This is a genomic window from Flavobacterium segetis (assembly GCF_900129575.1).
Lineage (GTDB): Bacteria > Bacteroidota > Bacteroidia > Flavobacteriales > Flavobacteriaceae > Flavobacterium > Flavobacterium segetis.
Map to the genome: position 1 here is coordinate 230,685 of NZ_FQWE01000004.1, position 115,343 is coordinate 346,027.

Annotated in this window: 101 protein-coding genes and 3 tRNA genes (2 of these 104 cut by a window edge); 52 read left to right on the forward strand and 52 right to left on the reverse strand. The window is 32.5% G+C overall.

What is annotated here, in order from left to right; all coding sequences use genetic code 11:
* Positions 1–2,422, reverse strand: partial view of a type I DNA topoisomerase gene (gene topA / locus BUA99_RS07385; RefSeq protein WP_072990253.1) — the 5' portion only. The gene continues 95 nt to the left of window position 1, outside the view; the window shows 2,422 of its 2,517 coding nt (coding positions 1–2,422); it begins with the start codon at positions 2,420–2,422; its stop codon lies beyond the left edge, outside the window.
* Between the two features lie 527 nt (positions 2,423–2,949).
* Positions 2,950–3,714, reverse strand: a complete 765-nt coding sequence (locus BUA99_RS07390; RefSeq protein ID WP_072990255.1) for a DeoR/GlpR family DNA-binding transcription regulator — start codon at positions 3,712–3,714, stop codon at positions 2,950–2,952.
* A gap of 159 nt (positions 3,715–3,873) precedes the next feature.
* Between BUA99_RS07390 and BUA99_RS07395 the strand changes: the two genes are divergently transcribed.
* The 12 genes from BUA99_RS07395 (at position 3,874) to groL (ending at position 16,224) form a co-directional block, all read left to right on the forward strand.
* Positions 3,874–5,454: a glycerol-3-phosphate dehydrogenase/oxidase gene (locus BUA99_RS07395; protein WP_072990257.1), complete on the forward strand. Its 1,581-nt coding sequence runs from the start codon at positions 3,874–3,876 to the stop codon at positions 5,452–5,454.
* Positions 5,455–5,481: 27 nt separating this feature from the next.
* Entirely contained in the window at positions 5,482–6,978 is a 1,497-nt protein-coding gene (glpK, locus tag BUA99_RS07400; protein ID WP_072990259.1) for a glycerol kinase GlpK, read from the forward strand.
* A 24-nt stretch (positions 6,979–7,002) separates the two neighbouring features.
* Positions 7,003–7,731 (forward strand): MIP/aquaporin family protein, encoded by a 729-nt coding sequence (locus BUA99_RS07405; protein WP_072990261.1) that lies wholly within the window; start codon positions 7,003–7,005, stop codon positions 7,729–7,731.
* A gap of 24 nt (positions 7,732–7,755) precedes the next feature.
* Positions 7,756–8,547 (forward strand): hypothetical protein, encoded by a 792-nt coding sequence (locus BUA99_RS07410; protein ID WP_072990263.1) that lies wholly within the window; start codon positions 7,756–7,758, stop codon positions 8,545–8,547.
* A gap of 440 nt (positions 8,548–8,987) precedes the next feature.
* On the forward strand, positions 8,988–10,433 hold the full coding sequence (gene miaB, locus BUA99_RS07415; protein ID WP_072990265.1) for a tRNA (N6-isopentenyl adenosine(37)-C2)-methylthiotransferase MiaB: 1,446 nt from the start codon (positions 8,988–8,990) through the stop codon (positions 10,431–10,433).
* Between the two features lie 56 nt (positions 10,434–10,489).
* A complete protein-coding gene (locus BUA99_RS07420; RefSeq protein ID WP_072990268.1) occupies positions 10,490–10,879 on the forward strand; it encodes a GxxExxY protein in 390 nt (129 codons plus the stop codon).
* A 92-nt stretch (positions 10,880–10,971) separates the two neighbouring features.
* The gene (locus BUA99_RS07425; RefSeq protein ID WP_072990271.1) at positions 10,972–12,228 is read left to right on the forward strand and encodes a sigma-54 interaction domain-containing protein; all 1,257 of its coding nucleotides are present in this window, start codon (positions 10,972–10,974) and stop codon (positions 12,226–12,228) included.
* A 79-nt stretch (positions 12,229–12,307) separates the two neighbouring features.
* On the forward strand, positions 12,308–12,811 hold the full coding sequence (locus tag BUA99_RS07430) for an LptE family protein (RefSeq protein WP_072990274.1): 504 nt from the start codon (positions 12,308–12,310) through the stop codon (positions 12,809–12,811).
* A 112-nt stretch (positions 12,812–12,923) separates the two neighbouring features.
* Entirely contained in the window at positions 12,924–13,766 is an 843-nt protein-coding gene (locus BUA99_RS07435; RefSeq protein ID WP_072990276.1) for a tetratricopeptide repeat protein, read from the forward strand.
* 3 nt (positions 13,767–13,769) lie between these two features.
* Positions 13,770–14,099 carry a preprotein translocase subunit SecG gene (secG, locus tag BUA99_RS07440; protein WP_072990279.1) on the forward strand — a complete coding sequence of 110 codons (330 nt, stop codon included), beginning with the start codon at positions 13,770–13,772 and terminating at the stop codon, positions 14,097–14,099.
* Between the two features lie 137 nt (positions 14,100–14,236).
* A complete protein-coding gene (locus tag BUA99_RS07445) occupies positions 14,237–14,512 on the forward strand; it encodes a co-chaperone GroES (protein ID WP_072990282.1) in 276 nt (91 codons plus the stop codon).
* 83 nt (positions 14,513–14,595) lie between these two features.
* A complete protein-coding gene (groL, locus tag BUA99_RS07450) occupies positions 14,596–16,224 on the forward strand; it encodes a chaperonin GroEL (RefSeq protein ID WP_072990285.1) in 1,629 nt (542 codons plus the stop codon).
* A gap of 574 nt (positions 16,225–16,798) precedes the next feature.
* On the opposite strand, the gene BUA99_RS07455 is transcribed toward groL, so the two are convergent.
* From BUA99_RS07455 to xrtF, 8 genes are all read right to left on the reverse strand, one after another.
* Complete coding sequence (locus BUA99_RS07455; RefSeq protein WP_072990287.1) at positions 16,799–17,488, reverse strand: DedA family protein; 690 nt, start codon at positions 17,486–17,488, stop codon at positions 16,799–16,801.
* 141 nt (positions 17,489–17,629) lie between these two features.
* Positions 17,630–17,971 (reverse strand): heavy-metal-associated domain-containing protein, encoded by a 342-nt coding sequence (locus BUA99_RS07460; RefSeq protein ID WP_072990290.1) that lies wholly within the window; start codon positions 17,969–17,971, stop codon positions 17,630–17,632.
* 22 nt (positions 17,972–17,993) lie between these two features.
* Complete coding sequence (locus BUA99_RS07465) at positions 17,994–20,003, reverse strand: TonB-dependent receptor plug domain-containing protein (RefSeq protein ID WP_072990293.1); 2,010 nt, start codon at positions 20,001–20,003, stop codon at positions 17,994–17,996.
* Between the two features lie 73 nt (positions 20,004–20,076).
* On the reverse strand, positions 20,077–20,478 hold the full coding sequence (locus tag BUA99_RS07470; RefSeq protein ID WP_072990296.1) for an HYC_CC_PP family protein: 402 nt from the start codon (positions 20,476–20,478) through the stop codon (positions 20,077–20,079).
* Positions 20,479–20,531: 53 nt separating this feature from the next.
* On the reverse strand, positions 20,532–21,887 hold the full coding sequence (locus BUA99_RS07475; RefSeq protein ID WP_072990299.1) for an MBL fold metallo-hydrolase RNA specificity domain-containing protein: 1,356 nt from the start codon (positions 21,885–21,887) through the stop codon (positions 20,532–20,534).
* A 226-nt stretch (positions 21,888–22,113) separates the two neighbouring features.
* Entirely contained in the window at positions 22,114–22,944 is an 831-nt protein-coding gene (locus tag BUA99_RS07480) for a restriction endonuclease (RefSeq protein ID WP_072990302.1), read from the reverse strand.
* A gap of 60 nt (positions 22,945–23,004) precedes the next feature.
* Entirely contained in the window at positions 23,005–23,445 is a 441-nt protein-coding gene (locus BUA99_RS07485; RefSeq protein ID WP_072990304.1) for an exosortase F system-associated membrane protein, read from the reverse strand.
* Positions 23,426–23,977 carry an exosortase family protein XrtF gene (gene xrtF / locus BUA99_RS07490; protein ID WP_317045032.1) on the reverse strand — a complete coding sequence of 184 codons (552 nt, stop codon included), beginning with the start codon at positions 23,975–23,977 and terminating at the stop codon, positions 23,426–23,428. The genes BUA99_RS07485 and xrtF overlap by 20 nt, the downstream gene beginning before the upstream one ends.
* 67 nt (positions 23,978–24,044) lie before the next feature.
* Between xrtF and BUA99_RS07495 the strand changes: the two genes are divergently transcribed.
* The 7 genes from BUA99_RS07495 to rpe all read left to right on the forward strand — a co-directional run bounded on the left by BUA99_RS07495 (position 24,045) and on the right by rpe (position 32,323).
* Positions 24,045–24,500, forward strand: coding sequence for a GAF domain-containing protein (locus tag BUA99_RS07495; protein WP_072990307.1), 456 nt, complete (start codon positions 24,045–24,047; stop codon positions 24,498–24,500).
* 1,089 nt (positions 24,501–25,589) lie between these two features.
* Complete coding sequence (gene rpsO, locus BUA99_RS07500) at positions 25,590–25,856, forward strand: 30S ribosomal protein S15 (RefSeq protein ID WP_066079886.1); 267 nt, start codon at positions 25,590–25,592, stop codon at positions 25,854–25,856.
* Positions 25,857–26,090: 234 nt separating this feature from the next.
* On the forward strand, positions 26,091–28,232 hold the full coding sequence (locus BUA99_RS07505) for a polyribonucleotide nucleotidyltransferase (protein WP_072990309.1): 2,142 nt from the start codon (positions 26,091–26,093) through the stop codon (positions 28,230–28,232).
* A gap of 127 nt (positions 28,233–28,359) precedes the next feature.
* Positions 28,360–29,202 (forward strand): BRO-N domain-containing protein, encoded by an 843-nt coding sequence (locus BUA99_RS07510; protein WP_072990311.1) that lies wholly within the window; start codon positions 28,360–28,362, stop codon positions 29,200–29,202.
* A gap of 113 nt (positions 29,203–29,315) precedes the next feature.
* Positions 29,316–29,942, forward strand: coding sequence for a hypothetical protein (locus BUA99_RS07515; protein WP_072990314.1), 627 nt, complete (start codon positions 29,316–29,318; stop codon positions 29,940–29,942).
* Positions 29,943–30,217: 275 nt separating this feature from the next.
* Positions 30,218–31,081 (forward strand): sigma-70 family RNA polymerase sigma factor, encoded by an 864-nt coding sequence (locus BUA99_RS07520; RefSeq protein WP_007137700.1) that lies wholly within the window; start codon positions 30,218–30,220, stop codon positions 31,079–31,081.
* A 579-nt stretch (positions 31,082–31,660) separates the two neighbouring features.
* Positions 31,661–32,323, forward strand: a complete 663-nt coding sequence (gene rpe / locus BUA99_RS07525; protein ID WP_072990317.1) for a ribulose-phosphate 3-epimerase — start codon at positions 31,661–31,663, stop codon at positions 32,321–32,323.
* A 358-nt stretch (positions 32,324–32,681) separates the two neighbouring features.
* Here the strand turns inward: rpe and BUA99_RS07530 are convergent, their stop codons facing one another.
* The gene (locus tag BUA99_RS07530; protein WP_072990319.1) at positions 32,682–34,226 is read right to left on the reverse strand and encodes an Rne/Rng family ribonuclease; all 1,545 of its coding nucleotides are present in this window, start codon (positions 34,224–34,226) and stop codon (positions 32,682–32,684) included.
* Positions 34,227–34,630: 404 nt separating this feature from the next.
* A complete protein-coding gene (locus BUA99_RS07535; protein ID WP_262487700.1) occupies positions 34,631–34,951 on the reverse strand; it encodes an HU family DNA-binding protein in 321 nt (106 codons plus the stop codon).
* Between the two features lie 103 nt (positions 34,952–35,054).
* On the opposite strand from BUA99_RS07535, the gene mutY reads away from it, so the two are divergent.
* The 4 genes from mutY to gldD are packed head-to-tail and all read left to right on the forward strand — an operon-like array spanning position 35,055 to position 38,469.
* A complete protein-coding gene (gene mutY, locus BUA99_RS07540) occupies positions 35,055–36,095 on the forward strand; it encodes an A/G-specific adenine glycosylase (protein ID WP_072990322.1) in 1,041 nt (346 codons plus the stop codon).
* Between the two features lie 45 nt (positions 36,096–36,140).
* Complete coding sequence (locus BUA99_RS07545) at positions 36,141–36,581, forward strand: single-stranded DNA-binding protein (protein ID WP_072990324.1); 441 nt, start codon at positions 36,141–36,143, stop codon at positions 36,579–36,581.
* A 23-nt stretch (positions 36,582–36,604) separates the two neighbouring features.
* Positions 36,605–37,900: a gliding motility-associated protein GldE gene (locus tag BUA99_RS07550; RefSeq protein WP_072990327.1), complete on the forward strand. Its 1,296-nt coding sequence runs from the start codon at positions 36,605–36,607 to the stop codon at positions 37,898–37,900.
* A gap of 5 nt (positions 37,901–37,905) precedes the next feature.
* Positions 37,906–38,469 carry a gliding motility lipoprotein GldD gene (gene gldD / locus BUA99_RS07555; protein ID WP_072990330.1) on the forward strand — a complete coding sequence of 188 codons (564 nt, stop codon included), beginning with the start codon at positions 37,906–37,908 and terminating at the stop codon, positions 38,467–38,469.
* 58 nt (positions 38,470–38,527) lie between these two features.
* On the opposite strand, the gene BUA99_RS07560 is transcribed toward gldD, so the two are convergent.
* Positions 38,528–38,914 (reverse strand): heavy-metal-associated domain-containing protein, encoded by a 387-nt coding sequence (locus tag BUA99_RS07560; RefSeq protein ID WP_072990333.1) that lies wholly within the window; start codon positions 38,912–38,914, stop codon positions 38,528–38,530.
* Between the two features lie 107 nt (positions 38,915–39,021).
* On the opposite strand from BUA99_RS07560, the gene BUA99_RS07565 reads away from it, so the two are divergent.
* The gene (locus BUA99_RS07565; RefSeq protein WP_072990336.1) at positions 39,022–39,888 is read left to right on the forward strand and encodes a DMT family transporter; all 867 of its coding nucleotides are present in this window, start codon (positions 39,022–39,024) and stop codon (positions 39,886–39,888) included.
* 203 nt (positions 39,889–40,091) lie between these two features.
* Here the strand turns inward: BUA99_RS07565 and BUA99_RS07570 are convergent, their stop codons facing one another.
* The gene (locus BUA99_RS07570) at positions 40,092–42,140 is read right to left on the reverse strand and encodes an insulinase family protein (protein WP_072990339.1); all 2,049 of its coding nucleotides are present in this window, start codon (positions 42,138–42,140) and stop codon (positions 40,092–40,094) included.
* Positions 42,141–42,148: 8 nt separating this feature from the next.
* Positions 42,149–43,474: a M16 family metallopeptidase gene (locus BUA99_RS07575; protein WP_072990341.1), complete on the reverse strand. Its 1,326-nt coding sequence runs from the start codon at positions 43,472–43,474 to the stop codon at positions 42,149–42,151.
* A 229-nt stretch (positions 43,475–43,703) separates the two neighbouring features.
* Here BUA99_RS07575 and rplU point away from each other — a divergent pair, with 229 nt between their 5' ends.
* From rplU to BUA99_RS07590, 3 genes are all read left to right on the forward strand, one after another.
* Positions 43,704–44,126: a 50S ribosomal protein L21 gene (gene rplU / locus BUA99_RS07580; RefSeq protein WP_072990344.1), complete on the forward strand. Its 423-nt coding sequence runs from the start codon at positions 43,704–43,706 to the stop codon at positions 44,124–44,126.
* 23 nt (positions 44,127–44,149) lie between these two features.
* Positions 44,150–44,416 carry a 50S ribosomal protein L27 gene (gene rpmA / locus BUA99_RS07585; protein WP_072990347.1) on the forward strand — a complete coding sequence of 89 codons (267 nt, stop codon included), beginning with the start codon at positions 44,150–44,152 and terminating at the stop codon, positions 44,414–44,416.
* 265 nt (positions 44,417–44,681) lie between these two features.
* Entirely contained in the window at positions 44,682–45,161 is a 480-nt protein-coding gene (locus BUA99_RS07590) for a hypothetical protein (RefSeq protein WP_072990349.1), read from the forward strand.
* Positions 45,162–45,212: 51 nt separating this feature from the next.
* Here the strand turns inward: BUA99_RS07590 and BUA99_RS07595 are convergent.
* The 15 genes from BUA99_RS07595 to mraZ form a co-directional block, all read right to left on the reverse strand.
* A tRNA-Arg gene (locus tag BUA99_RS07595) sits at positions 45,213–45,286 on the reverse strand.
* Between the two features lie 63 nt (positions 45,287–45,349).
* On the reverse strand, positions 45,350–45,799 hold the full coding sequence (locus BUA99_RS07600; protein WP_072990352.1) for a GatB/YqeY domain-containing protein: 450 nt from the start codon (positions 45,797–45,799) through the stop codon (positions 45,350–45,352).
* 244 nt (positions 45,800–46,043) lie between these two features.
* Entirely contained in the window at positions 46,044–47,981 is a 1,938-nt protein-coding gene (ftsZ, locus tag BUA99_RS07605; RefSeq protein WP_072990355.1) for a cell division protein FtsZ, read from the reverse strand.
* A gap of 60 nt (positions 47,982–48,041) precedes the next feature.
* Positions 48,042–49,424, reverse strand: a complete 1,383-nt coding sequence (gene ftsA, locus BUA99_RS07610) for a cell division protein FtsA (protein WP_072990358.1) — start codon at positions 49,422–49,424, stop codon at positions 48,042–48,044.
* Between the two features lie 6 nt (positions 49,425–49,430).
* Complete coding sequence (locus tag BUA99_RS07615; protein WP_072990361.1) at positions 49,431–50,153, reverse strand: cell division protein FtsQ/DivIB; 723 nt, start codon at positions 50,151–50,153, stop codon at positions 49,431–49,433.
* The gene (gene murC / locus BUA99_RS07620) at positions 50,140–51,489 is read right to left on the reverse strand and encodes a UDP-N-acetylmuramate--L-alanine ligase (protein ID WP_072990364.1); all 1,350 of its coding nucleotides are present in this window, start codon (positions 51,487–51,489) and stop codon (positions 50,140–50,142) included. The genes BUA99_RS07615 and murC overlap by 14 nt, the downstream gene beginning before the upstream one ends.
* A 46-nt stretch (positions 51,490–51,535) precedes the next feature.
* On the reverse strand, positions 51,536–52,636 hold the full coding sequence (gene murG / locus BUA99_RS07625; RefSeq protein WP_072990366.1) for an undecaprenyldiphospho-muramoylpentapeptide beta-N-acetylglucosaminyltransferase: 1,101 nt from the start codon (positions 52,634–52,636) through the stop codon (positions 51,536–51,538).
* A 14-nt stretch (positions 52,637–52,650) separates the two neighbouring features.
* Positions 52,651–53,940, reverse strand: a complete 1,290-nt coding sequence (locus BUA99_RS07630; RefSeq protein WP_072990369.1) for an FtsW/RodA/SpoVE family cell cycle protein — start codon at positions 53,938–53,940, stop codon at positions 52,651–52,653.
* A gap of 75 nt (positions 53,941–54,015) precedes the next feature.
* Entirely contained in the window at positions 54,016–55,347 is a 1,332-nt protein-coding gene (gene murD, locus BUA99_RS07635; protein WP_072990372.1) for a UDP-N-acetylmuramoyl-L-alanine--D-glutamate ligase, read from the reverse strand.
* 1 nt (position 55,348) lies between these two features.
* Positions 55,349–56,578, reverse strand: coding sequence for a phospho-N-acetylmuramoyl-pentapeptide-transferase (gene mraY / locus BUA99_RS07640; protein WP_072990375.1), 1,230 nt, complete (start codon positions 56,576–56,578; stop codon positions 55,349–55,351).
* Between the two features lie 19 nt (positions 56,579–56,597).
* Entirely contained in the window at positions 56,598–58,061 is a 1,464-nt protein-coding gene (locus BUA99_RS07645; RefSeq protein ID WP_072990378.1) for a UDP-N-acetylmuramoyl-L-alanyl-D-glutamate--2,6-diaminopimelate ligase, read from the reverse strand.
* Positions 58,058–60,061 (reverse strand): penicillin-binding protein, encoded by a 2,004-nt coding sequence (locus BUA99_RS07650; RefSeq protein WP_072990381.1) that lies wholly within the window; start codon positions 60,059–60,061, stop codon positions 58,058–58,060. Before BUA99_RS07650 ends, BUA99_RS07645 begins: the two co-directional genes overlap by 4 nt.
* Entirely contained in the window at positions 60,052–60,399 is a 348-nt protein-coding gene (locus tag BUA99_RS07655) for an FtsL-like putative cell division protein (RefSeq protein ID WP_072990384.1), read from the reverse strand. The genes BUA99_RS07650 and BUA99_RS07655 overlap by 10 nt, the downstream gene beginning before the upstream one ends.
* Positions 60,400–60,429: 30 nt before the next feature.
* A complete protein-coding gene (gene rsmH / locus BUA99_RS07660; RefSeq protein ID WP_200778646.1) occupies positions 60,430–61,338 on the reverse strand; it encodes a 16S rRNA (cytosine(1402)-N(4))-methyltransferase RsmH in 909 nt (302 codons plus the stop codon).
* Positions 61,313–61,786, reverse strand: a complete 474-nt coding sequence (mraZ, locus tag BUA99_RS07665) for a division/cell wall cluster transcriptional repressor MraZ (RefSeq protein WP_072990386.1) — start codon at positions 61,784–61,786, stop codon at positions 61,313–61,315. Before mraZ ends, rsmH begins: the two co-directional genes overlap by 26 nt.
* A 379-nt stretch (positions 61,787–62,165) precedes the next feature.
* Between mraZ and BUA99_RS07670 the strand changes: the two genes are divergently transcribed.
* Together BUA99_RS07670 and yihA are read left to right on the forward strand one after the other, a co-directional pair.
* Complete coding sequence (locus tag BUA99_RS07670; RefSeq protein ID WP_072990389.1) at positions 62,166–62,939, forward strand: alpha/beta fold hydrolase; 774 nt, start codon at positions 62,166–62,168, stop codon at positions 62,937–62,939.
* A gap of 29 nt (positions 62,940–62,968) precedes the next feature.
* A complete protein-coding gene (gene yihA, locus BUA99_RS07675) occupies positions 62,969–63,592 on the forward strand; it encodes a ribosome biogenesis GTP-binding protein YihA/YsxC (protein ID WP_072990392.1) in 624 nt (207 codons plus the stop codon).
* A gap of 79 nt (positions 63,593–63,671) precedes the next feature.
* Here yihA and gldC read toward each other — a convergent pair whose 3' ends face one another.
* Positions 63,672–64,007: a gliding motility protein GldC gene (gldC, locus tag BUA99_RS07680; protein WP_072990394.1), complete on the reverse strand. Its 336-nt coding sequence runs from the start codon at positions 64,005–64,007 to the stop codon at positions 63,672–63,674.
* Positions 64,007–64,963: a gliding motility lipoprotein GldB gene (gene gldB / locus BUA99_RS07685; protein ID WP_072990397.1), complete on the reverse strand. Its 957-nt coding sequence runs from the start codon at positions 64,961–64,963 to the stop codon at positions 64,007–64,009. The genes gldC and gldB overlap by 1 nt, the downstream gene beginning before the upstream one ends.
* A 99-nt stretch (positions 64,964–65,062) precedes the next feature.
* On the opposite strand from gldB, the gene nadE reads away from it, so the two are divergent.
* Positions 65,063–65,860, forward strand: coding sequence for an NAD(+) synthase (gene nadE / locus BUA99_RS07690; RefSeq protein ID WP_072990400.1), 798 nt, complete (start codon positions 65,063–65,065; stop codon positions 65,858–65,860).
* Between the two features lie 107 nt (positions 65,861–65,967).
* Positions 65,968–66,597: a response regulator transcription factor gene (locus tag BUA99_RS07695; protein ID WP_072990403.1), complete on the forward strand. Its 630-nt coding sequence runs from the start codon at positions 65,968–65,970 to the stop codon at positions 66,595–66,597.
* Here the strand turns inward: BUA99_RS07695 and dnaG are convergent.
* Positions 66,594–68,582, reverse strand: coding sequence for a DNA primase (dnaG, locus tag BUA99_RS07700; protein WP_072990655.1), 1,989 nt, complete (start codon positions 68,580–68,582; stop codon positions 66,594–66,596). The two genes, BUA99_RS07695 and dnaG, sit on opposite strands and share 4 nt — an antisense overlap.
* 295 nt (positions 68,583–68,877) lie before the next feature.
* On the opposite strand from dnaG, the gene BUA99_RS07705 reads away from it, so the two are divergent.
* On the forward strand, positions 68,878–72,462 hold the full coding sequence (locus BUA99_RS07705) for a PAS domain S-box protein (RefSeq protein ID WP_072990405.1): 3,585 nt from the start codon (positions 68,878–68,880) through the stop codon (positions 72,460–72,462).
* 1,903 nt (positions 72,463–74,365) lie between these two features.
* On the opposite strand, the gene BUA99_RS07715 is transcribed toward BUA99_RS07705, so the two are convergent.
* Positions 74,366–75,139, reverse strand: a complete 774-nt coding sequence (locus BUA99_RS07715; protein ID WP_072990411.1) for a response regulator — start codon at positions 75,137–75,139, stop codon at positions 74,366–74,368.
* 394 nt (positions 75,140–75,533) lie between these two features.
* Between BUA99_RS07715 and BUA99_RS07720 the strand changes: the two genes are divergently transcribed.
* Positions 75,534–76,568: an ATP-binding response regulator gene (locus BUA99_RS07720; RefSeq protein WP_262487701.1), complete on the forward strand. Its 1,035-nt coding sequence runs from the start codon at positions 75,534–75,536 to the stop codon at positions 76,566–76,568.
* Between the two features lie 837 nt (positions 76,569–77,405).
* On the opposite strand, the gene BUA99_RS15095 is transcribed toward BUA99_RS07720, so the two are convergent.
* The 6 genes from BUA99_RS15095 to rlmN all read right to left on the reverse strand — a co-directional run bounded on the left by BUA99_RS15095 (position 77,406) and on the right by rlmN (position 82,848).
* Positions 77,406–77,543, reverse strand: coding sequence for a hypothetical protein (locus BUA99_RS15095; protein ID WP_159430934.1), 138 nt, complete (start codon positions 77,541–77,543; stop codon positions 77,406–77,408).
* Positions 77,544–77,585: 42 nt separating this feature from the next.
* Positions 77,586–79,178, reverse strand: coding sequence for a hypothetical protein (locus tag BUA99_RS07725; protein ID WP_143151728.1), 1,593 nt, complete (start codon positions 79,176–79,178; stop codon positions 77,586–77,588).
* Positions 79,179–79,212: 34 nt separating this feature from the next.
* Complete coding sequence (locus tag BUA99_RS07730) at positions 79,213–79,929, reverse strand: hypothetical protein (RefSeq protein ID WP_072990413.1); 717 nt, start codon at positions 79,927–79,929, stop codon at positions 79,213–79,215.
* The gene (locus BUA99_RS07735; RefSeq protein WP_072990416.1) at positions 79,916–80,476 is read right to left on the reverse strand and encodes an RNA polymerase sigma factor; all 561 of its coding nucleotides are present in this window, start codon (positions 80,474–80,476) and stop codon (positions 79,916–79,918) included. Before BUA99_RS07735 ends, BUA99_RS07730 begins: the two co-directional genes overlap by 14 nt.
* Positions 80,477–80,750: 274 nt before the next feature.
* A complete protein-coding gene (locus BUA99_RS07740) occupies positions 80,751–81,728 on the reverse strand; it encodes a polyprenyl synthetase family protein (protein ID WP_072990419.1) in 978 nt (325 codons plus the stop codon).
* Positions 81,729–81,804: 76 nt separating this feature from the next.
* Complete coding sequence (rlmN, locus tag BUA99_RS07745) at positions 81,805–82,848, reverse strand: dual-specificity RNA methyltransferase RlmN (protein WP_072990422.1); 1,044 nt, start codon at positions 82,846–82,848, stop codon at positions 81,805–81,807.
* A gap of 475 nt (positions 82,849–83,323) precedes the next feature.
* Here rlmN and BUA99_RS07750 point away from each other — a divergent pair, with 475 nt between their 5' ends.
* Positions 83,324–83,965: an O-methyltransferase gene (locus BUA99_RS07750; protein WP_072990425.1), complete on the forward strand. Its 642-nt coding sequence runs from the start codon at positions 83,324–83,326 to the stop codon at positions 83,963–83,965.
* Here the strand turns inward: BUA99_RS07750 and BUA99_RS07755 are convergent.
* From BUA99_RS07755 to BUA99_RS07790, 8 genes are all read right to left on the reverse strand, one after another.
* Positions 83,942–84,538, reverse strand: a complete 597-nt coding sequence (locus tag BUA99_RS07755) for a phosphatase PAP2 family protein (RefSeq protein WP_072990428.1) — start codon at positions 84,536–84,538, stop codon at positions 83,942–83,944. The two genes, BUA99_RS07750 and BUA99_RS07755, sit on opposite strands and share 24 nt — an antisense overlap.
* Positions 84,538–84,939: a Sec-independent protein translocase subunit TatA/TatB gene (locus BUA99_RS07760; RefSeq protein WP_072990431.1), complete on the reverse strand. Its 402-nt coding sequence runs from the start codon at positions 84,937–84,939 to the stop codon at positions 84,538–84,540. Before BUA99_RS07760 ends, BUA99_RS07755 begins: the two co-directional genes overlap by 1 nt.
* Before the next feature lie 110 nt (positions 84,940–85,049).
* Entirely contained in the window at positions 85,050–87,290 is a 2,241-nt protein-coding gene (locus BUA99_RS07765) for a M1 family metallopeptidase (RefSeq protein ID WP_072990433.1), read from the reverse strand.
* Positions 87,291–87,351: 61 nt separating this feature from the next.
* Positions 87,352–87,855 (reverse strand): DUF6702 family protein, encoded by a 504-nt coding sequence (locus tag BUA99_RS07770; protein WP_072990436.1) that lies wholly within the window; start codon positions 87,853–87,855, stop codon positions 87,352–87,354.
* Positions 87,852–88,604 (reverse strand): BamP family beta-barrel-assembly machinery protein, encoded by a 753-nt coding sequence (locus tag BUA99_RS07775; RefSeq protein ID WP_072990439.1) that lies wholly within the window; start codon positions 88,602–88,604, stop codon positions 87,852–87,854. Before BUA99_RS07775 ends, BUA99_RS07770 begins: the two co-directional genes overlap by 4 nt.
* A gap of 13 nt (positions 88,605–88,617) precedes the next feature.
* Positions 88,618–89,376 carry a hypothetical protein gene (locus BUA99_RS07780; RefSeq protein ID WP_072990441.1) on the reverse strand — a complete coding sequence of 253 codons (759 nt, stop codon included), beginning with the start codon at positions 89,374–89,376 and terminating at the stop codon, positions 88,618–88,620.
* 377 nt (positions 89,377–89,753) lie between these two features.
* Positions 89,754–90,419, reverse strand: a complete 666-nt coding sequence (locus tag BUA99_RS07785; protein WP_234972928.1) for a hypothetical protein — start codon at positions 90,417–90,419, stop codon at positions 89,754–89,756.
* 52 nt (positions 90,420–90,471) lie between these two features.
* Positions 90,472–91,227 (reverse strand): peptidase associated/transthyretin-like domain-containing protein, encoded by a 756-nt coding sequence (locus BUA99_RS07790; protein ID WP_072990447.1) that lies wholly within the window; start codon positions 91,225–91,227, stop codon positions 90,472–90,474.
* Between the two features lie 142 nt (positions 91,228–91,369).
* On the opposite strand from BUA99_RS07790, the gene pepE reads away from it, so the two are divergent.
* Positions 91,370–92,077: a dipeptidase PepE gene (gene pepE / locus BUA99_RS07795; protein ID WP_072990450.1), complete on the forward strand. Its 708-nt coding sequence runs from the start codon at positions 91,370–91,372 to the stop codon at positions 92,075–92,077.
* 256 nt (positions 92,078–92,333) lie between these two features.
* On the opposite strand, the gene BUA99_RS07800 is transcribed toward pepE, so the two are convergent.
* Together BUA99_RS07800 and BUA99_RS07805 are read right to left on the reverse strand one after the other, a co-directional pair.
* Positions 92,334–92,406: transfer RNA gene (locus BUA99_RS07800), tRNA-Gly, on the reverse strand.
* Positions 92,407–92,448: 42 nt separating this feature from the next.
* Positions 92,449–92,521: transfer RNA gene (locus BUA99_RS07805), tRNA-Gly, on the reverse strand.
* Between the two features lie 170 nt (positions 92,522–92,691).
* Between BUA99_RS07805 and BUA99_RS07810 the strand changes: the two genes are divergently transcribed.
* Positions 92,692–93,141 (forward strand): GNAT family N-acetyltransferase, encoded by a 450-nt coding sequence (locus BUA99_RS07810; RefSeq protein ID WP_072990453.1) that lies wholly within the window; start codon positions 92,692–92,694, stop codon positions 93,139–93,141.
* 24 nt (positions 93,142–93,165) lie between these two features.
* Here the strand turns inward: BUA99_RS07810 and BUA99_RS07815 are convergent, their stop codons facing one another.
* Entirely contained in the window at positions 93,166–93,888 is a 723-nt protein-coding gene (locus BUA99_RS07815) for a murein L,D-transpeptidase catalytic domain-containing protein (RefSeq protein ID WP_072990456.1), read from the reverse strand.
* Between the two features lie 187 nt (positions 93,889–94,075).
* Here BUA99_RS07815 and BUA99_RS07820 point away from each other — a divergent pair, with 187 nt between their 5' ends.
* The 14 genes from BUA99_RS07820 to pruA all read left to right on the forward strand — a co-directional run bounded on the left by BUA99_RS07820 (position 94,076) and on the right by pruA (position 112,954).
* Complete coding sequence (locus tag BUA99_RS07820; RefSeq protein WP_072990459.1) at positions 94,076–96,469, forward strand: DUF5916 domain-containing protein; 2,394 nt, start codon at positions 94,076–94,078, stop codon at positions 96,467–96,469.
* 151 nt (positions 96,470–96,620) lie between these two features.
* Positions 96,621–99,038, forward strand: a complete 2,418-nt coding sequence (locus tag BUA99_RS07825; protein WP_072990461.1) for a DUF5916 domain-containing protein — start codon at positions 96,621–96,623, stop codon at positions 99,036–99,038.
* 140 nt (positions 99,039–99,178) lie between these two features.
* Entirely contained in the window at positions 99,179–100,696 is a 1,518-nt protein-coding gene (gene gpmI / locus BUA99_RS07830) for a 2,3-bisphosphoglycerate-independent phosphoglycerate mutase (protein WP_072990464.1), read from the forward strand.
* Positions 100,697–100,828: 132 nt separating this feature from the next.
* Positions 100,829–101,311, forward strand: coding sequence for a leucine-rich repeat domain-containing protein (locus BUA99_RS07835; RefSeq protein ID WP_072990466.1), 483 nt, complete (start codon positions 100,829–100,831; stop codon positions 101,309–101,311).
* Positions 101,283–101,462: a leucine-rich repeat domain-containing protein gene (locus BUA99_RS07840; protein ID WP_072990469.1), complete on the forward strand. Its 180-nt coding sequence runs from the start codon at positions 101,283–101,285 to the stop codon at positions 101,460–101,462. The genes BUA99_RS07835 and BUA99_RS07840 overlap by 29 nt, the downstream gene beginning before the upstream one ends.
* A 55-nt stretch (positions 101,463–101,517) precedes the next feature.
* Positions 101,518–102,198: a TetR/AcrR family transcriptional regulator gene (locus BUA99_RS07845; RefSeq protein WP_072990471.1), complete on the forward strand. Its 681-nt coding sequence runs from the start codon at positions 101,518–101,520 to the stop codon at positions 102,196–102,198.
* 12 nt (positions 102,199–102,210) lie between these two features.
* A complete protein-coding gene (locus tag BUA99_RS07850; protein ID WP_072990472.1) occupies positions 102,211–103,872 on the forward strand; it encodes a peptidase domain-containing ABC transporter in 1,662 nt (553 codons plus the stop codon).
* Between the two features lie 2 nt (positions 103,873–103,874).
* On the forward strand, positions 103,875–105,221 hold the full coding sequence (locus BUA99_RS07855) for an HlyD family secretion protein (protein ID WP_072990475.1): 1,347 nt from the start codon (positions 103,875–103,877) through the stop codon (positions 105,219–105,221).
* Positions 105,221–106,609, forward strand: coding sequence for a TolC family protein (locus tag BUA99_RS07860; RefSeq protein WP_072990477.1), 1,389 nt, complete (start codon positions 105,221–105,223; stop codon positions 106,607–106,609). The genes BUA99_RS07855 and BUA99_RS07860 overlap by 1 nt, the downstream gene beginning before the upstream one ends.
* Positions 106,610–106,652: 43 nt before the next feature.
* Entirely contained in the window at positions 106,653–107,471 is an 819-nt protein-coding gene (gene map, locus BUA99_RS07865) for a type I methionyl aminopeptidase (protein ID WP_072990480.1), read from the forward strand.
* 424 nt (positions 107,472–107,895) lie between these two features.
* Positions 107,896–108,660 carry a class I SAM-dependent methyltransferase gene (locus BUA99_RS07875; protein WP_072990483.1) on the forward strand — a complete coding sequence of 255 codons (765 nt, stop codon included), beginning with the start codon at positions 107,896–107,898 and terminating at the stop codon, positions 108,658–108,660.
* A 653-nt stretch (positions 108,661–109,313) separates the two neighbouring features.
* Positions 109,314–110,567 (forward strand): type IX secretion system plug protein, encoded by a 1,254-nt coding sequence (locus BUA99_RS07880; RefSeq protein ID WP_072990486.1) that lies wholly within the window; start codon positions 109,314–109,316, stop codon positions 110,565–110,567.
* Between the two features lie 82 nt (positions 110,568–110,649).
* A complete protein-coding gene (apaG, locus tag BUA99_RS07885; protein WP_072990489.1) occupies positions 110,650–111,036 on the forward strand; it encodes a Co2+/Mg2+ efflux protein ApaG in 387 nt (128 codons plus the stop codon).
* Positions 111,037–111,325: 289 nt separating this feature from the next.
* Entirely contained in the window at positions 111,326–112,954 is a 1,629-nt protein-coding gene (gene pruA, locus BUA99_RS07890) for an L-glutamate gamma-semialdehyde dehydrogenase (RefSeq protein WP_072990492.1), read from the forward strand.
* 147 nt (positions 112,955–113,101) lie between these two features.
* On the opposite strand, the gene rsmG is transcribed toward pruA, so the two are convergent.
* Positions 113,102–113,731 (reverse strand): 16S rRNA (guanine(527)-N(7))-methyltransferase RsmG, encoded by a 630-nt coding sequence (gene rsmG / locus BUA99_RS07895; protein WP_072990495.1) that lies wholly within the window; start codon positions 113,729–113,731, stop codon positions 113,102–113,104.
* Between the two features lie 105 nt (positions 113,732–113,836).
* Here rsmG and BUA99_RS07900 point away from each other — a divergent pair, with 105 nt between their 5' ends.
* Positions 113,837–114,928: a fatty acid desaturase family protein gene (locus BUA99_RS07900; protein ID WP_072990498.1), complete on the forward strand. Its 1,092-nt coding sequence runs from the start codon at positions 113,837–113,839 to the stop codon at positions 114,926–114,928.
* A 57-nt stretch (positions 114,929–114,985) separates the two neighbouring features.
* On the forward strand, positions 114,986–115,343 hold the 5' end (the start) of the coding sequence (locus BUA99_RS07905; RefSeq protein ID WP_072990501.1) for a pyridoxal phosphate-dependent aminotransferase. Its footprint extends 830 nt past the window's final position; only the first 358 of its 1,188 coding nucleotides appear in the window; it begins with the start codon at positions 114,986–114,988; its stop codon lies beyond the right edge, outside the window.

Sequence of the window (115,343 nt, forward strand, 5' to 3'; positions counted from 1 at the left end):
TTTCTTGAACTTCTTCCAGTGTTAATTTTGAAGCATCAACATCTTTACTTAGTTCTATTTTAATTTTTCCTTTAGTAATTACGGAACGTCCCCAACGAGCTTTTTCAACTAAAATTCCTTCGTCTTCCCAGTTGTGCAAAACCTTATCAATATTTTTCTGTAATTTATCCTCAATAAGCGCTTCAATGTCCGACTGCGATAAATTATCAAAATCGTACTTTTTGCTTACATTAATAAACAAACCATTCCATTTAATAAATGCCCCAAAACGACCCACACCCTTTTGAACTCCTTCTCCTTTATATATAGCAATTGGAGCGTCAGCGAGTGCTTTTTCATCAATTAATTCTTTCGCTCTGTCAAAGTCTACATCCAAAGGATTTTCACCTTTTGGCAAGGAAACAAACGCTGCTCCGTGACGAATGTAAGGGCCATAACGACCATTACTAACCTCAACTTCTTCGTCTTTATAGTTTCCAAGATTCTTTGGTAATAAAAATAAATTTAAAGTTTCCTCTAAAGTAATATTACCAATGTTTTGCTCGTTCATCAAACTAGCGAATTTTTTCTCCTCGTCATCCGCAGCTCCAATTTGAGCCATAGGTCCAAATTTCCCTAAACGCACTGAAACTGGCTTTCCTGTTTTTGGATCAGTCCCAAGAATTCTTTCACCACTTTCTCTTTCAGCATTTGCTTCAACATCTTTTACATTTGGATGAAACTGATCGTAAAACTCTTTCATCATCACTGCCCAGTCCACATTTCCTTCAGCAATTTCGTCAAAATCTTGTTCAACTTTAGCAGTGAAATTATAATCTAAAATATTACCGAAATTCTTTACCAAGAAATCCGTTACAATAGTTCCAATATCTGTAGGAACGAGTTTTCCTTTATCAGAACCTGTATTTTCTTTCAACAACTTCTCCCCTAATTTCCCTGCTTGTAACGTAAGTTGGGTATAATTGCGCTCTTGACCGTCAAGATTTCCTTTCTCCACGTAATTTCTGTTGATAATCGTAGAAATTGTTGGTGCATAAGTAGAAGGGCGACCAATACCTAATTCCTCTAACTTTTTAACTAGTGAAGCCTCAGTATATCTTGCAGCTGCACGAGAATAACGCTCGGTGGCTGTAATGTAATTGTTTTGTAATTTTTCATTGACTTTCATCGCTGGCAACATTCCTTCTTGCTCTTCCTCATCATCATCGTGACCTTCTAAGTAGACCTTCAAAAAACCCTCAAAAAGCAAAACTTCACCAGAAGCTGAGAATATTTCGCCGTGATTATTTGCTTCAATTTTTACGTTTGTTCGTTCTAATTGTGCATCACTCATTTGCGAAGCTAACGTTCTTTTCCAAATCAGGTCGTATAAACGCGCTTGATCTCTATCAATATTCACTGTATGAAGTGACATATCTGTAGGGCGAATTGCCTCGTGCGCTTCTTGCGCTCCTTTACTCTTGTTGACAAAAGTTCGTGGTTTAGAGAACTCCTTACCATAGGATTTAATAATTTCTGCCTGAGCTGCCTCCATTGCATCTTTAGAAAGATTCACACTATCGGTTCTCATATAGGTAATAAGTCCCGCTTCGTATAAACGCTGTGCTAATTGCATCGTAATTCCAACAGGAAGGTACAATTTACGAGCTGCCTCTTGTTGTAAAGTTGAAGTTGTAAAAGGTCCTGTTGGTGATTTTTTAGTAGGTTTCGTTTCTAAATCCGATACCTTATATGCCGAGCCTATATTTTTACTTAAAAAAACTTCAGCTTCTTTTTTAGTATTAAAATTTTTAGGCAGTTTGGCTTTGAATGACTTTCCAGCTTCGTTAGTGAATTCAGCAACTACAGAATAAGTTGCAACAGATTTGAAGTTCTGAATTTCTCTTTCACGTTCCACAATTAATCGAACAGAGACTGATTGTACACGACCAGCGGAGAGGCCGCCTTTTATTTTTCTCCACAAAACCGGCGATAATTCATAACCCACTAATCGATCAAGCACTCTTCGCGCTTGTTGCGCGTTTACCAAATTATAATCTATTTCACGTGGATTATCAATTGCTTTAAGAATAGCGTTTTTTGTAATTTCGTGAAATACAATTCGTTTTGTTTTTGACTTATCTAATTTTAATTCTTCGGCTAAATGCCAAGAAATAGCCTCACCCTCGCGATCTTCATCACTCGCTAGCCATACCATATCGGCTTTTTTAGCTAGTCCTTTTAATTTAGTAACTAAAGCCTTTTTATCAGCAGAAACTTCGTATTTAGGTTTAAAACCATTTTCTACATCTACCCCAATTTCCTTCGAAGGCAAGTCAGCTATATGCCCATAACTGGACTCCACTTGAAAGTCACTTCCTAGAAACTTCTCGATTGTTTTTGCCTTTGCTGGTGACTCTACTATTACTAAATTCTTTGCCATATCCCGTTTGTTTATGTCGGCAAAAGTATATGATTTTTTTAAATTTTGAGTTTTTTAAAATTTAAAAGTCAAAATAAGCATTGAATTGCTGATTTGAAAGTATTAGGATTGAGTGAAATTTTATAAAAATCATATTTAATATAGGAATGAAAGATACCAAGTAGAATCTCGTTAATTCAAAGATTACCTCTGATTAAATTGTAATCAAATTTATTTTATTCGCTATATTAAAACAATACTTGAAATGATTATCCGAGTTTACTTAATCATATTAATACAAAGTGACTTATTGAAATAAAAATATAAATAGAGGCAATTTATTCGTATTACGGATGAACTGCATCCTCGAACAGCTGACACATTCTATATTTTATTATCATTCTTCAATGCCCTAAATAATGTTAATTATTAATTTTACATATTGTAACAGCTAAAATTTTTTACTTTGAAAAAGAGCATCAGAAACGTTTTTATCTCTAAAACAAAAAGACAAGATTACGGAAAAAGCTTAGATTGAAAAACTAATACTACAATTTACCCGCTACAACAACATTGATACCGATTTCTTCTAGTTTCATTTTAGTTTCGATGTCGATACCATCATCGGTAATAAGAACGTCTATTTTGTTCAAATTACAAATTTTACCAAAACCTCTAATATTCATTTTAGTAGAATCAGCTAGGACGATTACTTTCTCGGCGACATCAATCATAGCTTGATTTAAATGGGCTTCCAAAGCATTAGAAGTACTCAAACCAAATTCTAAATGAACTCCGTCAGTACCCAAAAATAATTTATTACAAGAAAATTGACTTAATATTGCTTCGGCGATAGGCCCCACTGCTGAAGTTGAACTGTTTCGAATATCTCCACCTAATTGTATAGTATCAACGCGCTCTTCTTTACAAAGCTCCAGAGAAACTTTTAACGATGGCGTAAGCACCGTTAGCTTATGAAAACCTTTAATAATTTGAGATAAATAGTGAATATTAGAACCCGAACCTAAGATAATATAATCACTATTACTTATATATTTTAATGCTTCTTCTGCGATTTGCTTCTTTTGCTCCACTTGCATCTCCTCTTTGTCATCAATATTACGCTCAAAAGCGTAAAGCGCTTTTTTACTTGCTCCCCCATGCATTCGATGTAACAACTTTTCATTTTCTAAATAATTTAAATCCTTACGTATTGTAACAGCCGAAACATTATGAGTTTCACATAAATCGATTACATTCACATACCCTTTTTGCTCTAATTCACTAAGTATGTCTTCCTGTCTTCTATTCATCCTATCTATTCGTTATAATTACACAATTATAGCTGTTTTTTTCTCATAAACACAATTTTAAGAAAAAAATTATAAAGAAACAGCAAAATGTTTCATTTAGTTTCATTATGTTTGTAAAAAGAAAGTAAATATATAATATTTATAAATAAAAATTTCATTATGAAACTAAACGAACAATTAACAAAAATAAAACAAACTCCTATATGGGATGTAATTGTCATTGGTGGAGGTGCCAGCGGTCTCGGAACTGCTCTGGATGCCGCCAGCAGAGGATATAAAACCATTTTAGTTGAAGCAGTAGATTTCGCAAAAGGAACTTCAAGCCGAAGTACTAAATTAGTTCATGGCGGAGTGCGTTATCTAGAGCAAGGTGATATTTCTCTTGTTAGAGAAGCACTTAAAGAACGAGGATTAATGGCTCAAAATGCTAGCCATTTAGTAAAAAATCAGTCTTTTGTAATACCTAATTACAATTGGTGGGGAGGTTACTTTTATACCTTAGGACTTACTATTTACGACCTCTTAGCAGGGAAATTAAGTCTTGGAAAATCTAAATATATTTCAAAGAAAAAAACAATTGAATTACTTCCTACAATAGAGCAAAAAGGTTTAGTAAGTGGCGTTATCTATCAAGATGGCCAATTTGACGATTCCCGTTTAGCAATAAACATAGCTCAAACTGCTGTAGAAAAAGGAGCTTGCCTTTTAAATTACACTAAGGTTGTTGCCCTACACAAGGATGATAAAAATCAAGTTACAGGTGTTCAAGTTAAAAATCAAGAAACCGGTGAGTTATTCGACTTAAAAGGGAAAGCGATCATCAATGCAACAGGCGTGTTTACTAATGCAATAATGAAACTAAACGATACCGTTTATAAAAAATACATTGTTCCAAGTCAAGGAATACACCTGGTATTTGATAAATCATTTCTACCAAGCGATCACGCTTTGATGATACCAAAAACGAGCGATGGAAGAGTTTTATTTGCAGTGCCGTGGCATAATAAAATAGTTGTAGGAACAACAGATACCTTAATAAAAAATCATAGTCTCGAGCCAATTGCATTAGAAACTGAAATTGAATTTGTCCTAGAAACTGCACAGCGATTCTTAGCAAAAAAACCTACTCGAGCCGACGTGCTTTCTGTTTACGCAGGACTAAGACCATTAGCTGCACCAAAGGAGCCAGGGAAAAGTACTAAAGAGGTTTCAAGAAGTCATAAAATAATTGTATCCGATACAGGACTAATAACGATCACTGGAGGAAAATGGACAACTTATAGAAAAATTGCCGAAGACATCATCGATAAGGCTATACGCGTACGCAACCTACCAAAAAAGATATGCAAAACAGAACACATTGCAATTCATGGAAATAAAACAACTAACGACAAAGACCGCGAAAATCATTTGTACATATACGGTACGGATATTACTAAAATAGTAGAGATACAAAATCAAGAACCCGAATTAAAAGAGAAGCTGCATCCTGATTACGATTATACAATGGCGGAGGTAGCCTGGGCGATTCGCAATGAAATGGCAAGAACAATTGATGATGTCTTAGCGAGAAGAGTTCGCTTATTATTCTTAGATGCTCGTGCGGCGATTGCTTCGTGTGAAAAAGTAGCGCAATTATTAGCAAAAGAATTAGGTCATAACGAGGCATGGGTACAAAACCAAATAACAGAATTTAAAGCGCTTGCTAACGGATTCCTACTTTCAGAATTTAAAAAATAATACTACTAACCAAAAAACAGTATAACCATGAAAAACAAATTAATCTTAACATTAGATCAAGGAACTACGTCTTCAAGAGCTATCGTCTTTAACCATGACGGTGAAATCGTAAGTGTTTCTCAAAAACCTTTTAAACAGCTATTCCCTAAGCCAGGATGGGTAGAGCATAATCCTAATGAAATTTGGTCTTCTCAAATAAGTTGCGCTGCAGAGGTGATTGCAAAGCTTGGTGTTTCAGGCAAAGAAATAGCTGCTATCGGAATCACTAATCAGCGCGAAACGACAATAGTTTGGGATCGAGAAACTAGCGAACCTTTGTACAACGCAATTGTTTGGCAAGATCGCCGAACGGCAAAATATTGTGATGAATTAAAAGCATCAGGATATGCAGAAATGATTCAAAAAAAGACAGGATTAGTTTTAGATGCATATTTTTCTGGCACTAAAGTAAAGTGGATTTTAGACAATGTAGAAGGAGCACGAGAAAAAGCAGAACAAGGAAAACTATGTTTTGGGACCGTAGATACTTGGTTAATCTGGAAACTAACGCGCGGTAAAATGTTCATGACTGATGTTTCGAATGCAAGTCGAACATTATTACTAAACATTCATACCTTGGAATGGGATGATGAATTACTTGAATTATTCGACATACCTCGATCCATGTTACCGGAAGTGAAGCAAAGCAGCGAAATATATGGCGAAACTAGTACTACATTATTTTCTACTAAAATTCCAATTGCCGGTGTAGCCGGAGATCAACAAGCGGCTCTCTTTGGACAGTTGTGCACCGAACCTGGAATGGTCAAAAACACCTATGGAACAGGCTGCTTCATGCTAATGAATACAGGAAGCAAACCCGTTTATTCTAAAAATAATTTACTTACCACAATCGCCTGGAAGATCAACGGCAAAGTGACTTATGCCTTAGAAGGAAGTGTTTTTGTAGGAGGAGCAGCAGTACAATGGTTGCGAGACGGCGCTAAAATGATTGATTCTGCAGAAGAAATAGAAGCGTTAGCTGCCAGTGTGCCTGATAATGGCGGGGTTTATTTTGTGCCTGCTTTGACAGGTTTAGGCGCACCACATTGGGATCAATATGCTAGAGGAGCTATTCTCGGTATAACAAGAGGAACCACAAATGCGCACATCGCGCGTGCAACCATAGAGGGAATTACCTATCAGGTTTACGACTTGGTAAAATCAATGGAAGCTGATTTTGGAAAAAAAGGAAAAGAGTTAAGAGTAGATGGCGGAGCTGCAGTAAATAATTTAATGATGCAGTTTCAATCTGATTTGTTCGGCTTTAATGTAATTAGACCTAAGATGCTTGAGACAACAGCATTAGGGGCTGCTTATTTAGCTGGTTTAGCTGTAGGTTATTGGAAAAGTATTGATGAATTACAGGCACAATGGTCTGTTGATCGGATGTTTTCTCCAGAAATGCCAAAAGCAGAAGTGGACCAACTTGTAAAAAATTGGGATAAGGCCGTTGGCCGTGCAGAAAACTGGATCGAAGATTAGACCTAAAACAGAAAAAAAGAAGATATGACACCATTTATAGCAGAAATAATTGGCACAATGTTAATGATTCTTTTAGGAAACGGCGTAGTTGCAAACGTGGTTCTAAAAGGTACAAAAGGAAATAATTCAGGATGGATTGTTATTACTTCAGGATGGGCATTTGGAGTTTTCATTGGTGTAGTCGTAGCAGGCCCCATTAGCGGAGCGCATCTAAATCCTATTGTAACTCTTGGTCTAGCACTTATAGGAAAATTTGCTTGGAGTGAAGTGGTTACTTACGTTATCGCCCAAATCATTGGAGCGATGTTAGGCGCTTTTTTAGTTTGGCTCTCGCATAAAGATCATTTTAGTTTCACTGATGATGAAGGCGGAAAACTAGCTTGCTTTAGTACAGGACCTGCAATAAGAAATTATTCCTCTAATTTAATCAGCGAAATCATAGGAACATTCGTCCTGATTTTTGTGATTTTTTATCTCTCAGGACCAGATCTAAGCATCGCAGGTGCTGCTGACGCAAAAATTGGGCTAGGTTCAATAGGAGCCTTACCCGTTGCTATTCTTGTGTGGGCAATTGGGCTAAGCTTAGGAGGCACAACAGGGTATGCAATAAATCCCGCCAGAGATTTAGGCCCTAGGATCGTACATTCCTTGCTTCTAAAAGGGAATAGTGATTGGAATTATGCCTGGATTCCTATTGTAGGTCCAGTTATTGGATCAAGTTTAGCTGCACTAGTATACGTTTTGCTTAGTTAATACTTCGTTTAAAAAAACTAAATCATGAAAAAAACACTAATTGCCGCTGTACTTTTATTTACAGGGTTAACTGGATACGCTCAAAAAAAAGTTACTTTAGATACAGTAGTAACGCGCTCAGATGAGACAAAGATATCTCGATTAGACTTTAATGTCAACCTTAGAACGAGTCATTTATGGAGAGGACTAGTGATCAATGACGGCATGACCGCCACTGGTTACCTCCATTATGCACTGGACAAGGAACGAAACTTTACTGTTGGATTTTGGGGAGGAGCAGGTTTCGATGGAGACTATACTGAAATAAATTATTTTGTACAATACCAGAAAAATAATTTCTCCATCGCCATATGGGATTTGTTCAATACTACTGGTATTGAAACACCAAAGGTTTTTAATTATGATAAAAACAGTACCACACATCTTATAGATTTGCGAACTTCCTATCGTTTTCCAGAAGCATTCCCTCTACGCATCGAAGCAGATGTACTGCTCTATAGCGGTTTAAATGATCGTGAGTTAGACCGAGGCAACTACTATCGTAGCAGGAACTCCACTTATGTAGAATTTAGCTATCCAATTATTAGAGATCAAAAAGTAAATCTCAATGTCTTCCTGGGAGCTGCTTTCCCTATCACAGGAGGCAAACACTTGTATACCAGCAAAGTCGAAAGTGATTTTGATATCGTAAATACAGGTATGACTGTTACTAAAAACATCGAAATATTTGCTTACAAACTACCTGTTTCGGCTACTGCCATGTGGAACCCTGCTAACAAAATAGCAAGAATCCAATTGGACATTGCTCTATTCTAACCATTTAATTTTAATTTGTTGGTTAAAGACTCTCTTATTTAGGAGGGTTTTTTTTATTTCACAAATTAAAATTTTTACTTAGCCCAGATTAAAGTAAAAAGCCCGGAGTCCCTTTGTTTCGGTTTTATTAGTACTACAAAGTGACTGAAAGAAGCTCTTGTAGTGCTTTATAAAAACAAACAAAGATACAAGGACTTGAAACGGAAAGCTGGAAAGAGCTCCTAATGATTTCAGATGTTCGAATAATGATTCTTTAATGCAGGTACATTGGAAAAAAAACTCTAACAGTAGCTCATTTAAAAAACAAAAGTCAATTTTAACATCGTAAATAAGTAATTAGAAAGCTACTGTCTAAAATTCCTCAAATTTTGTTAAATCTTCGTCTGACATCTTGTCACTTCTATTGCAATTGACTTATCTTTGTCAACTGAAAAAAGACAATGGAAAAGATAATTGAAGAAAGCAAACAAGGTGAAAGCCTCGTTCTCGAAAATAAACCTGAAAATACTAAAAAACTTTTTATAGAGAGTTATGGCTGTGCGATGAATTTTTCGGATAGCGAGATAGTAGCTTCCATATTGTCTAGTAATGGATACAATACGACTCAAATACTTGAAGATGCTGATTTAGTTTTGGTAAATACTTGTTCAATTCGGGACAAAGCAGAGCAAACTATTCGAAAACGATTGGAAAAATACAATGCTGTAAAACGTATTAATCCAAAAATGAAAGTAGGCGTTTTGGGCTGCATGGCTGAACGATTAAAAGAAAAATTTTTAGACGAAGAAAAAATTGTAGATCTTGTTGTAGGTCCTGATGCGTACAAAGATTTGCCTAATTTATTAAGTGAAGTCGAAGAAGGACGCGATGCTATAAATGTGATTTTATCAAAGGATGAGACGTATGGCGACATTTCTCCTGTACGATTGATGAGCAATGGAATTACCGCATTAGTATCTATAACTCGTGGTTGTGATAATATGTGTACGTTTTGCGTTGTGCCTTTTACACGTGGTCGTGAACGCAGTCGTGAACCACAAAGTATCATCAAGGAAATTCAGAATTTGTGGGACAAAGGCTTTAAGGAAATTACCCTTTTAGGTCAAAACGTTGATAGTTATTTATGGTATGGTGGTGGATTGAAAAAAGATTTTCAAACAGCATCTGAAATGCAAAAAGCTACAGCAGTAGATTTTGATCATTTACTTGAAATGGTTGCTATTGGTTTCCCAAAAATGAGAATCCGTTTCTCGACTTCAAATCCACAAGATATGCATGAGAGCATTTTACACGTCATAGCTAAATATCCTAATATATGTAAACACATTCACTTACCCGTTCAATCAGGAAGTAATCGAATTTTGAAGGAGATGAATCGTTTGCACACTCGCGAAGAATACATGACTTTGATTGATAAAATAAGAACTATTATTCCTAATGGATCTATTTCGCAAGACATGATTTCTGGTTTCCCAACGGAAACGGAAAAAGATCACCAAGACACTTTAAGTTTGATGGAATATGTGAAATATAATTTTGGTTATATGTATTCGTATTCGGAGCGTCCTGGGACATTGGCAGGAAGAAAAATGAAGGATGATGTACCTGAAATTATAAAAGCCAGAAGATTACAAGAAATTGTGGATCTCCAACAAAAACATGCGTGGTTTCGCTCTGAGGAATTTATTGGACAAATAGTTGAAGTTTTAGTTGAGAAAGTGTCAAAAAAATCAACTGAAGAGTTTTCTGGAAGAAATTCACAAAGTATTACCGTGGTTTTTCCAAAAGAGAATTATAAAATTGGGGATTTTATAAATGTAAAAATTACAAGTTGCACAAGTGGAACTTTAAAAGGAGAAGCTGTAGGGTTATCCCTAATGAATTAAAATTCCAACCGCAAATTTCACAAATTTCCGCAAATGCATTCTTATAAAAATTGAATATGAGTGATACAAATGAATATTACTACAAGAAAAACGAAAACTATGAAATAGTAGGTCTTTGCATGGAAGTGCATAGAATACTTGGCCTAGGCTTGTTAGAAATTGTATATAAAGACGCTTTAGAAATAGAATTCAAAAACAATAATATTCCTTACGAAAGAGAAAAAGAGTATAATGTAGAATACAAAGGAATTATTCTACAGCATAAATTTTATGCTGATTTTGTTGTTTATGATGATATAATACTTGAAGTAAAATCAGTAAAAGAGATTAGTAATGATCATCTTGCGCAAACCCTAAATTATATGAAGTTAGCAGATACTCCAATTGGAATAATCGCAAACTTCCAAAACAAATCTTTAGTTCATAAAAGACTGATAAACACTTAAAACATAATTTGTGAAAATTTGTGTAATTTGTGGTTAAAAAACAAATAATGAGATTGCTTTGCTTTGTGCCACGCAACTCCTCGCAATAACATATGGAAACAGTTCAAAACATAAAACAACGGTTTGAGATAATTGGTAACGACCCAAAGCTTAATCGTGCGATAGAAAAAGCCATTCAAGTTGCTCCTACTGACATTACAGTATTAGTAGCGGGAGAAAGTGGTGTGGGAAAAGAAAACATTCCTAGGATTATACATTCCCTTTCACATAGAAAGCACGGAAAATACATTGCTGTAAACTGTGGTGCCATTCCAGAAGGAACTATTGATAGTGAACTTTTTGGGCATGAGAAAGGTGCTTTTACAGGTGCAACAAATACGCGTGAAGGTTATTTCGAAGTCGCTGACGGAGGTACAATTTTCCTAGATGAAGTAGGTGAATTACCACTTACTACCCAAGTTCGTTTGCTTCGTGTTCTTGAAAATGGGGAATTCATAAAAGTGGGTTCGTCACAAGTTCAAAAAACGAATGTGAGAATTGTAGCTGCAACTAATGTAAATTTATTTGATGCTATCGAGAAAGGGAAGTTTCGTGAGGATTTATATTATCGTTTGAGTACCGTTGATATTGTTTTGCCACCATTACGTGATCGAAAAGAAGATATCCATTTGTTATTTAGAAAATTCGTCGCTGATTTTGCCCATAAATATAAAATGCCACCTTTAAAATTAGATGAGAATGCGATTCCTTTATTGCAGAAATTTAGATGGAGCGGAAACATTCGCCAATTGCGAAATGTAGCTGAACAAATCTCAGTTTTAGAAACAAATAGAGACATAACTGCCGCTACTTTACAATCCTATCTTCCCGAGCAAGGCAGTAATTTACCATCTGTTATCAAAGATAAAAAGAGTGAAAGTGATTTTAGTACGGAACGAGAGATTTTGTACAAAGTGCTTTTTGACATGAAAAGTGATTTGAATGATTTGAAAAAATTAACCTTAGAACTAATTCAAAATGGAAGTTCAAAAGTGCAAGAAACAAATCAGAATTTGATTAAAAAAATATACGGTTCCAAGGACAATGACAGTGAAATTGATTTTGAAGAACAACCAAGAGGCGCTTTAATCACTTCTCAACGAAATGAAGATTTGTATCAAGAGACTGATGATAATTATCTTTTTGCAGAAACAATAGAAGAGGTAGAAACTTTAAGATTAGAGCAAAAAGAGATTGAAATGATAAAAAAATCATTAGAAAAAAATAAAGGGAAAAGAAAAGCTGCCGCAGATGAATTAGGAATTTCTGAACGCACTTTATATCGAAAAATTAAACAATTTGATTTGTAACAATAAAAAAGTTCAAAAGAGCAAAATAACTTTACTTTTGAAAAGTAAATTAAAGCCACTAGCATTTTATTAAATTAATATGAAAAAAATATATTTATCAGTACTATTCATAGTTCTATTGGCAACCAATAGTTGTTCTGTATATAACTTTACTGGAACCGGCAAAATTGATGCAAAGAATTTTCAAGTTGGATTTTTTCAAAATAATGCCGAGCTAATAGAGCCTGGAATTGATAGAACATTTACGCTAGAACTACAAGATTTGATTCAGAATCAAACCAATTTAAATTTGGTCAAAAATAGTGCTGACTTAACTTATGAGGGCGAAATAGTCGATTACCGAATCAGCCCAATGACCGCAACCGCAGATCAAAGAGCGGCGCAAAACCGACTAACTATTAGAATAAATGTTCGTTTCACCAATAAAAATAAAGAAACAGACGATTTTGAGAAATCTTTCTCATTTTTCTTTGATTATCCCGCTGAGCAACAACTAGCAGGAGCTACGTTAAATGCTGCATTAAAAGATATATTTGAGCGAATCACTCAAGATATCTTTAATGAATCTTTAGCAAAATGGTAAGAAATTGAGCAGTAAATGGAACTTCTATTCAATCAAAGACACTCAATACATAGACCGAAATATTGGCTATTCATTACCAAATATTAAACACTGATTACTGAAACACGCAAAAATGAATGTAACTGACTATACTTATTTGATTAACCAACCTGACGCAATCAATGAAAAGCAAATAGCAATTCTCGATAGTGTCTTGGCTGATTTTCCCTATTTTCAGAACGCACGAGCAATCCAATTAAGAGGTCTCTATAATCAAAATAGCTTTCAATATAATGCTACATTAAAAAAAACAGCAGCATATACTACTGATAGGTCTATTTTATTTGATTTTATCACATCAGATAGATATACATCGATTGACAAAGCTTTACATGAAAGAAAAATCCTTGATAGTAAGAAAGTCGATAGTGAAATTCTAATTAATGACGATAAGTCACAGATTAAAGTAACCAAACTAGAACAGTCAATTTTAACTTCAATAAAACAGTCATTACCTTTAGCACAGCCGCACTTATCTTTAAATATTGAGGAAAAATTAGCGATTGGTAAGCCATTAGATTTTTCTAAAAAAGAGCAACATTCCTTTCAAGAGTGGCTTCAGCTCTCGAGTACACAACCCATCGATAGAGAATCGACAGTTAATAAAAATGAATCAACGCTCGAATTAAATGTAGAAAAAAGAAAAAAAACTGAACTGATCGATAAATTTATTGAAACCAGTCCAAAAATCTCTCCTGTAAAACATGGCGTCCCTTCTACCGCAACATTTGATTTGAATGCAAGCGACAATTCTTACTTGATGACAGAGACATTAGCAAGAGTTTATTTAGAGCAAAAAAAGTATCAAAAAGCGATTCAGGCTTATGAAATATTAATTTTGAAATATCCAGAAAAAAGTAGTTTCTTTGCAGACCGCATAACGGATATTAAGATTTTACAACATAACAATAATTAAACAATGAGCACATTTTCAATTTTTTTAGTTTTAATAACTATAGTTTGTTTTCTATTAATCGTGGTTATAATGGTTCAAAACCCCAAAGGTGGTGGATTGTCCTCTACATTAGGTGGTTCTCAGATGATGGGAGGAGTGCAAAAAACAACTGATTTCTTAGATAAAAGCACTTGGATGCTTGCAACGATTTTAATTGCACTTATATTACTTTCTAGTCTAAGCTTTACGGGTTCCTTGAGTGATACTGATTCTAAAATTATTGATAATACAACAACAACTGCGCCATCAGCTCCTATTCAAAACGTACCGGCTGTTCCAACTCCAGCTAAATAAAAATATATTTATAATTTTAAAATGCCAGCTTGTCAAAGCTGGCATTTTTTTTAAGAAAATGTGGCAGTTATTTTTAGCTGGCATAATTTCTGAACTCAAAGTGATATAGGAAATATAATTTAATTAAACATAAAATCATGGATTTAAACATCAAACCACTTTCAGACAGAGTTCTTATCGAACCGGTTGCGGCTGAAACAAAAACTGCATCAGGGATTTTTATTCCAGATACAGCTAAAGAGAAACCACAAAAAGGAACTGTTGTTGCCGTTGGAAATGGCACAAAAGAACATATAATGACTGTCAAAATCGGGGATTCTGTACTTTACGGAAAATACGCTGGGACTGAATTAAAATTAGAAGGAAAAGATTATTTGATAATGAGAGAGGATGATATTCTTGCGATTATTTAAGAAATAATAAAATTTGAGAATTACAGTTTAAAAAGAACAATAATGAGGATGGGATGGCTTAGTTCCTCGCAATGAAAAATAAAATGGCAAAAGATATAAAATTTGATATTGAAGCACGTGACGGATTAAAACGTGGTGTTGACGCATTAGCAAATGCAGTAAAAGTAACTCTTGGACCAAAAGGTCGTAATGTAATTATTGGAAAATCTTTTGGTGGACCTACTGTTACTAAAGATGGAGTTACGGTTGCAAAAGAAATTGAGTTGAAAGATCCGTTGGAAAACATGGGTGCTCAAATGGTTAAAGAAGTAGCATCAAAAACTAATGATTTAGCTGGAGACGGAACTACAACTGCTACAGTTTTGGCACAAGCAATAGTAAAAGAAGGATTGAAAAACGTGGCTGCTGGAGCAAATCCTATGGACTTGAAACGCGGAATCGACAAGGCGGTTGAAGCGATTGTTGCTGACTTGGCCCAACAAGCTAAAGTAGTAGGAAGTGATTCTGAAAAAATTAAGCAAATTGCATCTATCTCGGCTAATAATGACGAAGTAATTGGTGAGTTAATCGCAACTGCTTTCGCAAAAGTTGGAAAAGAAGGTGTAATTACTGTTGAAGAAGCTAAAGGAACGGACACTTATGTGGATGTTGTTGAAGGAATGCAATTTGACAGAGGATATCTTTCTCCATATTTTGTTACAAATTCAGAAAAAATGGAAGTAGAATTGGAGAGTCCTTACATCCTTTTGTACGACAAAAAAGTATCTTCATTAAAAGAATTGTTACCAGTTCTCGAGCCAGTTGCTCAATCTGGAAAACCATTATTAATTATCGCTGAAGATGTTGATGGTGAAGCATTATCTACATTAGTAGTAAATAAATTACGTGGAGCTTTGAAAATCGCTGCTGTAAAAGCACCTGGTTTTGGAGATAGAAGAAAAGCAATGTTAGAAGATATCGCCATCTTAACTGGCGGAACTGTAATTTCTGAAGAAAGAGGATATACGCTAGAAAACACGACCATCGAAATGTTAGGAACTGCTAAAAAAGTAACTATCGATAAAGATAACACTACAATTGTAAGCGGTGCTGGTGAGGCTGACATGATCAAAAATCGTGTGAACCAAATTAAAGGTCAAATGGATGCTACAACTTCTGATTATGACAAAGAAAAATTGCAAGAACGTTTAGCTAAATTAGCTGGTGGAGTTGCAGTTCTTTATGTAGGTGCTGCTTCTGAAGTAGAAATGAAAGAGAAAAAAGACAGAGTTGATGATGCGCTTCATGCTACTCGTGCCGCAGTAGAAGAAGGAATTGTTGCTGGTGGTGGAGTTGCACTTTTGAGAGCTAAAAATGCGCTTAGCACAATTGTACCAGAAAACGCTGATGAAGCTACAGGAATCCAAATCGTATCTCGCGCAGTTGAATCCCCATTGAGAACTATTGTTGAGAATGCTGGTCTTGAAGGTTCAGTCGTGGTTGCTAAAGTAGCTGAAGGAACTGGCGATTTTGGATACAATGCCAAAACTGATGAGTATGTTGATATGCTTTTAGCTGGAATTATTGATCCTAAAAAAGTAACTAGAGTAGCTTTAGAAAACGCTGCTTCGGTTGCGGGAATGATCTTGACCACTGAATGTGCTTTAATCGACATAAAAGAAGAAAATGGTGGTGGAAACCCAATGGGTGGAGGTATGCCAGGAATGATGTAATATCGTTTTTAATTTTCATACAAAACCGTTCTGATTTTATATTAGAACGGTTTTTTTATAAGCGTTCTCAACGCTAATATCGTATTTTAAATCTATAAGAAATTACACTAAACTAGGATACAAATTAGAAGTAATTTTATTAAGTTTGTTTTAGTGAAAAGTTGCAGTCGGCTCAGTTCTTAAGCTTCAGCAGCAATTCTACGTTATTAGCTGAGTTCTACACCTATCCGAACATTCGAGTTGCGCGCACTAGAAATTCGTAGCTTCAAAGGCAATCGATCAGCTATAGGAAATAAATACCACGCTACAGGTAACAAGGGTTTGTAATTCATGCCCACGAAAGGGAGTCAAAACATTAAATTTCTTTTAGTTAAAAATACGATTTTATAAAAGTGCAATTGTTCACTACCATTCGCATGTAATATACGTGAAAAATGAACTAGATTAAAACAATATTAAGCACAGAATATAAAAAAGTCAGAAGATTTAAAATTGAACATGCCCCAATAAGTATTTAACTTTTTGGGGCATGTTTATTAAAGTAAGCGATCATTTTTTTACACTTTTTGTTCTTCTATTTTTCTATTTCTTCTTCTTTACTTTTCCTACTGAACTTATAAACTACAGGTACAATTGTTATGGCAACTAAAATTAAAACGATAACTTCAATATGTTCTTTCAAGTCAATTTGATAATTACTTAGTAAAAAACCATAGAGATAATGCCCTGCAAAAATTAATGTAAACGACCAAATAAAGGAACTTAGCACATTATAAAACATAAATTTGTTTTTATCCATAGAAACTATCCCAGCTACTATTGGAGCAAAAGTTCTAAATATTGGAAGGAAACGAGCGAAAATTATCGCTTTACCACCATAAGTCTCAAAGAAGTCTTTTGATTGCACTAGGTACTTTCTTTTGAACCAAAAACTATCTTTCTTATTATAAAGATAATAACCACTTTTTGCTCCAAACCAATACCCTACAATATTTCCTAAAATACCAGCCAACGCAACTAGAGTTGCCAACAGAAATACATTTAAAAAATCATTTTCGATGATCAATATGTTTTCTATTAACTCCCTACTATAAATACCCGCCAAGAAAAGTAAACTATCCCCCGGCAAAAAGAAACCTGCAAATAGACCAGTTTCAGCAAATACAATAAATAAAACTATGTAAATACCTAACTTAATTCCGTTAACATCAAAGTGAATATAAAAAAGCGGGTCTATTAAATCTTTCCAATCAAAACTGTTCATTATTTGCTATTTTTATGCTAAAATTAATTGCGTGTGAAAGTACTGAAAAAATTACATCATCAAGAATTTATCGAACCTTTTTAAATTTTAATTAACTATTGATTTACGTATAAATAAAGCAAGAATAAAATAGACTCAAAATTAATTTCGTTCATATAAACAACAGTGATGTAAATTATTGTAATCTTCATCCGTTGCCTTGACTTCATCTGTGTCGTGTCCTACCTTAGCAATTGCTTTTTTAACATCATTTACAGTAGTTTTTTCTTCATTGATAATTAAATTCAGTTGGTGTGTTGCGATATCCCATGTGACGGATTTAACACCAACAACTGAATACGCTGCTTTTTGAATTCGTTTTTGACATTGTTCGCAATTACCATTTACTTCCGTAGTATATTTGGCATTTTTATTCTTTTTTTCCTGTCCCTGAACTGATAAGCCAAATAAAATTGACACCACCAAAACGATTAAATTTTTCATTTTTTCTATTTTATTTTATTAATTATTTTATTTTAAAACGCAAACCAGCATAATACATTTGCCCAAAAACTGGCGCATAAACAATTGAAGCGTCAAAAGTAGGACCAAATGGATTATCATTTCCTAAAATTACATTGTTTTGTTTGTAATTTCCGATATTCTCTCCACCAAAGTATATTTCAAAAGTAGAAGAAAATGTTCTGGTAATTTGTGCATTCATCAACGAATAAGTTGGAGAAAAAGTAGGTAAGCGGTCGGTGATTGGATTTGACATTGTATTAGGTAATTGCTGCTGACCAATCCAGTTGAAAGTATAATCAAATTTCCACTGTTCTCCTTTATCTCCGATGTGAGTTTCATATTCTATATTACTAAAAAATCTGTGTTTTGCCTGCAACGGATTTTGAAAATTTCCAGAAAGATAATCAGTTTTTACATCGTAAAATTTATAGGCAGATCGCAAATTTAAATGAACTGCTAATTCATAGTTAAATTCAAACTGCATCGTATTAGCAATTGATTTTCCCTTCAAGTTATAAAATAGCGCTTTTTGCGGACTTTGCATCAAATCGACTACTGCTTGGTTTTGAAAATCAGTTCTATAAAAATCAAAACCAACATCTGCATTTTTTCCAAAGAGAAAGAACTTTTGGGCAAAACTCAATCCATAGTTCCATGCGATTTCAGGATTTAATCCATAAATCTTCCCGTTCGAATCTAAAATATCAAAAACTCTCGAACTGGCAAATAACGGTTGGTTTTCGGCAAAAATATTGGCAGAACGTTTTCCTCTACCAGCTGAAAATCTCAAAACTCCCTTTTCCCAAGGATTGTATCGCGCATGTAATCGTGGAGTTATAAATGTTCCTAATCGGTTGTGATTATCTACTCTTCCGCCAAGAATCAAGCTGAAATCGCCATCATTATCGTAAGTATACTCGAAAAAAGCACCTACAGAATTGTCAATTCTACTATAATCATTAACGTTTACAAATTCTTGGTATTTGTCATACGTGAAATTCAAACCCGCAGCAAATTTATTCATTGTATTACTAATAATCGAATTAAAAATCAAGTTTGAATAATAGCTACTTTGTTTGATATTGTACTGGTTTAAACCAAAGTACGAATTTTGATCGTGAATATTAAAAGCATTTTGGAAACCAATACTTTGATAGGGCATATCCTTAAAAACGTAACCTACTTTTGTTGAAATATCTAGACGCTCTGTATTAATTTCAGAACCCCAATAATTAGTTGTTCCACGATCTCTATTTGGATCAAAATTTAATTGTCCTGTTTGTTTCCTATCATTCATGTATCTGAAATTGATAAAACTCACCCAGCCTTTCTCGGCATTCAAATACTGCCAGCGATTTAAGATATTGACTTGCTTTGCTAACGGATTATCTAAAAATCCATCGTCATTCATATCATTTTTAGAGACCCTCGTATTACCATGCAAAAACAAGCTACTACTCCACTTTTCAGAAATTTTAGTGTTAAAATGGGTATTCAACTCAAATCTAGAATCAGTAGAACCGTAAGCGTTTAAAAAAAACGGGATGTCACTAATAGGCTTGATTAGCTCAGTGTTTATTTGACCTGAAATACTCTCGTAACCATTTACTACACTTCCCGCGCCTTTCGTAACTTGGATACTTTCGACCCAAGTTCCAGGGGTAAAAGACAAACCATAAGCTTGCGATGCCCCACGAACGGAAGGAACGTTTTCCTCAGTAATCATTAAATATGGGCTCGTTAACCCAAGCATTTTTATTTGTTTAGTTCCTGTTAATGCATCTGTAAAATTAACATCGATGGATGGATTAGTCTCAAAACTTTCAGCAAGATTGCAGCAAGCCGCTTTAAGCAATTCTTTACTTGTTATAATTGTTGTATTTCCTGTTACGGTATAGGACTTTAGAATACCTTTTCGCTTTTTAACGATTTTTACTTCCTCTAATCTTTCCTGCGCACAAACAGGAAGTGAAAGAAAAACAGCAATGAAAAGCATTGTTATTTTGTTCATTATAAAATTATTTAATGTTTTAAAAAATAGATTCTTAATCACTAGAAGTCATTAAGGTATTAAAACATTAAAATCAGGCATAAAAAATATATTGGCTATACAACTTAAAAAGTGGTGCTGCATTAGCCTCAAAGAAGTAAGAGGTAACTTTAGCAATTTTACTATCTTCTACAAAAGCAAAACCAACAATCTGTGATTCCTTAAATAAAAAAGTAAATGGAGCGTCAAATGAAAAGACTTTTAGAATAGTATTATCAGACTTTTTTTGAAAATTCACTACTTTGTCCTTGCAGCAACTTTCGTCTTCAATAGCTTTCTCTACACAACACGATTTTTTTTCTTTTTGAAGGATGGCGGTTTTTACCGAAATGGATTCAATTTCTCCTCCGCAATAATGCACATTGAAAGCAAATCCTACATTGGAAACCAAGAGTAGAAGAGCGATAAATATACTAATGCATTTTTTCAGATTCATGTTGCAAAATTAGGCAATAAACTTATTTGCAAATCTAAAAACATTGTTAAAAATCATAACTCAAATTCTTGTCCTATTAATGGAATTTTACAATCATAACCGTATTTTTCTTGAATTTTGATACGAAGTTCATCTGCAGGTTGATTTTCACCATGCACTATAAATACTTTAGTAGGTTTATTTTCTAATTGAGACAACCAGTTCAATAAATCTTTCTGATCGCCATGCGCTGAAAGACCTTGTATTTCTTGAATATTCGCATTTACAGGATAATATTGACCATAAATTTTTATTTCTTTAGCTCCGTCCAATAATTTTCTTCCGCGTGTTGCCTCCGCTTGATATCCTACTATAATTATTGTGGTCTCAGGCAAAACAATATAATGCTCGAGATAACTCAAAACTCGACCACCAGTAATCATTCCGCTGGCAGCAATCACTACTTTAGGACGAGTATCTAAAATAAGCTCGTTTGTTTCCTTGTAATCAGAAACTAATAAAAACATTTCGCTCACTTTTTCAATCTCTTCTAATGATAATTTATGCCATTTTGGATAATTACGAAAAATGTTAAGTGCACTAATTCCCATTGGCGTATCAATTATGTAGGGAATATTGGGAATTTTTTTCTCTTCCTTAAGTTGCCATAATAAATACATAATAGTTTGTGCACGCTCTACTGCAAAACTTGGAATAATCACTGTACCGCCTAAGTTAATGGTGTTATTAACATGCATTTCCAGCTCTGATTTAGTGTCGGCTTGTGGATGAAGCCGATTACCATAAGTACTTTCGAGAAAAATATAATCCGCTTTTTTAGGTTTAGTTGGTGGGTACATTAATACATCATCATCCCTACCGATATCTCCCGAAAAAACTAACGTTTTATTTTCAAGTTTTATAGTGATACTGCAAGCACCTAAAATATGTCCTGCACTAGTAAAAACGGCATCAATTTGCGCATCTAAAGGAATTGATTCGCCGACTTTGACCACTTTAAAAAGAGGAAATACTTTTTCTGCTTGTTCAATCGTATACAAAGACTCGGCGATTTCATGTTTAGAATATTTTCCTTTGTTAGCTTTTTCAGCTTCTTCCTCTTGAATTTTAGCACTATCTAAGAGAATTAGTTTCGTAATATCTTTTGTAGGACTCGTGCAATAAATTTTCCCCTTAAAACCTTGATGAACTAATCTTGGCAACCAGCCACAATGATCAAGATGACCATGAGTTAGTAAAACAAAATCGATTGTTGATGGTAAAACGGGCAACGGATCCCAATTCATTTCGCGCAATGGTTTTATTCCTTGAAATAAACCGCAATCTATCATAATACGAATTCCATTACTTTCAATTAATGTTTTAGAACCAGTTACAGTTCCTGCTGCACCTAAAAATTTAATTTTCATTTGATTGATTTTATTTAAATAAGTTACTACTTTAATTAGTCGGGTTTAATTATTCAAAACACCAGTTCGAGCGTTTTTTTGTAGAGTAAAACGGTAAAAAAATGTATCGAGAACCGTTTTTAATGAAATTTTTCTTGTTCTTGATACATTTTTCTATCGAAAAATACTCGAACTGACGAAAAATCACCATCAAAAACTGGTTACACCTAAAGGATTACTTTTTCATTTAAATATAACTACATAACTCGGAAGCTTCTCTTAAAACGTTTTTTATACGATTAGGACTTATTCCTATTTTTTCTAAAAAATCGGGGTTATTAATGATCTCTTTTACTAAAATTATATCTAAGATTAATAATTTATCTTTTTCAGCCAACGCTAAGGTTGTTAAACAAGTAATAGGATACAGTCCATTACTATCATTCTTAGTTTTTAAATTATCTTTTGGTGGATAATTCCAACTTAGCAAATTTAAACCCGTACATTTCGCAAAATCGACGGCATCCGATGTGAATCGATTATTGGTAACGATCCAACAGTGAGAAATTGAATCGCTATCAGTAAAAATGCGATGCTTTTTATCTTTGAGATCATTAAAACGAGAAAGAATGTACATTGGAACTTTCACATCAGAAGCAGCTTCCCTACCCATGTGAAATTTGCACTCGACCATAGCGATACGATCATTTTTTTTAACTAAAACATCTACTTCGTGTGTAACACACTTTCCAGACAAATTTCGATTAGTCATAGTTTTATAATTTTCTGATGCAAAAAGCCTTGCTGTATATTTTTCAAAGAAAAAGCCAGCAGGACCTAACAAGCGAATTGCTTCCCTCAAATTATAACGAGCCGCGTGGGAATTTGCTATTTTTTTGAGTAATGAGAAAGCCATTTTATATATTTGCTTTGTTGTTATACCTTCATAAATCTCACCTTCAATTTGTTTCATTATGCCGTCTACCACTTTAGAACTTGCTCCAGATTTTAAAAGTGAAATTTTTAGTTTGACCGGATTAAACTCGACAATAAGCCCTGAATGTTTTACGACCTTCATATCTTTAAGAATTTGATAATAAGAGAATTACTCCTACTAAAGGTACATAATAAAAGATAACTATTTTTGTTTTTGATAATAAAATCCTGCGACAAATAGTAACAAAAAAATAGGTTGAATGAGAAACCTACGAATATAAAATAAGATCCAATTATGATTTTCAACTGTAAAAAAAACAATATAAAAAAAAGCAGTTGTAAAAATCACGAAGAAGAAACAGTATAATAAAAAACTAAATTTAACCATTTTGACATCTGCAAAAAGAACATGTATAACAGCAAGAGAAATAAAAGTGTTTAAAGTATACCGCAAAAGCAATCCCAAAAACAGTTGTAAAGAGTTAATGTTCGGCAAAGGCATCTTTACAAAGTCCTTTTTAAAAAAGTCTAAGAACGGATCATAAAATAATTCATTTTCAAATACGCGTACAAGTACTAATAAAGAAATTAGCAAGAATAACTGAGTAATGTGAATCTTATTTTTAAGTATTTTTTCGAGCATATTTAGAAAATTTTCGAATCCAAAACAACCACAAAATAAAAACTACCCCATAAATAGATAAAGGAAAAAACACTTCGTGAAGAATAGATTCTTGATTTGGAAAATGGAAAATAAGCGCACTCAAGGCGGCTATTCGAATTACATTTAACACATATAAAAGAAAAGATCCGCAAAAAACAAAAAGTAAAGTTGAAACAAATTTTCCTGAAAAAGCAATGACAAACGAAATAAACAAGATTATTATACTTATGGCATTGCAACCCTCAATAATTCGAGCTACATATTTTTGATTGTAAATAACCTTCATATAAGGGCCTGAACTACTTTCCTGTATAGAAGCATCCTGGGTAAACAATCGCAAAACTTTCTCTGTGTTATTTCCAACTATTTTTGTAATCGTATCCATTTTTTGATCATCAAAATTATTAAGATAGTTTTGATACAAAAAAGTTAATAAAATATAAGTCAGGAAAAAACTAGCCAGAAAAATTAAAAAAGGTTTGTATAAAATAAAATAGTGCTTCAATATCATTATTTTAGAGGTAATTGTTTAATTTTTGGAATTACTTTAAATACTTTTGCAAAATAAAAACAAAACAATGACATTTCAAGAATTACAACCAAAAGTAACTCAAATAACTTTGCACACGAGTCTTTCCCGTGACGAAAAACTTTTAAATATTTGCCAATTGCTAAGTGAATCAATTCCCTATTACAACTGGGTTGGCTTTTATTTTGCTAATCATGATTCTAAGACTTTACATTTAGGGCCTTACGTAGGAGCAGAAACAGATCATATTGTTATCCCTTTTGGTAAAGGAATTTGCGGACAAGTGGCTGAAAGCAATACTAATTTTGTGGTTCCTGATGTTTCGGCACAAGACAATTATATTGCTTGCAGCTTTACAGTAAAATCAGAGATCGTAGTGCCGCTTTTTGTCGATGGAAAAAACATTGGACAAATTGATATCGACAGTCATGTGGTTAATCCCTTTACTGCGAAAGATGAGCGATTTTTAGAATTCGTTTGTGCAGAAATAGCTAATCTTTATTAGTGATATTTTTTTTGCTAGCCAATTAAAACATTTTATGAAACACTTTTTTGTTATTCTTATTTGATCCAATTTTCTATGTTTTAAAAAAGTTAAATTAAAAGAAAAATCTTTCTTTACTCGTTATAAAATAAAACAATCGAAACAAACTAAAAATATTATAGATTATTGAATCATTTGAGACAAAAAATGAGTCATATCGTATTAAAAATTGTCGTAAATCTGGCGTTATAGAAATGTACGGTAATTCCAAAACCGAAGTTGGATTAAGCAAAGCACAATAATGTGTCTATTATTATGAGAACGGGAATAAAAAACATGAAGCAAACTACTATAAATACCGATTACTAAGAAATGATAATAGCTAGTGCGAAAATGGTTTAAAAAAATAGATGTGAAATATTTTGAAACAAAAATTAGTTTTTCATCGATTTACAAAATAAAAAGTTTAGAATTCAGAGCGCACTCAAACTGTTGTTGATAAAAATGGATGTTTTGAAGACAAAACTAAAGATCGGTTTAACCCAAGAAATATATAAAAGCGGTACAAAGATGGAACTTAGAAAGCAAAATACAACAAGAAACTTTCATAAAGAGAAGAATCCGAAAAAGTGGGATTTGTTTCTGGCGTAAATGCGGATGGAGAAGGTGAAGAATAAAAAATATAACCATTTCAAAAACAGATCAAATCCCTGAAATAGTATTGCAGGTTTTTATAATCATTTTTGAAAAATCTCTATAGGTCTAAAAGGGTATTAAAACTTAAAAGAAGTTGGTGCAAGTAGATTTGATGTTGATAGAGACGAAAAAATCATAGAACTAAGGATCATAAAATCAGTAAATAAAATATTAAATCAAGAGGCAATTAGAGTAATTATTAGTTTTGATAAATTGAAATCCACTTAACAAAGGGGTCAACAAGTAAGACTACTTCTATACAATCCCGCTCACATTACTTGGACGTCAATAAAAAGAATCTAGTTTCACAATATTTATCATTAAATAACTTCTATTTCGAAAATAAATACTACTTTTGCAACCGTCTTACAATAGCTGTATGACATACATAAAAATCATTAAACAAATATTGGAATGTATTTAACTAAAGAGATTAAAGAAGAGATCTTCGCTAAACACGGAGAAAAAACAAACACTGGAAAATCAGAAGCTCAAATAGCTTTGTTCACTTTCAGAATCAGTCACTTAACGGAACACTTGAAAAAAAATCGTCATGATTACAATACAGAGCGTTCATTAGTATTGCTAGTAGGTAAAAGAAGATCATTGTTAGATTACTTGAAAAAGACAGAAATTAACAGATATCGTGAAATTATCAAAGTATTGAATATCAGAAAATAATCAATAGAAAAAGAGGTGCGCAAGTACCTCTTTTTTATTTTACAGTTTTGAGTCAAAAATACTGTTGCAATCCTGTCACAAAAGGGATTAAAATAAAGACTCCGTTATAAAGTTATCATACAACGGTATTGATATATAAAAAAGTTCGGTTTTTCATTGGGTTTTAGGCATTAACTACGCAAAACAACAACTACAACACAACTAGAACCCATGTTTAACTAATAAATTAAATTTATGATTCCACAATTATTTGTAGAAAGTATCGATTTAGGTGATGGAAGAAACATCACAATCGAGACAGGTCGTTTAGCGAAACAAGCTGATGGATCTGTAGTAGTAAGAATTGGTAAGACTGTAATCTTAGGAACAGTTGTATCGTCAAGAAAAGCAAGTCCTGGTATTGATTTTTTACCACTTACGGTAGATTATCGTGAGAAATTTGCAGCAGCAGGACGTTTTCCAGGTGGTTTCTTCAAGAGAGAAGCACGTCCAAGTGATAATGAAGTATTAACAATGAGATTAGTTGACCGTGTTTTACGTCCGCTTTTTCCAGATGATTACCATGCAGAAGTGCAAGTAATGATTCAGTTAATGTCTCATGACGATGATGTAATGCCAGATGCACTAGCAGGTTTAGCAGCATCAGCAGCACTTGCATTGTCTGACATTCCTTTTGAAACTTTGATTTCTGAAGCTAGAGTTGGTCGCATTGATGGAAAATTCATCATTAACCCATCTCGTGCTCAATTAGCATTATCTGATATTGATATGATGATTGGTGCTTCTATGGATTCTATCGCAATGGTAGAAGGCGAAATGAAAGAAATTTCAGAAGCTGAAATGTTAGAAGCAATTAAATTTGCACACGAACATATCAAAAACCAAATTTCGGCTCAGTTACGTTTGCAAGCTGCTTTTGGAAAAAAAGAAGTACGTACGTACGAAGGAGAAAGAGAAGATGAAGCTATTTACGCTAAAGTAAAAGCAGCATCTTATGATAAAATATACGCGATTGCAAGTAAAGGTTCGGCTAAACAAGAACGTTCAGCGGCTTTTGACGAAGTAAAAGAGGAAGTAAAAGCTTTGTTTACTGAAGAGGAATTAGCAGTAGATGGAGATTTAGTTTCTAAATATTTCAAAAAAACTAATAAAGAAGCAGTTCGTAACGTAACCTTAGATTTAGGTACACGTTTAGACGGAAGAAAAACTACTGAAATCAGAGACATCTGGTGCGAAGTAGATTATTTACCATCAGTACACGGATCTGCTTTGTTTACACGAGGAGAAACTCAAGCATTGGCAACAGCCACTTTAGGAACATCGAGAGAAGCAAACCAAATTGATTCACCTTCACAACAAGGAGAAGAGAAATTCTACTTGCATTATAACTTCCCTCCTTTCTCAACTGGTGAAGCACGTCCTTTAAGAGGAACTTCAAGAAGAGAAGTTGGTCACGGAAACTTAGCGCAAAGAGCGTTGAAAAATATGATTCCTGCCGATTGTCCTTACACCATTCGTGTAGTATCTGAAGTATTAGAATCTAATGGTTCTTCTTCAATGGCAACTGTTTGTGCGGGAACATTATCATTAATGGATGCTGGTATTCAAATGATTCGTCCCGTTTCTGGAATTGCAATGGGATTGATTACTGATGGAGATCGTTACGCTGTATTGTCTGACATTCTTGGTGATGAAGATCACTTAGGAGATATGGACTTTAAAGTAACTGGAACATCTGTAGGTATTACAGCTTGTCAAATGGACATCAAGATTGACGGATTGAAATATGAGATTATGGAAGCTGCTTTGGCGCAAGCTAGAGACGGTCGTTTGCATATCCTTGGAAAACTAATTGAAACTTTAGCAGCTCCGAAAGCAGATGTTAAAGCATACGCTCCAAAAATCATTACAAGAAGAATTCCTAATGCATTCATTGGTGCCTTAATCGGACCTGGTGGAAAGGTGATTCAAGAATTACAAAAAACTACTGGAACAACTATTGTAATCAATGAAGACCCAATTACGGAAGAGGGTGTTATTGAAATTTTAGGAACTGATCCTGCAGGAATTGAAGCAGTATTGGCTAAAATTAAGTCAATCACTTTCAAACCACAAATGAATGAGTCTTATGAAGTGAAAGTAATCAAAATGTTAGATTTTGGCGCGGTTGTAGAATATACTTCAGCTCCAGGAAACGAAGTTTTGTTACACGTATCTGAGCTAGCTTGGGAACGCACAGAAAATGTTGCCGATGTTGTCAATATGGGTGATGTTTTCCAAGTGAAATATCTAGGTATGGATTCTAAGACTAGAAAAGAAAAAGTGTCCAGAAAAGCACTTTTGCCAAGACCTCCACGTGAGGAAAGAAAAGAGTAATCAGATCTTAAGTTTACTAAAGGTTTATTTATAGAAAACCCCAATTCATTAGTTTGAATTGGGGTTTTCGTTTATGCACAAAACTGCATGATAATTTATTATATTTACTATTCAAAACTGCATTAACATGACAGAAGAAACTGCCTTGAAATTATTTGAAGAAAAACAAATACGTTCAATTTGGAATGAAGAAGATGAAAAATGGTATTTTTCTATCGTGGATGTTGTGGAAATACTCACGGAAAGCCCCAACTCAAGAAAATATTGGAGTGTGTTGAAAACCCGTTTAAAAAAAGAAGGAAGTCAGTTGGCTACAAATTGTAGTCAACTGAAATTACAGTCTTCTGATGGAAAGTTTTACAAAACTGATGTTGCTGACACAGAACAGCTTTTTCGCTTGATTCAATCCATTCCATCTCCTAAAGCAGAACCATTTAAACTTTGGCTAGCAAAAATTGGAAGCGAAAGATTAGACGAAATGCAAGACCCTGAACTTTCAATAGATCGTGCTTTAGAGTATTACCTACAATTGGGATATTCTGAAAACTGGATTAACCAACGCTTAAAAAGTATAGAAATTCGAAAAGAATTAACAGACGAATGGAAAAGTAAAGGATTAAAAGAAGGAACTCAATTTGCAATTCTTACTGATATTATCACCAAAGCTTGGTCAGATAAAACAACCAAAGAATATAAAATCCTTAAAGGTTTGAAAAAAGAGAATCTTCGTGATAATATGACCAACACTGAATTGATCTTAAACATGCTAGCCGAAGCATCCACCAAGGATATTTCGCAAGCTGTAAATCCAGAAACTTTTGGCGAGAGCAAAAAAGTAGCCCAACAGGGAGGCAATGTCGCTAAAGTAGCTTTGAAAGAATTAGAATCTAGAACAGGTAAAAAAGTAGTAAGTAATTTATCTGTTAAAAAACGCTCAGAAAATACTGGACTTAAAGAGGAGAATGAGTAATTAGATCTCAGTTTACTGATGGTTTTTTATAGAAAACCCCATTTCGTTCATTTGAATTAGGGTTTTCGTGTTAACAAAGATTCATTATATTTGGTATTCAAAACCGATAAAGCATGTTTAGCAAAGAACTCAAGAAAGCGATACAAGAATTACCAAGTGGTGAGAAAGACAAATTAATTTTTAGACTTTTAAGAAGAGATTTAGATTTAGCTAACCGATTGCATTTTGAATTAGTTGATGTGGAAACGGTGGAAGATAAAAGAGCAGCATTTGAATTAGAAATGTTACGAAAAATCAATCATTTTAGTGAGCGATTTTATTCTGTTGGGTATCTACTTCAGGACACACGGTTTTTAAGTGGCGAAATCACATATCACGTAAAAATTACCAAAGACAAATTTGGCGAAATAAGTTTAAATCTTAGAATGTTGAACCAACTCTTAACAATCAATAATAAAAGAATAGAGTCCACGACCTATTCTAAAGCGTACACTTTGTGCATTTATGTTATTGCTCGTGCTTTTAAAATTTTAATTCTAATAAAATCGATTGATGAAGATTATTTCTTAGATTTCAAGGAAGATCTATCAGTTTTAGGAGAATTAATTGGACAAAATCCTATGCTAATGCGAACTGCTATAAATAATGGTCTAGATGTAAACTGGCTAATTTCTGCAGAAATTCCTGAAAATATTGTAGCAATACATAAAGAGATTAGAGCGAATGGTTTTTTGAAATAGAAAAGAATTACATTAAATCTTGTATATTTTTTGAGAAATTTTCTAAGAATTAAAATTTTCTCGTTTTTCTATAAACCGCGTTAGGGATAGAAGTGGAGCTCTTTTTTTAAGACCCGATTTTTAGGGTCTTAAAAAAAAGCGGGAACGAATAGCCCGATTCGCCGCGGCGAAAACGCCCAAAAATCTTTAAAAAAATTATTTTCAAATTATTGTAACTTTTTTGCAACTCCATACGTATAACTATTTGTACACTTAAAAATTGAGGAGACAAAAACATGAGACAACTTAAAATCACCAAGCAGGTAACGAATCGTGAAACTGCATCATTAGACAAATATTTACAAGAAATTGGAAAAGTTGATCTTATTACAGCTGACGAAGAAGTAGAATTAGCTCAAAAAATTAAGGCTGGGGATCAAAAAGCCCTAGAAAAATTGACAAAAGCTAATTTACGTTTCGTTGTTTCGGTGGCCAAACAATACCAAAATCAAGGATTAACTCTTCCTGATTTAATTAACGAAGGAAACTTAGGATTGATTAAAGCAGCACAACGTTTTGATGAAACACGTGGTTTCAAATTCATTTCGTACGCGGTTTGGTGGATTCGTCAATCGATTCTTCAAGCTTTGGCTGAACAATCTCGTATCGTTCGTTTGCCTTTGAACAAAATTGGTTCTATCAATAAAATCAACAAAATGTACGCTTTACTAGAGCAATCTAATGAGCGTCCACCATCTGCTGAGGAAATTGCAAAAGAACTCGACATGACAGTAAATGACGTAAAAGAGTCTATGAAAAACTCTGGTCGTCACTTATCAATGGATGCACCTCTTGTTGAAGGAGAAGATTCTAACCTTTATGACGTTTTACGTTCAGGTGAATCTCCAAATCCAGACAGAGAATTAATTCATGAATCATTACGTACTGAAATTGAGCGTTCATTAGAGACACTGACTCCTAGAGAAGCTGATGTTGTTCGTTTGTACTTTGGTTTAGGTGATCAACACCCAATGACTCTTGAAGAAATTGGAGAAACTTTCGACTTAACTCGTGAGCGTGTACGTCAAATCAAGGAGAAAGCAATCCGTAGATTGAAACACACTTCAAGAAGTAAAATCCTTAAAACTTATTTAGGATAAAAATAGTATAAAGTCATAAAGTCTAAAGTTTTAAAGTCAGCGTACTTTATGACTTTAGCCTTTTAAACTTTATGACTAATAAAAGTAACAACAGTTTGATTGACTGTTCGTTTTTTGATTGATGATTGAAACCTCGGCTGATTACCGAGGTTTTATTTTTATAAGTAAAACCTCAGTCTGTTCGAGCAAAGCTCTCGGGTATCCGTGGTTTTATTTTTATAAAAAACTGGTCAGTCAAAACCTTGCTCTAGTGTTTAGCTTCGCTCTATTCCGCTTTCAATATCAAGTTTGAAGTATATTTTTTCTATCTCAATTCTTTTCACTTTTCACTTTTTACCTATATGGCGTGTCCCTTCGTAAAAACTTCGGGTCGGGCTTTTCGTTACAATCTTTTTAATTTTATTCTGCTACGCAACATAAAATAAAAAAGGATTTCCACTTCACTCCCTCACGCAAAACGGAATTAAAACTCCCGAATTGTCTTCATAAAAAAACTTTCGCAATCGTTTTAAATAACCTAATTTTGCAAAAACTACAACTTAATAATCTGATTAAATTACAGATTAAACAACAACAAAAATGAAAAATACTCTTATTGCTCCATCAGTATTGGCCGCTGATTTTGGAAACTTACAACGTGACATTGAAATGATTAACAATTCTGAAGCAGACTGGTTTCATATCGACATCATGGATGGTGTTTTTGTTCCTAATATTTCTTACGGAATGCCAGTTTTGGAAGCAATTACTAAACACGCTACTAAGACCATTGATGTACATTTGATGATCATAGATCCAGATCGTTATATCAAAACTTTTGCTGATTTAGGTGCTAATATTCTAAGCGTTCATTATGAAGCCTGTACTCACCTTCACAGAACGCTTCAAGCAATCAAAGCAGAAGGAATAAAAGCGGGAGTAGCCATAAACCCTCATACTAATATTGACCTATTAGAAGACGTAATATATGATATTGACTTGGTTTGTATTATGAGTGTAAATCCAGGTTTTGGAGGCCAATCGTTTATTGAAAACACCTATGCAAAAGTTCAAAAACTAAAAGCTTTAATCAATAGAAAAGGGGCAACAACACTAATTGAAGTTGACGGTGGTGTTACTAACAAAAATGCAAAACAACTTGTAGAAGCTGGAGCTGATGTTCTAGTAGCTGGAAGTTTTGTGTTCAAAGCCGAAAATCCAACGCAAACAATACACGATTTAAAGAAACTTATTAATTTCTAGGAAATAGCGCTGATAGCGCCATTTTTTAATTATATTATTTTTTAGTTTGCAAAATGGTTAGCTAGGACTACATTAATGTAATCGCGATTTCTAATATATTTTACTTTTGAAAGCTAAAGCCCTAGCCCAGATAGAAGCGGTATCCTTTTCCATCGCCTCCTTAGGCGAAAGAAAAGATATAGCGGATAGCTGGAATTAGCTTCTAAAATTAACAATAGATTGTAAATTACAAACTTGAATGCTTTAAGTACTAATTACGAACGAAAGTTTCAAACCTTTAAAAGGCTAGGGCATTTAAAAAAATCAGAAGCAACAAGACACAAAAAAACCGCCAATCTTACGAGAGGCGGTTTTTATTTTATTCTATAACTGCATTTTCTTTTTTATCGTAAAAATGATACTCTAAAAACGTGTAAGCGTCACGAGGTATAATTTTTACCCATTTTTTATGTTCAAAAAACCATTTTGAACGTAATGATGGAAAACCTTTAGTAAGGTATGCAGCCACAAATGGATGCACGTTCAGTACAACTTCCTTATGGTTTTTTAATGCTCTTTCTAGATCGAAATTGATTTTATCAATGATTTGAATTGGCGCTTCAATCTCGCCACTTTCATTATTAGGATCTTCTTCTCTAGTTTTAATATTTACTTCTGGTCTTACTCTTTGTCTTGTTATCTGGACTAAACCAAATTTACTAGGAGGTAAGATTTTGTGTTTTGCTTTATCATCACTCATTTCCTCTTTCAAGAAATCGAACAAGACTTTCCGATTTTCAGGATTGGACATATCAATAAAATCAATTACTATGATTCCACCCATATCACGTAGACGTAATTGTCTAGCGATTTCGGCAGCAGCAATCATATTGACTTCCATGGCGGTATCTTCCTGGTTGGTAGCTTTATTAGAACGGTTTCCGCTATTTACGTCTATGACGTGCAAAGCTTCAGTATGTTCAATAATAAGATAAGCCCCTTTACTCATGGATACTGTTTTTCCAAAAGAAGTTTTGATTTGTCTCTCTATGTTGTATTTCTCAAAAATAGGTGTGTCTTTTGATTGATAAAATTTAACAATTGACTGTTTGGATGGTGCAATTTCTTGCAAGTAATCCTTTGTTTGGTTGTACAACTCTTCATCATCAATTTGAATACCGCTAAAGGTATCATTAAAAACATCTCTCAATATTGAAGAGGCTCTATTGAGCTCCCCTAACACTTTAGAAGGATGATGAGCAATTGGTAATTTTTTACACATTGCAGTCCATCTGCTGAGCAGGTTCTGCAAATCTTTTTCTAATTCTACTGTACTTTTGCCTTCGGCTACTGTGCGAACAATAACACCAAATCCTTTTGGTTTGATGGATTGTACAAGACGTTTCAAACGATCCTTTTCTTTTTTGTCTTCTATTTTTTGAGAAATAGAAACTCGGTCAGAAAACGGAACCAAAACTATAAATCTACCAGCAAGAGAAAGCTCAGCGCTTATTCTTGGTCCTTTAGTAGATATAGGTTCTTTGACTACTTGTACTAAAACAGATTGATTGGAACTCAAAACATCAGTTATGGTTCCATCTTTGTCTATTTCTTTTTCAAACTGAAAGGTTTTTAGGGAGAAATCTTTTAATTTACCTGCGCTTACAAGTTTTATGAATTTCAGTTGGGAAGCTAGATTAGGACCTAAGTCGTGATAATGTAAAAAGGCATCTTTTTCAAAGCCTACATTTACAAAAGCAGCGTTTAATCCGGCAACTGGTTTTCTGATTTTGGCAATAAATATATCACCAACTTGAAAATTGCTTTTTTCTTCTTCCTTGTGTAATTCAATTAGTTTTCCATCTTTTAATAAGGCAAAATCTACTGCTTCAGAACTAGATCTAATGATTAATTCTTTATTCATTTGTAAATTTTTATCCGAACTTTTTGGCAATAGGCATTAAACACTAAGCATAACATAACTTTTAGCTTAGATCTCATGCCTCACAGCTGAATTGTCAGGATGGATTAAACAATAATTTAACAGGTATTGGACCCGGGGAAACTTAAAGATTTGAGATTGTCGACTTTTGATTCTTGATTTCTGATTTTTTTTAATCTGAAATCTACAATCGTTAATCTTAATTCTTAAATCATTCCGTTTCGATTTCAATGAACTTTTAAAAAGAAAAAAGTAGTTAAAAACTACTTTTTCTTTTTGTGACGGTTAGCTCTCGCTCTTTTCTTACGTTTGTGCGTTGCTACCTTATGTCTCTTTCTTTTCTTACCACTTGGCATATCTTGTCGATTTTATGATTAATTAATATATTATTTTGCTTCGTTATTTATCTTAACTCCTTCTACGAAAACTTTTGCAGGTTTAAATGCTGGAATATTGTGTGCAGGAATTTTTATTGTTGTGTTTTTTGAGATATTTCTACCTGTCTTTTCAGCTCTAGTTTTCACAATAAAACTTCCAAAACCTCTTAAATATACATTGTCTCCTGTCTCTAATGAATTTTTTACTTCATTCATAAAAGTCTCTACAGTTGCCTGCACATCTCCTTTTTCAAGACCAAGTTTCTCTGAAATTTTTGCTACGATATCTGCTTTCGTCATTTTCTTTCCTATTATATTATGTTGTACTATTTTTTTGAGGTTGCAAATATAGGAATTTAAAAAACAATTATTCAAGCTAATTCATTAAATTTTAATCACATAAACTTTTACTTTTGCAGTCTAATATTTAAACATGAATTTTTCTAACTTACTGATAAAATGGTACTTACAAAACAAGCGTAATTTACCATGGCGAAACACTACTAATCCTTATCCTATTTGGCTCTCCGAAATCATGTTACAACAGACGAGAGTTGCGCAAGGAACGCCTTATTTTTTATCATTTACAACCACTTTTCCCACCGTTTTTGATTTGGCAGCAGCCAGTGAAGAACAAGTGCTAAAACTATGGCAAGGATTAGGTTATTACTCTCGTGCTCGAAATCTACATGAAACAGCTCAACATATAGCCTCTGATTTAAATGGAATATTCCCTGATAACTACAGTGACTTACTCAAATTAAAAGGAGTCGGCGAATATACCGCTGCAGCAATTGCCTCTTTCGCCTATAATGAAGTGGTTCCCGTTGTTGACGGAAATGTGTTTAGAGTATTATCACGTTATTTTGATATTGAAACCGATATTGCTCAAGCTTCCGCCAAAAAAAAGTTTACTGCTTTAGCTTTCGAATTAATACCAAAAGACAATCCTGCGCTTTTCAATCAAGCGATTATGGAATTCGGTGCTTTGCAATGCGTTCCTAAAAGTCCTAATTGTAGTATTTGTATTTTTAACGAAAGTTGCGCTGCCTTGCAAAAGAATAAAGTAGGTCAATTGCCCGTAAAGTCTAAAAAGTTAAAAGTGCGCAATCGCTACTTTAATTATATAGTTGCATCAGATGAAAATGACAACACTATAATTCAAAAACGAACTGCTAAAGGAATTTGGCATAATTTATATGAGTTTCCATTACTAGAAACAGAAAAAGAGGAAGGTTTTGATTTTGTTTCAGAACAAATACAAAATGAATATTTTAAAGAAAATAGTATTTCAAGCATATTAGAAACCAACGATAAGAGTATTGTACATAAGTTATCGCACCAGCATTTGCATATTAAGTTCTGGAAAGTCAATATAAACGGTACTATTAAGGAAGGAATAGATCAAGAGACATTACAGTCATTCCCTTTCCCGATTGTGATTCATAATTTTATTGAAAAGGAATTAAATTAAATATTTCTAAAAAAATGTATCTTTGGTATAAATACCACCATCTACATGAACGGAACATTAAATAAAGTAATGCTAATTGGTTTTCTTGGCGACGACATCAAAATGCACTATTTTGATGGGGGCAATTGCATCGGAAGATTTCAGTTAGCAACAAATGAAGTTTATATTAATAAAACTACCAATGAAAAAATCACCTCTACAGAGTGGCACAACTTGGTTATACGCAATAAAGCCGCTGAACTTTGTGAAAAATATCTTTCAAAAGGAGACAAAATATACGTTGAAGGCCGTATCAAATCGCGCCAATGGCAAGCGGAAGACGGAAGTACTAAACACACTAGCGAAATCCAGGTAACTGAATTTACTTTTCTAACCACTAAAAAAGAGAGTGAAAGTAACAAACAATTTCCTGTAGCTGATATTCCAAAAAACACTAATTTTGACCCAGAGAAAAATGTCTTGCCGGTAAACGACTTGCCCTTTTGATTGTTTAACTAATTTTTATTAATGTGGACCCAGAGCCCAGTTTGTTTTTTACCAATGCAATTGACGCTAATTTAGCAATTGCCATTTTAGGAATAATACTTTTATTATTATGCTCTGCATTAATTTCTGGAGCTGGGGTTGCTTTATTTTCGCTGTCACAAAAAGACATTGATGAAATTACTGCAAAAAATAATTCTAAAGGAAAAGTAATAGCTAAACTTCTAGAAAAGCCTAAAAAATTGCTAGCAACACTAATGGTTGCTAATAATTTTATAAATATTACCATAATATTATTTTTCTCTATAATAGGTAAAAATATTTTTAAGGCCATCGAAATTCCACTTTTAAAGCTTGTTGTTGAAATCACTGTAATCACCATTTTAATTTTACTATTTGGAGAAGTTTTACCAAAAGTATATGCCAGTAGAAACAGCATCAACTTTGCTAAAATTATTGTTTATCCTATTGGATTTTTAAATAAAATACTCTCGCCAATAAGTACTCCTATGCGAGCACTTACTATTTATCTGCACAACAAATTTGGAAAACAAAAGACAAATTTCTCAGTAGATCAATTATCACAAGCGCTTGAACTTACCGCTTCAGATGAAACGTCTACTGAAGAGCAGAAAATTTTAGAAGGAATTGTTAGTTTTGGAAATACAGATACACGCCAAGTAATGAGTCCAAGGATAGATATATTCGCTTTAGAAATATCAGAGTCATTTATTGCGATTTGTCCGAAAATAATCGAAAAAGGGTATTCTAGAATTCCAGTTTACAGAGATAATATCGACCAAATAGAAGGTGTTCTATATGTCAAGGATTTATTACCACACATTAATACTAATGAATTTGATTGGGTATCTTTAGTACGTGAACCTTTCTTTATTCCTGAAAATAAAAAATTAGATAATTTGTTGAAAGATTTTCAAAGTATGAAAAGTCATCTTGCTATTGTTGTAGACGAATATGGAGGTACTTCCGGATTAGTGTCACTTGAAGATGTAATTGAAGAAATTGTAGGCGATATTAGTGACGAATTTGATGATGATAATAGTAGCTTCTCTAAAATTGATGACAAAAATTTTCTTTTTGAAGGCAAAATAAATTTAAAAGATTTTTATCGCATTATTGAAGTTGACGAAGAATTATTTGAACATAAAAAAGGAGAAGCAGAAACACTTGCTGGATTTATTCTCGAGCTTTTAGGTAATTTTCCAAAAAAAAATCAGAAGATTTCATTGGGAAATTGCTTATTTATCATCGAAACGGTCGATCAAAAAAGGATAAAACAAATTAAAGTAACTATTGATTAAGTAAAATGATAAAAAAAACAATCTCCTTGGGAATGGCAATTGTGCTTGTAATCGTCACTTCTAGCTGTAAAGAAGAAGTGTTACCTAAACCTTCAAGCTACTTACGACTGGATTATCCCGAAGCTAAATACGCGGATTTTGAAAATCAATGTCCTTATGCTTTTGAAATAAATTCAGATGCTATTGTTAGAAAAGGTAAAAACTGTGATCTAACAATTACTTATCCTAAAATGAAGGCAACTATATATTTGACTTACAAACCTGTGAATAAAAATATAGATAATCTTTTACGTGACGCACAAAAATTAACTTACGAACATGTAATAAAAGCCGATGACATTTTAGAGCAACCTTATTTGAATCCCGATAAAAAGGTCTTTGGGATGTTTTACCAAGTAGAGGGAAATGCGGCGACAAATTCACAATTTTACGCAACTGATAGTACTAAACATTTTGTAACAGGGTCTGTTTATTTCTATGCTAAACCCAATTATGATTCGATCATGCCGGCAGCTAGTTATATAAAAAATGATATGCAGCGCATTATGGAAACCTTAAAATGGAAATGATTAAAAGCAAAAAAGCATTCGAGACTAACGAATGCTTTTTTTTAAAATTAAAAATACCTTAGATCTTCATATCCTTTACTGAATAAGTTTTACCATCTGCTGCAGCTTCGACGGCTTTAGTTAGTTTTTCTGGATTTTGAACTGTTTTGTCAAAAGTCACGGTTGCTAATTTTGTGTCAAAATCTACCTTCGCTACCTGAACACCATTTAAATTTGTTAAATCTTCTTGTATTGTTTTGGCACAGCCTATTGCACAAGTCATTCCTTCGACAGCGAATGTTGCAGTTTGTAGGTTAGCAGCAACTATTTCTTTTTTCGCTTTTGGAGGTGCAACTTCTGTTGTTTCCAAATTTTCTTTCACATCTGAATCCTCAGCTTTTTCTTTACAGCCTACAAATAAAATACTTGCAAGTGATAGCGTCAGTATTGATTTTTTGAAATTCATGATCCTATATTTTATTAGTTAAAAACAATTTTTCTACATGCAAAATTAATCAAAAAAAGAGTGTCTAATTCATAAAATATTTACAATTTTGGGGCAAAATATTTTTTATGGAATCGAAGCAATTAAAGTGGTTGTATTTAGGAGCCCTTGCATTAGTTTGGGGTAGTTCATTTATCTTGATAAAAAAGGGACTAATTGGTTTGTCTGCATTGCAAGTAGGATCATTACGAATTATTTTTGCTTCAATTTTTCTATTATTAATAGGATTTAAAACGCTAAAAAAAATTCCAGCTCAAAAATGGAAATACATTGCATTAACATCTTTATTTGGCACTTTTATACCTGCCTATTTATTTGCCATAGCACAAACTGAAATTGATAGCTCAGTCAGTTCAATATTAAATTCCCTTACTCCTTTAAATACATTAATTCTAGGTGCTCTAGTTTTTGGTTTGCAGTTTAAGCGCAATCAAATTATTGGAATTCTAATTGGTTTACTGGGAAGTACCTTGCTAATTTTAAATGGTGCAATGAATCATCCAGAGCAAAATTATTACTACGCTATATTAGTATTGATTGCCTCTATTTGTTATGCTGTAAATGTAAATTTAATTAAGAAATATCTACATGATTTGAGTCCATTGAGTATTACGACAGGGAATTTTATGGTACTATTTGTGCCAGCTTTCTCTGTTCTATTTTTCACAGACTTTTTTGACGTACTAAATGAAATAAAAGTACAGCATTCTATCCTTTTTATAATGGTTCTTGGGATTGTAGGTACAGGAATTGCAAATATTCTTTTCTTTAAATTAATCCAAATGTCATCGCCAGTTTTTGCCACATCAGTGACCTACTTAATACCTGTAGTAGCTTTTAGTTGGGGATTATTTGATAACGAAATGCTAACGCCTATTCAATTTTTTGGGGCATTTATTATTTTAATTGGTGTGTATTTATCGGCTAGAAAGTAATTTTTAGTTTTAAGTGTTCGTTCATGGTTGGCAGCTTTTAGTGTTCAAAATTTGATATTCAGGATTTAGCTGATGTATCTACTGAGCTGATTTTGAAAGAAAACAACCAAAATATATATTTATTTTTAAATTTAATAAAACAGATAAAAATAGCAAAGGCTGCCTAATTTAGGCAGCCTCTTACTTATTAATAAGATTGATATCTATTGAAAATCAGTATCTGAAACACCTTCATTAATTTTTACCTCAGACATTTTGATGTCTAATTCAAAACCAACATTTTGGATGATATTAAATGGAACTTTAACACCTTTTATCTCTTTGTAATCACCAAAATTAGTAGTTTGTGTCATGCTCTGACCGCCTTGTTCCACAACTTTAGATTCTGCTAATTTTAGTCCAGAAGTAACATCGTAAAAATAGGTTGTTTTTCCGTTCTTAACGGCGTAAGCATCTTTCCCATTTACTGATTCGATACTATCTAAAGTTAAGTCTTGCTTTTTAGAGAGAGAAAGCTCTTCAAATGGAGTCGCTCCTGCTTTCATTTCAGCAAGTGCTACTCCTTCAATATTTTGACGCTGTCCCTGTTGCATAACGTAGCCACCTTTATCGTTCACTACTTGCTTCATTAAGCTCATTGTGCCCATTGCTAATTCAACCATCATCCTACCTTTAACATCTATTTTAGAAGTAAAACTTAAAGGTGATGGAGCTTGTGGAATAGTTGTAGACCCATTCATCACAATTGTTTTTACAGCCGAAGCTGCTTTTTCTCCACCAATAGCTTTGATGTAAGTATAAATAACGCTTTTTGCTGTTACTCCTGCTGGAACTGGTTTTTTAAATTCTGGCTTAACAGTTGGATTTCCATATTTATCAAAGTATGAAACTGGTATATTTAATTTCTCTAATCCCGTAGCTACATCTGATGCCTTTCCTACAATTATTATTCGGCTATTATCAGCTAAGAAGTACTTTTTTGCCACTCTCATAACATCATCAGCATTGACAGCGCTAATGTTTTTTATATAATTTTCATAAAAATCAGCAGGCAATCCCTGTGTTTGAATACGCAAAGCATATCCAGCTACTGTTTGGGGTTTTTCAATTTGCATTACAAATCGACCTATGTAGCCAGCTTTTACACTAGCTAACATTTCATCAGTTACTTTTTCAGTTCTAATTTTTTTGAACTCCTTCATGATTTCTACAACGGTGCTGTCAGTAACCGCGTTACGAACCTGTGTCGTTGCGCTAAAATTTGACACACGTTTATCTCCTCCTATTGAAGTTCTTGCACCATAAGTCCATCCATGTACTTCACGCAAATTCATATTGATGTAACTGTTAAAGTCGCCTCCTAAGATTTGGTTTGCAATCAATACTGCAAAATAATCAGGATCAGTCATTTTAAGATTAGAAATATTACCCACATAAACTTCTGATTGAACCGCATTTGGCATATCTACAAAGTTAATTTGAGTAGTTGCAACATCTTTTGGATCTGAGTAAGAAACAGCAGGTGCCGTCGCTTTCTTCCATGAACCAAAATACTTTTCTACCATTTTCTTTGTTTCCTTGAATTTTACATCACCTACAATGATAAGGTACGCGTTGCTTGGAACAAAATAGGTATTGTAATTTACTTTAACATCTTGTAAGGTTACATTTTTCAATGTAGCTTCACTAACATATTCTCCTGCTGGATGATCCTTTCCAAAAGTAAGAAAATCGACTACTCTGCCTGCAACTGCCGCGACACTTTTTTCGTTTGCTTTTAAACCTTCAATTAGTTTAGTTTTTTCTTTATCAAATTCCTCTTGAGTGAAGTTTGGATTTAATGCGCCATCAGCCATTAATTCTAAAACCCTAGACGAATATTTTGATAATGTACTTGCAGCAGCACCATTAGAACTAAAATTAATATTAGCTCCTAAAAAATCTACCTCTTCATTAAAAGCAGTTTTAGAAATTTTGGTAGTACCGCTTCCCATTAGAGTACTGGTCATATCAGAGATGCCCTTTTTATCTCCCTCAGCATATGGTTCATTATCTAATGTAAGGCTAAATGCCACTCTTGGTAATTTATGGTTTTCTACAACCATAACTTTTAAACCATTTTTTAATTCGAATGTTAATGGTTTTCCAATTTTCACTGTTGGAGCTACTCCTGGTTTTGGCTGGGGTATAATCTGTCCTTGCATAATAAGTGTTAAGAACAAGCTTGATAAAATTAATATTGATTTTTTCATGATATATCTTAGTTTTGAGCTTTATCTTTAGATGGAACATAATCCAAAACTAATCTTTGATTTGGATTTAAATATTTTTTAGCAACGTCTCTAATCTCCTCACGAGTGATTGACTGATAGATTTCAATTTCAGTATTAATTAGGTTAATATCGCCATATAATAAATGATAAGTTGCTAAATTATCTGCGATGCCATCAATTGTCGAATTGCTGTTTACATATTGATTTTCAAATTTATTTTGAAGCTTTTGCAAATCTTTCTCTGAAATTAACTCTGTTTGAAGATTTACAACTTCGGCATCAATTTCTCTTAAAATATCCTCTGTTGTATTTGGCGCTTGTGGCAAACCATAAATAATATAACTACCATAATCTTCTTGACTATTACTAAATGCTCCTATTTGTAAAGCCATTTTTTTATCGTCAACAATCTTCTTGTATAATCTTGAACTTTTTCCATCCGTTAAAATAGACGAAATCATATCTAAAACACGAGCATCTCTAGTTTTCATCGAAGGTGTTCTATAAGCTGCTACAATAGCAGGAATTTGGATATTAGCGTCTTCAAATTTTGCTTTTATTGTTTGAGTAATAGGATCTTCAACAAAAGTTTCTCTTTGTATAGCCGCTCCCTTTTTGATTGGTCCAAAGTATTTTTGAATCCATTCCTTCGCTTGCTCTTTTTTAAAATCACCTGCAACAACTAAAACAGCATTGTTAGGAACATAAAACTTCTTATTAAAGGCTTGAAACTCTTCTAAAGTCGCCGCATCTAAATGGCTCATCGATCCAATAGTAGCCCAACGATAAGGGTGCTTAGTGAAAATATTCTTTTTTACTTCTGCTAAAAAATTTCCGTAAGGTTGATTATCAACACGAAGTCTTTTTTCCTCTTTTACAACTTCATTTTGTGTATCAACACCAATTTGGTTAATAATAGGATGTAACATTCGCTCTGCTTCCATCCACAATCCTAACTCCAAATTGTTAGACGGAAAAACTTCGTAGTAATACGTTCTATCATCAGTAGTATTAGCGTTGTTTACACCGCCGTTACTAGTTACGATTTTAAACCATTCTCCTCGTTTAATATTTTCAGTACCTTCAAACAATAAATGTTCAAAAAAATGTGCAAAACCTGTTCTTTCAGGATTCTCATCTTTAGCGCCCACATGATACATAACTGATGTTATTACTGTAGGAGCTGACGGATCATTATGCAAAATTACATGCAGTCCGTTTTCTAATTTGTATTCCTCAAATGCTACTTTCTGAGCAGAGGCCACTCCTCCAAGCATAAATAAAGCACCTAAAGCCATTAATGAATTTTTCATAAGGTTAATAATTTAGTTGATTTTTAATATTAGTATAATTTTTATTCAAGTTGTTACATCAAAATACGATAATATTGACACAAAATAGCGTCATTTACATATGAAAATTCGATAGCATAAACTTAAAAAATATTAATACCTACGTACAAAATAATATTTACGACCTAAATTGCAAGTTAAATATATAATTGTATATTTGCAACCTTAAAAATTATTAAAACAAATCAGTATGTATGCAATCGTAGAGATAGCAGGGCAACAATTCAAAGTAAGCAAAGACTTAAAGGTTTATGTTAACCGTTTGACTAATGAGGAAGGTTCAAAAGTTTCTTTTGACAAAGTTCTTTTATTAGATGATAACGGAACTATCACTTTAGGCGCCCCAGCTATAGAAGGTGCTTCAGTAGAAGCTAAAGTGTTACAACACTTAAAAGGAGATAAAGTTATCGTTTTCAAAAAGAAAAGAAGAAAAGGATACAAAAAGAGAAACGGTCATAGACAATATCTCACTCAAATTGTAATTGAAGGTATAACAGGTCTTAGTGCTAAAAAAGCAACAGCTAAGAAAGAAACTGCTGAGACAACTACAGAAGAAGTTGAAGCTCCAAAGAAAAAGGCAGCTAAAGCTAAAAAAGAAGATACTCAAGAATAATAACAAAATAAAACTAATACGTCATGGCTCACAAGAAAGGTGTTGGTAGTTCTAAGAATGGTAGAGAATCAGAATCAAAACGTTTAGGTGTTAAGATTTTTGGTGGTCAAGCTGCTATTGCTGGGAACATCATCGTAAGACAAAGAGGTTCAAAACACAATCCAGGTGAAAATGTTTACATCAGTAAAGATCACACACTACACGCAAGAGTAGATGGAGTTGTTAAGTTCCAAAAGAAAAGAGATAACAAATCTTATGTATCAATACTTCCATTTGAAGTTCAAGCATAATTTGATTATTTTCAAGAAAAAAAAAGCCTTTAGAGAAATCTAAAGGTTTTTTTTTATAGCTAAAAACTTTTTGAAAATAATTTAAGAATTTGGTAAGCTAGTTAATAATCTATTATCCCAGCTATTTATATAACGATCGCACTTAAATTCATTTTTTAGGAACGTTATTTGATTACTAAGAAATGATATAAATTGATTTAAAACTGAGTGTTTTATAACATTAAATTGATACTATCCCATATCTTACAATCTAATGATTTGCTTTATGAAAAAACTTTTACTTATTATGACTTTTTTAGTAACGATGGTGTCGTTAGCTCAAAATAAAAATTTCACAGTAGATCAAAACTATATTACTTGGAAATTCATATATGAAAATTCAGAAAGTATAGTAAAGTTACAGAATAATTTAGGACTTCTGTTTAAGACAGATTCCACGGGATTCGTTAAAAGAACTAATTTTAATGATAGAAGATTATTAAAACTCGAAGCAGAATTTAAAATTGAATCAAAGCACAATAGGTATCGTGTTACGGTTTATAATATAAAATTTCTGCAAGATCCTGCTATAGTCAGCGGTGATAGTTTACTTTCTAAATTAGAAGATGAGATAACTATAGAGCAAAAATTACTCAATAGAAAGGGCTTGATAAGACAATCATCATTTGGTCACAATTTAACTGAAATTTTAAATCCTTATTTTAACCAATTATTTGTGATCAATAAACATATTACCGATTGGTAATTTAACAAAAAAAACGTCAAAAACTTAAAAAGCCTTTGACGTTTTTTATTGTGACCGCGACAGGGTTCGAACCTGCAACCCTCAGAGTCGAAATCTGATATTCTATCCAGTTGAACTACGCAGCCATTTAAAATTAAAATTTTTGATTGATCATGCGAACTATAAAAATCTTAATTCAAACCTATTATTTAAACAAGCAATTTTTTTACAATTGTTGAAATTGTCTTTCCTTCTGCGGTTCCACCTAATTGTGCTGATGCTAAACCCATTACTTTACCCATCGACGCTATTCCTGAAGCTCCAGTTTCTGAGATGATTTTCACTATTACAACTTCAACTTCGGCTTCGGTTAATTGTGCTGGTAAAAACTTTTCGATAACTGCGATTTGAGCTAATTCTGGTTCAGCTAAATCCAGACGGTTTTGTTCAGTAAAAATTCTTGCGCTTTCTTTACGCGTTTTCACAAGTCTTTGCAGCAATTTAACTTCATCATCAGCTGTTATTTCTTCTTTAGATCCTGATGCAGTCTGCGCTAATAGAATCTCTGATTTAATAGCTCTTAGAGCTTCTAATGCTACAGTATCTTTGGCTCTCATGGCAATTTTAAGATCGTCCATGATTAATGTTGATAAACTCATAAGTATATTTTTTTAAGTCAACGAATTGACTAATTTTTAAGTTATTTTATAAACTTTAATAGAAATAAAATTTACATTCTTTTGACTATTATATAAAAAAAATTAATCATCTTCCAAAATTTATTGGCTTGGCAAATTTAGAGAAATTTACTTGAAATAGCAATGAATTACAACTAGAGATTAGTATAAAAAATAACCCGAAAATTAAATTAATTTTCGGGTTATTTCTTTTTTAATGAAAATATTAATCTACATTATCATGTAAATACGAATTATTTGAACGTAACTGTAAATCATTGTTACTATCAGTTCCTACAGAAATTCTCGAATTACTATTGTTAGTAGAATTATTATTTGATATATCTATTCCTAAGCGCTTATATGCTGGCTCTTTTTCGTATTCATCAATTTTTGAAACATTGTTGTTAAACTTATAGTTAAATTCTTTTAACTTTTTTCTTCTTTCGTCTGCTCTTAACCGCAATGTTTCCTCAATGGTCATCTCCATTGGAGACACAGACTCATTTTCTATCGATTCAGCAGCTGGTTTTTCAACTTGCTTCATCGTAATGTTCATCTCCGCTGGAATAACAATTTCTGGAACTTTTACAACTGGCTTAGCAGTAAATTCCGGCTCTAAATCCATATATTCCTCGAGCGAATATTTAATTATTCCTTTATCCGACAACTCAGTTACAGGAATAAACTGAATCGCATCATTTACTTTAATATTATGAACTTCATTATTTAATTCAAATGAAACTTTTTTTTCCTGAACTTCCTCTATGGGCTCAGACTTGAAAAGTGGTAAATCAAAAGAAAAAGTCGTTTGCTCTTCTCTTTCTACTATTTTTGGTTGTACCGCTTTCACTTCTTTTACTGGGGAAGAAATTTTAAAATCAACATCACTAATAGGAGAAACAATTTCGAAAGAGACGTCAAGATTTTTAATAAAATCAGACATTACTAATAAATCTTCTTTTTCAGCTGTTGGCATTGCAACTGCTAATTCTGATTTTGTTTCTTTATCATCAGACAAATCAAATATAATTCTTTCATTTGAAAGAGAACTCTTAGAATCCGAGTTTAAATCAAAAGCGGCGACTGATTTATTACTTAAATTATGAACACTCTTTTGTTCATCCTCTAAAGTATGAATTATTTTTTTTGGTTCAGTATTAACTATTTCGTTTTGCTGTTCGATGTCAAATCCAGTTGCAATTATTGTGACAGCTATCGCATCTCCTAGTGATTCATCTTCACCGACACCCATAATAATATTTGCGTTGTGACCTGCTTCAACTTGAATATGATCATTAATTTCTCCAATCTCGTCAATTGTAATTTCATTAGTTCCAGAAACGATAAGCAACAATACGTTTTTAGCACCTGTAATTTTATTGTCATTTAATAAAGGAGAATCTAACGCTGCAACTATCGCTTCTTTTGCTCTATTTTCACCAGAAGATACTGAAGATCCCATTATTGCAGTTCCACTGTTAAATAAAACCGTCTTAGCATCTCTCAAATCGATATTTTGAGTGTAATGATGCGTGATTACTTCAGCAATTCCTCTTGAGGCTGTTGCCAAAACCTCATCAGCTTTTGAAAACCCAGCTTTGAAACCCAGATTTCCATAGACTTCTCTTAATTTATTATTATTGATAACAATTAATGAATCAACCTGCTTACGTAATTTTTCAATACCAATTAAAGCTTGTTCTTGACGCACCTTACCTTCAAAAAGAAACGGTAATGTTACAATTCCTACAGTGAGAATATCTCTTTCTTTAGCTAATTGCGCAATTACTGGCGCAGCTCCAGTTCCAGTTCCTCCGCCCATTCCGGCTGTTATAAAAACCATTTTAGTATTTCGATCTAACATCTTTTCAATATCAGAAATACTCTCAATAGCTGATTGTTGTCCTACATCAGGATTTGCTCCCGCACCAAGTCCCTCAGTCAAGTGAACTCCCAACTGAATTTTATTAGGCACAGAACTATTTTGCAAAGCTTGAGAATCCGTATTGCATACGATAAAATCTACGCCTTTAATTCCCTGCTTAAACATGTGATTAATGGCATTGCTTCCACCGCCACCTACTCCTATAACTTTTATCACATTTGATTGATTTTTTGGTAAATCAAATGAAATACTTCCAAATTCTGAGTCGCTCATCATTTTATCTGGTTTTTGAAATTGTTATATTATTTACTGTAATTTTTTTTTGGAATAAACCAATTATTCTGCATTATCTAAAAAATCCTTAATCTTGTCAACATAACGATCAAAGAAATTCCTTTGTATTCTACTTACCGTCGAATTTTGTTTTTCATTTGCATTAGTTTCATGCATATCCGTAGCGTTATGTAAAACTTCATCAGTTGGAGTGTTTACAATAGGTGGTCTATAAACAGGAGCTTTCGGTTGCGCTATGGCTTCAATTCGAATTGCACTTTGCGACTTATTTTCAATGCTTTTCATCACTAATCCTACCGCTGTTGCGTACAAAGGACTTGCAATTTCTTCATCAGAATTTCCAGCAAGATGCTCATTAGGATAACCAATTCTAGTATCCATTCCTGTAATATACTCTACTAATTGCTTAATGTGTTTCAATTGAGCACCGCCGCCAGTAAGGACGATTCCAGCAATCAATTTTTTACGAGGATCTTCATGACCGTATGCTTTTACCTCCGTAAAAACTAAATCAACTATTTCAACTACTCGTGCATGAATGATTTTAGACAGATTTTTTAAAGAAATCTCTTTTGGCTCTCTGCCTCTTAATCCGGGAATAGAGACAATCTCATTGTCCTTATTTTCACCAGGCCACGCTGAACCAAATTTAACTTTAAGCAATTCGGCCTGTTTTTCAATAATTGAACAGCCCTCTTTTATATCGTCAGTAATCACATTACCCCCAAAAGGAATTACAGCAGTGTGCCGAATAATGCCATCTTTAAAAATAGCTAGATCAGTTGTGCCACCACCAATATCTATCAATGCGACACCAGCTTCTTTTTCCTCTTGACTTAAAACGGCATCTGCTGACGCTAAAGGCTCTAGTGTGAGTCCTGATAATTCAATTCCTGAACTCTGAATACATCTTCCCACGTTGCGTATTGATGAAGCCTGCCCTACTACAACATGAAAACTAGATTCTAATCTTCCGCCATACATACCGATTGGTTCTTTTATTTCAGACTGTCCATCGATTTTAAATTCTTGTGGTAAAACATGAATAATTTCTTCGCCAGGTAACATGGCTAGTTTATTAACTTGGTCAATTAATAGCTGAATATCCATTCCTCCTATAACTTCCTCAGAATTGCTTCTACTTATATAGTCAGTGTGTTGAATACTGCGAATGTGTTGTCCCGCAATTCCAACAACTACATCTTTTATTTTGTAACCTGAGTTTAACTCGGCTTCTTGAACAGCTTGTTGAATAGATAGGATAGTTTGAGTAATATTATTTACCACACCTCTGGCCACACCTAAACTTTTAGATTTTCCTAAACCTAAAATTTCTAGTTTACCATATTCATTCTTCTTGCCTATCATGGCAACTATTTTGGTGGTGCCTATATCTAGACCTACTGCAATATTCTCTTTTTCCATTATCTATTATTTAGTGCAAACTACTTGTTCCGTAAATCGGAGGTCAATTTTCTTATATTTATACAACGAACTATCTAAAACTGCTTTTTGAAAAAAAGCTTTATAATTCTTAAATTTTTGTTCAACATTTGTTAAGGTACCAAAGTCAATTTGATAATCAAAATTTCTGTTGTGCATTTTTAAGCTACCGTTGGACAAAATTTGGATTCCAATTATATTTTTTTTTAAAAAAGAATCATCATAAATCAAGCGAAACAATGCTGCTAAATCTTCGTTGTTATTTTTATTTATTTTCCCTGAAACAAGTGGGACTCTGGCTGTAAAATTAGTAGACAATGACATACTATCTCCCTTATAATCAATGTAAAAAGAATTACCATTTTCAAAAATTCTAGCAATAGGAGTTTTTTGTTTTACTATTGCTTTCAGCACACCATCTATACTCACAAATACATCTGATTTTTCAATCATGTCTTGTGCATTTAGGCTTTTTTCCAACTTATTCAAATCTAAATCTTCTTTTTCAATGCTTGTTACTAGTTGATTATTTTCTATTAACAATTTATTAACCGTTTCTTGTTTAACAAAAGGCGAATTATCTTCTACAAAAGTGATTGTGCATTTTGTCAATTTTCTTTTTTCACTTCGTTTAGAAGTAAATGAAAATAAAAAAATCACAACAAAAAACATCACTATCAAACGTATATTTATCCAGTTAAAACGTTTCATCTATTGCTTTTTTAATGGTTGAAACCAATTCTCCAATATCTCCTGCTCCAATAGTTACAATAATTTTCGCATTACTGGCTAAAACGGCCTGAATTAAATCACTCTTGTCTATTAGCTTTTTGTTTTTACTTGTCATTTTATCCATAAGCCATTGCGAAGTGATACCCTGCATTGGTAATTCGCGAGCAGGATAAATATCCAATAAAATAACTTCATCAAATGCCGATAAACTTTTTGCAAAATCATCTGCAAAGTCTCTAGTTCTGCTAAACAAATGAGGCTGAAAAATAGCGAGAACCTTTTGACCAGGATACAATTCTGTTACCGCTTGATGTACTGCATTTATTTCTGTAGGATGATGCGCATAATCATCAATATAAATTTTTTCTTCGGTTTTTATTTGATAGGAAAATCTTCTTTTTATTCCTTTGAAAGTCGAAACAGCTTTTACAATTGCAACAGATGAAGTCCCATATAAATCAGCCATAGCTATCGCCATTAGCACATTCATCAAATTATGTCTTCCGGGTAAACCAAAATGAAAATCTTTAATTAAAACAGTCGGTGTTTGTACGTCAAAAACATAACTTCCATCTCCTACTCTCACATTAAATGCCTTGTAACTCGATTCTTCATCAATAGCACATACAACTCCCTCGAGTGGTAACTCTTTTGTTACAAAAAGATTACGCTTATCTTTAATTTTATCCGCAAATTCTTTAAATGATTCCTCGATGGCTTGACTTGTACCATAAATATCTAAATGGTCAGCATCCATAGAGGTTATACACGCGATGTTAGGATGCAAATGTAAAAACGAACGATCAAATTCATCGGCTTCAACAACAGTTACCGATTTTCCAGTACCAATTAAATTAGAATTATAATTCACTACTATTCCACCAATAAAAGCAGTAACGTCAACTCCACTTTCATATAAAATATGCCCTAAAATTCCAGATGTTGTCGTTTTCCCGTGTGTTCCTGCAACAGCAAAACAAAAGGTATCTTTTGTAATTAATCCAAGAACTTCTGCTCTTTTTTTAATTTGAAAATCTCTTTCTATAAAATAATTCCATTCTGAGTGAGATGCTGGAACTGCTGGCGTAATAATAACCAAGGTGTTTTCAGTATAAAAATCCTTTGGAATCAGATCTATAGCATCTTCAAAATGAATTGAAATTCCGCTTTCAATCATTTCATTAGTAAGAACGGAAGGCGTTTTGTCGTAACCACATACTTGCTTTCCCAAATTCTTGAAATAGCGTGCAAGATTACTCATCCCGATTCCTCCGATTCCTATAAAGTAGACGTTATTTATTTGATTAATATTCATTTTTTATTTTATAAAATCCGAAAGACCACGAAGTAATGCTACAGTACTATTTTGATCTTTGAACTAATTTAATTATCTCGTCAACTATATCTTTTGTTGCGTTTGGCTTAGCTAATTTTTTCATGTTCGCACTTAGATTCTTTTGCAAGTTCTCGTCGTATATCAATTTATTAAAAACTGACTCAAACTTTTCGTCAAGTTCATTTTCTTTGATCAGTAAAGCGCCATTTTTATCAGCAATTGCTTTTCCATTTTTCGTTTGATGATCTTCAGCAACATTTGGAGACGGAATAAAAATCGTAGGTTTCGCTACCAAACACAATTCAGATACTGATGAAGCTCCTGCCCGTGAAATAACAAAATCAGCCGCTGCATATATTAAATCCATTCTATCAATAAACGAGACAACTTGAATATTTTCTGTCTCTGAGAAACGCTTGTATTCAGCCATATAGAAATTTCCACACTGCCAAAAAATTTGAATTCCTGTTGCTAATAAGAAATCCAGCTCTTTTGCAATCAATTGATTAATTCTTTTAGATCCTAAACTTCCGCCAAGAATTAATAATGTTTTTTTATTTACATCTAAATTGAAATAGGATAAAGCCTCATTTTTTTTAGAATCAATATCTAGAACGTCTTGACGAACCGGATTACCCGTTAAAATCATTTTTTCTTTTGGAAAAAAACGTTCTAAATTCTCATAGGCTACACAAATTTTGTTAGCTCTTTTACTTAATAATTTATTGGTTATCCCTGGATATGAATTCTGCTCTTGAATAACTGTTGTGACACCTGATAAAGCGGCTACCTGTAAAAGTGGACCACTTGCAAAACCACCTGTACCTATTACAACATCAGGTTTAAATTGATTGATAATTCTTTTTGCTTTTATCAAACTACTCATTAATTTCAATGGAAATAATGCATTATCAAATGTTAATCTTCTTTGTAAACCAGAGATCCATAGCCCAATAATTTCATAACCTGCTTGAGGAACTTTTTGCATTTCCATTTTATCACTGGCCCCTACAAAAAGAAATTCAGCGTCAGGAAAACGCGCCTTCAATTCATTTGCAATAGCAATTGCAGGATAAATATGTCCTCCTGTACCGCCACCGCTTAATATGAATTTGTATGGTTTCATTAATTATATTTTTACTATTTATTCATTACTGCATGAATAGGGTTTTTAGCTTGATCCTCAATTGAATACTCTTCTGCTAAAACTTCCTCTTCTTCTAATTCTCTATCAATAAGTTTTTGAAGTGCCTCTTCCCTTCGAGCAGCATCTTTCATCTCCTGAACAATTTCTTCTTCTTTTTTAGTTACACTTATAATGATACCTAGCGCAATACATGTCATCCAAATCGAAGTCCCACCGCTACTAATTAGTGGTAAGGTTTGACCCGTAACTGGCAACAATTCGACAGCCACTGCCATATTAATCATCGCTTGAAAAATCATAGGAAATCCTAAACCTATTACTACTAGTTTTCCAAAAAGTGTTGTCGCTTTATGTGACGCAATAACAAATCTAAAAAGCAGCAATAAGTACAATGAAAGGACAATTAAGCCGCCAATTAAACCATATTCCTCAATAATAATCGCGTAAATAAAATCAGAAGACGACTGAGGTAAAAAATTTTTTTGAACGCTTTTACCTGGTCCTAGACCATAAATCATGCCTGAAGCGATTGCAATCTTTGCTTTTTCTATTTGATAATCATCTTCATTTGGTTTATCAGTGCTAAAACTTTCGATGCGGCTTTCCCATGTGCGAACTCGACTGAACATAGATGAATCCGGAAAAGCTTTAGACATTAAAATAAAAAAAGTAAGGGCCACAATTCCTGCGCCTACAATTACTGCAATGTATTTCATAGGGTACTTGCCTATAAATGTGAGCATAACAATCATTGAAAATATCAAAGCCGTAGTTGAAAAATTAGACGGGAGAATAAACATTAATGTTACAAAAACCGGTAACCACAGTTCTTTTAAAGATTCAACAAAATCGATTGCCTTTTCTCTAGTTTTAGATAAATAACGCGCAACAAACACGAATAGTACTAAAGCCGCAAAAGCAGAAGGCTGAAATGAAATTCCAACAAATGGAATTTGTAGCCACCGACTCGCATTTGCGCCACCTATTACGGTTCCTTTTATCATTGTAATACCCAAAACAATCCATACAATAGGTAATAACCACTTTGATATTGATCTAAAATATTGATAGGGAATTTTATGAACAAAATAAATAATTGCAAAACCACAAGCAATATGCCCTAAATGTTTTAATAAATAACCTAAAGTATTCCCCGTACCATGACCTAAATACGCTAAATTACTACTTGCGCTGAAAACAGGCATAAAGGACAGCAAAGCGAGTAAAGCCACGAATGACCATATTACTTTATCTCCTTTTAAATTGCCAATTAGTTTTTTCATGCTTGTGATAATTAGAAAATTATAATTCTAAATCTGAAATTATATTTTTGCTGCAATGGGTAGGGTACTTATCTTTTATAAATTTTTTACTGCTTGCTTAAATTGATTACCTCTGTCTTCGTAATTTTCAAATAAATCAAAACTCGCGCAAGCAGGAGATAACAAAACTGAATCACCTTTTTCTGTTAGTCGTTGCGCCATGTGAACTGCGTCATTCATATTATCTACTTCAATCATCATATCGACAACATTGCCAAAAATATCGATGATTTTTTTATTATCAACACCAAGACAAATTATAGCTTTCACCTTTTCGCGCACTAGTGACATCAGTTCATGATAGTCATTCCCTTTGTCAACTCCTCCTACAATCCAAACAGTAGGTGTATTCATGCTGTCTAAAGCAAAAAATGTAGCGTTAACATTGGTCGCTTTTGAATCATTTATGTATTGGACATTTTGGATTTTCAAAACTTTCTCAAGACGGTGCTCTACACCCTGAAAATTAGAAAGACTTTCTCTAATTGTCGCCTTCCTTATCTGCATTAATTTTGCCACAGATGTTGCTGCCATTGCATTTTTCATATTATGTTTTCCTTCTAAGGCAATGTGATCAGTATCCATTGTGAACTCTTCTTGATTGATTCTTATTTCCATTTTTTTGTTTTTTATATATGCCCCTTCGCTGAACGTTTTTGTCAATGAAAAAGGAATTAATTTTGCTTTAGTTGTGTGCTTTTCTAACCATGCACTTATGGCTTCATCATCAGCATCATAAAGAAGGTAATCTTCCTCCGTTTGATTCATCGTAATTCTAAACTTTGCATCAATATAATTCTCATAATTATATTCATAACGATCTAAATGATCGGGACTAATATTTGTAATGATAGCTATGTGAGGCTTAAAACACTTGATGCCATCGAGTTGAAAACTACTTAATTCTAGCACGTAGGACTCGTATTTATTATCTGCAATTTGCCAAGCGAAGCTTTTCCCGATATTTCCGCCTAGTCCCACATTTATTCCTGCTGATTTTAACAAATGGTAGGTTAGCATTGTGGTTGTCGTTTTTCCATTACTTCCAGTTATCCCTACAATTGTTGCATTTGTAAATGGAGCAGCAAACTCAATCTCTGAAATTACGGGAATACCTTTTTTAACTAAATTTTTTACTACTGGAGTTTTATCAGGAATACCCGGACTTTTCATAACCAGATCAGCATTAAAAATTAAATCTTCAGTATGTTTTTCCTCTTCCCACGCAATACCATTAATGTTAAGAACCTCTTTATAATTTCTTTTTATCTTTCCAAAATCAGATACAAAAACTTCATATCCTTTTTTCTTACCCAATATTGCAGTTCCTACACCGCTTTCGCCTCCTCCTAAAATTACTAATCTCATATTATCTTAGTTTTAACGTAATAATCGAAAGTATGGCAAGCATGATTGCAACAATCCAAAATCGGGTAACAATTTTACTCTCATGATATCCCTTTTTTTGATAATGATGATGTAAAGGTGACATCAAAAAAATTCTTCGGCCTTCGCCAAATCGCTTTTTAGTATATTTAAAATAACCAACCTGTAGCACCACTGAAAGATTTTCAACAAGAAAAATTCCACATAATAAAGGTATCAACATCTCTTTACGAACAGCAATTGCTAAAACGGCTATAATTCCTCCAATGGTTAAACTTCCAGTATCACCCATAAATACCGATGCCGGATAAGAGTTATACCATAAAAATCCAATAAGTGCACCAACAAACGCCGCTATAAAAACAGTCATCTCACCTGAGTTTGGTATATAAGGAATATTGAGATAATTTGAAAAAATAATATTTCCAGAAACAAACGTGAAAATTCCCAGCGCAAAAACAGAAATGGCTGATGTTCCTGCAGCTAGACCATCAATACCATCAGTTAAATTAGCACCATTTGAAACTGCCGTGATAATAAAAATAACAACAGGAATAAATACTAACCATGCCCATTTTTGATATCCATCACCTGTCCAAGCAAGTAATTCAGCATAATCAAATTCATTGTTTTTAAAAAATGGAATTGTAGTTACTGTTGATTTTTCTTCCACTGGCGCTTGAGCGACAACATTTTCGGTTTGCACCTTAAAAATATTTGTCGTGGTTGTGTCTTGTCTTACTGTAACCGCTGGACTAAAATAAAGCACAGAACCTACTATTAATCCTAAACCCACTTGTCCAAATACTTTAAATATACCCTTTAGCCCCTCTTTATCTTTTTTAAATATTTTTATATAATCATCCACAAAACCAATGGTTCCCATCCAAAGCGTTGTAACAATCAGTAAAACGATATATATGTTATGCAATTTTGCAAAAAGCACAACTGGAACTAACGTTGCGAAAATTATAATTAAACCACCCATTGTAGGTGTTCCTGCTTTTTCATTCTGACCAGCTAATCCCAACTCGCGAACCGTTTCCCCTACTTGTTGTCTTTGTAAAAACTGAATAATTTGTTTACCATATATAGTAGACAATAATAATGATAAAATAAATGCTAATCCTGATCTAAAAGTGATGTACTGAAATACTCCTGTTCCAGAAATATCCAACGTTTTATCTAAATAATCAAATAAATAGTATAGCATATTTGGTTAGTTTATTGGGTTATTTATTTAATTGTTCCAAGATTTCCTTTACTGTTTCCATATCATCAAAATGATGACGAACCCCCTTCACTTCCTGATATGTTTCGTGACCTTTACCAGCAATTAGAATAATATCATTTGGCTGAGCCAATTGACAAGCAGTTTTAATTGCTTGTTTTCGATCTGTTATCGATAATAATTTCTTATAATTTTGAGGCGCAACACCTTGCTCCATTTCACTTATTATTTCGTCTGGATTTTCATTTCTTGGGTTATCAGATGTTAAAATAGCTTTATCACTAAGATCTGTTGCGATTTCTGCCATAATAGGACGTTTAGTTTTATCTCTATTTCCACCACAACCAACAACTGTTATTAATTGTTCATTTTTTGTACGAATATCATTTATAGTTTTCAAAACATTTTCAAGCGCATCAGGAGTATGAGCGTAGTCAACAATAGCCGTGATATTTGTTGTTGAAACTATAAACTCAAAGCGCCCACTAACACTTTCTAAATCAGACATCAAGCGAAGCACTTCAAGACTTTCCATTCCTAGTTCTACAGCGGTGCCATAAATTGCTAATAAGTTATAAGCGTTAAATGTTCCTATCAATTTTACCCATACTTCATTACCATTTACCTTTAAAAGTAAACCAGCTAACTGATTTTCTAATATTTGTGCCTTATAATCAGCATATGTTTTTAATGCGTAAGTAACTTTTTTTGCTACCGTATTTTGTAGCATCACTTGTCCGTTTTTATCATCAATATTGGTCAGAACAAATGCTGACTTTGGTAAATTATCAAAAAACGATTTTTTTACATCTCTATATTCCGCAAATGTGGGATGATAGTCTAAATGATCGTGAGATAAATTAGTGAATACACCACCAGCAAAATGTAGTGCTTCTGTTCTTTTTTGATGAACTCCGTGGGAACTAACTTCCATAAAACAATATTCAACACCTGCACTTACCATTTCATCTAGATACTGATTGATGGTAATTGAATCAGGAGTTGTATGTGTCGCTTTATACTCCAGTTTGTCTACTACAATTTTCACTGTTGAAATTAAGCCAACTTTCTGACCTGCTTTTTGAAACAACTGAAATAATAATGAAGCCACTGTAGTTTTACCATTAGTTCCAGTAATTCCTATTAATTTCAATTTTTGCGACGGGTTATTATAGAAATTCGCTGCAATACAAGCTAGAGCTGAATTGGTATCTTTTACCTTTATATATGTAATTTCCTTTTTTAGATCATCAGGCAAAGTGTCGCAAACAATTACTGTTGCTCCTTGATTAATGGCCGTATTAATAAAATCATGACCGTTAGAAATTGTACCTCGAATGGCAACAAAAACATCGCCAGCTCCAATTTTTCTTGAATCAAAATCTATTTTGTTAACAACAATATCAGTCGAACCCTGCATGGATTCAATAGCAACTCTGTACAATATATCTTTTAAAATACTCATGATAATTCTAATAATATGGTTGTATTTTTTACTAAATTTTGTCCTGCTTCGATTGATTGTTTTCTGACTTTACCCATTCCTACAATTCTGACTTTCAATCCTAAATTTCCCAGTAATGCTACTGCATCCATTCCTGACATTCCTTTTAAATTGGGAACCAATTGTTGATTTTTATTTGATTTTGCAAAATAAGAATCGTAATTAATTTCTTGTTTTGCAATTTTTTGATTTATGTTTTTAATTTCATTAGTTGAAGGAGCATCGGTAAAAATTTTCTGCGCGATTCTTTTAAATACTGGACCTGCTACATCAGCACCATAAAAATTATTTAATGCAGTATTTGGTTTATGAACAACAACAATACAAGAATATTTAGGTTGCTTTGCCGGAAAATAGCCTACAAATGAGGAAGCGTAATACATATCGGCTCTGCCGTTTTTACCATAATTCACTTGAGCAGTACCCGTCTTTCCTGCCATAGAAAAATCTTTAGAATATAATTTTTGACCAGTTCCTTTTTTAACTACGTTTTCTAAAACAGCTTGTAACTTCAAAATTGTTTCCTTGGAGCATATTTTAGGAATTAATACTTCTTTATCAAATTTTTTGATTGTTCGATTCCATTCTTTTATCTCTGAGACAAATTGAGGCTTGACCATTTCTCCATCATTGGCAACAGCATTATAGAATGCTAGTGTCTGCATAGGTGTTATAGACACTCCGTAACCAAAAGCCATCCATGGTAATGAAACATTCGACCATCGTTTATCTGTTGGTTGAGGAACATAGGGAGCCCCTTCTCCTTTAATTGAAAGTCCTAATTTTCTATTTAATCCAAAATTATTTAGATGATTTACAAATTTAGAAGGTTCATTTTTATAAGCTTCGTATACTGCTTTAACCATAACTGTATTTGACGAAAGCTCAAAACCCCTAGCCAATGAAATTTTCTGTGGACCTCCTCTATGTGAATCTTCAACTCGTCGACCGCTATACATAATCAGCCCTCCATTCCTATCATAAACTGTGCTTGTATCCGCTTTTTTGTCTTCAAGAAGTGCCATCAAATCAGCTAATTTATAGGTAGAGCCTGGTTCATGAGACTCAGCTACTGCGTAATTTGTAGTTTCATAATAGGAGCCATCATGGTCTTTGCCAAGATTTGAAATTGCTTTAATATGACCCGTATGCGTTTCCATTACAACAACGCAGCCATGATCAGCATCGTAAGCTTGTAATTGTTTTAACAGTGCATGATGTGCAATATCTTGGATATAAACATCAATCGTAGAAATCACATCGTAACCGTCCTGAGGATCAACTTCATTTACATCGCGAATAGGTTTCCACTGACCTTTAGCAATTTTTTGCTTTAAAATTTTACCATCTTTACCGTTCAAGTCATTTCTGAACGCCCATTCGATACCTTTTCCGTCAAATGATTTCCCGTGAGAAGTTCTTTCATAACCCACAGTACGTTCGGCAATTTTCCCTATTGGATGCTCTCTTACCGTTTCCTGCTCAACAATTATTCCTCCTTTGTAGGCACCCAACTTGAACAATGGAAAACCCTTAATTTTAAAATAATCAGTGTAACTTAAATTTCGAGCTAGTAAATAATATCTGTTTTTATTAGCTCTTGCTTTTCTCAATTCGTTTTCATAATAACTTGAAGATTTTCCCAAGAGCGTTGCTAATGAATCGGCTAATGATTTTATGTTTTTTTCAAATGACTCTGCCTTTGGCGCAAGCGCATCAAATCGAATTTCATAATTAGGAATCGAAGTGGCCAGTAAACTCCCGTCAGCCGAATAAATGTTGCCTTTATTAGCTGGAATGACGAAAGTTCTAACTGTTCTTTCCTTTGCTAATTTTCTATAATAATCACCTTCAACCCACTGAATATTAGTTAATTTTACAGCAATAGCTATAGCCATGATAAAAATACCACAAGCCACTAGATAAATACGATACGATATTTGTTTATCCTCTACTGCCATAATTTTTGAAAAAAGTTTTTTTCTTTTACTTCTCTTACTTTTATTTTAACTGGAGGAATTGTTGATGGAAAAATTCCTTTTTCAACCATTTTCTCAGAAACTGTTGACTCCATTTTTAATTTCATTAGTTCTGATCTTCTGTCAACAAATTCAGATCTTAATTCTTTAGATTTATTAGTCAGCGCTACGATTTTGAATACCTTTTGCTCAAATCGTTGCGTATTTGCAATCATAAGAATTCCCAAGAAAATGATAAAAACAATAAAACGCCAGTTCTTAACTGCATCCTCATTTAAGAGAAATCTTGCTTTTAATAAACTGTAAACTCCGTTTTTCATTTTTTGACTTTTAGACTCTTTTTCCTGATTTTATTTTTTCTCTGCAATTCTTAATTTGGCACTTCTTGCTCTATTGTTTTCTTTAATTTCAGAGCTATCAGGAACTATTAGTTTTCCAACCGTTTTAAATGGCACCGAAAAATTTCCAAAAAAATCTCGTTCAGGCTCTCCTTCAAACATACCGTTTTTCATAAACCGCTTAACCAATCGATCCTCTAATGAGTGATAAGAAATAACACTCAATCGGCCTTCAGGATTCAAAACTTCAAGCGATTGTTCTAGAAATTCTCTTAAAACATCCATTTCTTGATTCACTTCAATTCGGATAGCTTGATAAATTTGAGCTAATACTTTATTTTTTACCCTTTCTGGCAAATGCTGAGATAAAATTTCTTTTAACCTGTCAGTTGTTTTAATTGGGTTGAACTCTCTTGCTTCTAAAATTGTTCTTGTTAATACGGGGGCATTTTTCAGTTCTCCATAATCTAAAAACACTCTTCTTAAATTAGCTTCATCGTATTCATTAACCACTTTGTAAGCATTCAAATTATTCTTCTGACTCATTCTCATATCTAAACCTGCATCGAAACGAGTTGAAAAACCTCTTTCTGGAACGTCAAATTGATGAGAGGAAACTCCAAGATCTGCTAAAATTCCATCCACACTTTTAATTCCGTAAAAACGTAAAAAACGTTTTATAAACCTGAAATTTTCATTGATTAATGTAAACCTCTCGTCTTCAAGAGCGTTTGCCAAAGCATCTTCATCTTGATCAAAAGCAAACAGTTTGCCGTTACGACCCAGCCTACTCAAAATCTCTTTTGAATGACCGCCACCACCAAAGGTTACATCAACATAAATACCATCTGGCTTAATATTTAAACCATCAACTGATGCGTGAAGTAAAACTGGATTATGATATTCCATTGTCATCGTCATTTAAATTACCCATTACATCTTCGGCTAGATCTGCAAAATCTACATCTTCACCACTTATTGATTTCTCATATAAATCTTTATCCCAAATCTCAACAATATTTACAGCAGATGAAAAAACCACTTCTTTGCTAATATTTGCGAAAGAAACCAAATCCTTTGGTACTAATAAACGTCCTAGAGCATCTATTTCAACCACTTTAACGCCAGCTGTAAACCTCCTGATAAAATCATTATTCTTTTTTACAAACCGATTAAGTTTGTTGATTTTTTGCATCATTAAATTCCATTCTTTCATTGGATACAGTTCTAAACAAGGCTGAAAAACAGAACGCTTCAAGACAAATCCGTCTTGAAGTGAAGAAGTCAATTGCTTTTTTAAAGGCGCAGGCATAAGAAGCCTTCCTTTAGCATCAACTTTACATTCATATGTTCCAACAATTGTTTCCAATTAAAATTTGTTAAATGATATAGAGCAAAAATATAAAAAAATTTACCACAATTTACCACAATATACCACATTGTTAATAAGTTTAACCACTTCTAGCCCTATAACCTTAATTAATATGCACTCAATGGGTTAACCTATTTTTTATGATTTTGTAAGAAACATAATGTTATTGAAAAAGATAGTCAAGACATATGTAATTATCCGTTTTCCTTTCTTGAAAACAGACAGAAAAATCAAAATACTGAGTATAATTTGCATTACTACACCAATAATTTTTCGCAACATTCATCTAATTTTATAATTAAAAATTGTTGTAAAAATTAATTTTTATTTATTAAATCATATATTTGTCCAAATTGAAAATCCGGTCTGAAACAAAATGGAAAAAAATCATAAAAAAGAAGGTAGATACAGTTATTATGAAGCTGGCGAGGGAACTCCAATTGTTATTTTACATGGATTAATGGGAGGACTAAGTAACTTTGATGCTGTTGCCAATTACTTTTCTACAAGAGGTTATAAAATAATCATTCCAGATTTACCTATATACACCCAGAATATTTTAAAAACGAATGTCAAAAGTTTTGCTAAATATGTTAAGGATTTCATCACATTTAAAGGGCTAGAAAGAGTTATACTTTTAGGAAACTCATTAGGTGGACATATTGCATTGTATCATACAAAAATGTATCCAGAAAAAGTTGCAGGATTAGTAATTACTGGAAGCTCAGGACTTTATGAAAGTGCGATGGGAGACAGTTATCCAAAGAGAGGTGACTATGAATATATAAAGAAAAAAGCAGAGGACGTATTTTACGATCCAAAAGTGGCTACAAAAGAACTTATAGATGAGGTTTACGAATCAATAAATGACCGTATAAAGCTGATTAAAACATTGACAATTGCTAAAAGTGCTATTCGACATAATATGGCTAAAGATTTACCAAAGATGCATGTACAAACTTGTATTATTTGGGGTAAAGATGACAAAGTAACTCCACCAGACGTTGCGGAAGAATTTAATAAATTACTACCAAATTCAACTTTATACTGGATTGACAAATGCGGACACGCAGCAATGATGGAACATCCTGACGAATTCAATCGTTTGCTTGAGGAATGGCTAACACATACTCACTTAGCAATACACTAATCTGATAGCAAAATAATATACACTAATAGATGAAAATTAATACCGCCGAATTTGTTATTAGTAATTCTGATGTAGCAAAATGTCCTAAGGATTTCTTACCCGAATATGCTTTTATAGGTCGATCAAATGTGGGTAAATCCTCCTTGATCAACATGATAACAAATCATAAAAAGCTAGCAAAAACGTCTGGAAGACCGGGGAAAACACAATTGATTAATCACTTTTTAATTAATAATAATTGGTTTCTGGTTGATTTACCAGGTTATGGTTATGCAAAAGTTTCTAAAAAGACAAAATCAATTTTTCAAGAATTTATCACTGATTATTTTGAGACTAGAGAACAACTAGTTTGTGCATTTGTACTAATCGATATTCGTCATGAAGCTCAAACGATTGACATTGAATTCATGTCTTATATGGGAGAAAGTGAAATTCCTTTTTGCATTATCTTTACTAAAGCTGACAAGATTAGTAGAGTTAAAATTGATTCTCACATTGCTGCTTATAAAAAGAAAATGTTTGCTAATAACTGGGCCGAAATGCCACAATATTTTATAACCTCAGCGACAGAGTCTACTGGAAAAGAAGAATTATTAGGGTATATTGACGAAGTTAATCAAGAAGTTTTTAAGAATAATAACAGTGGATTTTGAGATAAAAAAAACAAAAATTAAAAAAAAATTCCAAATTCCAATAATAAATTGGAATTTGGAATTTTTTTTAGATTATATTTTATTTAATCAAGTCTAATTTCTCTGCAAAATAATCGCAGAAATCTTTCATAGTATCTGCCATTTTTTCGTCGTCTGTTGCGCGTTTGAAAGTTTCAGACATGGCAACCAATGTTTGATGAAAGAAAATTTTCATTTCGTCCACCGGCATCTCTTTAGTCCATAAATCAATTCGCATACTCTCTTTTGCTTTACTATCCCAAATGGAAAGCATTATCGCTTTTGTTTCTTCTAATTCAACTCCACCATCTTTGGCAGACCACATTAACTTTTCTGGCACTCGATTTTCATCTAGCTCAATTTGAAACTTAATTTCAGATATATTTTTATTTGACATTATTTCTTAGGTTTATATTTAGATTTTTCAAAAAGCTCTTTTGCATTTACTTTCAATAATTCAGCAATCGGTATTTCATTGTTTTTTGCATAAGAACGCACAATTTGCCATCCAATCCAAGCGCCAACCTGTCCCGGCGAATCATTATCAATTTCTAAATAGAATTTAGAAAATGGAGCTGGATTAATGAAACGAGAAATTAGTTTCTTTTCATTACTGTATAGCATTTCTTTTTCAATAAAATAGCGCCACATGTAACTTTCGTTTTCTTGGCACCATATTATTTGGGATGGAGTATAGCCTATTTTTTCAGCGTCGGTGTATTCAGGTAACAACAAATCTTTTAAATACAATTGCTTGCCATAATATATCATCTCACTAAGTAAATCATTTTCTATAACTGGTGCGATATTTCGAGTAGCAAAACTGGAGACCACATCAGGTGCAATTTGTCTTTCTTCGAAATTCTCTTTCAAATAATTAGGAAATTGATAAAACTTATGATTTTTACCTAAATACAATTCTAGTGAAATGATTACTAAACTATCAGCATAAATTGCCTTAGAGCTATAATCCATTTCTGAAATAACTGTAATTACTTCGGGAGTTTTAGTTTTTGGAAAATAGTATTTGATATGCTTAAAAAGCGTTTCTAATTCTTTTTTCACGGGTGTAAAATCGGCATACTTTTTTTGAACTTCCGTGTAAACCTCCTTCCACAGCGGATCCCGCATTTTACTAATCCAAACAGCATTATCATTCCCGGCTGGAAAAAAATAAGGAAACTCTTTTTTTACTTTTTCTAAATCATTTGTAGGTGTTTCAAAAAATATTTTGTCAAAACGTTTCACTTTCAATTCGACAGGAATTATCGCCACAGACTCCTCAACCTTATTTTTCTTATCACAAGATACGAAAATGAGACAAAAGGCTACAATAAATAGAAATTTTTTCATAAATATTAATTAAATTTGTTATCAACTTATTGCCAAATAAAAAGTTGAACAAATAGATTTTGCAAATATACGCTGCTACTTTTAAAAACATAAATTATAATGACTAAAATAAGTACTTTTCAAGTTGAAGATGCAAATACTCAGATAGTAGATTGGCTCAAAATTTATGCTGAAAATGCAAAAGTGAATGGATTTGTGATTGGAATTTCAGGGGGCGTAGATTCTGCGGTTACATCAACGTTATGCGCACAAACTGGATTGCAAGTTCTTTGCGTTGAAATGCCAATTCATCAGGCCGAAAGCCACGTCACTCGTGGACGGGAGCATATTGACCAATTAAAAATACGCTACACTAATGTAAATAGTATTCAAGCTGATTTAACCTCTGTTTTTGATACATTTAAATCTGTCGTCCCTCATACTAGCGATATTTTAAAGGTTAATTTGGCTCTTGCCAATACTCGAGCAAGACTGCGAATGACAACATTGTATTATTTTGCAGGAATACAAGGTTTACTTGTTGCTGGTACAGGAAATAAAGTAGAGGATTTTGGAGTAGGATTTTACACAAAATATGGAGATGGCGGCGTAGATGTGAGCCCAATAGCTGATCTAATGAAATCAGAAGTCTTCTTGCTAGGCAAATACTTAAAAGTCCCAGAATCTATTTTAACTGCTGCTCCCACAGATGGCCTTTTTGGTGATGATAGAACAGATGAAGATCAATTAGGAGCCAGTTATGACGAATTAGAATGGGCGATGCTACAAGATGAAAGTAAAAAAAGCGTTGAGGATTTTAGCGGAAGAGAAAAAATAGTTTTTGAAATTTACAAACGACTAAATTTCGTAAATCGACATAAAATGATAGCAATTCCCGTTTGTAAAATAAAAAAATAGGAGATAATTTTATTTTTTTAGTTGATTTGCAATTAATTACAGAATTTATTTATTAAATTTACAGTCCCAAAAACAAATAATTCTAAAAACTTAAAAACTTAAAAATTATGATTAAGGTATGTATAGCCGACAATTATCCCGTTGTGCATTTTGGAGTAAAATCTTACTTTAAAGACAATGCAGACATTTCAATAGTTGCCAATGTTGGTAACTTTTTGATGGTCAGGGACATACTTCAAACTAAAGACATTGATGTTTTAGTCATCGACTTAGATTTAGAAGGACTTTCTAGTATTTTTGAGGTTAAAGCAATCTTGAAAAACTTCCCAAAAACGAAGATCATTATTTACAGTGGTCTTTCTGAACAAATTTATGCACCAAATGCCATAAAAGCCGGAGTATCTGGTTTTGTGCATAAATCTGAAAAATTAGAAACTTTAGGTGTCGCTATTAATAAGGTGCACCAAGGTAAAATCATAATGAACGAAACAGTAAAGAAAAATTTAGCATTAATTGCTAAACAAAGTAAAAGCGAACGCTTGTATCGTAAGTTATCTAACCGTGAGGTTGAAGTTTTGCGTTATTTAAGCGGAGGTAAAAAAAATCATGAAATTGCTGAAATTTTAAACCTAAACGAAAAAACTATTAGTACTTACAAACTACGTTTACTAACAAAACTTAATGTTACTAATTTAGTTGATTTAGTTAATAAAGCTAAAACGTTAGAAATTGTTTAATAATATCTAGACATTACTCTCCCTAATTTTTTAGAAAAAGAGTGTACTAACATATTATAATCCATTATCATTGCCATAGACTCTGTATTATCCGAATTTGATTCTGATAGTATAGAGTTTTTTAATTCCTCAATAATACTGCCCACAAGATACCAGCGCATAGTTAAAATTGTCTCTGAAACATTTTGAACAATCGTTTCGTTTTTAGACTTAGGAAAAATATTCTGTCCTTGCCAATCGTGTAAAACCACTCGTTCATCTTCCATCAAAATATCAGTCACTTCTTGCGCAAAATCAGTTTGCAATCTCATTAGATATTGCTCTAAACTAAAATTTTCTTCTTCGTTATAATATGCAATTAGATCCTTAAATATCTCCCTAAATAAAGGATTAGCAAGTTCAACTTCATCCTCTTGTAAACTAAGATAAATTCGTTGAAAGACCTTATAAGTTTTTTTCTCCGTAACGGTTTCTATAACACCATCTTCATTAGTTTTTAAATAAGTATCCTCAAACTCTTCCTCCTTATTACCATATAAAAGTAGTATTTCGATAATTTTTCGTTCCAAGCGATATAAAATATCAACTTTTTCAACGCCGAGAATGTTCTCATTTTTAACAACTTCAAATGCATGCTGAGCAGCAGAATCTGTTTGTTTTAGTCTCTTACCAATCTCTACTGTTTCCTTTTGAACTATTTGTGCTAATGTACTTTGTAATACTTGCTCCGAAATATCCATTATTCTTGAACATTCTTGAATATAAATTTCTCTTTGAATGCGATCAGGAATTTTCGAAATACTCACTACCATATCGCGAATTAAATCAGCTTTCTTGATAGGGTCATTTTTTGCTTCATTCATTAAAAGCGAGGCTTTAAATTGAATAAAATCTTTAGCATTACTTTCTAAATATTCTACTAAATCTTCATAGGATGATTTCTTTGCAAAACTATCGGGATCTTCACCGTCGGGAAAAGAACACACTTTTACATTCATTCCTTCCTCTAGAATTAAGTCGATTCCTCTAATAGAAGCACGTAATCCTGCAGCATCACCGTCAAAAAGAACGGTAACATTTTTAGTCAATCTGTTTATTAGACGAATTTGATCAGGTGTTAACGCAGTTCCAGACGACGCAACCACATTTTCAATTCCAGATTGATTAAACTGGATCACATCAGTATAACCTTCTACTAAATAGCAATTATTAAGTTTAGCAATGGACTGTTTTGCTTGAAAAATTCCATAAAGCACTTTACTTTTATGGTAAATATCACTTTCTGGAGAATTGAGGTATTTAGCCGCTTTTTTATCATTAGTTAAAATTCGGCCACCAAAACCCAGAACTCGACCAGACATACTTTGAATGGGAAACATGACCCGGCCTTTAAAACGGTCAAAAGGTCTATCATCACGGGGAATGGTAAGTCCTGTACTTTCTAAAAATTCTAACTTATATCCTTTTCCTAATGCTTCTTTAGTAAATGCGTCCCATGCTTCAGGAGAATAGCCTAAACTAAATTTAGATATTGTTTCATTTGTAAAACCGCGTTCCTTAAAATAGGAATATCCAATTGCTTTCCCTTCCTCAGCATTCAATAATGTATTGTGAAAATAAGTTTTAGCAAATTCTGAAACTAAATACATACTTTCTCGAATATCAGTATTCGCTTTTTCTTCATCGGTTTGCTCCGTCTCTTCAATTTCAATATTGTATTTTCTTGCTAAATAGCGAATGGCTTCTGGGTAAGTAAATTTTTCATGCTCCATTAAGAATGCCACGGAGTTTCCGCCTTTTCCAGAACTGAAATCCTTCCAAATTCCCTTAGCTGGTGAAACCATAAAAGATGGTGAGCGCTCTTCAGAAAACGGACTTAAACCCTTAAAGTTAGAACCCGCTCGCTTTAAATTTACAAAATCACCAATAACTTCCTCAACACGAGCAGTTTCAAATACAGTATCTATGGTAGCTTTTGAGATCAAATTATTTATTTTAAAATTCAAAGTTACAAAGTTTAATACGACAAAAATATCCACACTAAAAATAAAATTTCATCTTGCAGTACTTTTCTGCTTTCGCAATAGTTTCTTGAAACTAAAATGCCTTGAACCTAAATTTTAAATATTTTTAAGTCTAAAAAACTTACTTTTAAAATTCATTTTAAAAAAAATACAGTATTCCTTTTATACTAATTTTATTTATTATAAAATATGCGTTCATTTGTAAATAATTTCGAAAAAAGTAGTTTAATTTAGTGTCCCATAAGTAATCCTTTTTATGGTAATAAAATCTTTAGCAAAGAGTAAAAATGCAAATTTTAATTTGCTGTTGCATACTAACTTCCAAAAAAAACTAGAAGAAATTTTATTATTTCTCGCCGAAATAGGCATAATTTCAGGTGGTTTTATCACAGTCCGTGAGCACGGCAATCATTTCATTCAAGCTAAAATTGGCTTAGAGAATTTAAATAGTCCAGACGATATTATTTTTTTTAAAGAATTCATAAAAAACAATGAAGTTTTACTAATTCCTAATATCAAAAAAGATGGCAGATATCAATCTCTTGACCATTCTAAGTCGGTTTCCTCTTTTGAGTTTTTCGCAGGCTTTCCTATAAGTATATCTGAATTTTTTACAGGAACACTTTGTATACTAGAGCAAAAATCACGAGAACTGAGCTCTCATGATTTAAAAATCATAAAATATTCCGTTTCTAGCATTGAATCTATAGTACGGCTACAGATAGAAAACCAAGAGCTACAGGAGTTGAAGAATCACAATAGAATGAAATTTCGAATTTTTGAAGAAAATTCAAAGGAAATTTTATATCAGCTTACATTAGAAGGAGTTTTCACTTACGTATCAAAAAATTGGACCAATTTTCTAGGACACGAAGCGAATGAAGTTATTGGCAGACACTTTTCCCAATTTATCCATTCAGATGACGTTGAAAAGTGTACTGAATATTTAAATTCAATAAATTTAAATAAGAAAAATTACGATGACATTACTTATCGCTTAATTCATAAAAAAGGGCATTACGTTTGGCATTGCTCTAGTGTGCAATTAATTGGAACGGAAGGAGTACCTTATTATCTAGGCAACTGCACGGACATTACAGAATTTATAGAAACACAACAGCAACTGATTCAACAAAAAGATTTCTACGAAACTATTTTAAATTCTTTGCCAACTGATGTTGTGGTATTTGATGATCAACATAAATACCAATATTTAAATCCTATTGCAATTAAAAACAAGGAACTCCGGGAATTTATCATTGGCAAAGATGATTTTGAATATGCCGCACATTTAAATAGAGATCCTTCTATTGCCATAAGTCGTCGAAAAAGATTTCTTACCACACTTAATAGCATGGATACGACTTCTTGGGAAGAAACTTTAGGTACAGTAACTGATGGTATAACCCATCATAATCGTAAACTTACTCCTGTGTATAATGAAGATGGAAGTTTTAAAATGATGATTGGTTTTAGTGTCAACATCACAGAAAGCAAAAACATAGAGGCAAAAATACTCCGAAGTAGAGCATTAATAAAAAATATTTTAAACAATACCGCCGTAGGAATTTTGGTTCAAGGACCCAAATCGGAGATTTTAGAAAATAATTTAGCTGCTTGTGAGATGCTTGGACTTACGCACGACCAACTCTTAGGAAAGACTTCTTTTGATCCTTTATGGGCAGTAGTTCACGAAGATGGAACCTACTTTAAACCAGAAGATCACCCTGTACCCAGGGCGCTACGAACACTAAAACCCGTAAATAAAGTTGTTATGGGAATATATAGACCTGTCAAGAAAGATTTAGCGTGGCTTTTAGTGGACGCTATACCTGTTTTTAGAGAAGATAAAGAACTTCTATATGTGGTGTGCTCTTTTAATGATATCACAATGCAGAAAAACACCGAAGAAGCGTTGAAAATTAGCAACGAGCGTTTTTCTTATGCCACTAAAGCAACATCTGATGTAATTTGGGACTGGGAAATAGAATCGGAACATTTTATAATTGGAGAGAATTACACAAAGCTTTTTGGTCATAAAATAAATGATAAAAATAACTTTATAAAAGTGACGGATTTTGAAAGCTTGATTCACCCTGATGATTTACAAAGAGTTCTTACTAACGTAAAAACAACACTTGAAAGTAAAGCAACTACTTGGCGCGATGAATTTCGCATTTTAAAATCTGATGGTACTTATGCTTACATAATAGACACAGCCTATATAATACGTGACAGATCCAAAAAAGCACTCCGTATGATTGGGGCTCAAACAGATATTACCGCGAAGAAAAAAATTAGTGAAGAATTACGGATAAGTGAAGAAAAATTTAAAGGGGCATTTGAACACTCCTCTACAGGCATTGGTCTTGTAGACAAAAATGGTTTTTGGTTTGATTCTAATAAAAAATTATGCTCTATACTTGGATATTCAAGAACCGAACTACAATCATTAACCTTCACTGATCTTACACATCCAGATGACTTAAAACGAGATAAAGCAAATCATAAAACACTAGATGAAAATAAAAAATCTTTTTTTCAAATGGAAAAAAGATACATACATAAAAGTAACAAAATTATTTGGGTGAGTCTTCTTGCTTCCTCCGTAAAAGATAAAGAAGGAAACATACTTTATTATATAGCTCAAATTATAGATATTACTGATAAAAAGAGAATAGAAAAACAAAATGCATTATTAATCGAAGAAAATAATCGCAATAGAAACATTCAGCTAAACGAGGCTAAAAATCTCTACCGTCTTTTAGCTGAAAATACGGTTGATTTAGTCTGTCTACATAATTTGGATGGCACTTTTGAATATGTATCGCCGTCAGTGAAACACTTGTTAGGCTATAAACAAGAAGAACTCTTAGGAAAATCTCCTTTAGATTTTGCACATCCTGAGGACTTGAGCCAGTTAAAAGATAGCATTTATAAGTTCATAAAGCTATCCGAAGATATCACTGCACAAGGCAGATTTAAGAAGGCGAACGGAACTTATATTTGGTTAGAAACAAAAGCCATCTTTGTGAAAAAAAATGGTATTCCTGTCAGTATGCAAACTGGCACAAGAGATATAACTCTTCGTATAGAAGCAGAAGAGGCTATAAAAAATAGCTTAGCTAATGAAATTAAGCTAAACGAGCTAAGAACTAACTTAGTCTCGACCATATCGCATGAGTTTAGAACACCTATGACAACCATTAGGGCTAGTACTGAGCTAATTGAAATGTATCTCGAAGGACAAGAAATTAAACATGAAACCAAAATAAATAAACACACTCAAACCATTACTAGTGAAATTGACCGAATAGTTGATTTAATGAATGCCGTTTTAACTATTTCTAAAGAAGATGCTGGAAAAACAACTTTCAAACCTGTTAACTTTGATTTGAAGCTAATGTGCTATGATTTAATTGATAAATATTATAGTGATGAAAAATTTAAAAGAAAAATAATAACAAACATAGGAAGTGGTGATCGATTTCCTGTATTTGCTGATAAGCACTTAATGGAGTATACCATTTTTAATGTTCTAAACAATGCTTTTAAGTACTCAGATGTCGCAACTAATGTTGTTTTAAACTTATTTATCGAAACAAATAGGATATACTTAGAAATAATTGATAGTGGGATAGGAATACCAAAAAAAGATCAACTCAATTTATTCAACACTTTTTTTAGAGCGCGTAATACATATGGAATTCAAGGAACAGGTTTAGGCCTATATATTGTTAAGACATTTACTGAAAAAAATGGAGGAAATGTTAAATTAAAAAGTGAATTGGGAAAGGGAACAAAGGTCTCACTAGATTTTCCAATTTATAAAACGAAATAGAAGTTAAATACAAGACAAAAAATAGGATGATGAATCGTATTAATTTTCAACATTAGGGATAGATTTACTTATCCATTAGTAGATAAAGTTTTTAGCAACTCATTTACAATTTCTAAGTCCTTCTTTTTTAGTGGTATTTCACAAAATGCATTACCATGGAAATTAATCAGTAACTTGAGTGCTGTTTTTGATCGTGCAATAAAAAGAAATAATATCAGAAGAGCGATCACAAACTTTATATAAATAGAAATTACTACTAAATTAAAAAGAAAATAGAGTAACAAGAGAAAAAATATTATTAATGAGGATCGTTGTTTTTTAACCAGTCTAACATTTGTAACATTGACAAGCTTTATTTGTTTTTCAATCCCTCTAACTTTTGTGTTCAACGTGTTAGAATAACTACAATACTTTAACGCAGTTCTATAATCATATTCCATTATATTACACTTTAAATCGAAACAATTATACGATAGATCCCATTAATTTCACTTGACTAGATCAGTTCGCCTTAAAAAATTACAATTGTTCAATTTTTGCCCCACAAAAATGAACGGCGAACTGTCTAGCAAGACCCCAAATCTCAAACAAACATAATACAGATTTTAGTTGAAGCCACAAAATAAAGTTTATTTTAAAAAAACTAATTGATAATTTCAAATTCAGTCTTAATTATTTAGAATTGGCATTTTGAAAATACTATCTAACAATAAAACAACACTTCCGACAACAACAGTGATCAGTAGGAACAGGCTGAAACATTTTTTCATAAGGATGAATAAGGAATATTCATTAATCTTGGTTTTAAAGTATAGCACTAGAGCTGATTGACAAGTTGCAAATCACTGCCTTTTTACTACTGCGATATTAGAAATGGACATGTTAAATTAGCCCGCACAGTAGGTTTATGGAAAAGACTTAATTTACGAAACAGCAACATAATTTTTTACGCCTGATTTATTAAAGAGCAAGTCTCTATAATTTGGTTATGCAAGACATAAAATTTCAATAATAGCGCACTAAAATGGTGTTACCGCTCCACCTTGATTCCAATCGAGGATAGAGAAATAAAAGTTTGGACCTAGAAATTCCCCTAGACAAGACAAACTAAAGAAAACTTTGAAACAATAATAAATAGTTGAACTTCAAAAAACCTTAAAGAGCAGCATTAAAACGAATATTACTAAAAAAAGCAGTCGATCTCTTTTTTTAGAACGGGTAATAATTAATACTTTTATCAAAAATAATAAATAGATATTCCTGATTAAAAAGGTTTTTAAAATACTGCAATTTGATAGAAGAAGCTATTATAATTAAAAAAGCCACTGCGTTTCAGACGGACAACATCGAACTGTTGCTGCAAAAGAAAAATAATTCCATTTATTTTAGGTTCCAAATTAGTGATTATAGTTTCAGAAAAATGACTATTAAAAATAGAACTCCTAAAAAAAACTAATTTTTTACTCTGACAGTTACACACAATATTATAGTTAAAAGTTTACAAAAATGATTGATTCTTACAAAATCATTATAAAAAATATAAATAGAAAAGGAAATTATTAGGATAATGTGAGGGCTGAAAACATCTTTTAAAACTTGATTAAAATACATACTTCTGGAAGCAAGCTTCAAATATAGATACAATAAAATTAGAGTTATTGAAAAATATTGAAATTTGGCTTCATTGAAATAGGAGATTCTTCGCTAATATATTCAAGTATAAAAGAATCTTTGAATCAAAAATTAATTTTAAAAACGAAAAGTCACTTTAAGAAGAGATTTCCTTTGCATATTTAAAAAAGTGGGGACAAAAATCGTTGCTATATTCTGTACAATTTAAAAAATAAACAAAGATTTATACATATCGCGATAAATAAATATCGTACTTATCGTGAACTTTATCCTAAATATTAACCTTGGAAGCAATAGTTTTAATATACTGCGTCGGACTTATTCCTTTGTAGATTTTAAAACTAGTTGAGAAGTAAGAAAAGGAATTAAACCCAGATTCGTCAGCAATAAACTGAATATTTCGTTCCCCTAAATCGACTAACTTAATAGCATAATCCAATTTAAATTCTCTTATATATCTAGATATATTTTTATTAGTCCGTAATCTTATCTTTTTATCTAATGTAGATCTACTAAGAAACAATTTCTTACTAAGCTCGTCAATATCAATTTCTTCCTTTAAATTCACCGCTAGAATCGCATTAAGAGAGACGATAAAATTTTTCTCTGATAATTTTATGGTAACTTTTGAAAATGGATCAGGATTTATTTTTTTTTCAATACTTAATTTTAAATTACAAACATTTATAATTTTGTAAGCTAGTTCTTTTACTTGGAATGGTTTTACTATAAAATCATTTACACCATTTTTTAGCTGGCGGTATTTAATTCCTTCTTCCATATTTGCGGTAACCATTATAAAAGGAATAGACTGATAAATACTGTTTTTCCTAATCATTAAAAAAAACTCCTCCCCATTCATTTCAGGCATCATATAATCACTGACGATAACATCTGGCTTAGTTTTATCAATCCCAGCTAAAGCTGTTTTACCGTTTTTATACCAATCGACATTGAAGTCATTAAGAGTTAAAAGCTCTAACATTAAGCTACCTAAAGCTATGTCATCTTCAATCAAAAGAACTTTAATTTTATTGTAGATCATTTGTTGAAATTAAATAAACATTATTTAAAATATAGGTCTAAGGCTTTAACTTTATCATATTTACGCTAGTAAAAATAAATACTAAATATAATTTTACTCCGATATTGCTCTTTGTGTAATTGTGCGTTGTCAAATTGATCTTTGTTCTAACGCAATACTACAAAATTAAATTAAATAAGTTAAACAATGAAGTAATATGATAAATGAAAAACAGTAAGACGGTTCATTACACGAAAATTATTTCATGATATATACCAATAAAGCAAAAATTAAAGAATATTTCACCAAAGAGAACTAAAAAGATAAAACGATACTTAAGAATTCTACAAAACTTATTACAATGCATGTAAATAAAATACTAATTGTCGAGGACTAATTAAATATAAGTGAAACGATTGTTGAACTACTACTACTAAAAAATTATGTGGTCAAGTCTGCAGCAAATGGACAAGATGCGCTCGATTTATTGGACATTTGGACTCCTGATCTCATCATTGCGGATATTATGATGCCAATTATGGATGGTCAAGAACTTTACGAAATTATAAAAGAAAGCAGAGCGCTCTGCGCTATTCCTTTTATTTTTTTAACTGCAAAAAAAGAACCCAATCTAAAACAAAAATCATTACTTGATGGAGTTGATGACTTTATTTCAAAACCATTTAAAGCAAAAGAGTTGTTAGAATTGATTCAAACAAAATTAGCGCGTTTTGAAAGAATCAAAAACAATCAAAATAATCTATATATTGGTGAGAAGAAATTTTTTTTACATGAAGTAAACACCCCTATCAACGGAATACAAGGTTTTATTGATCTACTTTTAGATGGTGAAAATAGTTTAGGAAACGAAGATAGAAGAACTTTTCACACTGCCATCAAAACATCTCTCGTAAGACTGCAAAGGAATATGCAAAATTTATTTTTATATGAGAGTATTAAAAACAATGAATTTGAAGTTACTGCCAGTGCTAACTGTGATATCGAAGCTGTGTTTCAGAAAGCGAAGGCCATTGTTTTAAAAGAATATCAAATTGAAGATTACAAAATTACATATGAAATAGAGAAAAAAGATTTGAAAATTAGTGCAGAACATTTAAATTTTATATTTACAGAATTAATCGATAATGCCTTGAAGTTTTCTTCTGAACCTAAAAAAATTATTGTCATCGGAAAAACGTATAACGCGAAATATTATGAAATAATTATACGAGATTTTGGCATTGGCTTGACAGCAAACGAATTAAAGAAGATTAATGCTGCAGAGCAATTTAATCGCGAAAAAAAAGAACAGCAAGGATTAGGACTAGGGTTGTATTTAAGCAAGACGATAACAAAAAAATTAAATGGATTATTTAGTATAATATCTGAGAAAAATGTTGGTACTACTATTTCAATATTCTTGCCCCCTTCATTAAAAAATAGTACATGAAATACCATATAATTTATAGGTATCGTAGTTAAAATTATTGACACATTTTAAAAAAACAAGTTGCAACATTTGATCGTTAATTCCAATAGAAATTATGCTGTGGTGTAAATTACCATTTTAGCAATAAAATTAATTTAATATAGAAAAACAGTTAATTCAAGTTTGGCTTTCTTTTTTAATTTTAGCTGTTCACTTAATAGCTAAAAAAATGCTTTTCGTTATTGACATATAGATACCATTTTTTTATAAAATTCACTCGGTTTTTTGTTTGCAACGTCTTGATAAACATCCACGTAATTTTAAGTATGACAGTATTAGCCTTTTATACTATTTGTAGTTTTTATAATTTTTGAGATCTTCAGACATTGAAAAATGTTTGATAATTTACTTTTTATTTTAGAAAGCGATAGTCTGCTTAATTTGTAAGTATACCAATATCGATCATGTTCTATGTTAAATATTTTCTCATTGATAGCAGCGTTATACCTTTCAAACCAATAGTTAAATTCTTGTGTCAAAAAGTTTCATTATTTTCGATCTTGATTTTCAAAAGTATTTAAGCAAGACTTCTTAATTCTTGTCCCGAAATATATTTTCGATAGCTTGTCAACTAATTCACTCACATTCTACGAATATAAACTAAACCATGGCTTTTTGTGCGTTCTGAATAGCCTTTTTAATCGCTTTAAAAGTACTTTTATGACTATCTGCTGCAACACTTTCAATTTGAATCCCTTATAAATTTTATGTTATTTCACAACAATATGCTTTATCAGTAATGTTTATAAGTTGAGTATAACCGTCAAGATGATCTTGACGGCAGACTAAATAAAAATTCTAAAAATAAGTCTCATTCATTAGTAGGTCAACATTATTTATTTGAATACTTTTTATCTTTGTAGCTTGATCTAAATTAGAATGGGTGGTTCTTTCTAGCGCGTCTATTGAACAAATACCATCTCGAGTTACTGTCATGTATGTTTGATTCTTTTTATGTTGCACCATCTTAAAATTACTTCAATTAAAATCAAATCTAATACCTAAAGAAACATTGTTTTGATCAATAACATTATTTTTAAACAAAGGATTTAAATCATATTTTAGATAGAGACTAGTTGATTTATACCCTATGTAAGTGCTTAAACCGTATATAAAATTATTGGTGTTAAAATCTCCTTTAGTTTTTTCTCGCGCTTTCAAATCCTGGTCATCAAAATTAATAATCTGCTTTGATTTTAAATTTATTCCTGCATATCCTCCAACGCCTAAACGGAAACTATTATGCGTTCTAAAAAATGGATTTCCATTAGAATCCTTATTGCCTGAAAAGTCAAACTCTAAATGAATTGGCGCCACTAAATAAACATTTCTAAAACGAGAATCCTTTAAATCTTTAGTATTCAAAACTAGACCAGTTTGATTTCCATTGATCACAAAACTGCGATTGTCTGTTGGACGAAGATTATTATACATCACAGAAAGGCCATATTTAGCGTGCAATAAATTATCATTTTCCAAAATTCTGCTATTGTAAGTTACACCTAATTCGTAAAAATGAGATCCCAAATATCTAAAATCTGATTCATTCACCGTATTGTTTGTCACCACATTATTTAAACCTGCTGCAAAAACCATTTGGCTTGTTGTACGCTTAGATTGACGGTTTTTCTTATCTTCATTACCATCATATACTTTCAAAGATGCAATATTAATTTCTGTTTGATTTTGCCCAATTTCAGTATTGCTTCCACCAAGCATTATCATTCGCCCACCTTTTTTATTAGGTTCATCTTCTAGTTTCCCATCAACTCGGTCTTGAATTAATTGATTTAGCTTTGCTTCCTCAATTGCAACTTTAGTTTCAATAGTAGCAGCTCGAACTGCTGCTTTCTCCAATTTTAGTGTTTCCCCTTTTTCTTTGGAAAGCAATCCCTTTGAAACATCCTGATCGATAGTTTCAACTTCAGCCTTTAATGCTTTTTTCTCACTATCCGTTATTGATTTAATTTCATCAGCAATCGCTTTTGCTCGTTTTTCAAATGAAATTGTTTTGTTTTTTCTTCCTTTAATAGAACCCGTTTCCTCAACAGCATCGTCAACTACTTCCAGATTTACGTCTTTAAACCAAATTTCACCTGTTCCATCTAACAGAGTTCCGTATGAGATTGATGTTGATTCAGTTGGCACAAATAGAACCACTTCATATTTCATCCAATCTGTTGTACCTTTTATTCCTCTATTTCGCATATTATCAAAAGCAAGAACCTGAGCTTTATAATAATCGACGCGCATCCAAAGTCCTGCCCATGATTTTACTTTTTCAGTTTTCACAAAACCGCTCAGTTTAACTGTTTTTCCTTTGTACAAATCAGTTGGAACGGTTTTCATAAGAGTTCCAAAACCATCAATTTTACTTTTTACTGACTTAATAGTAAAAATATTTTGATCCATTAACTTTTCATTTTTTTTAAAACTCATTTCATAATTGGGAGATTCAGGTTGCCAATAAGAATAATCTAGAACATTTTTATAAGTCCCATTGTTTTGAGCATTTAATTTGCCGACCATAGCAGCCAACATGATAGCTGTAAATAAGATAATTTTTTGCATGATTTTCGTTTTTTGATTGATGATTGATGATTATTTATTCTTGGTAATTTCTATTGACTAAAACTGTTTTTATGGCGTTGTAGTTATTGTTTAATTTTTCCAATGCCGTTTCTCTAAAAGATTGATTTAACTCTGTTTCCGCATTTGACAATAAACTGTTTGCATTGACAGCAATCCCGTTTTTAGTTCTATCTATCGTTTTGTAATAGACACCAGATTCACTTTTAGAATTACTAACTTCCGCTAATAATTTTTCAGCTGAAATATATCTGCTTTTTTTAACTATTGGGGAATTCAAATTTTCAACAGAATTTAAAACTCCATTATTCTCTTTTGCTTGATTAATGTTTAAAACAGTATTTTCTTTATTCGAAAGTTGGTTAGACCTTGTATTTACTGCATTAGCAACAACTTTAGATGGGTAAACTATTTTATTTTGAACAATATTAGATACAACTTTCTCATTAGCTAAATCATCTTCTTCATTAATCCTATTATCGGTTTTTTGTTCTAAAACGACTGCTGGTCGATTGTTATCTATTATTTCAGCATCAAAAACAGTAAAAAAAATAGTTCCAATCAGCAGAAAACCAACAAAACTAGCCGCTACGTACATCCACGGTAACTTCCTTTTTGGTTTCTCAGCAGCGCTTAATAAACTATCCAATTTATTCCAAGCCATCTCCGAAGGTTTAATTTCCCGAAGATCTAATTGCTCTTTTATCTGTTTTTCTAATCTATTCAGTTCCATACTCGTAATTTTTTAACTTGTTGACCTGCCCCTGCAACATTTTCCTAGCATGTGATAATTGCGACTTTGATGTTCCTTCACTTATTCCCAATAATGTGGCAATTTCGTGATGTTTGAAACCTTCAATAGCGTAAAGATTGAAAACCATTTTGTATCCATCTGGTAAACGATCAATTAGAAACTGAATATCGTCTACTGAAAATTGACTTTCGATATTATTAAATCTTTCTTCAAAGTAAGTTTCGTCTTCAATGTATTTTATCTTTTTCTCCACTCGCATAAATGAGATACATTCGTTTATCATTATTCGTCTTATCCAACCTTCAAAACTTCCGTTGTGTTGAAAATTTTTCAGATTCGTAAAAACTTTCATAAAAGCGGTAATCATAATATCCTCAGCTTGATGAATGTCTTTTATATACTGACGACATACACTTAACATTTTTGGTGAAAAATGAGTGTAAATCTGCTGTTGAGCCTGTCGATTATTTTCGATAGCTAACAGTATTAATTCCTTTTCCTGATGCTGTAATTGAATTACTTTCATTATTTGTTTTCAGTGGTCAGTACGCAGCGCTCAGTGCTATATCTTCTTAAATAATAACAGACTTCTCTATAAACATAGACGACAATAGTTATGAAATGGTTGCATCATGTACTGATAAATTGTGCAAAAAATAATAATAAATACTTGATGCTTTAAATAAAATTATAAAATATAAGCTCAAAGAGTAGCTTTGATAAAACGAGATGAGCATTGAAAAATGACATAAAGAAGTTATAGAAAACGTAGCTGAACATTTATTAATAAAAACTGAACACTACTTCTTTCTTTCAATCACATAATTGACCATCAAGATTAATGCTTCTTTAAAATCAGATTTTGGATAATAATTTAATAATAAAAGTGCCTCTTGCTGAAATTGAACCATTTTTTCTTCGGCGTAAAGCAAACCATTATTGTCTTTTACAAAAGCAATAACTTCTTTAACACGTTTTTTATCTTTATTGTGATTTTTGATCGAGTTGATCAGCCAGCTTTTTTCTTTTGAAGTACAAATGTTCAAAACATAAATAAGTGGCAAAGTCATTTTTTGCTCTTTGATGTCAATTCCTGTCGGTTTCCCAATGGCTTCATCTGTATAATCAAATAGATCATCTTTGATTTGGAACGCCATACCAATGAGTTCACCGAATTTTCTCATATTCTCGACTTGAACATCATCTTCAATAACAGATTTTGCACCAAGAGCGCAACACGCAGCAATAAGTGTAGCTGTCTTTTTTCGAATGATTTCGTAATAAATACCTTCCGTGATATCTAATCTTCGAGCTTTTTCAATTTGTAGTAATTCGCCTTCACTCATTTCGCGTACAGCAACAGAGATAATTCGGAGTAAATCAAAGTCACCGTTATCAATGGAAAGTAATAATCCCTTAGATAACAAATAATCGCCAACAAGTACAGCGAGTTTATTTTTCCAAAGCGCATTAATCGAGAAAAAACCTCTTCGCCTATTACTGTCATCTACTACATCATCGTGAACTAATGTTGCCGTATGAATTAATTCAATAACGCAAGCACCGCGATACGTTCTTTCGTTTACATTTCCAGCAGAAACCATTTTAGAAGTTAAAAAAACAAACATAGGACGCATTTGCTTGCCTTTCCTATTAACAATATAGTAGGTAATTCTATTCAACAAAGCCACCTGTGAAGTCATCGATTGGTAGAACTTTTTTTCAAAAAGTTCCATTTCTTTTAAGATGGGCTGTTTTATTTGAGAAGTGATGTTCATTCGGATTCAAAGATAAGCTTTAGCTTGCAATCTTACTAATGCTTATTTTGTTTTGAATGTTTATAAAAAGTTAAACTTACATTTCTTTATTAGCTAGTTGTCCACAAGCAGCATCAATATCTTTTCCGCGACTTCTACGCACTTTTACAATAATTCCACTTGCTTCAAGCGCTTTTATATACGCATTTATCGATTCATCTGAAGCTTGTTGAAATTCGCCGTCATCAATAGGATTATATTCAATTAAATTTACTTTGCATGGAACATATTTACAAAATTTGACAAGCGCGTCTATTGATTCTTTATTGTCATTGATATCTTTCCAGACCACGTATTCATAAGAGATTTTACTTTTGGTTTTTTTATACCAGTATTCTAAAGATTCTCTTAAATCAGCCAAAGGAAAGTTACTACTGAAAGGCATAATCCGAGCACGAATTTCATCAATGGCGGAGTGTAAAGAAACCGCCAATTTAAACTTTACCTCATCATCAGCTAATTTTTTAATCATTTTAGGCACTCCCGAGGTTGAAACCATAATTCGCTTTGGAGACATCCCAAGGCCCTCTGGCGAAATTATCATTTCTATTGCTTTTAGCACATTATTATAATTCATTAGAGGTTCTCCCATTCCCATGAAAACAATATTAGAAAGTGGATGATTATAGTACAACCTACTCTCTTTGTCTATAGCAACAACTTGGTCGTAAATTTCAGCAGGTTCTAAATTTCGCATTCTTTTCAGTCGAGCTGTGGCACAAAAACTGCAATCTAAACTACAACCTACTTGGCTAGAAACACATGCTGTTGTTCTGGTATTTGTAGGAATCAAAACACTTTCAACAACTAAACCATCATGCAAACGAACAGCATTTTTCACGGTTCCGTCTTCACTGCGTTGCATTGTGTCTACTTTGATATGGTTGATAACAAAATGAGTTTCAAGCCTATTTCTAGTTTCTTTTGAAATATTAGTCATATCCTCAAAACTATGCGCTCCTTTGCTCCATAACCATTCATAAACTTGATTGCCACGGAAGGCTTTCTCTCCATTCACTATAAAAAAATCTCGTAATTGTTCTTTAGATAAAGCGCGGATGTCTTTTTTATCAATTTCCATGGTGCAAAGTTAATTACAATTTTGAATAATACTTGATTTTTCTGTTTTTGCTAATTATTTAACTGAAGAGTGTTAGGATGACTTGCCTAACAATTCGTTGAGTTGAAATAAATATGAAGTCTTAAGCGAAGTACTCTGGCAAGGAAAAGAAAATTTAATCACATGATGTTGTGATGAAAGAAACAAAAAAAGACATTCGAAATATTTAAAAAAGACGGCTTAATGGACTTTAATTTCCAAAGCTCAATGTTGAAACAAAATTGAATATTTAGAAAATCGATGGTCAGAAACAGAAGTACTAAATTTTAAAAGCAAAGTTGAATGCTCCGTTAATTTATTATTGAAAAATAACAAAATAATTTCCGAATCAGATTATAAAACATATCACCATTTATTAAAATATTGAAAATGAAACTATATATTTGTTGCGATTTTAAAATAATTACCGAGATTTGAATACTTTTAAACTAAAATAATGCACTTTATTTCCCAAGAATTAGAAGACTATATTGAACAATATTCTCAAAAAGAACCTGCTTTATTGGCAGCTCTAAATAAAGAAACTTATCAAAAAATCTTACTTCCTAGAATGTTAAGTGGACATTTTCAAGGACGTGTTTTGAGTATGCTATCTAAATTGATTCGTCCGCTACACATATTAGAAATTGGTACTTTTACTGGATACTCCGCTTTATGTTTATGTGAAGGAATGCAAGAAAACGGCACATTACATACTATCGACATTAAAGAAGAATTAGTAGATTTTCAACGAAAGCATTTTGATAAATCTTCGTGGGGAATACAGATACATCAATATTTAGGAGAGGCGGTTGCAATAATTCCAACAATCGATTTAAAATTTGACTTAGTATTCATCGACGCAGATAAAGAAAATTACCTCAACTATTTTGAACTGATTTTGCCAAAAATGAATAAAGGCGGAATTATTTTATCAGATAATGTTCTCTGGAGCGGAAAAGTACTTGAAACTTTAAACCCTAAAGATATAAGTACAAAAATCTTATTAGAATACAATACACTTCTTGCAAATGACTCCAGAGTCGAAACTGTTTTATTACCTATTCGAGACGGATTAACTGTTAGTCGCGTGCTGTAAATATTTCGAAGGAAGCGGGAAATATCGTTGTTGCGCTATTTTATAAATTTTAAACATCAAAAACCCAAAAACAAATCCAAATAAATAACCGGTAAGAATATCAATTGGGTAATGCAATCCTAAATAAATTCTGCTATAGGCAAAGATAAAGGGCCATAAAAACAATAGTGAAAAATATTTAAAGTAAGATCTAAGTGTAAAGTAAATTAGCGTTGCTACGGCCATTGAATTTGACGCATGTCCTGAGAAAAAACTGAATGAATTTCTCACTTGAACAACTCGAATAAAAGAATTAATTTCTGGATTGTTGCAAGGGCGCAACCTTTCAAAACCATTCTTAAAAAGATTAGTCATTTGATCTGTAAAGGTAACAAGTACCGCTACAAAGAAAAGCAAATAGAGTGTTTGTTTTCCTCCTAATTTCTTGAAAATAACATACAATAGTAATAAAAACAGCGGAATCCAGTTACTTTGCCTGGTAATTAATAACCAAAGAGCATCATAAGTGGAAGAACCTAAACCATTAAGAAAAACAAATAAATCAGTGTCTAAAGTCAGTAGTTTTTCAAGCATTACATTTGACGTTTTACTGGCCCTGAAATATCTTCTAGCACTTCTTTAGTAGAATTTAAGGGTGCACTAATATCATCAATCATATTATCTTTTGCTTTGTTAATTTCTGTAGTGATATTTCCTGCTAAATCGTTATACTGCGCAGTCTCGCCTAACAAATTATTTTTGACTTTATCAATTTCTGATGTGAGATTAACTCTCAAATCACCTAAAGATTTTGAATCAAATCCATTTGTCTCAGCTCCCTTTTGAATTTCACTTTTAATATCATTTGTAGCGTTTTTCAATTGCGCCATTGCTTTCCCCATTGTTCGAGCAATCTCCGGAACTTTATCGGATCCAAAAAGCATTAAAACTATAAACATGATGAAAATTAATTCGCCTCCACCTATACCAAACATATATTTTGTTTTTTATTGTTACAAAGATACCATATTTTGAATATTTGACTTTTAATTATTTCATAAAAAAAAAGACTCCTTGCAGAGTCTTTTTCTAAGTTAAAATTTTATTAGTCAAATTTCGATTTTACTTCTTCTTTTGGCCAAGTGTTATTGGAAACATCAATATCAGCAGTTTCAAGTTTTGGATCTAACTGAATTTTTTTAATTGCTTTTTCAGTAGCATAAATTTTCTTCGCAGTATCATTATTTTTTCTCCAGATTTGTGCGGGATATTTAAACAACTCTTTCGAGTCATCTTCATACGTTAATTCAACAATAATAGGCATTAACATTCCTCCAGGCTTATTGAATTCTACTTCATAAAAATATTTTGGGGATTTCAAATTTGATTTTTCATCAGCACTTAATTTAGTGTTAACATAATCTGCTAATAAATCAACATCACTAAGCATTAATGCTTTTTTACTTTTTGCTGATAATTCTTCGCTAGTACTTGGAACTAAATATACAAATGGCCCTTTCTCTTCACCAAAACGACCTCTTCTTACAACCGCGTCCTTTAATTCTTTAGTTGCTGTCTCTGACACATAATATTGTTTTACTTCTTTTATTCCAATATCGACAAAATCAGTAGAATAAAACCATCCTCTAAAAAACCAATCTAGATCTACTGCTGAAGCATCTTCCATGGTTCTAAAAAAATCTTCAGGAGTAGGGTGCTTAAATTTCCATCGATTTGCATATATTTTAAAAGCATGATCGAATAACTCTCTGCCCATTATAGTTTCCCTAAGAATATTTAATCCCGTTGCTGGCTTGCCATAAGCATTAGCACCAAATTGAACTATCGTTTCTGAATTTGACATTATTGGCTCTAAGAATTTCTGATCACCGCTCATGTAAGGAACAATTTTGCTCGCTGGACCACGACTAGAAGGGAAATTAGTCCCCATCTCTTGCTCAGCCATGTACTGCATAAAAGTATTTAAACCTTCGTCCATCCACGACCACTGACGCTCGTCAGAGTTTACAATCATCGGAAAGAAATTGTGACCCACTTCGTGAATGGTAACGCCAATCATTCCGTTTTTAATTCGTTCACTCACTACTCCTTTTTCATCAGGACGACCATAATTCCAACAAATCATAGGATATTCCATTCCTTGATCTTCTGCAGATACAGAAACTGCTTTTGGATAAGGATAATCAAATGTATGTGCGGAGTAACTTTTTAAAGTATGCGCAACTGTACGGGTTGCTGTTTCTCCCCAAAAAGGATTTGCCTCTTTTGGATAAATAGACACTGCCATTACTGACTTATCATTTAATTTAACAGCCATCATATCAAGAATAAATTTTCTTGATGTGGATATTCCAAAATCACGTACGTTCTTTGCACTAAATTTCCATGTTTTCTTTTTATCAGAGAATCCTTTTTCGGCTGCTTCTGCCTCGGCTTGCGTTACAATAACGACTGGCTTATCATAGGTTTTTAGTGCAAGTTCATACCTTTTTACTTGTTCTGCTGTAAACACTTCGCTCCTATTTGTCAAATCGCCTGTTGCCTCCATCACGTGATCTGCTGGAACAGTTATATTTACATCAAAATTCCCAAAAGGCAATGTAAATTCTCCCGTTCCCCAAAACTGCATATTTTGCCAGCCTTCCACATCATTATAAACCGCCATTCTAGGATAAAACTGCGCAATTACATATAACTTATTACCATCTTTTTCAAATAGCTCGTATCCTGAACGTCCTCCCTCTACGCGATAATTATTAACATTATAATTCCATTTGATACCAAAAGAATATTTCTCCCCTGGCTTCATAGGTGTTACAAGATTAATACGCATCATTGTCTCATTTATGGTATAGGATAAAGGATTGCCTTTACTGTCTTTAACTGATTCAATATTAAAGCCTCTCTCTAAATCTTGTTTTAAAAATTTATTAGCAAAGTTAACTGCTGGAAATACCTGCTCCATTCTTTGACTTTCTACCAATGGAGTTTGAGACGTTTTAGCCGCTTGATTTTGATCTAATTGTACCCACAGATACTCTAAAGTATCCGGAGAATTGTTGTGATAAGTTATAATCTCTGAACCTTTTATTGCAGACTTTTTATCATCAAGCTCAATATCGATTTTATAATCTGCTTGTTGTTGATAATAAGCTGGTCCTGGCGCGCCTGAAGCAGTCCGAAACATATTAGGTGTTGCCAATAAGTCATACATTTGACTAAACTTATTCGTGTCATACCTTCCGGTTTGCTTAGGAGCTGTTGTTGCTTTTTCCTGCGCGAATAAAAAAGCTGGCAGGAATAATAGAAAAGATAATTTTTTCATAGGTTGGATTCTGGTTTTAAAGCTGTGAAAATAAGATTATTTATGAAATATTTCAAATTTATTAGTGATTTATTACACCTGTAGATGAAGATTCAGTAAAAAGTAGTGTGTTTTTGACTCCTAAAATAGAAAAATGCATGATATTTTGCTGTTCAGAGTTCCCCTCCGTGATTACAGCATTAAAAACTTCAAGAGAGTTAATTTTAGGAATATCTTTCACATTGAAATAGCAAATAAGAACGTCGCCATCCATTTCTTTACTTAAAAAATTTATAATTTTAGATTGACCATTAACTTTAATGACAAACTTCTCATTCATATACTTCTTAAAAAAAATCATGTCTTGTTCTGTTTCTTTCTGTGAACCTAAATTGATTTTCTTTTGATATTTTTTACTTAGTGCGGATTCCAAGTCATCTACAAATATCCGAGCTGTGATTTGGAGCATTTTTTTTTCGGCAGCGTAATTTACTTGGTATAGTGAAACATAAAATTTATGTATGCTAAATGAAGATACGGTAAAAAAAAGTAAACCAAAAAAAGTAATTAAAAGGGTTTTTTTCATTTTTCAAAAGTAGTAATTCTTTTAAACTCTTCGTTCTTAGTAATTAAAAAATCAATCAACATAAATTCATCCTCCTCTTTCAAAAGAGTTTTTGATTTAGGATCAGTTTCACAATAATCAAGAAATAGACCTATTTCTTCTGTTTTTAAATTTAAAGTATTAGTAAAAAAATAGCGATCCAACCCATTTGCAACAGCATCGGAGAAATCAACTTTTTCATTCAAATTTACTTTTTCTGAGTCTTTTTTAAACACTTTAGACACCATCTTAAAAATTCGAACAAAATCCATTCCGTTCTCTATAGTTCCATTTGATGGCATGGTCCTATTTATAGGTGTAGATTTTGCGTCATCAGTAAATTTTAAGTCCACCATTGATTGTGAACTAGGTAATGCAGGTTTAATATCCATTTTTCCTTTTACGACAACTTCCTTAAGTAGGGTAGTCTGAGACTCAAGATTAACCAGGTATAATGGTTTCATGAAATCTTTTTGCTGAATTATCATTTTCTTTGACCTAAAAGCTGAACTAAGAACTAACAGCGTATCATTGGCTTGAGCCAAAATATCAAAGAATCCTTGATTACTTATAAAAGTCCGCGTTTTTGAATTCAAATTAAAAACGTAGCCGTTGTCCACTAGCGCTGCTTCATTAGTAAATTGACCATGTAACGATTTTCGGTTTTCGTTTTGCGCGAAGGAAATTTGGCAAAATAATATAAAGCTAACTATTATATATTTAGTTTTCATAAGATGTAATTTGTTAATTATTGTTAGTAAGTAAAGTTTTGAATTCTTCCGCTAAAGCGCCCATATAAAAAGATATTTGTGTCATATTTTTAGTATCCAAAACCTTTTTAAAATTTTCATTTTCAACTATATAATATTTAAAACTAGCTATGTTTTCACTTGGTATTTTTAGATTTCTTATAAAGTATTCATCATCATACAATTTAGATATAAATTTAATATTAGATTCCTTCTTTTCTACAGTAACTATTTTTTTCAACCTTTTTGTTCTACCATTTATTTTATTAATCAATGGGTCAAGTGGCATGGAACCACCTAATAAATTGAGCAACATGACTGGCTTGAAGTCTCCAGCAGTTTGCAGGCGGCGTTCTGCCGTTGTATAAGTGACCGGAGCTTTTGTTACAATACCAAGCGAAAGAACATTCAAACTTTTACTATTTACAACGACTTCCTCTAGTTTTATTACTCCGGGATGCATTGTAATTGCTAAAACCCCAATTTGTATATCGTCACGTCCAACTATTCTTTTATATGTTTCAAGATTTAATGCTGAAAACATCAAAACATCATTTGCTTTAGCTAAGATGGAAAACTCTCCATTACTATTTGTTACGGTAGTTTCTTTATTGTTTAAATTTACTACATTAATTCCATAAGCACTACTAGAATCGATTGTAATTTTTACTCGTAAAGGTTTATTAACAATGGTTTGTCCAGATATATTTTGAAATATTAAAAATAAGAAAATAATCAAACTTTTACGTCTCACTGCAGTTTATTACTTTGTTCTAAGGATTAGAAAGTTTTATAATTAGGAACATTGCCACCCATTTAGCATTTGCATTTATTGCTTTGACAAAATCAGTATCTCCTACCAAATAATAGTAGAAACCTTTGATATAATCAAAAGAAATTTTTGAAGTGTTTGTGTAGTATTCATCAGAAAAAATTTTTCCTGATTTCTTAATTAATACTAAATCCTTCTCTGTTTATATTGCTTTTTATAGCGCTGGATTTTTACTAGTAATCATAATATTAAGCACATCCAATTGCCCTTTTGGCTGCAATTAGTTACCTAATTTTACGATTTTATGAATCTTTTTGAATCATACCTAAATCTCAAGTATTAAAATACATGAGAAAATTCTATTTACTTTCAAGTGTGACTATTTCGTTATATTTTTCAGCTAATTTAACTATTAAAAACAACGCCATTGATTTGTTCTTTATCCGCAGCGCGTTAGCCATAGCTGCATCTTCAATACAGTAATATTGAAATCCCTTGATATAAAGTTCAGGTATTTTTAAAGTCTCAATATAATAACTATCTTCAAAAAGCATGTCTATTTTTGCTAATAACTGTTCTTTTTTCTCAACAATTATTTCCTTTTTTATCATTGCTTTACGTCCAGAAATCGTGTTTAAAAGTCCATCGATTCCTCCGCCTGAAGTAGCTGTATACAGTCGACGTTCTGCTGGCGAGTATTTTTTTTGACCGTATGGAATAATTCCTAAACTTTCAGCTGAAATTGACGATTCATTGACAATTACTTCTTTTAATAGAATACTTTTTGCTAATACTGCAACTTTTATATATCCTGATTTTAAGTCTTTTTCATCAATTTTTCGCCTGACTGTTTCTAAATTTAAAGCAGAAAATAAAAGCACGTCGCCTAATTTTACTGCGATAATAAAAGAGCCGTCCCCAGTTGAAAATACTGTTTTTTGAGAATCAACATTTAGTATTGAAACACCATCTACCGCAACAGAATCAGCGATAATTTGACCCTTGATTTCTAATGAATGTTCCATTTGTCCAAATGTAATTTGGATTAGAAGAAGAAAAAGAACTTGTATTGTATTTTTAATTTTCGCTTGCAATTATTTCTCTGTATTGAATTGCTAAATCACCGATAAAAAAGGTAGCTAAAGCAGTATTATTTGACTCTAAAATTTTTATAAATTCTTTGTTTTCTACAATAAAATACTTAAAGCCTTTAACATATATGACAGGAATTTGTAACTTAGTCGTAATATATTCTAAAGGAAATATATTTTCTATTTTTTTTAAATATCCTTCCTTTTTTTCGACCTCAAGATCTTTTTTTAGCATTTTTGTTCGCCCTGATATCCAGTTCATAAGCGGATCAAGAGAAGCTGATCCGCCCATCATTGTCCCCACATTTGCGGAAGCATTAAGATCTGTAGCCGTATACAATTTTCGTTCTGCTGCGGTGTAACTTTTTTGACCTTTCGGAATAATTCCTAATGAAACTGCATTAATACCTCCGTTTACAATTACCTCATCTAATTGATTAATTTCTTGCTTTAATTGCACTACTAAATTTTGTTGTTCTAAGTCTTTCTTGGTGACTATTATTTTAGTTTCTATAATTTGGAAACCAGAAAATACTAAAATATCATATTCTTTCGCTAGGATATTAAAATATCCCATCATATTAGCAGTAGAAACTGCTTTAGTTCTTTCGTTAAGAATATAGACTGTATCTAAACCTGTAAAATCAGCAACTACTTTACCGCTCAATTGATCACGAGGTAAATCTTGCGCTGACACTTGCATCGCATACACAAGTAAAAACAAAGAGAAAAGTCTTGTCATTTTAGAAAAGAGAATATTACTACCTGGTAAAAGTATCCAAATGCCCTCCAAATAAATTACTAATGCCTTGGTAAAAAAATGTTAATTAAATATTTGAAATAAATTATACGAATCGATACCTTTAGCATAAATTTTAATCCTAATGAAAAACATAATTATAGCAAGCACTTCAACACTTTCAGGTCAAAAATATCTGGATTATTTGTTACCAACTTTAGAACTGCATTTTCAAAACTGTGAAACCATTCTTTTTATTCCTTATGCAAGACCAAGCGGGATTTCTCATCAAGGATATACCGATATGGTGCAATTGGCTTTCGCCAAAATTAATAAAAAAGTAGTAGGCCTTCATGAATTTGACGATGCTACAGAAGCCATAAGAAACGCGTCTGGCATATTTACTGGTGGTGGGAACACCTTTGTACTCGTGTCACAATTGCATAAAAATAATTTAATGAATGTTCTCGCAGAAACCATTAAAAATGGAACGCCGTATTTAGGAACAAGTGCCGGAAGTGTAATATGCGGTCTCACGATGCAAACTACTAATGATATGCCAATAGTTTACCCATCTAGTTTTCAAACTTTAGGCGTAATCTCATTTAATTTGAATGCACATTATTTAGATCCTGACACATCATCAAAGCACATGGGTGAAACACGAGAAACACGTATCAAAGAATTTCATGCATACAATTCAGCACCTGTTCTAGGTTTGAGAGAAGGAAGCTGGCTGGATGTAAAAGGAGATAAAATTATTTTAAAGGGAGAATTTACAGCGAGACTTTTTAAACAAAATCAAACTCCAGAAGAATTGGAAACTGGAACTGATTTGAGTTTCATAAAGTAATCTATGAATAAGACTTGAAATTTATAATAATGCACTGTGAATCGCAGGATAATTAACTGTAAAAACAAGTAAAACTTAATAAGAAGTGTTATTTAAAATTACTGACTTTAATTTCGATTATCTAGGAAATTTTGCCTTATTTAGTTAAAGAAAATTAATTCAATTTATTACAATTAGGTTAAATTATGTTGCGCAAAAACAAGAAAATCGAAGGTGTCAAAAAACAAAAAACCTCAAACTGTGTTTGAGGTTTTAGAGCGAAAGACGAGGCTCGAACTCGCGACAACCAGCTTGGAAGGCTGGAGCTCTACCAACTGAGCTACTTTCGCATGACAACAAAAAACTGAAGTTTCTTTTAAAATGAAACTTAGAGCGAAAGACGAGGCTCGAACTCGCGACAACCAGCTTGGAAGGCTGGAGCTCTACCAACTGAGCTACTTTCGCATTAACAACGGTGCAAATATAATTAATAAGTTTGCTTGAATGCAAGTTTTTTTCTTAAAAACTCTTAAACAACGTTTGATGAAATATAGTAATTAGTGCAATTAAATTGCTAAAGAATTTAAAATTAAATTATTATGACTTTAAATCCGACATAAAAAAGTTTAAAAATTATGCAAACAATAAAAAAAATAACGGCATTAGAGACTTTTCCTGTCCGACATCCCGTACTTAGAAGTGGCAAATCAATTGAAAGTTGTCATTTTGACGGAGATAATTTAAAATCTACAGTTCATTATGGATTATTTATTCTTGATAGTATAACAGGAGTGATATCGTTATTTAAAACGAAAAATAATTTATTTCCAAATCAAAAGCAATTCCAAATTAGAGGTATGGCGGTTTTGCAAGACTATCAAAAGAAAGGGTTCGGAGCCAAATTAATTTTAAATGCCGAGAAATATTGCAAGGAGCAAAACACAGACTTGATTTGGTTCAACGCTCGTAAAGAAGCAATTGAGTTTTATGAAAAAATGGGATTCAAAACCACAGGAAAACCCTTTGAAATTAAGGACGTGGGAGAACACACAGTTATGTACAAATATTGTAAAACATTACTGTAAAAGATAGAACGATTAAAATAGAAATTAAGTAATAGACTGATTACCAAATTTAGAAACTCTTGAAGGATGGTAGATGAAGAAGCAAGATTTATCTTTTATGGTTGTGATAATATCTTTCGAAAGTTCAACTGGAACGGCAGGACAGCCTTGACTCCTTCCTAATCTATGATTATTTTTAATAAATGAATTTGAAACGTAATCAGCAGCGTGCATCACTACTCCGCGAGCTCTTGCATTATCATTCACTCCTTTTTCAAGACCATCTAAACGAAGAGACATTCCGTGTTTTCCGTTATAAATTTCTCCCGTAGCATAAAATCCTAAACTACTTTTGTAAGATTCAGATGCATTAGAAAAATTTGAAGCAAATTCTTCTCCTGTGTTTCTACCATGTGCAACTAGAGAATTGAATAGAACATCTCCAGTTGATAAATCAATTACCCAGAGCCTTTTAGTGTTTGCAGATAAACTAAAATCTATTATTGTCAAAATTTCTTTTTTAATTAGGCCTTTTTCTTTTAATGAATAATACCCTTTTAATGCCTCAGCAAAACTCTCTAAACGTGGCAACTCAAATTTTGTAGAATGCAAATTGTTATATGCATTTTCAATTCTAGCTTCCATGCTCGTTTCCAAATTATTAGCATAAACAGCCAAAATTGGAATCTTTGTTTCAGTAGTGATTTTAGGATTAGAAAATGTAGAAAAGAAGAAAAATAATATAGTAGGAATTATTGTATAAACCATTGAAAGTGTATGTGTTATAAATTAGTAGGGATTACAAACGTACAGTAAAAAGTGTAAATATGCAGGTCTTTAACATAATTTTATTTCTATTGTAACGAAAAATAACAATATTTATTTGCACATTAATCAATAATAAGGCAATTGTTATGTTAATTTTGTTATTTTTGTTTTGAAACACCCACTTTTTATGTCGAAATTATCTTTTAAAACCCTACTAGTTTTAATATTTCTTAGTTTTAATTCATTCAGTCAAAAAAAAACATTAGTATCAAAATCCACCACCGAAAGTATTGTTGTTGATGGTAAAATAAATGAAAAAGTTTGGAATTCAGCGGCAGTTGCCTCTGAATTTATAATGTTTGAGCCAGATAATGGTAAGCCGATAAGTCCAGATAAAAGGACAGAGGTGAAAATAGTTTATGACAACACTGCAATTTATATTTCGGCTCTATTATATGATAATGAACCCGACAAAATTCAAAAAGAAATTACAAATAGAGATGTATTTGGAGTTTCTGATCATTTTTCAGTTTATATCAACGGTTTCAATGATGGTCAACAAGACTTTAGATTTTTTGTAAGCGCTGCGGGTGTACAAATGGACTGTTTAGCCACCGAAGATTTTGAAGATTTTACCTGGGACGCCATTTGGGATAGTGAGGTAGTAATTACTGAATTTGGATGGGTTGTTGAAATGAAGATTCCTTATGCCGCATTGCGATTTGGAAAAGCTGAAAAACAAGTCTGGGGTTTAAATTTCATGCGTGAAATCAAACGAGACGTTCAAAAATACACTTGGAATCGCGTTGATACTAAGATTGGTGCGATTATTCCACAGGCAGGAATACTTGAAGGCATTGAAAACATTCAAACTCCTACACGATTATTTCTTATTCCTTACACATCCGCTTATTATCAGCAAAGCGATATTGGTTCGGATAGAACTTTTAAAGCAGGATTAGATATTAAATACGGTATAAATGACTCTTTTACACTAGATGCAATTTTAATTCCTGATTTTGGTCAAACAAAATTTGATAATGCAATTTTAAATTTGCTTCCATTCGAGCAAAAATTCGAAGAAAACAGACCGTTTTTTACAGAGGGAACTGATTTATTCAATAAAGGTAATTTACTATACTCTAGAAGAATTGGTGGCGAACCAACTACTATACCCAACACATCTGATGCGGAAGAGATAACTAATTATCCAAGCACCGTAAATTTACTTAATGCTGTCAAAATTTCAGGTCGAACTGAAAAAGGCCTAGGAATAGGTTTTTTAAATGCGGTAACAGAAAAAACTCGCGCCACAATTTTTAACAACGATACGCAAGAGTTTCGCAAAGAGGTTATTGAACCTTTGACTAATTACAACATGATTGTTCTTGATCAGCGTTTCAATCAAAACTCATCCGTTACTTTTGTTAATGCTAATACCACCCGAAATGGAGCGTTTAGAGATGCAAATGTTTCGGCATTATTATTTGATTTAAACACAAAAGCGAATACCTATAATTTGTACGGTGATTTTAAATACAATTCTATTAATACCATTGAAGATTACGATGGCTTTAAAACTGAACTTGGACTTGAAAAAACAAGTGGAAAATATCGATATGGATTTTCTGGAAAATATGTATCTAAGAATTATGATGTAAATGATTTAGGAATAAATTTCTACTCTAATTATCATAATGCTTACGCACACGCTAGCTACAGAATAGTAAATCCAACTAAAGTTTTCAATACTTTTAGAATTAATGAATACGTAAATTTTGAAGTAGATAACACCTCCAAGAAACTACAGACTGGAGCTTTTGGAACTGAAATAAAAGCGACTACATTAGGTAATCATACACTTGAGCTTCTACTGGAATTATCACCACTTGAAACATTCGATTTTTATGAACCTCGAGAATATGGTAAATATGTTTTTATTCCTGAAAAAGTTATTTCAATAGTTAATTTCACTTCCAATGATAATAATGCTTTTACAATAATTGCCCAACCTACATTTACAAAGTTCAATGAAAAAGGGAGGAATACATATGGTTTTTATTTTGGTCCAAAATACCGTTTCAACGATAAATTTTCATTAGCCTACGCAGCAGAGTACACAAAACTGAATAATGATCGCGGCTGGGTTGGCTTTGAAAATTCTGATATTATATTTGCACAGCGCAATCGAGAAATACTCCAAAATGATCTTGTTGGAAAATATTCTTTAAACAATAAAATGACAATTAATTTAACTGCAAGATATTATTGGTCATATTCTAAAAACAAAGATTTTTTAACTTTGAAGGATGGTGGTTATCTCATCCCAAACAACACTTACAATTTAAATAAAGATAGAAATTTCAATTCCTGGAATTTTGATTTATCTTACTCTTGGTGGTTTGCGCCCGGAAGCGAAATATCAATTTTATACCGCAGTTATGGATTGGAAAGAACGAGTCAAGTTGAAAAAGATTTATCAAGAAATCTCAAAAATATCTTTAATAGTGACCTTACAAATGTGCTATCGATAAGTGTTCGCTATTTTATTGATTATAATACAATAAAAAACAAATTTTAATTTATAAAAAACTGTAACAATCATTTGAAAAGGGAGTCTATTAAACCAAACTCTTAAGTGTATTGGTGATTTATTACTTTGACGCTATTACGTTTTTACAAATTAGCATCAATCAATCAATCAATCAATCAATCAATCAATCAAACGTTACATGAAAAATCAATTTTTAGTCTGTCTTTTACTCTTTTCGATCTTTGGCTACAGCCAAAAAAAAACACTTCAAACAAAATTTATTTCTGAAAAAATAGAAATCAATGGTAAGCTAGATGAGGGCATTTGGCAATCAGCAGCTGTTGCAAGTGACTTTGTAATGTTTGAACCTGACAATGGAAAACCAATCCCAGAAAATAGAAAAACCGAAATTCGTGTTCTCTATGACAATGATGCAATTTACATAGGTGCTATATTGAACGACGAAAATCCAGAGAAAATTTTAAAAGAAGTTACCCAAAGGGATGATTTTGGTACGGCCGATCTTTTTGGTGTTTTTATTAATGGTTTCAATGATGGACAACAAGATTTTCAGTTTTTTGTAAATGCCGCAGATGGACAAGCAGACTGTATCACTACAGATGCAAATGGAGAAGATTATTCTTGGGACGCTGTTTGGACAAGCAAAGCGGTGATTACTGAGAAAGGTTGGACTGTAGAAATGCGAATTCCTTATGCAGCGCTCCGGTTTTCAGCAGAGAATAAACAAACTTGGGGACTTAATTTTTTTAGAGAGATAAGGAGAGATCGTTTCAAATATAGTTGGAATTTCATTGATTCTAAACTGGGAACCTTTACACAACAATCGGGAATTTTAGAGGGAATTGAAAACATTAAACCTCCTATCCGTCTCTTTCTTTTGCCCTACTCTTCATTTTATATAAACGCTAATGCTAAGCAAAAAACTTTTGGAACGCTGAAAGGCGGATTAGATTTAAAATATGGAATCAACGATGCGTTTACGCTGGACATGATCCTTGTGCCTGATTTTGGTCAGACTAAATTTGATGATCAAATTTTAAATTTAGGTCCATTTGAACAACAATTTAATGAAAATAGACCCTTTTTTACAGAAGGAACGGATTTGTTTAGTAAAGGCAATTTAGTTTACTCACGAAGAATTGGTGGAAACCCAAGCAATTATCCTTCGGTTGCGGCTAATGAAGAAATAATTGATAATCCTGCTGGAGTAAATTTAATAAATGCATTAAAAATTTCAGGGCGAACAAAAGATGGATTGGGAGTAGGCGTTTTGAACGCAGTTACAGAGAAAACGGTTGCAATTATTAGAAATACGAGCACGCAAGAAGTACGTCAGGAAGTTGTGGAACCCCTTGCTAATTATAACGTTTTAGTATTAGATCAGCGCTTTCGCAAAAATTCTTCAATTGCTCTTATCAATACTAATGTTACTCGAAATGGTAGTTTTAGGGATGCAAATGTGACTGCATTAGCTTGGGATTTAAACACGAAGAAAAATACTTATAATCTTGCAGGCGATTTTAAATACAGTGTGGTAAATAATTTAGAGGATAAAAAAGGAATTAATTCTCAACTTAATTTTTCAGAAACAAATGGAAAATTTAGATATGGAGTTGGGGCTGACATCACCACTAAAGATTTTGATAATAATGATTTAGGAATAAATTTTGAAACTAATTATTACAGTTTTTATGGAAATACCAGTTATCGAATTTTGAATCCAACAAAGTATTTTAATAATTTTAATACAAGAATAAATGCTTATTCTCAGTTCCAAAAGGAGACCGGTAAAATTCAGTCTAGTAATATTAATGCAGAAATTAATATTAAAAATAAAAAAAATCATTTCTTAGGAATAGGCTTTGATGCTAATCCTATGGAAACCTATGATTATTATGAACCAAGAACTGCTGGTCGCTTCATAATACTTCCTACTAGAATTAGAGGTGCTTTATCTTTATCTACAAATTATAATAATCGATTTGCTCTTGATTTTAACCCATCATACACCGCATTTAATGAAGCTGGTAGAAATTCGTATGCTTTTTCTGTTGGTCCTCGATATCGTTTTAGCGATAAAATAGGTTTAAATTATAATTTTAGCTTTTCAAGACAAAATAATAATAAAGGATTTATGGACAGTGTTGATGATGATTTAAGTGCAAGTACTCCAAATTCATTACTTTTTGCAAATAGAAATGTGATTACCTATTCTAACTCCCTTTCTGGAAAATACGCCATTAATAGCCAAATGACTTTTAATATTTCTTTACGTCATTACTGGTCTTATGCCGAAAATAAAAACACATTAGCTCTGCAAGAAAATGGCCGACTAACGGATTTTACAGGATATGACATTAATAAAAACTCTAGTTTTTATTCTTGGAACGCTGATGTTTCCTATAACTGGTGGTTTGCTCCCGGGAGTCAAGTTTCTATTTTATATCGCAATAATGCAGGCGCATTTGAAAGAAATATCAATAAAGATTTTAGAGACAACGTTACTAATTTATTGAACAATGATGCACTAAGCCACGTTTTTTCTATTAGTGTTCGGTATTTTATCGATTACAATCAGGTGAAGAATAAATTCTAATTGTCATAATATTAATATTTTGAAGCTTCAATAACAAATTCACGAAATTTTATTGGTGTTCATCGCTGATTCGACAATTGTTAATAGCACAAGACTAACGTTTTTTAGAAAAGCTTATATTTGCTTAAAATAAATTTGCGATGAATAAAAAAGTAATTCTTATGATATTGGACGGCTGGGGTAAATCTCCAGATCCAAAAGTTTCTGCAATTGACAATGCAAATATCCCTTTTATAAATAGTTTATATAAAAAATATCCCAGCGCACAACTTCGCACAGACGGTTTGAACGTAGGCTTACCAATAGGTCAAATGGGTAATAGCGAAGTGGGTCACATGAATCTAGGAGCTGGTAGAATTGTGTATCAAGATTTAGCTAAAATTAATTTGGCTGTTGCTAATGATACATTAGCTAAAGAACCGGTATTAGTGGAGGCTTTTACCTATGCTAAAATTAGTAATAAGAAAGTCCATTTTTTAGGACTTTTATCTGATGGAGGTGTTCACTCGCACACTTCACATTTACGTGGATTAATAGATGCAGCGCAGCAATACGGTTTAGAAAAAGTGTACATCCATGCTTTTACTGATGGTAGAGATGTAGATCCTAAATCAGGGAAACATTACATTCAAGATCTACAAAATTATATTGCTAATACGAGTGTAAAACTAGCTTCAGTAATAGGAAGATATTACGCAATGGATCGCGATAGACGCTGGGAAAGAGTAAAACTTGCCTATGATTTATTAGTAAACGGCATTGGAACTCACTCTACTGATGCAGTTGCCTCAATTGAACAAAGCTACGAGGTCAATGTCACAGATGAGTTTATTCATCCCGTTATACTGGTTGATGACTTTGACAAACCACTTGCGCTTATTGAAGAAGATGATGTAGTTATATTCTTTAACTTTAGAACAGACCGTGGACGAGAATTGACTGAAGTTTTAACGCAAATAGATTGTCATGAACAGAATATGCACAAATTAAAATTATACTTTGTAACATTGACAAATTATGACGAAACCTATCACAATATAAAAGTTGTTTATAATAAAGATAACATCACTGAAACTTTAGGTGAAGTTTTAGAAAAAGCACACAAAAAGCAAATTCGCATTGCCGAAACGGAGAAATATCCGCATGTTACATTTTTCTTTTCGGGTGGTCGTGAATTGCCTTTCATTGGCGAAAGCCGTATCCTAAAAAGCTCACCAAAAGTGGCTACTTATGACTTGCAACCTGAAATGAGTGCGTTTGAACTAACAGCAGCCTTAGTTCCAGAACTTAATAAGAAAGAAGTTGATTTTGTTTGTTTAAATTTTGCTAATGGCGACATGGTAGGACATACTGGAGTAATGAATGCTGCAATAAAAGCTTGTGAAGCGGTTGATAAATGTGTTGAAACGGTTATAAAAGCAGCTTTAGAAAATGATTACACAACAATTATTATTGCTGATCATGGAAACTGTGAAACAATGATTAATCCAGATGGAAGTCCAAATACTGCTCACACTACAAATCCAGTTCCAATTATACTAGTGGATAAAGATTTAAAACAGATTCATGATGGCGTTCTTGGGGACATAGCTCCTACAATACTCGAATTAATGGGAGTTGAAAAGCCTAAGGTGATGACCAGTCATTCCCTGCTGTAGATTACATTTTAACCTAGATTAAAAGCCATTTCTAAAAATGGCTTTTTTCATAAATAAAAGTTAAAATTCTAATTTAATAGTAATGCTATTATATTTGCAATTAATTTTGATAAATATTTAAAAGTTGATAAAATGCAAACAAAATTACTACTCACCATCCTATTTTTAGCATCGAATATAATTTTTGCTCAAACAAAAACAATTCGTAATAAAGAATTTACAAACATTAATGAGGCGATGAAAAAACCAGAAATGGTTTATATATTAAATTTAAGCAATCAAGATGTAAATGCTCTTGAGATTGAGTGGTCAAAATTTATAAATATTGAATATCTTAATTTAAGAAATGATGGTTTAAATATAATTCCTCCTGCAATAACTAAACTAAAAACTCTAAAAATAATTGATTTAAGTGGTAATACTTTTGAAAGTCTTCCTAGTGACTTTTCTAATTTAACGCAACTTGAAGAGGTGTTTTTAAATGACAGAAAAGATGCTAACTTACCTAAGACACTAAATATTCTTGCTAAACTACCCAATTTAAAATCTTTACATTTAGAAAATGATGGATTAAAATTAATTCCAGATGAAATACTTTTTTTTAAAAAATCTTGAAAAATTATTTTTAGCCAATAATGAACTAGAAGCAGTACCACAAATTAAACCTTTGAAAGAGTTGAAATATCTTGATTTGAGATCAAACCGAATAAAACCTGAATTACAAGATGTAAGACAATTGAATTTTGGTTTTATAATTAATTTCTAAATCCCTAGAAATATTAGTTCGAGTAGTTAAAAAATAGGAATCAAAAATTATTGAAATGAATACCATCTTATCTAATTTAAAAATTAAAGTCAACGAAAAAATCTATATTAAAGATCCTGAAACATCAGCTCTAGGCAAAAAAATATTAAAGTATAGTATTTTATTAATTGATGAAATTGGTTTTGAGAATTTTACATTTAAGAAATTAGGAGAAAAAATTGGATCAAATGAAAGTTCCATATATCGTTATTTTGAAAGCAAACATAAATTACTGGTTTATTTATCCTCCTGGTACTGGTGCTGGATGGAATATAAAATGGTGTTTGCAACAACAAATATTTCTGATCCAAAAGAAAGACTTATGAATGCCATAAAAGTCATCACTGAAAAAATCATTGATGATCAAAATACGGAACATATTAACGAAGCTATTATGAATAAAATAATAATCGCCGAGTTTACTAAAACACTGCATACTAAAGAAGTAGATAAAGAAAATAAGGAAGGCTATTTCCTGATTTATAAAAGAGTAATTAATAGAATAGTAAATATAATTAATGAAGTAAATCCTAAGTATCCATTTGCAAAATCATTAGCATCTACAATTGTCGAAGGCAGTTTACATCAGCATTACCTTGCAGAACATTTACAAACTATCACAGATTGTAATGAAACTGTAACTCCTACACATTTTTACATTAGCCTTGTTGAAAATGTTTTAAAACAATATAAATAATAAATTTTCTTTATGACTCCCTTAAAACGATTTTACAAATTACTAGAACTAGACAAGAAAGATGTATATCAAATTATTTTTTACGCCACCTTTGCAGGCTTAGTTAGCTTATCATTACCCTTAGGAATTCAAGCAATTACAAATCTCATTCAATCAGGAAGAGTTAGCGCGTCTTGGATTGTATTAATTGTCTTAGTCGTCTCTGGAGTTGCATTAGTGGGAGTTTTATCGCTCATGCAGCTCCGAATAACCGAAAATTTACAGCAAAAAATATTTGTACGATCCTCTTTTGACTTCGCAGCTAGGCTACCTAAGATAAAAACAGAAATGTTCTATAACTCCTACCCACCAGAACTTGCCAATCGGTTTTTTGATACAATGTCAATTCAAAAAGGAACTTCTAAATTACTTATTGATTTTTCGGCCGCACTCTTACAAATATTTTTTGGATTGATTTTGTTATCATTCTATCATCCCTTTTTTATAATATTTGGCGTATTACTATTTTTTCTTCTTTATTTTATATTTACGTTTTCATACGCTTCAGGGGTAGAAACAAGTTTGAAAGAATCAAAATTTAAGTATAAAGTTGCCAATTGGCTTCAAGAGATCGCTCGCAATAGCTTCAGTTTTAAAAGTGACTTAAATTATAATTATAGTTTACAAAAAAATAATGATTTAGTAGCTAAATATTTAGGCTATCGTGAAAAACATTTCAGCGTCATAAAAAGACAATTCACGCAACTAATTATTTTTAAAATGATTGTAACTGGCGGATTACTTTCAATGGGAGGTTATTTACTCCTTACGCAACGAATGAATATTGGGCAATTTGTAGCAGCCGAAATAATCATTTTATTAGTAATCACATCAGTTGAAAAAATCATTATTGGTTTGGAAACCTTATATGATGTTCTAACTTCTATTGAAAAAATAGGACAAGTAACTGATTTAGAGCTAGAATTAACAGAAACAATTACAACTGACACTTGCTTTACAAATATCTCATTAGAAACAGAAGGATTATCATTTAAATTCCCTGATTCAACTAAAGATGTTTTATCTGAAATTTCATTAAAAATAGAACAAGGCGAAAAAATAGTAATTGAAGGTGCGAATGGTTCAGGAAAAACAACGCTTATTAGAATTTTATCTGGTTTGTTACAACCAATTTCTGGTTACTTCTATATCAACGATAATACATTTAAAAAAATAAATTTAAGACAGTATCGTTTGCAGATTGGAAGCATTATTGACGGCGAGACTCCATTTGAAGGTACTTTACTTCACAACATCACGTTTAATGATGACTCGATTACTTCTGAAGATTTAAAATGGGCAATCGAAGGGGTGCAGCTTCTACCATTTATTAAATCTTTACCTAAAGGTATAGATACTCATATATTTCCTGAAGGTAAACAATTATCTTCTTCCAATGCACAAAAATTATTACTTGCAAGAAGCATTATTCATAAGCCAAGGATACTTTTCTATGAGGATCCAACTGATGTGATGGATGAAAAAGTGGCTAATGAAATTATTGATTTTATAACATTGGATAAACATAAATGGACAATTATTGTTTCTTCAAAAAATCCTTATTGGAAAACTAAATCTACACGTACAATTGTAATGAACAACGGTACTATTCAATTAGACATGAAAAATAATTAGTTATGCTAAATATATCCGACAACAAAATAAATATATTATCACTCAATAAATACGATACAGTTAAAAATTTGGCAAACAGGCCACATTATAAAATTTTAAATAAAATTATTGCTATTGTTTCAATAGCAGCTTTCTTTGCACTTTTTTTGCCTTGGACTCAAAATATCGCAGGAATTGGATCAGTTACTACGCTAAAACCTAATCAACGGCCGCTGTCGATTCAGAGTGTAATTTCCGGCAGACTTGAAAAATGGTATGTGCAAGAAGGTGACTTTGTAAAAAAAGGAGATACCATAGTTTTTATATCTGAAATTAAAGAGGATTATATGGATCCTAATTTAGTACAGAATACCAAAAACCAAATGGATGCAAAACAACAGTCCCTAGAATCCTATGAATCGAAGGTAGAAACACTAGTAACCCAAATTGATGCAATTGAACAAGAAAAAGTCTTGAAGTTAGAACAGGCTCAAAACAAGATCAAACAATCCTACTTGAAAATAAAAAGTGATAGTATGGATTTAGTTGCTGTACGGACACAATTAAGAATTGCAAATACGCAGTACAATCGTTCTGTAGAATTGAACAAAGAAGGCTTAAAACCACTTACTGATATTGAGGAAAAAAGGTTAAAATTACAAGAGGTTGAAGCTAAAATTATTACACAAGAAAATAAATTTTTAACTACTAAAAACGAGCTTGTCAACTCCAAAGTGGAAATAGGAAGAATAAAAGCTGAATATGCTGAAAAATCTTCCAAGGCAAATAGCGATAAATTCACTGCATTAAGCAATCAGTTTGACACAGATGCACAAGTAAATAAATTAAAAAATCAGTATGCGAATTACAGTATCAGAAATGGCATGTATTACATCAAAGCATCACAAGATGGTTATGTCAATAGAGCACTTCAGTCAGGAATAGGTGAAACAATAAAAGAAGGTACGCCAATTGCAACAATAATGCCGTCTAAATATGATATTGCAGTTGAAACTTTTGTAAATCCTATTGATCTTCCACTAATTCATAAAGGAGAAAAAGTTCGAGTATGGTTTGATGGATGGCCTACAATAATTTTTTCGGGATGGCCAGATATTTCATACGGAACTTTTGGCGGTGAAATTGTAGCAATAGAAAATTTTATTAGTGATAACGGAAAATACAGAGTTTTAATAGCACCCGATAAAGATGAAGCGAAGTGGCCAAGTCAATTAAGTATAGGCGCCGGAGCGCAAACAATAGCATTATTAGAGAACGTTCCGGTATGGTTTGAGATGTGGCGAACCTTAAATGGCTTTCCACCAAATTATTACAAATCGAATATGCAATCTAAAACAGATAAAAAGTAATGAAAAAATTATTTCTATTACTTTTCTTTTTAGTAATAACAGCCAATGCGCAGGATAAATCAGTAAAAGAACTTACCTATAATGAATTTTTAGGTTATGTAAAAAAATACCATCCACTTGTTAAAACTGCTAACTTAGAAATAAGTAGAGCACAAGCAAATTTAATGATGGCGCGAGGTGGATTTGATCCTAAAATTGAAGTAGATTTCAATAAAAAACAATTTAAGGATAAGGAATATTCTTCTATTTTAAACAGTAGCTTTAAAATCCCTACTTGGTATGGAATTGAAATAAAAGCTGGATTTGACAACAGTGAAGGTGTTTTCTTGAATCCCGAAAACACATTGCCTAATCAAGGCTTAACGTCTTTAGGAGTAACTGTTCCAATTGGTCAAGGACTATTCATCAATCAAAGAATGGCTGATGTAAGACAAGCAAAAATACAAATACAGCTGAGTAAAGCAGAAAGAAAGTTACAGGCAATCTTGATATTGTATGATGCCTCGTTAGCTTATTTCAACTGGAAAAAAAATTTTAGTGAAGTGCAATTGTATGAGGAATATAATCGCAACGCACAAATAAGATTTAAAGGGATTAAATCACTTATAAAAGAAGGAGATAAACCAGCAATTGATAGCGTTGAGGCAGGAATAATTGTCAAAAATAGAGTTTTAAACTTAGAGGATTCTAGCTTGAAGTTGGCAAAAGCCAAATTGGAACTTGCTAATTTTCTTTGGTTAGAGAATAATATTCCGCTTGAACTAGCCGATGATTTAATTCCAGAAATACAATTGGAAGTAACAATTCAAGAAAGTTTAAGAACCAACGATCTTTTAAACGCAGATTTTTCTATTATTAATCATCCTAAAATTAGTGCGCTCCAAAGCAAGATCAATATTTTAAATGTAGAAAAAAAATTAAAAGCGAATATGCTTTTACCAAGATTGAATGTTGGTTATTCATACATCTCAGAGCCATCTTACATTGATAATTATCGATTTCAAGATTATAAAATTGGTGTCGACTTTTACTTTCCGCTGTTTCTTAGAAAGGAACGTGGGAGTTTAAAATTGACCAAGTTTAAGGTGCAAGAAACTGAATTTGCTCTTGACATTGAAACTGTTCAACTAACTAACAAAATCAATGCTCAAAAAATAGAGATAACCTCACTTGCAAAACAGCAGGTACTTATCAAAGAAATCGTTCAAGCTAATTTAATCATGCTAAATTCAGAGGAACGACTATTTTCATTTGGTGAAAGCTCCCTATTTCTTATCAATACGAGAGAGAATAATGTAGTGAGCGCACAACTTTCAAAAATCGCTATAGAAAATAGATTTTATGTTTCCAATTCTGAACTTTTTAAAATAATGGCCAATCCTGATTAAATAATTATAAAATTGTACTTTTGCAAACTGAAAATTCAAAATTATGATTGTTGTAAAATCACGAGAAGAAATAGAATTAATGCGCGAAAGTGCATTGATTGTCTCCAAAACGTTAGGCATGATTGCCTCTGAAATAAAAGAAGGAGTTACCACTTTATACTTAGACAAATTAGCCGAAGAATTTATTAGAGATCATGGAGCGGTTCCCAGTTTTTTAGGTTTATACGGATTTCCAAATTCGCTTTGTATGAGTCCAAATGCACAAGTAGTGCATGGAATTCCCAATGACAAACCTTTAGAAAGCGGTGACGTAATTTCAGTAGATTGTGGCGCTTATAAAAATGGTTATCACGGAGATCATGCATATTCATTCGAGATTGGAGAGGTCAGTGCCGAAACTAAGAAATTATTACAAGTTACAAAAGAATCATTATATGTGGGAATTCGGGAATTTAAGATTGGTAACCGCGTAGAAGACGTAGGAAATGCAATCCAAAAATATACTGAAGCTCATGGTTATGGAGTTGTACGTGAATTAGTAGGTCACGGAGTAGGAAAACAAATGCATGAAGATCCTGAAATGCCAAATTATGGTAAAAAAGGAAGAGGAAAACTTTTTGTGGAGGGAATGGTTGTTGCCATAGAGCCTATGATCAATTTAGGTACAAGAAATATAAAACAGCACAAAGACGGCTGGACTATTACAACTGCTGATGGTAAACCAAGCGCACACTTTGAGCATGACGTTGCTATCATTGATGGTAAACCTGAAATTTTATCCACATTTGCCTATGTATACAAAGCATTAGGGATAATTAGCGCTGAAGAAGATGAATTCAGAAAAGTGGCTTTAGTTATTTAAAATAAAACAAGATTTTCGTTAATTAGCACCAATTTTGCCAGATTAATAACTTCAAAAATAACAGTTCAGTATGATTGCTCTCTATTTAAAAAAGGATTGCTATAAAATCATTCGTATTTGTATGGAAGTCTATACTATTTTTGCTTAAAGTCAATGTGATTTAGTTTATAAAGATGCCCTAGAATATGAATTAAAAATAAATTAAATTCTGTTTAAAATAGAAAAAAAAACATAAAATCTCATATAGAGTCAGTGACATCAAACAAACACTACATTATTTAGGATTATCCAAAAATACGTTGGGATTGTTGGTCAATTTTGGCGAAGATAGCCTGAAACACAAACGAATTATTCTATAAGTTGAAATTTGTAAAAGCCATTTTATAATAAATTATTCGTGCAATTCGTCTTTAAAACCTACCCTATGAAATCCCTATTCAAATTAATTCTTAACACCATCCCTCGACCATTACTTATTCGTTTAAGTTATGCGGCAAGACCTATAATTGCGTTTTCGTTAAAAGGAACTAAGTTTACTGATCCTATTGATGGAAAAAGCTTTAAATCTATGTTGCCATACGGATATGAAACACAGCGAAACAATGTGCTTTCCCCAAGTACCCTTTCGTTAGAAAGACATCGTTTATTATGGCTTTATTTAAATGAACAAACTGATTTTTTTACAGCACCAAAAAAAGTACTCCATTTTGCCCCAGAGCAGGCTTTTTATAAACTATTTAGAAATCAGAAGAACTTAGATTATACTACGACTGATTTATTTTCGCCTCTGGCAGATGTAAAAGCTGATATTTGCAATTTACCTTTTGAGGATAATCAATATGACATAATTCTTTGTAATCACGTTTTAGAACATATTCCTGATGATACTAAAGCCATGCAGGAATTATATCGGGTTTTAAAACCCGGCGGAATGGCTATTTTACAAATTCCGCAAGATTTAAAAAGAGCCACAACTTTTGCAGATGATTCTATTACTGATCAAAAAGAACGCGCTAAGATTTTTGGACAATATGATCACGTGCGTATTTATGGACTTGATTATTTTGACAAACTACGAAGCATTGGCTTTAAAGTTATTGAAGAAGATTACACCACTAAAATAGCACCGGAATTAGTAGAAAAATATTGTTTAGCAAAAGGAGAAATAATACCGGTTTGTTTTAAATAATCGTTATCTCCATTTTATTAATAATTCATGTTTCCAAACTTTATTCATGATTTGTAGCATTCTATTTTTTAATTATTTAACGAATTTTAGCATATTTAAAATGTTTGCCTTTTTTTAAGATAGTAGTATTAGTATACTGAAATACATTTTATCCTACGCTCTCCTATTGATAAGAAATGATACAAAAACAAACTGAAGAAAAATATAGCGGTAGAAATATTATTAAGTTTAGCTATTTAAAATCAATATTTATCGCATAACAAACTTGAATTACTACAATTTTTAAAATTGTAAAACTAAATATGCCATTTTTAAATTTAAAAGAATTTCAATAGCAGAAATTAAATAGCACAGAAGAATGAAGTAGATGTATTTAATTTATTAAGGAAACGAATTAAATAAGAATTAAAAATAAAAGTAATTCTTATAAGATTCTCTTTTGGTGAACGATTATTTGTAGGTATAAATCATTGAAAATAGATGGCAATAAAGAATATAATTATCTTGCCGTTTTAAGAAAAAACATTAGTTACTATAATATATCATATTTTGAATAAGTTTTATCTAGGATTTATGATTTATCAAATAGATATAAATAGGTAATAAAGTAAAGTATCTTTTATTTGTATCTTTACTTTTAAAAAATCTGTTACATGAAAAAGGTTAGCGCTTTTCTTTCTTCACTATTATTTTCATTAACTTTATTTGCTCAAGCAGAAAAAGAAATTGCACCCCCGTACAACATCAAAACAATCTCATTTGTTCAAAACGATCAAAACGTCGTTCCAATTTTTAAATTAGGTGAAGGATTTCAGTTGCAGTTTGATGACCTGTTTGGGAATGAAGCAAATTATTACTACGAAATTATTCACTGCGATTACAACTGGAATCCAACTCCTATACCCAAGATCGAATACTTAGAAGGTTTTGATAACCAAAGAATACAAGATTACACTAATTCCTTCAATGCATTACAAATTTATTCACACTATAAATTAGCAATACCAAACCAGTTTACAAAGTTTTTAAAGCTCAGCGGAAATTATAAAATTAAAATTTTAGACGAAAATAAAGAGATAGTATTTACTAGAAAGTTCATTTTATTTGAAGATTTAGTTTCGGTTCCAATTCAAGTTAAAAGAGCGCGAAATATCAATACAATTGAAATGAAACATAATTTAGATTTTACAGTTCGATCTACTAATATTACATTTCAAAACCCGTTAAAAAATATAAAAGTCCTCTTATTACAAAACGATCAATTAAATACCGCCATTAAAAACATAATCCCTCAATACACCATCGGCAATGACTTAATATATCGATATGACGCAGAAACTCAATTTTGGGCTGGAAATGAATTTTTGTATTTCGAAAATAAAGACATTAGAGCAGCTACTAATAATGTGGCAAAAATCGATTCAAATACTCCTATTTACGGTGCACATTTATTTACTAGCGAAGCAAGAAGAAATTTTCCTTACTCGTTTACACAAGATATAAATGGTAATTTTTTAGTTCAAAATATAAACTCTATTAACAGCGAGATTGAAGCAGACTATGCTTGGATTTACTTCTCACTTTCTGCACCCACATTTAGACAAGACAAGGATATTTATGTGACTGGAATGTTTAACAATTATAATTTAACTCCAGAATATAAAATGGATTATAATCCAAAAAAAGCAATATATGAAAAGGCTATTTTAATAAAGCAAGGTTTTACAAATTTTCAATATACAATTGCTGATAACAAAGGAAACATCGATTATGAAGATGCTATTGATGGAAATTTTTACCAAACCGAAAATAATTATACCATACTAATATATTATCGTGAGGGAATTGATCGCTATGATCGAATAGTTGGAAAAGGCAACGCCAATTCTACAAATACAATCAACTAACAAATTCTTTTTGGAAATCGAGCGAATCAATATCAATTTTTTGTAATTTTGACGTTAGCAATCACTAATTCAATATTCTATTATGGTTTCTCAAATAACAAGAGGTATAAAAATATCGGTATTAACTAGTTTTGAAGGTACTTACTTCAAGAACTACAAGATTCATTTTGCTTTTAGTTACCAAATTACAATCGAAAATCATAGTAAGGATTCAGTGCAACTTATTTCTAGACATTGGGAAATTTTTGACTCTCTAAATCAAATAGAAATTGTTGATGGCGAAGGCGTTATAGGAAAGAAACCAGTTTTAAAACCAGGAGAATTGCACACATATAGTTCTGGATGTTTATTGTCATCTCCTTACGGTGCCATGAAAGGTCATTTTAAGATGATTAATTTTACTTCAACAAGAAACTTCAAAGTGATTGTACCATCATTCAGGCTTTGTGCTCCATTTGCTCTAAATTAAATTTTATAGAGCAATTCCTACTCCGTACGCTTCTGAAAATTTCAAGTTTTGTGCCCTCATTTTTTTTGGTAAAAAACAAGAGCTTCTTTCGTGGGTCTTACCTTAAAAGAAAAAATATGAGTAGTGCACAAAATACTTTTTATTTCTATCAGGTTTATAACATGACTATCTATAAGATTCAGGAGTAGTTATGGTAACGAAATGTATTTTCTTTAAATAAACCTTCGTACTTTTGTTTTTTATTTAAAAACACACCACTCATTTTTTTTAATCTTATAAGTATATAAATATGTTAAAAGGATTTTTTCACGTACCAAACGCAGTAAACGAGCCTGTAAAAAGCTACGCCCCTAATTCGCCCGAAAGAGCAGCTGTACTTGCAGCTTACACAGAAATGTGGAATGCTAAAATTGACGTTCCTCTTTATATTGGCAACGAAGAAATTAGAACTGGAAATACGAAAACAATGTCAGCGCCTCACGATCACTTACATATTGTGGGAACATATCATTTAGCTGAAAAATCACATATAGAAAATGCGATCACAACTGCATTATCAGCAAGAACAAATTGGGCTAAAATGGCTTGGGAACAACGCGCAGCTATTTTCCTAAAAGCAGCTGAATTAATAGCTGGACCTTACAGAGCTAAAATTAACGCAGCAACTATGATTGCGCAATCAAAGACAATTTACCAAGCTGAAATTGATGCTTCTTGTGAATTGATTGACTTTTTGCGTTTCAATGTACAATACATGACCCAAATATACAGCGAACAACCAAAGTCAAATTCAGACATGTGGAATCGTATAGAATATAGACCTCTTGAAGGTTTTGTTTATGCAATTACTCCCTTTAACTTTACAGCTATTGCGGGCAACTTGCCAGCAAGTGCGGCTTTAATGGGTAATGTAGTAGTGTGGAAACCAGCTGCAACTCAAGTATATTCAGCTAATTTATTAATGCAAATCTTTAAAGAAGCAGGCCTACCTAATGGTGTAATCAACATGGTAATGGGTGATTCAGCAATGGTGACTGAAACATTATTAAATAGTCGTGATTTTGCTGGCGTTCACTTTACAGGTTCAACTGGAGTTTTTAATGATATCTGGGCAAAAATTGGGACTAATATCAGCAAATATAAAACATACCCAAGAATCGTAGGGGAAACTGGAGGTAAGGATTTTATTATTGCTCATCCATCTGCAAACTCAAAACAAGTTTCAACAGGAATCGCTCGTGGTGCTTTTGAGTATCAAGGTCAAAAATGTAGTGCAGCCTCTCGCGTATATGTTCCACAAAGTTTGTGGCCAGCTATCAAAAGTGAGTTAGAAGCTGATTTAAAATCAATGAAAATGGGTTCTCCAGAAGAGATGAGTAACTTTATTACTGCTGTAATTTCTGAAGCTTCATTTGACAAATTAGCTCGTTTTATTGATCAAGCTAAAAAAGACACTGATGCTGAAGTAATCATTGGTGGAAACTATGATAAATCTAAAGGATATTTCATTGAACCAACAGTTATCTTAACTACAAATCCCAAATACACTACAATGGAAACCGAATTATTCGGACCTGTGGTAACTATTTATGTGTACGAAGATGCTAAATGGGCTGAGACTTTAGAATTAGTGGATACTACTTCTGAATATGCTCTAACAGGAGCAGTTTTCAGTCAAGATCGTTACGCAATTGAAGAAGCTACAATAGCACTACAAAATGCTGCAGGTAACTTTTATATCAATGACAAACCAACAGGAGCAGTTGTAGGAATGCAACCCTTTGGTGGAGCAAGAGGATCAGGAACAAATGATAAAGCGGGTTCTATGCAAAATTTGCTTCGTTGGACGTCAGCAAGAACTATCAAAGAAACTTTTGTAACCCCAACAGATTATAGATATCCGTTTTTAGGAGAGTAATTAATTATCTTAAAGTTTGAAAGTCGAAAGTCTTCAAGCACTATACAAGTATAAAAAGCCGAATCTAACTAATTAGATTCGGCTTTTTACTTTAAGTTATTTCCTTGGCTCTTCTTTCGACTTTATGACTTTCAACTTTACGACTTATTAAACCACAAACTTCAAAGGTAAATGAACCACTTTCTTAGTTTCAAAAAACTCATCTTCAAAGAAATCAGCTAAATTATACTCCGTTGCTTTAGGAAAGTCTTTCAATTCCTCAGTTAAATCACCACCTTTTAAGTATAGAATTCCGTTTTTAAGTTCGTGTTTGTTGTTTTTCTTGATTTTAGTCTTTACCCAAGAAACAAAATCAGGCATGTTCGTAACCGCACGACTTACAATAAAATCAAAATCACCTTTTACGTTTTCTGCACGTAGTTGCTCTGCTTTTATGTTTTTCAGTTCCAATCCTTCGGCCACAGCCTGAACCACTTTTATTTTTTTTGCAATAATATCAATTAAGTGAAAACGAGTTTCAGGAAATAAAATCGCTAATGGTATTCCCGGAAAGCCTCCTCCGGTACCTACATCTAAAACGTACGTTCCAGGTTCAAATTTAATAATTTTAGCAATTCCCAATGAATGCAAAATGTGCTTCGTATATAGGGCATCTATATCTTTTCTCGAAATAACATTGATTTTCTCATTCCAATCATGGTATAAAAAATCTAGTTTTTCAAACTGTTGTTTCTGAATATCAGTTAAATTAGGAAAATACTTAAGAATTTCGTCCATCTCTTATTTTTTTAACAAAAGTAATACTTTACAGTTAAAATATTTATCTCAATTTTGTATATCAAAAAAATTATAATAATTACCTTTGAACTTTATTAAAATCCTATGAATAATAACGCTCCAACATTTGCAAAGCAAGACAACTTGAAGTTCTTTAGAACTCTTAACTCGCGGGTTAACAATTACTTCAAGGAAAATAATATTCAAAAAACAGGTAACTGGAAATTATATCTAAAAACAATTATTTTGTTTTCTATTTTTCTCGCACCCTATTTCATAATTCTAACACTAGGTATGCCATTTTGGGCGCATCTACTTTTAACAATTGTTATGGGAATAGGTATGGCAGGCGTTGGAATGAACGTTATGCATGACGGAAATCATGGATCTTACTCTAATAAAAGCTGGGTTAACAAATTTATGGGAGGAACGATTTACGTTCTTGCTGGAAATGTCCACAACTGGCAGGTGCAGCATAATGTTTTACATCATACTTACACAAACATTCCTGGACATGATGAGGACCTTGATGCTGGCCGCGTAATACGATTTACAAAAGATGCGAAATGGTATAATTTTCATCGTTTCCAACAATATTATTCTGTGTTTCTATACGGTTTGTTAACGTTCAATTGGGCAATAACAACCGACTTTAAGCAAATGCGTAATTATTTAAAAAGAAAATTATCATATGGTGAGGCAAAAAGTCCAAAAGTGCTTTGGACTACTTTAATTATCACAAAAATAATTTATGTTTCAATTTGGATTGTTTTGCCTATCGTTATAGGAATCACTTGGTGGAAAGTTTTAATTGGCTTCTTTGTAATGCACTACACAGCAGGTTTAATTTTAAGTGTTGTGTTCCAACTAGCACATGTTGTTGAAGAAACTACAAACCCTTCTCCAAATGAGTTAGGAGAAATGGATAATACTTGGGCCATTCACCAATTATTCACCACTACTAATTTTGCTCCTAAAAATGCGATTGTAAATTGGTATACCGGTGGATTAAATCATCAAATTGAACACCATATTTTCCCTAACATCAGTCACATTCATTACGGTAAGATTGCCAAAATCGTAAAAGAAACGGCTCAGGAATGTAATTTGCCTTACTACGAATATAAGACCATGCGTGGTGCCGTTATTGCACATTTCAAACACTTGAAAGAATTGGGCATGAAACCAGCATTATAACCATACAACTATTATTAACCTCCCTATTTAAAATTTAGGGCAAGCAACACTTTTTTAATGAGCAATCCACTTTCAGACAGAATAAATAATCTATCTACTTCGCAAACGTTAGCAATGGCAGCTTTAGCCAGAGAATTAAAAGCAGAAGGTAAAGATATCATCAGTTTAAGTTTAGGCGAACCTGATTTTAATACGCCTGACTTTATAAAAGAAGCTGCTAAAAAAGCCATCGATGAAAACTACAGTACTTATTCTCCGGTGGAAGGTTACATGGAATTGAAGGAAGCAATATGTAGAAAATTTAAAAGAGATAATAATTTAGAGTATAAACCTTCTCAAATAGTAGTTTCGACAGGAGCAAAACAGTCCTTGTATAATATTGCTCAAGTGATGTTGAATGATGGTGACGAAGTGA

What these genes read in the sequence shown, in the direction of transcription:
- BUA99_RS07390 (WP_072990255.1), bottom strand. Translation starts at nt 3,714, where the DNA reads ATGAATAGAAGACAGGAAGACATACTTAGTGAATTAGAGCAAAAAGGG.
- BUA99_RS07395 (WP_072990257.1), top strand. Translation starts at nt 3,874, where the DNA reads ATGAAACTAAACGAACAATTAACAAAAATAAAACAAACTCCTATATGG.
- glpK (WP_072990259.1), top strand. Translation starts at nt 5,482, where the DNA reads ATGAAAAACAAATTAATCTTAACATTAGATCAAGGAACTACGTCTTCA.
- BUA99_RS07405 (WP_072990261.1), top strand. Translation starts at nt 7,003, where the DNA reads ATGACACCATTTATAGCAGAAATAATTGGCACAATGTTAATGATTCTT.
- BUA99_RS07410 (WP_072990263.1), top strand. Translation starts at nt 7,756, where the DNA reads ATGAAAAAAACACTAATTGCCGCTGTACTTTTATTTACAGGGTTAACT.
- miaB (WP_072990265.1), top strand. Translation starts at nt 8,988, where the DNA reads ATGGAAAAGATAATTGAAGAAAGCAAACAAGGTGAAAGCCTCGTTCTC.
- BUA99_RS07420 (WP_072990268.1), top strand. Translation starts at nt 10,490, where the DNA reads ATGAGTGATACAAATGAATATTACTACAAGAAAAACGAAAACTATGAA.
- BUA99_RS07425 (WP_072990271.1), top strand. Translation starts at nt 10,972, where the DNA reads ATGGAAACAGTTCAAAACATAAAACAACGGTTTGAGATAATTGGTAAC.
- BUA99_RS07430 (WP_072990274.1), top strand. Translation starts at nt 12,308, where the DNA reads ATGAAAAAAATATATTTATCAGTACTATTCATAGTTCTATTGGCAACC.
- BUA99_RS07435 (WP_072990276.1), top strand. Translation starts at nt 12,924, where the DNA reads ATGAATGTAACTGACTATACTTATTTGATTAACCAACCTGACGCAATC.
- secG (WP_072990279.1), top strand. Translation starts at nt 13,770, where the DNA reads ATGAGCACATTTTCAATTTTTTTAGTTTTAATAACTATAGTTTGTTTT.
- BUA99_RS07445 (WP_072990282.1), top strand. Translation starts at nt 14,237, where the DNA reads ATGGATTTAAACATCAAACCACTTTCAGACAGAGTTCTTATCGAACCG.
- groL (WP_072990285.1), top strand. Translation starts at nt 14,596, where the DNA reads ATGGCAAAAGATATAAAATTTGATATTGAAGCACGTGACGGATTAAAA.
- BUA99_RS07455 (WP_072990287.1), bottom strand. Translation starts at nt 17,488, where the DNA reads ATGAACAGTTTTGATTGGAAAGATTTAATAGACCCGCTTTTTTATATT.
- BUA99_RS07460 (WP_072990290.1), bottom strand. Translation starts at nt 17,971, where the DNA reads ATGAAAAATTTAATCGTTTTGGTGGTGTCAATTTTATTTGGCTTATCA.
- BUA99_RS07465 (WP_072990293.1), bottom strand. Translation starts at nt 20,003, where the DNA reads ATGAACAAAATAACAATGCTTTTCATTGCTGTTTTTCTTTCACTTCCT.
- BUA99_RS07470 (WP_072990296.1), bottom strand. Translation starts at nt 20,478, where the DNA reads ATGAATCTGAAAAAATGCATTAGTATATTTATCGCTCTTCTACTCTTG.
- BUA99_RS07475 (WP_072990299.1), bottom strand. Translation starts at nt 21,887, where the DNA reads ATGAAAATTAAATTTTTAGGTGCAGCAGGAACTGTAACTGGTTCTAAA.
- BUA99_RS07480 (WP_072990302.1), bottom strand. Translation starts at nt 22,944, where the DNA reads ATGAAGGTCGTAAAACATTCAGGGCTTATTGTCGAGTTTAATCCGGTC.
- BUA99_RS07485 (WP_072990304.1), bottom strand. Translation starts at nt 23,445, where the DNA reads ATGCTCGAAAAAATACTTAAAAATAAGATTCACATTACTCAGTTATTC.
- xrtF (WP_317045032.1), bottom strand. Translation starts at nt 23,977, where the DNA reads ATGATATTGAAGCACTATTTTATTTTATACAAACCTTTTTTAATTTTT.
- BUA99_RS07495 (WP_072990307.1), top strand. Translation starts at nt 24,045, where the DNA reads ATGACATTTCAAGAATTACAACCAAAAGTAACTCAAATAACTTTGCAC.
- rpsO (WP_066079886.1), top strand. Translation starts at nt 25,590, where the DNA reads ATGTATTTAACTAAAGAGATTAAAGAAGAGATCTTCGCTAAACACGGA.
- BUA99_RS07505 (WP_072990309.1), top strand. Translation starts at nt 26,091, where the DNA reads ATGATTCCACAATTATTTGTAGAAAGTATCGATTTAGGTGATGGAAGA.
- BUA99_RS07510 (WP_072990311.1), top strand. Translation starts at nt 28,360, where the DNA reads ATGACAGAAGAAACTGCCTTGAAATTATTTGAAGAAAAACAAATACGT.
- BUA99_RS07515 (WP_072990314.1), top strand. Translation starts at nt 29,316, where the DNA reads ATGTTTAGCAAAGAACTCAAGAAAGCGATACAAGAATTACCAAGTGGT.
- BUA99_RS07520 (WP_007137700.1), top strand. Translation starts at nt 30,218, where the DNA reads ATGAGACAACTTAAAATCACCAAGCAGGTAACGAATCGTGAAACTGCA.
- rpe (WP_072990317.1), top strand. Translation starts at nt 31,661, where the DNA reads ATGAAAAATACTCTTATTGCTCCATCAGTATTGGCCGCTGATTTTGGA.
- BUA99_RS07530 (WP_072990319.1), bottom strand. Translation starts at nt 34,226, where the DNA reads ATGAATAAAGAATTAATCATTAGATCTAGTTCTGAAGCAGTAGATTTT.
- mutY (WP_072990322.1), top strand. Translation starts at nt 35,055, where the DNA reads ATGAATTTTTCTAACTTACTGATAAAATGGTACTTACAAAACAAGCGT.
- BUA99_RS07545 (WP_072990324.1), top strand. Translation starts at nt 36,141, where the DNA reads ATGAACGGAACATTAAATAAAGTAATGCTAATTGGTTTTCTTGGCGAC.
- gldD (WP_072990330.1), top strand. Translation starts at nt 37,906, where the DNA reads ATGATAAAAAAAACAATCTCCTTGGGAATGGCAATTGTGCTTGTAATC.
- BUA99_RS07560 (WP_072990333.1), bottom strand. Translation starts at nt 38,914, where the DNA reads ATGAATTTCAAAAAATCAATACTGACGCTATCACTTGCAAGTATTTTA.
- BUA99_RS07565 (WP_072990336.1), top strand. Translation starts at nt 39,022, where the DNA reads ATGGAATCGAAGCAATTAAAGTGGTTGTATTTAGGAGCCCTTGCATTA.
- BUA99_RS07570 (WP_072990339.1), bottom strand. Translation starts at nt 42,140, where the DNA reads ATGAAAAAATCAATATTAATTTTATCAAGCTTGTTCTTAACACTTATT.
- BUA99_RS07575 (WP_072990341.1), bottom strand. Translation starts at nt 43,474, where the DNA reads ATGAAAAATTCATTAATGGCTTTAGGTGCTTTATTTATGCTTGGAGGA.
- rplU (WP_072990344.1), top strand. Translation starts at nt 43,704, where the DNA reads ATGTATGCAATCGTAGAGATAGCAGGGCAACAATTCAAAGTAAGCAAA.
- rpmA (WP_072990347.1), top strand. Translation starts at nt 44,150, where the DNA reads ATGGCTCACAAGAAAGGTGTTGGTAGTTCTAAGAATGGTAGAGAATCA.
- BUA99_RS07590 (WP_072990349.1), top strand. Translation starts at nt 44,682, where the DNA reads ATGAAAAAACTTTTACTTATTATGACTTTTTTAGTAACGATGGTGTCG.
- BUA99_RS07600 (WP_072990352.1), bottom strand. Translation starts at nt 45,799, where the DNA reads ATGAGTTTATCAACATTAATCATGGACGATCTTAAAATTGCCATGAGA.
- ftsZ (WP_072990355.1), bottom strand. Translation starts at nt 47,981, where the DNA reads ATGATGAGCGACTCAGAATTTGGAAGTATTTCATTTGATTTACCAAAA.
- ftsA (WP_072990358.1), bottom strand. Translation starts at nt 49,424, where the DNA reads ATGGAAAAAGAGAATATTGCAGTAGGTCTAGATATAGGCACCACCAAA.
- BUA99_RS07615 (WP_072990361.1), bottom strand. Translation starts at nt 50,153, where the DNA reads ATGAAACGTTTTAACTGGATAAATATACGTTTGATAGTGATGTTTTTT.
- murC (WP_072990364.1), bottom strand. Translation starts at nt 51,489, where the DNA reads ATGAATATTAATCAAATAAATAACGTCTACTTTATAGGAATCGGAGGA.
- murG (WP_072990366.1), bottom strand. Translation starts at nt 52,636, where the DNA reads ATGAAACCATACAAATTCATATTAAGCGGTGGCGGTACAGGAGGACAT.
- BUA99_RS07630 (WP_072990369.1), bottom strand. Translation starts at nt 53,940, where the DNA reads ATGAAAAAACTAATTGGCAATTTAAAAGGAGATAAAGTAATATGGTCA.
- murD (WP_072990372.1), bottom strand. Translation starts at nt 55,347, where the DNA reads ATGAGATTAGTAATTTTAGGAGGAGGCGAAAGCGGTGTAGGAACTGCA.
- mraY (WP_072990375.1), bottom strand. Translation starts at nt 56,578, where the DNA reads ATGCTATACTATTTATTTGATTATTTAGATAAAACGTTGGATATTTCT.
- BUA99_RS07645 (WP_072990378.1), bottom strand. Translation starts at nt 58,061, where the DNA reads ATGAGTATTTTAAAAGATATATTGTACAGAGTTGCTATTGAATCCATG.
- BUA99_RS07650 (WP_072990381.1), bottom strand. Translation starts at nt 60,061, where the DNA reads ATGGCAGTAGAGGATAAACAAATATCGTATCGTATTTATCTAGTGGCT.
- BUA99_RS07655 (WP_072990384.1), bottom strand. Translation starts at nt 60,399, where the DNA reads ATGAAAAACGGAGTTTACAGTTTATTAAAAGCAAGATTTCTCTTAAAT.
- rsmH (WP_200778646.1), bottom strand. Translation starts at nt 61,338, where the DNA reads ATGACGATGACAATGGAATATCATAATCCAGTTTTACTTCACGCATCA.
- BUA99_RS07670 (WP_072990389.1), top strand. Translation starts at nt 62,166, where the DNA reads ATGGAAAAAAATCATAAAAAAGAAGGTAGATACAGTTATTATGAAGCT.
- yihA (WP_072990392.1), top strand. Translation starts at nt 62,969, where the DNA reads ATGAAAATTAATACCGCCGAATTTGTTATTAGTAATTCTGATGTAGCA.
- gldC (WP_072990394.1), bottom strand. Translation starts at nt 64,007, where the DNA reads ATGTCAAATAAAAATATATCTGAAATTAAGTTTCAAATTGAGCTAGAT.
- gldB (WP_072990397.1), bottom strand. Translation starts at nt 64,963, where the DNA reads ATGAAAAAATTTCTATTTATTGTAGCCTTTTGTCTCATTTTCGTATCT.
- nadE (WP_072990400.1), top strand. Translation starts at nt 65,063, where the DNA reads ATGACTAAAATAAGTACTTTTCAAGTTGAAGATGCAAATACTCAGATA.
- BUA99_RS07695 (WP_072990403.1), top strand. Translation starts at nt 65,968, where the DNA reads ATGATTAAGGTATGTATAGCCGACAATTATCCCGTTGTGCATTTTGGA.
- BUA99_RS07705 (WP_072990405.1), top strand. Translation starts at nt 68,878, where the DNA reads ATGGTAATAAAATCTTTAGCAAAGAGTAAAAATGCAAATTTTAATTTG.
- BUA99_RS07715 (WP_072990411.1), bottom strand. Translation starts at nt 75,139, where the DNA reads ATGATCTACAATAAAATTAAAGTTCTTTTGATTGAAGATGACATAGCT.
- BUA99_RS15095 (WP_159430934.1), bottom strand. Translation starts at nt 77,543, where the DNA reads ATGACAGTAACTCGAGATGGTATTTGTTCAATAGACGCGCTAGAAAGA.
- BUA99_RS07725 (WP_143151728.1), bottom strand. Translation starts at nt 79,178, where the DNA reads ATGCAAAAAATTATCTTATTTACAGCTATCATGTTGGCTGCTATGGTC.
- BUA99_RS07730 (WP_072990413.1), bottom strand. Translation starts at nt 79,929, where the DNA reads ATGGAACTGAATAGATTAGAAAAACAGATAAAAGAGCAATTAGATCTT.
- BUA99_RS07735 (WP_072990416.1), bottom strand. Translation starts at nt 80,476, where the DNA reads ATGAAAGTAATTCAATTACAGCATCAGGAAAAGGAATTAATACTGTTA.
- BUA99_RS07740 (WP_072990419.1), bottom strand. Translation starts at nt 81,728, where the DNA reads ATGAACATCACTTCTCAAATAAAACAGCCCATCTTAAAAGAAATGGAA.
- rlmN (WP_072990422.1), bottom strand. Translation starts at nt 82,848, where the DNA reads ATGGAAATTGATAAAAAAGACATCCGCGCTTTATCTAAAGAACAATTA.
- BUA99_RS07750 (WP_072990425.1), top strand. Translation starts at nt 83,324, where the DNA reads ATGCACTTTATTTCCCAAGAATTAGAAGACTATATTGAACAATATTCT.
- BUA99_RS07755 (WP_072990428.1), bottom strand. Translation starts at nt 84,538, where the DNA reads ATGCTTGAAAAACTACTGACTTTAGACACTGATTTATTTGTTTTTCTT.
- BUA99_RS07760 (WP_072990431.1), bottom strand. Translation starts at nt 84,939, where the DNA reads ATGTTTGGTATAGGTGGAGGCGAATTAATTTTCATCATGTTTATAGTT.
- BUA99_RS07765 (WP_072990433.1), bottom strand. Translation starts at nt 87,290, where the DNA reads ATGAAAAAATTATCTTTTCTATTATTCCTGCCAGCTTTTTTATTCGCG.
- BUA99_RS07770 (WP_072990436.1), bottom strand. Translation starts at nt 87,855, where the DNA reads ATGAAAAAAACCCTTTTAATTACTTTTTTTGGTTTACTTTTTTTTACC.
- BUA99_RS07775 (WP_072990439.1), bottom strand. Translation starts at nt 88,604, where the DNA reads ATGAAAACTAAATATATAATAGTTAGCTTTATATTATTTTGCCAAATT.
- BUA99_RS07785 (WP_234972928.1), bottom strand. Translation starts at nt 90,419, where the DNA reads ATGGAACATTCATTAGAAATCAAGGGTCAAATTATCGCTGATTCTGTT.
- BUA99_RS07790 (WP_072990447.1), bottom strand. Translation starts at nt 91,227, where the DNA reads ATGACAAGACTTTTCTCTTTGTTTTTACTTGTGTATGCGATGCAAGTG.
- pepE (WP_072990450.1), top strand. Translation starts at nt 91,370, where the DNA reads ATGAAAAACATAATTATAGCAAGCACTTCAACACTTTCAGGTCAAAAA.
- BUA99_RS07810 (WP_072990453.1), top strand. Translation starts at nt 92,692, where the DNA reads ATGCAAACAATAAAAAAAATAACGGCATTAGAGACTTTTCCTGTCCGA.
- BUA99_RS07815 (WP_072990456.1), bottom strand. Translation starts at nt 93,888, where the DNA reads ATGGTTTATACAATAATTCCTACTATATTATTTTTCTTCTTTTCTACA.
- BUA99_RS07820 (WP_072990459.1), top strand. Translation starts at nt 94,076, where the DNA reads ATGTCGAAATTATCTTTTAAAACCCTACTAGTTTTAATATTTCTTAGT.
- BUA99_RS07825 (WP_072990461.1), top strand. Translation starts at nt 96,621, where the DNA reads ATGAAAAATCAATTTTTAGTCTGTCTTTTACTCTTTTCGATCTTTGGC.
- gpmI (WP_072990464.1), top strand. Translation starts at nt 99,179, where the DNA reads ATGAATAAAAAAGTAATTCTTATGATATTGGACGGCTGGGGTAAATCT.
- BUA99_RS07835 (WP_072990466.1), top strand. Translation starts at nt 100,829, where the DNA reads ATGCAAACAAAATTACTACTCACCATCCTATTTTTAGCATCGAATATA.
- BUA99_RS07840 (WP_072990469.1), top strand. Translation starts at nt 101,283, where the DNA reads ATGAAATACTTTTTTTTAAAAAATCTTGAAAAATTATTTTTAGCCAAT.
- BUA99_RS07845 (WP_072990471.1), top strand. Translation starts at nt 101,518, where the DNA reads ATGAATACCATCTTATCTAATTTAAAAATTAAAGTCAACGAAAAAATC.
- BUA99_RS07850 (WP_072990472.1), top strand. Translation starts at nt 102,211, where the DNA reads ATGACTCCCTTAAAACGATTTTACAAATTACTAGAACTAGACAAGAAA.
- BUA99_RS07855 (WP_072990475.1), top strand. Translation starts at nt 103,875, where the DNA reads ATGCTAAATATATCCGACAACAAAATAAATATATTATCACTCAATAAA.
- BUA99_RS07860 (WP_072990477.1), top strand. Translation starts at nt 105,221, where the DNA reads ATGAAAAAATTATTTCTATTACTTTTCTTTTTAGTAATAACAGCCAAT.
- map (WP_072990480.1), top strand. Translation starts at nt 106,653, where the DNA reads ATGATTGTTGTAAAATCACGAGAAGAAATAGAATTAATGCGCGAAAGT.
- BUA99_RS07875 (WP_072990483.1), top strand. Translation starts at nt 107,896, where the DNA reads ATGAAATCCCTATTCAAATTAATTCTTAACACCATCCCTCGACCATTA.
- BUA99_RS07880 (WP_072990486.1), top strand. Translation starts at nt 109,314, where the DNA reads ATGAAAAAGGTTAGCGCTTTTCTTTCTTCACTATTATTTTCATTAACT.
- apaG (WP_072990489.1), top strand. Translation starts at nt 110,650, where the DNA reads ATGGTTTCTCAAATAACAAGAGGTATAAAAATATCGGTATTAACTAGT.
- pruA (WP_072990492.1), top strand. Translation starts at nt 111,326, where the DNA reads ATGTTAAAAGGATTTTTTCACGTACCAAACGCAGTAAACGAGCCTGTA.
- rsmG (WP_072990495.1), bottom strand. Translation starts at nt 113,731, where the DNA reads ATGGACGAAATTCTTAAGTATTTTCCTAATTTAACTGATATTCAGAAA.
- BUA99_RS07900 (WP_072990498.1), top strand. Translation starts at nt 113,837, where the DNA reads ATGAATAATAACGCTCCAACATTTGCAAAGCAAGACAACTTGAAGTTC.